This is a genomic window from Bacillus sp. DWP3-1, from assembly GCF_049896565.1.
GTDB lineage: Bacteria > Bacillota > Bacilli > Bacillales > Bacillaceae > Bacillus.
This window is the reverse complement of the sequence record NZ_JAFCUN010000003.1, coordinates 288358-402290: the sequence shown is the minus strand read 5'-3', so window position 1 is coordinate 402290 and position 113933 is coordinate 288358. Positions and strand designations below refer to the sequence as shown.

The 113933-nt window shown below is 41.5% G+C and carries 118 protein-coding genes and 6 pseudogenes (2 of these 124 only partly in view); 39 read left to right on the top strand and 85 right to left on the bottom strand.

The window, feature by feature from the left end:
* The 11 genes from ACP7A0_RS09750 to ACP7A0_RS09700 form a co-directional block, all read right to left on the bottom strand.
* A protein-coding gene (locus tag ACP7A0_RS09750; RefSeq protein WP_034659746.1) for a phage major capsid protein crosses the window boundary here: on the bottom strand, positions 1–472 show its 5' portion. Its footprint begins 452 nt before the window's first position; 472 of the gene's 924 nt are visible here — the first part of the coding sequence; its start codon is at positions 470–472; its stop codon lies beyond the left edge, outside the window.
* Between the two features lie 22 nt (positions 473–494).
* Positions 495–1583, bottom strand: coding sequence for an XkdF-like putative serine protease domain-containing protein (locus ACP7A0_RS09745; RefSeq protein ID WP_375566219.1), 1089 nt, complete (start codon positions 1581–1583; stop codon positions 495–497).
* Between the two features lie 38 nt (positions 1584–1621).
* A complete protein-coding gene (locus ACP7A0_RS09740) occupies positions 1622–3079 on the bottom strand; it encodes a phage portal protein (RefSeq protein ID WP_106048266.1) in 1458 nt (485 codons plus the stop codon).
* On the bottom strand, positions 3076–4377 hold the full coding sequence (locus ACP7A0_RS09735) for a PBSX family phage terminase large subunit (protein ID WP_164847197.1): 1302 nt from the start codon (positions 4375–4377) through the stop codon (positions 3076–3078). Before ACP7A0_RS09735 ends, ACP7A0_RS09740 begins: the two co-directional genes overlap by 4 nt.
* Before the next feature lie 8 nt (positions 4378–4385).
* Positions 4386–5030, bottom strand: a complete 645-nt coding sequence (gene terS / locus ACP7A0_RS09730) for a phage terminase small subunit (RefSeq protein ID WP_060597166.1) — start codon at positions 5028–5030, stop codon at positions 4386–4388.
* A gap of 152 nt (positions 5031–5182) precedes the next feature.
* Positions 5183–5701 (bottom strand): sigma-70 family RNA polymerase sigma factor, encoded by a 519-nt coding sequence (locus tag ACP7A0_RS09725; RefSeq protein ID WP_426004948.1) that lies wholly within the window; start codon positions 5699–5701, stop codon positions 5183–5185.
* Between the two features lie 119 nt (positions 5702–5820).
* Positions 5821–6027 carry an XtrA/YqaO family protein gene (locus ACP7A0_RS09720; protein WP_034659753.1) on the bottom strand — a complete coding sequence of 69 codons (207 nt, stop codon included), beginning with the start codon at positions 6025–6027 and terminating at the stop codon, positions 5821–5823.
* Complete coding sequence (locus tag ACP7A0_RS09715; RefSeq protein WP_034659754.1) at positions 6024–6422, bottom strand: hypothetical protein; 399 nt, start codon at positions 6420–6422, stop codon at positions 6024–6026. Before ACP7A0_RS09715 ends, ACP7A0_RS09720 begins: the two co-directional genes overlap by 4 nt.
* A 50-nt stretch (positions 6423–6472) precedes the next feature.
* A complete protein-coding gene (locus tag ACP7A0_RS09710) occupies positions 6473–6715 on the bottom strand; it encodes a hypothetical protein (RefSeq protein ID WP_080869539.1) in 243 nt (80 codons plus the stop codon).
* Complete coding sequence (locus ACP7A0_RS09705) at positions 6693–6845, bottom strand: hypothetical protein (RefSeq protein ID WP_375566225.1); 153 nt, start codon at positions 6843–6845, stop codon at positions 6693–6695. The genes ACP7A0_RS09710 and ACP7A0_RS09705 overlap by 23 nt, the downstream gene beginning before the upstream one ends.
* A complete protein-coding gene (locus ACP7A0_RS09700; RefSeq protein ID WP_260336291.1) occupies positions 6842–7105 on the bottom strand; it encodes a helix-turn-helix transcriptional regulator in 264 nt (87 codons plus the stop codon). The genes ACP7A0_RS09705 and ACP7A0_RS09700 overlap by 4 nt, the downstream gene beginning before the upstream one ends.
* 158 nt (positions 7106–7263) lie before the next feature.
* Here ACP7A0_RS09700 and ACP7A0_RS09695 point away from each other — a divergent pair, with 158 nt between their 5' ends.
* The 3 genes from ACP7A0_RS09695 (at position 7264) to bioB (ending at position 9349) form a co-directional block, all read left to right on the top strand.
* Entirely contained in the window at positions 7264–7641 is a 378-nt protein-coding gene (locus ACP7A0_RS09695; protein WP_034659756.1) for a helix-turn-helix domain-containing protein, read from the top strand.
* Positions 7642–7840: 199 nt separating this feature from the next.
* Complete coding sequence (locus ACP7A0_RS09690) at positions 7841–8191, top strand: hypothetical protein (protein WP_034659757.1); 351 nt, start codon at positions 7841–7843, stop codon at positions 8189–8191.
* A gap of 162 nt (positions 8192–8353) precedes the next feature.
* A complete protein-coding gene (bioB, locus tag ACP7A0_RS09685; protein WP_034659758.1) occupies positions 8354–9349 on the top strand; it encodes a biotin synthase BioB in 996 nt (331 codons plus the stop codon).
* 41 nt (positions 9350–9390) lie between these two features.
* Here the strand turns inward: bioB and ACP7A0_RS09680 are convergent, their stop codons facing one another.
* The 4 genes from ACP7A0_RS09680 to ACP7A0_RS09665 form a co-directional block, all read right to left on the bottom strand.
* Positions 9391–9864 (bottom strand): hypothetical protein, encoded by a 474-nt coding sequence (locus ACP7A0_RS09680; protein WP_060597177.1) that lies wholly within the window; start codon positions 9862–9864, stop codon positions 9391–9393.
* 377 nt (positions 9865–10241) lie between these two features.
* A complete protein-coding gene (locus ACP7A0_RS09675; RefSeq protein ID WP_050944681.1) occupies positions 10242–11075 on the bottom strand; it encodes an undecaprenyl-diphosphate phosphatase in 834 nt (277 codons plus the stop codon).
* 127 nt (positions 11076–11202) lie between these two features.
* Positions 11203–12345: an AI-2E family transporter gene (locus ACP7A0_RS09670; RefSeq protein ID WP_034659761.1), complete on the bottom strand. Its 1143-nt coding sequence runs from the start codon at positions 12343–12345 to the stop codon at positions 11203–11205.
* A gap of 65 nt (positions 12346–12410) precedes the next feature.
* Positions 12411–12803, bottom strand: a complete 393-nt coding sequence (locus tag ACP7A0_RS09665; protein WP_375566229.1) for a hypothetical protein — start codon at positions 12801–12803, stop codon at positions 12411–12413.
* Between the two features lie 201 nt (positions 12804–13004).
* On the opposite strand from ACP7A0_RS09665, the gene ACP7A0_RS09660 reads away from it, so the two are divergent.
* On the top strand, positions 13005–14009 hold the full coding sequence (locus ACP7A0_RS09660; RefSeq protein WP_106039137.1) for a Gfo/Idh/MocA family protein: 1005 nt from the start codon (positions 13005–13007) through the stop codon (positions 14007–14009).
* Positions 14010–14070: 61 nt separating this feature from the next.
* Here ACP7A0_RS09660 and ACP7A0_RS09655 read toward each other — a convergent pair whose 3' ends face one another.
* The 9 genes and pseudogenes from ACP7A0_RS09655 to ACP7A0_RS09615 all read right to left on the bottom strand — a co-directional run.
* Positions 14071–14595: a type 1 glutamine amidotransferase domain-containing protein gene (locus ACP7A0_RS09655; RefSeq protein ID WP_106039136.1), complete on the bottom strand. Its 525-nt coding sequence runs from the start codon at positions 14593–14595 to the stop codon at positions 14071–14073.
* A gap of 90 nt (positions 14596–14685) precedes the next feature.
* Positions 14686–15639 carry a methyl-accepting chemotaxis protein gene (locus ACP7A0_RS09650; protein ID WP_374955726.1) on the bottom strand — a complete coding sequence of 318 codons (954 nt, stop codon included), beginning with the start codon at positions 15637–15639 and terminating at the stop codon, positions 14686–14688.
* Positions 15631–16674 (bottom strand): annotated as a pseudogene (locus ACP7A0_RS09645) (HAMP domain-containing protein); the annotation flags it as partial. The pseudogene ACP7A0_RS09645 and the gene ACP7A0_RS09650, both read right to left, overlap by 9 nt.
* A 165-nt stretch (positions 16675–16839) precedes the next feature.
* Positions 16840–17787: a methyl-accepting chemotaxis protein gene (locus ACP7A0_RS09640; protein WP_375567718.1), complete on the bottom strand. Its 948-nt coding sequence runs from the start codon at positions 17785–17787 to the stop codon at positions 16840–16842.
* A pseudogene (locus tag ACP7A0_RS09635) lies at positions 17782–18675 on the bottom strand (HAMP domain-containing protein); the annotation flags it as partial. The gene ACP7A0_RS09640 and the pseudogene ACP7A0_RS09635, both read right to left, overlap by 6 nt.
* Positions 18676–18992: 317 nt before the next feature.
* A complete protein-coding gene (locus ACP7A0_RS09630; RefSeq protein ID WP_374955724.1) occupies positions 18993–19943 on the bottom strand; it encodes a methyl-accepting chemotaxis protein in 951 nt (316 codons plus the stop codon).
* A pseudogene (locus tag ACP7A0_RS09625) lies at positions 19938–20828 on the bottom strand (cache domain-containing protein); the annotation flags it as partial. The gene ACP7A0_RS09630 and the pseudogene ACP7A0_RS09625, both read right to left, overlap by 6 nt.
* Before the next feature lie 281 nt (positions 20829–21109).
* Complete coding sequence (locus ACP7A0_RS09620) at positions 21110–21937, bottom strand: methyl-accepting chemotaxis protein (RefSeq protein WP_407060619.1); 828 nt, start codon at positions 21935–21937, stop codon at positions 21110–21112.
* Positions 21938–22051: 114 nt separating this feature from the next.
* A pseudogene (locus ACP7A0_RS09615) lies at positions 22052–22918 on the bottom strand (cache domain-containing protein); the annotation flags it as partial.
* 339 nt (positions 22919–23257) lie between these two features.
* On the opposite strand from ACP7A0_RS09615, the gene ACP7A0_RS09610 reads away from it, so the two are divergent.
* A complete protein-coding gene (locus ACP7A0_RS09610; protein ID WP_106061607.1) occupies positions 23258–23998 on the top strand; it encodes a protein-glutamine gamma-glutamyltransferase in 741 nt (246 codons plus the stop codon).
* Between the two features lie 21 nt (positions 23999–24019).
* Here ACP7A0_RS09610 and ACP7A0_RS09605 read toward each other — a convergent pair whose 3' ends face one another.
* The 6 genes from ACP7A0_RS09605 to ACP7A0_RS09580 form a co-directional block, all read right to left on the bottom strand.
* Complete coding sequence (locus tag ACP7A0_RS09605) at positions 24020–24268, bottom strand: hypothetical protein (RefSeq protein WP_060597196.1); 249 nt, start codon at positions 24266–24268, stop codon at positions 24020–24022.
* 24 nt (positions 24269–24292) lie between these two features.
* The gene (locus ACP7A0_RS09600; protein WP_426004940.1) at positions 24293–25324 is read right to left on the bottom strand and encodes a nitronate monooxygenase; all 1032 of its coding nucleotides are present in this window, start codon (positions 25322–25324) and stop codon (positions 24293–24295) included.
* 16 nt (positions 25325–25340) lie between these two features.
* Complete coding sequence (locus ACP7A0_RS09595) at positions 25341–25742, bottom strand: secondary thiamine-phosphate synthase enzyme YjbQ (protein ID WP_426004938.1); 402 nt, start codon at positions 25740–25742, stop codon at positions 25341–25343.
* 135 nt (positions 25743–25877) lie between these two features.
* Positions 25878–27170, bottom strand: a complete 1293-nt coding sequence (locus ACP7A0_RS09590; protein WP_426004936.1) for a hemolysin family protein — start codon at positions 27168–27170, stop codon at positions 25878–25880.
* Between the two features lie 48 nt (positions 27171–27218).
* Entirely contained in the window at positions 27219–27893 is a 675-nt protein-coding gene (locus ACP7A0_RS09585; RefSeq protein WP_060597215.1) for a zinc metallopeptidase, read from the bottom strand.
* Between the two features lie 81 nt (positions 27894–27974).
* Positions 27975–28199: a hypothetical protein gene (locus tag ACP7A0_RS09580; RefSeq protein ID WP_060597199.1), complete on the bottom strand. Its 225-nt coding sequence runs from the start codon at positions 28197–28199 to the stop codon at positions 27975–27977.
* A gap of 125 nt (positions 28200–28324) precedes the next feature.
* Here ACP7A0_RS09580 and ACP7A0_RS09575 point away from each other — a divergent pair, with 125 nt between their 5' ends.
* Positions 28325–29311 carry a potassium channel family protein gene (locus ACP7A0_RS09575; RefSeq protein WP_060597200.1) on the top strand — a complete coding sequence of 329 codons (987 nt, stop codon included), beginning with the start codon at positions 28325–28327 and terminating at the stop codon, positions 29309–29311.
* On the opposite strand, the gene ACP7A0_RS09570 is transcribed toward ACP7A0_RS09575, so the two are convergent.
* The 5 genes from ACP7A0_RS09570 to ACP7A0_RS09550 all read right to left on the bottom strand — a co-directional run bounded on the left by ACP7A0_RS09570 (position 29308) and on the right by ACP7A0_RS09550 (position 34010).
* Positions 29308–29709 carry a YugN-like family protein gene (locus ACP7A0_RS09570; RefSeq protein ID WP_034659780.1) on the bottom strand — a complete coding sequence of 134 codons (402 nt, stop codon included), beginning with the start codon at positions 29707–29709 and terminating at the stop codon, positions 29308–29310. The two genes, ACP7A0_RS09575 and ACP7A0_RS09570, sit on opposite strands and share 4 nt — an antisense overlap.
* A gap of 32 nt (positions 29710–29741) precedes the next feature.
* Positions 29742–29960: a spore germination protein gene (locus ACP7A0_RS09565; RefSeq protein ID WP_060597201.1), complete on the bottom strand. Its 219-nt coding sequence runs from the start codon at positions 29958–29960 to the stop codon at positions 29742–29744.
* 110 nt (positions 29961–30070) lie between these two features.
* Positions 30071–31426 carry a glucose-6-phosphate isomerase gene (locus ACP7A0_RS09560; RefSeq protein WP_375566234.1) on the bottom strand — a complete coding sequence of 452 codons (1356 nt, stop codon included), beginning with the start codon at positions 31424–31426 and terminating at the stop codon, positions 30071–30073.
* Between the two features lie 126 nt (positions 31427–31552).
* Complete coding sequence (locus tag ACP7A0_RS09555; protein WP_034659782.1) at positions 31553–32725, bottom strand: iron-containing alcohol dehydrogenase; 1173 nt, start codon at positions 32723–32725, stop codon at positions 31553–31555.
* A 121-nt stretch (positions 32726–32846) separates the two neighbouring features.
* Entirely contained in the window at positions 32847–34010 is a 1164-nt protein-coding gene (locus tag ACP7A0_RS09550) for an iron-containing alcohol dehydrogenase (protein ID WP_034659783.1), read from the bottom strand.
* Positions 34011–34154: 144 nt separating this feature from the next.
* On the opposite strand from ACP7A0_RS09550, the gene ACP7A0_RS09545 reads away from it, so the two are divergent.
* On the top strand, positions 34155–34391 hold the full coding sequence (locus ACP7A0_RS09545; RefSeq protein ID WP_003212952.1) for a DUF378 domain-containing protein: 237 nt from the start codon (positions 34155–34157) through the stop codon (positions 34389–34391).
* A gap of 67 nt (positions 34392–34458) precedes the next feature.
* Here ACP7A0_RS09545 and yugI read toward each other — a convergent pair whose 3' ends face one another.
* From yugI to ACP7A0_RS09530, 3 genes are all read right to left on the bottom strand, one after another.
* Positions 34459–34851 carry a S1 domain-containing post-transcriptional regulator GSP13 gene (gene yugI, locus ACP7A0_RS09540; protein WP_034659784.1) on the bottom strand — a complete coding sequence of 131 codons (393 nt, stop codon included), beginning with the start codon at positions 34849–34851 and terminating at the stop codon, positions 34459–34461.
* 198 nt (positions 34852–35049) lie between these two features.
* Complete coding sequence (locus ACP7A0_RS09535) at positions 35050–36243, bottom strand: aminotransferase (protein WP_034659785.1); 1194 nt, start codon at positions 36241–36243, stop codon at positions 35050–35052.
* Positions 36244–36744 (bottom strand): Lrp/AsnC family transcriptional regulator, encoded by a 501-nt coding sequence (locus ACP7A0_RS09530; protein WP_003213765.1) that lies wholly within the window; start codon positions 36742–36744, stop codon positions 36244–36246.
* A gap of 176 nt (positions 36745–36920) precedes the next feature.
* On the opposite strand from ACP7A0_RS09530, the gene ACP7A0_RS09525 reads away from it, so the two are divergent.
* The gene (locus ACP7A0_RS09525) at positions 36921–37745 is read left to right on the top strand and encodes an alpha/beta fold hydrolase (protein ID WP_034659788.1); all 825 of its coding nucleotides are present in this window, start codon (positions 36921–36923) and stop codon (positions 37743–37745) included.
* Here the strand turns inward: ACP7A0_RS09525 and ACP7A0_RS09520 are convergent.
* Positions 37742–38002: a YugE family protein gene (locus ACP7A0_RS09520; RefSeq protein ID WP_268496142.1), complete on the bottom strand. Its 261-nt coding sequence runs from the start codon at positions 38000–38002 to the stop codon at positions 37742–37744. The genes ACP7A0_RS09525 and ACP7A0_RS09520 overlap by 4 nt on opposite strands.
* Before the next feature lie 83 nt (positions 38003–38085).
* Here ACP7A0_RS09520 and ACP7A0_RS09515 point away from each other — a divergent pair, with 83 nt between their 5' ends.
* A complete protein-coding gene (locus ACP7A0_RS09515) occupies positions 38086–39261 on the top strand; it encodes a MalY/PatB family protein (protein WP_375566238.1) in 1176 nt (391 codons plus the stop codon).
* A gap of 133 nt (positions 39262–39394) precedes the next feature.
* Entirely contained in the window at positions 39395–40687 is a 1293-nt protein-coding gene (locus ACP7A0_RS09510; RefSeq protein ID WP_034659793.1) for a sensor histidine kinase, read from the top strand.
* On the opposite strand, the gene ACP7A0_RS09505 is transcribed toward ACP7A0_RS09510, so the two are convergent.
* On the bottom strand, positions 40688–40867 hold the full coding sequence (locus ACP7A0_RS09505; protein WP_034659795.1) for a hypothetical protein: 180 nt from the start codon (positions 40865–40867) through the stop codon (positions 40688–40690).
* A gap of 90 nt (positions 40868–40957) precedes the next feature.
* On the opposite strand from ACP7A0_RS09505, the gene ACP7A0_RS09500 reads away from it, so the two are divergent.
* Positions 40958–41350, top strand: a complete 393-nt coding sequence (locus tag ACP7A0_RS09500; RefSeq protein ID WP_034659797.1) for a kinase-associated lipoprotein B — start codon at positions 40958–40960, stop codon at positions 41348–41350.
* Here ACP7A0_RS09500 and kapD read toward each other — a convergent pair.
* Positions 41347–41964 (bottom strand): 3'-5' exonuclease KapD, encoded by a 618-nt coding sequence (gene kapD / locus ACP7A0_RS09495; protein WP_034659799.1) that lies wholly within the window; start codon positions 41962–41964, stop codon positions 41347–41349. The genes ACP7A0_RS09500 and kapD overlap by 4 nt on opposite strands.
* A gap of 217 nt (positions 41965–42181) precedes the next feature.
* Here kapD and ACP7A0_RS09490 point away from each other — a divergent pair, with 217 nt between their 5' ends.
* From ACP7A0_RS09490 to ACP7A0_RS09480, 3 genes are all read left to right on the top strand, one after another.
* Entirely contained in the window at positions 42182–43360 is a 1179-nt protein-coding gene (locus ACP7A0_RS09490) for an MFS transporter (protein ID WP_317615033.1), read from the top strand.
* 108 nt (positions 43361–43468) lie between these two features.
* Positions 43469–45370 (top strand): transglycosylase domain-containing protein, encoded by a 1902-nt coding sequence (locus tag ACP7A0_RS09485; protein WP_066030475.1) that lies wholly within the window; start codon positions 43469–43471, stop codon positions 45368–45370.
* 18 nt (positions 45371–45388) lie between these two features.
* Complete coding sequence (locus ACP7A0_RS09480) at positions 45389–45799, top strand: thiol-disulfide oxidoreductase DCC family protein (protein WP_034659802.1); 411 nt, start codon at positions 45389–45391, stop codon at positions 45797–45799.
* A 275-nt stretch (positions 45800–46074) separates the two neighbouring features.
* On the opposite strand, the gene ACP7A0_RS09475 is transcribed toward ACP7A0_RS09480, so the two are convergent.
* Positions 46075–46632: a YufK family protein gene (locus tag ACP7A0_RS09475; RefSeq protein WP_034659805.1), complete on the bottom strand. Its 558-nt coding sequence runs from the start codon at positions 46630–46632 to the stop codon at positions 46075–46077.
* Positions 46633–46817: 185 nt separating this feature from the next.
* On the opposite strand from ACP7A0_RS09475, the gene malK reads away from it, so the two are divergent.
* The 7 genes from malK (at position 46818) to ACP7A0_RS09440 (ending at position 55803) form a co-directional block, all read left to right on the top strand.
* On the top strand, positions 46818–48419 hold the full coding sequence (gene malK, locus ACP7A0_RS09470) for a malate sensor histidine kinase MalK (RefSeq protein WP_066030474.1): 1602 nt from the start codon (positions 46818–46820) through the stop codon (positions 48417–48419).
* Entirely contained in the window at positions 48412–49119 is a 708-nt protein-coding gene (locus tag ACP7A0_RS09465; RefSeq protein WP_066030473.1) for a response regulator, read from the top strand. Before malK ends, ACP7A0_RS09465 begins: the two co-directional genes overlap by 8 nt.
* A 394-nt stretch (positions 49120–49513) precedes the next feature.
* A complete protein-coding gene (locus ACP7A0_RS09460; RefSeq protein ID WP_034659810.1) occupies positions 49514–50596 on the top strand; it encodes a BMP family lipoprotein in 1083 nt (360 codons plus the stop codon).
* 159 nt (positions 50597–50755) lie between these two features.
* On the top strand, positions 50756–52291 hold the full coding sequence (locus tag ACP7A0_RS09455) for an ABC transporter ATP-binding protein (RefSeq protein ID WP_060597206.1): 1536 nt from the start codon (positions 50756–50758) through the stop codon (positions 52289–52291).
* Positions 52284–53330: an ABC transporter permease gene (locus ACP7A0_RS09450; RefSeq protein ID WP_003212654.1), complete on the top strand. Its 1047-nt coding sequence runs from the start codon at positions 52284–52286 to the stop codon at positions 53328–53330. The genes ACP7A0_RS09455 and ACP7A0_RS09450 overlap by 8 nt, the downstream gene beginning before the upstream one ends.
* Complete coding sequence (locus ACP7A0_RS09445; RefSeq protein WP_060597207.1) at positions 53331–54290, top strand: ABC transporter permease; 960 nt, start codon at positions 53331–53333, stop codon at positions 54288–54290. It begins immediately after the preceding gene.
* A gap of 175 nt (positions 54291–54465) precedes the next feature.
* Positions 54466–55803 carry a 2-hydroxycarboxylate transporter family protein gene (locus ACP7A0_RS09440; RefSeq protein ID WP_003213451.1) on the top strand — a complete coding sequence of 446 codons (1338 nt, stop codon included), beginning with the start codon at positions 54466–54468 and terminating at the stop codon, positions 55801–55803.
* Between the two features lie 72 nt (positions 55804–55875).
* Here the strand turns inward: ACP7A0_RS09440 and ACP7A0_RS09435 are convergent, their stop codons facing one another.
* The gene (locus ACP7A0_RS09435; protein ID WP_012011099.1) at positions 55876–56085 is read right to left on the bottom strand and encodes a hypothetical protein; all 210 of its coding nucleotides are present in this window, start codon (positions 56083–56085) and stop codon (positions 55876–55878) included.
* 219 nt (positions 56086–56304) lie between these two features.
* On the opposite strand from ACP7A0_RS09435, the gene ACP7A0_RS09430 reads away from it, so the two are divergent.
* Genes ACP7A0_RS09430 through mnhG form a run of 7 tightly spaced genes read left to right on the top strand, consistent with a single transcriptional unit; the run spans position 56305 to position 62075 of the window.
* Entirely contained in the window at positions 56305–58710 is a 2406-nt protein-coding gene (locus ACP7A0_RS09430; protein ID WP_426004924.1) for a Na+/H+ antiporter subunit A, read from the top strand.
* Positions 58707–59138, top strand: coding sequence for a Na(+)/H(+) antiporter subunit B (locus ACP7A0_RS09425; protein ID WP_426004922.1), 432 nt, complete (start codon positions 58707–58709; stop codon positions 59136–59138). The genes ACP7A0_RS09430 and ACP7A0_RS09425 overlap by 4 nt, the downstream gene beginning before the upstream one ends.
* On the top strand, positions 59138–59479 hold the full coding sequence (locus ACP7A0_RS09420; RefSeq protein ID WP_003213576.1) for a Na(+)/H(+) antiporter subunit C: 342 nt from the start codon (positions 59138–59140) through the stop codon (positions 59477–59479). The genes ACP7A0_RS09425 and ACP7A0_RS09420 overlap by 1 nt, the downstream gene beginning before the upstream one ends.
* Entirely contained in the window at positions 59472–60950 is a 1479-nt protein-coding gene (locus ACP7A0_RS09415; RefSeq protein ID WP_060597209.1) for a Na+/H+ antiporter subunit D, read from the top strand. Before ACP7A0_RS09420 ends, ACP7A0_RS09415 begins: the two co-directional genes overlap by 8 nt.
* Before the next feature lie 6 nt (positions 60951–60956).
* Positions 60957–61436 carry a Na+/H+ antiporter subunit E gene (locus ACP7A0_RS09410; protein WP_034659819.1) on the top strand — a complete coding sequence of 160 codons (480 nt, stop codon included), beginning with the start codon at positions 60957–60959 and terminating at the stop codon, positions 61434–61436.
* On the top strand, positions 61436–61717 hold the full coding sequence (locus tag ACP7A0_RS09405; protein ID WP_008345849.1) for a Na(+)/H(+) antiporter subunit F1: 282 nt from the start codon (positions 61436–61438) through the stop codon (positions 61715–61717). The genes ACP7A0_RS09410 and ACP7A0_RS09405 overlap by 1 nt, the downstream gene beginning before the upstream one ends.
* On the top strand, positions 61701–62075 hold the full coding sequence (gene mnhG, locus ACP7A0_RS09400) for a monovalent cation/H(+) antiporter subunit G (protein ID WP_003213369.1): 375 nt from the start codon (positions 61701–61703) through the stop codon (positions 62073–62075). Before ACP7A0_RS09405 ends, mnhG begins: the two co-directional genes overlap by 17 nt.
* 107 nt (positions 62076–62182) lie before the next feature.
* Here mnhG and ACP7A0_RS09395 read toward each other — a convergent pair whose 3' ends face one another.
* The 6 genes from ACP7A0_RS09395 to degQ all read right to left on the bottom strand — a co-directional run bounded on the left by ACP7A0_RS09395 (position 62183) and on the right by degQ (position 67057).
* Entirely contained in the window at positions 62183–62572 is a 390-nt protein-coding gene (locus tag ACP7A0_RS09395; RefSeq protein WP_034659822.1) for a hotdog fold thioesterase, read from the bottom strand.
* 23 nt (positions 62573–62595) lie between these two features.
* A complete protein-coding gene (locus ACP7A0_RS09390) occupies positions 62596–63237 on the bottom strand; it encodes a response regulator transcription factor (RefSeq protein WP_426004918.1) in 642 nt (213 codons plus the stop codon).
* An 80-nt stretch (positions 63238–63317) separates the two neighbouring features.
* Complete coding sequence (locus ACP7A0_RS09385; RefSeq protein WP_426004916.1) at positions 63318–65630, bottom strand: ATP-binding protein; 2313 nt, start codon at positions 65628–65630, stop codon at positions 63318–63320.
* Between the two features lie 53 nt (positions 65631–65683).
* Entirely contained in the window at positions 65684–65854 is a 171-nt protein-coding gene (locus ACP7A0_RS09380; protein WP_080869541.1) for a competence pheromone ComX, read from the bottom strand.
* Positions 65851–66765: a polyprenyl synthetase family protein gene (locus tag ACP7A0_RS09375; protein ID WP_034659828.1), complete on the bottom strand. Its 915-nt coding sequence runs from the start codon at positions 66763–66765 to the stop codon at positions 65851–65853. The genes ACP7A0_RS09380 and ACP7A0_RS09375 overlap by 4 nt, the downstream gene beginning before the upstream one ends.
* A 151-nt stretch (positions 66766–66916) precedes the next feature.
* Positions 66917–67057: a degradation enzyme regulation protein DegQ gene (gene degQ, locus ACP7A0_RS09370; protein ID WP_003213123.1), complete on the bottom strand. Its 141-nt coding sequence runs from the start codon at positions 67055–67057 to the stop codon at positions 66917–66919.
* Between the two features lie 505 nt (positions 67058–67562).
* On the opposite strand from degQ, the gene ACP7A0_RS09365 reads away from it, so the two are divergent.
* The gene (locus ACP7A0_RS09365; protein ID WP_060597216.1) at positions 67563–67916 is read left to right on the top strand and encodes a hypothetical protein; all 354 of its coding nucleotides are present in this window, start codon (positions 67563–67565) and stop codon (positions 67914–67916) included.
* A 33-nt stretch (positions 67917–67949) separates the two neighbouring features.
* Here ACP7A0_RS09365 and ACP7A0_RS09360 read toward each other — a convergent pair whose 3' ends face one another.
* The 9 genes from ACP7A0_RS09360 to ACP7A0_RS09320 form a co-directional block, all read right to left on the bottom strand.
* The gene (locus ACP7A0_RS09360) at positions 67950–69176 is read right to left on the bottom strand and encodes an EAL and HDOD domain-containing protein (protein WP_106061602.1); all 1227 of its coding nucleotides are present in this window, start codon (positions 69174–69176) and stop codon (positions 67950–67952) included.
* Between the two features lie 138 nt (positions 69177–69314).
* On the bottom strand, positions 69315–70784 hold the full coding sequence (locus tag ACP7A0_RS09355; RefSeq protein WP_034659831.1) for a nicotinate phosphoribosyltransferase: 1470 nt from the start codon (positions 70782–70784) through the stop codon (positions 69315–69317).
* A gap of 17 nt (positions 70785–70801) precedes the next feature.
* Positions 70802–71353 (bottom strand): cysteine hydrolase family protein, encoded by a 552-nt coding sequence (locus tag ACP7A0_RS09350; protein ID WP_060597218.1) that lies wholly within the window; start codon positions 71351–71353, stop codon positions 70802–70804.
* A gap of 60 nt (positions 71354–71413) precedes the next feature.
* Positions 71414–71821, bottom strand: coding sequence for a YueI family protein (locus tag ACP7A0_RS09345; RefSeq protein ID WP_060597219.1), 408 nt, complete (start codon positions 71819–71821; stop codon positions 71414–71416).
* Between the two features lie 27 nt (positions 71822–71848).
* Positions 71849–72097 carry a YueH family protein gene (locus ACP7A0_RS09340; RefSeq protein ID WP_034660684.1) on the bottom strand — a complete coding sequence of 83 codons (249 nt, stop codon included), beginning with the start codon at positions 72095–72097 and terminating at the stop codon, positions 71849–71851.
* A gap of 96 nt (positions 72098–72193) precedes the next feature.
* Positions 72194–72415 carry a spore germination protein gene (locus ACP7A0_RS09335; RefSeq protein WP_212040915.1) on the bottom strand — a complete coding sequence of 74 codons (222 nt, stop codon included), beginning with the start codon at positions 72413–72415 and terminating at the stop codon, positions 72194–72196.
* A 99-nt stretch (positions 72416–72514) separates the two neighbouring features.
* Positions 72515–72736, bottom strand: coding sequence for a spore germination protein (locus ACP7A0_RS09330; RefSeq protein WP_034659837.1), 222 nt, complete (start codon positions 72734–72736; stop codon positions 72515–72517).
* Positions 72737–72802: 66 nt separating this feature from the next.
* Complete coding sequence (locus tag ACP7A0_RS09325; RefSeq protein ID WP_034659839.1) at positions 72803–73906, bottom strand: AI-2E family transporter; 1104 nt, start codon at positions 73904–73906, stop codon at positions 72803–72805.
* A 184-nt stretch (positions 73907–74090) separates the two neighbouring features.
* The gene (locus tag ACP7A0_RS09320) at positions 74091–74327 is read right to left on the bottom strand and encodes a YuzF family protein (RefSeq protein ID WP_003213721.1); all 237 of its coding nucleotides are present in this window, start codon (positions 74325–74327) and stop codon (positions 74091–74093) included.
* 182 nt (positions 74328–74509) lie between these two features.
* Here ACP7A0_RS09320 and ACP7A0_RS09315 point away from each other — a divergent pair, with 182 nt between their 5' ends.
* Positions 74510–75994, top strand: coding sequence for an esterase/lipase family protein (locus ACP7A0_RS09315; protein ID WP_066030464.1), 1485 nt, complete (start codon positions 74510–74512; stop codon positions 75992–75994).
* Here the strand turns inward: ACP7A0_RS09315 and ACP7A0_RS09310 are convergent.
* The 8 genes from ACP7A0_RS09310 to ACP7A0_RS09275 form a co-directional block, all read right to left on the bottom strand.
* On the bottom strand, positions 75991–76524 hold the full coding sequence (locus tag ACP7A0_RS09310) for an HD domain-containing protein (RefSeq protein ID WP_060597222.1): 534 nt from the start codon (positions 76522–76524) through the stop codon (positions 75991–75993). The genes ACP7A0_RS09315 and ACP7A0_RS09310 overlap by 4 nt on opposite strands.
* Positions 76525–76729: 205 nt before the next feature.
* Positions 76730–77473 carry a (S)-benzoin forming benzil reductase gene (locus tag ACP7A0_RS09305; RefSeq protein WP_426004980.1) on the bottom strand — a complete coding sequence of 248 codons (744 nt, stop codon included), beginning with the start codon at positions 77471–77473 and terminating at the stop codon, positions 76730–76732.
* Between the two features lie 98 nt (positions 77474–77571).
* Positions 77572–78057 (bottom strand): type VII secretion protein EssA, encoded by a 486-nt coding sequence (essA, locus tag ACP7A0_RS09300; protein ID WP_034659843.1) that lies wholly within the window; start codon positions 78055–78057, stop codon positions 77572–77574.
* On the bottom strand, positions 78047–80944 hold the full coding sequence (gene esaA / locus ACP7A0_RS09295) for a type VII secretion protein EsaA (protein ID WP_426004910.1): 2898 nt from the start codon (positions 80942–80944) through the stop codon (positions 78047–78049). Before esaA ends, essA begins: the two co-directional genes overlap by 11 nt.
* Complete coding sequence (essC, locus tag ACP7A0_RS09290) at positions 80941–85416, bottom strand: type VII secretion protein EssC (RefSeq protein ID WP_426004908.1); 4476 nt, start codon at positions 85414–85416, stop codon at positions 80941–80943. Before essC ends, esaA begins: the two co-directional genes overlap by 4 nt.
* A gap of 51 nt (positions 85417–85467) precedes the next feature.
* Positions 85468–86781: a type VII secretion protein EssB gene (essB, locus tag ACP7A0_RS09285; protein ID WP_340874256.1), complete on the bottom strand. Its 1314-nt coding sequence runs from the start codon at positions 86779–86781 to the stop codon at positions 85468–85470.
* A 14-nt stretch (positions 86782–86795) separates the two neighbouring features.
* A complete protein-coding gene (locus tag ACP7A0_RS09280) occupies positions 86796–87035 on the bottom strand; it encodes an EsaB/YukD family protein (RefSeq protein ID WP_003213579.1) in 240 nt (79 codons plus the stop codon).
* Positions 87036–87130: 95 nt separating this feature from the next.
* Complete coding sequence (locus ACP7A0_RS09275) at positions 87131–87424, bottom strand: WXG100 family type VII secretion target (protein ID WP_003213769.1); 294 nt, start codon at positions 87422–87424, stop codon at positions 87131–87133.
* A gap of 405 nt (positions 87425–87829) precedes the next feature.
* Between ACP7A0_RS09275 and ACP7A0_RS09270 the strand changes: the two genes are divergently transcribed.
* From ACP7A0_RS09270 to ACP7A0_RS09260, 3 genes are all read left to right on the top strand, one after another.
* Complete coding sequence (locus ACP7A0_RS09270) at positions 87830–89059, top strand: PucR family transcriptional regulator (RefSeq protein ID WP_034659848.1); 1230 nt, start codon at positions 87830–87832, stop codon at positions 89057–89059.
* A 110-nt stretch (positions 89060–89169) separates the two neighbouring features.
* A complete protein-coding gene (gene ald, locus ACP7A0_RS09265; RefSeq protein ID WP_375566259.1) occupies positions 89170–90306 on the top strand; it encodes an alanine dehydrogenase in 1137 nt (378 codons plus the stop codon).
* A gap of 114 nt (positions 90307–90420) precedes the next feature.
* Entirely contained in the window at positions 90421–91017 is a 597-nt protein-coding gene (locus ACP7A0_RS09260) for a biotin transporter BioY (protein WP_426004904.1), read from the top strand.
* A gap of 66 nt (positions 91018–91083) precedes the next feature.
* Here ACP7A0_RS09260 and ACP7A0_RS09255 read toward each other — a convergent pair whose 3' ends face one another.
* From ACP7A0_RS09255 to ACP7A0_RS09245, 3 genes are all read right to left on the bottom strand, one after another.
* Positions 91084–91860: a sporulation protein gene (locus tag ACP7A0_RS09255; RefSeq protein ID WP_106036547.1), complete on the bottom strand. Its 777-nt coding sequence runs from the start codon at positions 91858–91860 to the stop codon at positions 91084–91086.
* Between the two features lie 177 nt (positions 91861–92037).
* Positions 92038–93366, bottom strand: a complete 1329-nt coding sequence (locus tag ACP7A0_RS09250; RefSeq protein ID WP_375566263.1) for a Na+/H+ antiporter family protein — start codon at positions 93364–93366, stop codon at positions 92038–92040.
* 141 nt (positions 93367–93507) lie between these two features.
* Positions 93508–94998, bottom strand: coding sequence for a leucyl aminopeptidase (locus ACP7A0_RS09245; RefSeq protein ID WP_066030456.1), 1491 nt, complete (start codon positions 94996–94998; stop codon positions 93508–93510).
* A 327-nt stretch (positions 94999–95325) separates the two neighbouring features.
* On the opposite strand from ACP7A0_RS09245, the gene ACP7A0_RS09240 reads away from it, so the two are divergent.
* Positions 95326–95802 (top strand): divergent PAP2 family protein, encoded by a 477-nt coding sequence (locus ACP7A0_RS09240; RefSeq protein ID WP_034659857.1) that lies wholly within the window; start codon positions 95326–95328, stop codon positions 95800–95802.
* Positions 95803–95844: 42 nt separating this feature from the next.
* Here ACP7A0_RS09240 and ACP7A0_RS09235 read toward each other — a convergent pair whose 3' ends face one another.
* From ACP7A0_RS09235 to ACP7A0_RS09220, 4 genes are all read right to left on the bottom strand, one after another.
* Positions 95845–96489, bottom strand: coding sequence for a 3D domain-containing protein (locus tag ACP7A0_RS09235; RefSeq protein WP_106036546.1), 645 nt, complete (start codon positions 96487–96489; stop codon positions 95845–95847).
* Positions 96490–96588: 99 nt separating this feature from the next.
* A complete protein-coding gene (locus ACP7A0_RS09230) occupies positions 96589–96909 on the bottom strand; it encodes a YuiB family protein (RefSeq protein ID WP_034659859.1) in 321 nt (106 codons plus the stop codon).
* Between the two features lie 81 nt (positions 96910–96990).
* Entirely contained in the window at positions 96991–97116 is a 126-nt protein-coding gene (locus ACP7A0_RS09225; RefSeq protein WP_159049984.1) for a YuiA family protein, read from the bottom strand.
* Positions 97117–97253: 137 nt separating this feature from the next.
* Positions 97254–98471, bottom strand: coding sequence for an NAD(P)/FAD-dependent oxidoreductase (locus ACP7A0_RS09220; RefSeq protein ID WP_161937191.1), 1218 nt, complete (start codon positions 98469–98471; stop codon positions 97254–97256).
* A 391-nt stretch (positions 98472–98862) separates the two neighbouring features.
* Between ACP7A0_RS09220 and yumC the strand changes: the two genes are divergently transcribed.
* Complete coding sequence (gene yumC / locus ACP7A0_RS09215; RefSeq protein WP_034659862.1) at positions 98863–99861, top strand: ferredoxin--NADP reductase 2; 999 nt, start codon at positions 98863–98865, stop codon at positions 99859–99861.
* A gap of 46 nt (positions 99862–99907) precedes the next feature.
* Here the strand turns inward: yumC and ACP7A0_RS09210 are convergent, their stop codons facing one another.
* Positions 99908–100114 (bottom strand): hypothetical protein, encoded by a 207-nt coding sequence (locus ACP7A0_RS09210; RefSeq protein ID WP_012011136.1) that lies wholly within the window; start codon positions 100112–100114, stop codon positions 99908–99910.
* A gap of 270 nt (positions 100115–100384) precedes the next feature.
* Between ACP7A0_RS09210 and ACP7A0_RS09205 the strand changes: the two genes are divergently transcribed.
* Both ACP7A0_RS09205 and ACP7A0_RS09200 read left to right on the top strand, forming a co-directional pair.
* Positions 100385–101152: a MerR family transcriptional regulator gene (locus ACP7A0_RS09205; protein WP_375566265.1), complete on the top strand. Its 768-nt coding sequence runs from the start codon at positions 100385–100387 to the stop codon at positions 101150–101152.
* Positions 101136–102031: pseudogene (locus ACP7A0_RS09200) on the top strand (DUF2268 domain-containing protein). The gene ACP7A0_RS09205 and the pseudogene ACP7A0_RS09200 overlap by 17 nt, the downstream one beginning before the upstream one ends.
* A gap of 152 nt (positions 102032–102183) precedes the next feature.
* Here the strand turns inward: ACP7A0_RS09200 and erpA are convergent.
* From erpA to ACP7A0_RS09185, 3 genes are all read right to left on the bottom strand, one after another.
* Positions 102184–102546, bottom strand: a complete 363-nt coding sequence (gene erpA / locus ACP7A0_RS09195; RefSeq protein WP_012011138.1) for an iron-sulfur cluster insertion protein ErpA — start codon at positions 102544–102546, stop codon at positions 102184–102186.
* A gap of 73 nt (positions 102547–102619) precedes the next feature.
* Positions 102620–103474, bottom strand: coding sequence for a diaminopimelate epimerase (gene dapF, locus ACP7A0_RS09190; RefSeq protein WP_106039118.1), 855 nt, complete (start codon positions 103472–103474; stop codon positions 102620–102622).
* A 270-nt stretch (positions 103475–103744) separates the two neighbouring features.
* Complete coding sequence (locus ACP7A0_RS09185) at positions 103745–103981, bottom strand: YuzB family protein (protein WP_003213414.1); 237 nt, start codon at positions 103979–103981, stop codon at positions 103745–103747.
* Between the two features lie 255 nt (positions 103982–104236).
* Between ACP7A0_RS09185 and ACP7A0_RS09180 the strand changes: the two genes are divergently transcribed.
* Positions 104237–105304 carry an NAD(P)/FAD-dependent oxidoreductase gene (locus ACP7A0_RS09180; protein ID WP_060597234.1) on the top strand — a complete coding sequence of 356 codons (1068 nt, stop codon included), beginning with the start codon at positions 104237–104239 and terminating at the stop codon, positions 105302–105304.
* 51 nt (positions 105305–105355) lie between these two features.
* Here the strand turns inward: ACP7A0_RS09180 and ACP7A0_RS09175 are convergent, their stop codons facing one another.
* On the bottom strand, positions 105356–105586 hold the full coding sequence (locus ACP7A0_RS09175; RefSeq protein WP_106030449.1) for a hypothetical protein: 231 nt from the start codon (positions 105584–105586) through the stop codon (positions 105356–105358).
* 100 nt (positions 105587–105686) lie between these two features.
* Complete coding sequence (locus tag ACP7A0_RS09170) at positions 105687–106016, bottom strand: YuzD family protein (RefSeq protein ID WP_375566269.1); 330 nt, start codon at positions 106014–106016, stop codon at positions 105687–105689.
* Positions 106017–106137: 121 nt separating this feature from the next.
* Here ACP7A0_RS09170 and ACP7A0_RS09165 point away from each other — a divergent pair.
* A pseudogene (locus tag ACP7A0_RS09165) lies at positions 106138–106437 on the top strand (NifU family protein).
* 49 nt (positions 106438–106486) lie between these two features.
* Here ACP7A0_RS09165 and ACP7A0_RS09160 read toward each other — a convergent pair.
* The 6 genes from ACP7A0_RS09160 to yutH form a co-directional block, all read right to left on the bottom strand.
* Positions 106487–108457 carry a S9 family peptidase gene (locus ACP7A0_RS09160; RefSeq protein ID WP_268496150.1) on the bottom strand — a complete coding sequence of 657 codons (1971 nt, stop codon included), beginning with the start codon at positions 108455–108457 and terminating at the stop codon, positions 106487–106489.
* 102 nt (positions 108458–108559) lie between these two features.
* Positions 108560–109492, bottom strand: coding sequence for a homoserine kinase (gene thrB / locus ACP7A0_RS09155; RefSeq protein WP_375566271.1), 933 nt, complete (start codon positions 109490–109492; stop codon positions 108560–108562).
* Positions 109489–110550: a threonine synthase gene (thrC, locus tag ACP7A0_RS09150; protein ID WP_024423361.1), complete on the bottom strand. Its 1062-nt coding sequence runs from the start codon at positions 110548–110550 to the stop codon at positions 109489–109491. Before thrC ends, thrB begins: the two co-directional genes overlap by 4 nt.
* Positions 110550–111851 (bottom strand): homoserine dehydrogenase, encoded by a 1302-nt coding sequence (locus ACP7A0_RS09145; RefSeq protein WP_060597237.1) that lies wholly within the window; start codon positions 111849–111851, stop codon positions 110550–110552. The genes thrC and ACP7A0_RS09145 overlap by 1 nt, the downstream gene beginning before the upstream one ends.
* A 208-nt stretch (positions 111852–112059) precedes the next feature.
* The gene (locus ACP7A0_RS09140; RefSeq protein WP_426004895.1) at positions 112060–113043 is read right to left on the bottom strand and encodes a 2-hydroxyacid dehydrogenase; all 984 of its coding nucleotides are present in this window, start codon (positions 113041–113043) and stop codon (positions 112060–112062) included.
* A gap of 85 nt (positions 113044–113128) precedes the next feature.
* Positions 113129–113933 carry the 3' portion of a spore coat putative kinase YutH gene (gene yutH, locus ACP7A0_RS09135; protein WP_275718461.1) on the bottom strand. Its footprint extends 224 nt past the window's final position, so 805 of the gene's 1029 nt are visible here — the last part of the coding sequence; the start codon falls outside the window, past its right edge; it ends in the stop codon at positions 113129–113131.

Sequence of the window (113933 nt, the reverse complement as noted above, 5' to 3'; positions counted from 1 at the left end):
CTTGTTTTCTCACGCCATCCATTTGGGCTAAAAATGGATCTGATGAAGTCGTATCCCCATTGACGATGAGCTCTTCAATATCGACCGCCGCTCGTTCAGCCAGCATTTGCATAATTGTCTGCTGGATTCCGTCTTTTTCAATATTGTTTTCAATACTGTCGTAGGTCATGTGAATCTCTGCAATGACCTCTTTCGCATTTAGCTGGACAGTGCTTGTCGCTGGGACAACACGGTCTTTTGCATCAAGCGCTTGGCCTTCTTCTGCTGGGCGCAAAATACGCTGGCCAAAGCCGATTTTTTCGATTTTTTGTGAATCACTTTCCATCGGAATGATGCGTGCATCATTTAAAACGGTTGGTGTGTTTTGCATCATTCTAATGAATGTGTTGGATTGGGTTGCGTTCATGAGACCGCCGGTTTTTAAGCTGGCAAGTGTCATTTCAGCCTTGCGAATCAACTCTTGATTTCTCACACTGTTTCCTCCTTATTTAGGCTTATAGTAAGCCATCCCATATGGGTGTTGTTGTGTCGTTTTGTGTATCGTGGATTGTTTGTTTTGACATGCCCCGCGCTTTTTCAAGCATGTGAATTCGTTCTGAAATAGGCAAAAGCTGCTGCTCAAGCACTTCCTGCACCGCTGCTTTTTCTCTGCTGGCTGATTTCTCTAAGGAAGAGAGCTGCTGACGAATCGGTGCAACGACTTGCTCGAGCACTTTTTGGACAGGTTCTTCCCCGGTTTGATCTGTTTCTTGTTGTTCAGCCTGCTGTAAGACGTTTTCGATGGCCTTTTTTGCTTTTTCGAGCTCTCGTACTTGATCTGTCGTCAAAGCAGCATCTTCCTTTTGTACGGCGGCTGGCCTTTCACCAATCGTTTGAAGTACATCCTCTGTCTTCAGGATATCCTGCATGATTGGAATGAGCTGTTCTAAGGCAGCTCTTACATCCGCCTCATCACCATCACTTGACTGTAAGGTTTCCAGCAGATGGTCTAAAAAGTTCCAAAATGATTGTGACATGTTTGCACCTTCCTCTTTTAAAAAGAAATTTTTCAGCAAAGAAAAAAGCCCTCTCTCATTCGTGCCTTGAGATAGAAGCTGATCTTGTTCTTCTATGGCGACGATGTCCGCCGTTCCAGCCATTGAATAGCCTGTAATGTGGCCCTTCTGAATTTGATCCCAAATCTCTTGGGAAGCTTTTGTCACAAGCACCCAAGACCCTTTTCGAATCAGCTCCCCGCCTACCTCTACATCAGCCGGAGCAATATACGATTCAACCACTTCGCCAACACCATCCTGAAAATCATGCTGCTTGTCAATATGACGGGCATCCTTCATAAAGCCGTGTGCCGCTCTTTCAATTTCCTTGGCTGTCATAAAGTCTTGATGTGCATCAGGTGTATTCGGCTCATACACGACACCGTACACGAGGCGATGAGCATCTTCTGCCTTTGTCAGGACACTGACCTCCTTTTGAAAGTCAGGCCGCTTTTTCTTTGCTTTCATCAAAAAGAATTTCTTCTTGTTCGCTGCTTTGTCCACGTAGGAAACATGCGTAATTTTAGCGTTTTTTAGTTCTCTTGGCATATGTTCACCCCCTTTCAAAAAAGTGCACGCGCTTCTGTTTATTTCGTCAGCTGGTCCGGCTCTGGTTGAGACTTTTCTTCAGCTGATTTCATGCGGCTTTCTAAAGGTCGGTGATATAGTTCCTCAGGCCATTCTTCTAGCGTTTTTCCGAGAATTCTTCCTGCTAGATCGCGCAAATCGTTAGGTGACACTGCCCCCGCCTGAATAAATGGCGTCAGTACCTTGGCAATCTCTAATGGGTCTCTAAAATCAGGACCATTTAATAGAAAACGGACATGCCAAATATCAAGATCCGGCAGGAAAAGAGTATTGAGTTTTCCTGTGATGAGATGCCGTTCCGGCTGAAATACCTGCTCTTCTGTTGTTTTACGCGCCGTATCTGCTGTCGCTTTGTTATAGTCTTGAGACTCACCTGTGTAAATTGGCGGAAGGCGAAACGCAGAGCGGATTTTGTTTCTTGTTTTTTCATCGTATTCTAAAAAGAGCGCATCTTCTTGCAGGATCTCGGCTAGGGATTTAAAGTTCACTTTGACATTTGAGACATCTTCTTCTCCCGTTAACCCTTTTTCTGTCGGTAGACCTTCAACTTCAAGCAATAGAAACTTATGTGCATGATCAGATCCTTCAATATCGTCCATATAATCTTGAAGCTGCTGATAAGAGGATTCTGACAGCATGCCATTTTCGACAATAATGGCACCTGGTACATGCCGCCCTTGTTTAAAATAAAGGTAGTTCAGCTCCTCTGCCTTGCGTGCTCCGTACATATTGACGATGTTGCCAATCCAGCGGGGAATCCCATACGTTCCACTGCCAATTTTAAAATGAATCACTTCTGTTGCGCGAAGCGGCTCTGGTGTGGTGTCATCGTATTTGCCTGTTTCACAGTGCAAAATGCGCGGATCACCATACTCCTTGAAGAAGACTTTCTTTTCGTTGATCACCTGTACATATTTACGGAATCGTTTCTTTCGATTCATTGTCTTCATTTCGCCATTTTCGGTGTACCTGAATTCGACGTCGACTGGCTCACTAAGCTTGCAAATGCGGATATGAAGCGCATCTAAATACTCGATTCCGGCCGGCTTTCCTTGTCCATCTCGTAGCACCTCTAAAAAACCATTGCCAGTTTTCTCTCGGTCTTCGAGGACATAGCCAAGAATCACATCAGCGGACTCATCATAGTTCATGTACTTCGTAAACTCTTCAAGTCTTGTCCATTCCTTCTCTGCGGCTTTCTTTTTTGCCGGTTTTACACCTTCTGCATTAAAGTCAAAGGCGTATTCTACCCCAAACCCAAAGCCTAAAATATTGGTTTTGTACGCATCAATACATTGCTGAAGAATGGTTGAATATTCTGCCATGCTTTTTAATTCATTGATGTTGTAAGGCGGGGGAACAATGTCATCTTTTTCGTAGGAAAATTCATCTGCATACATTTGTTTTGTATGATCAGACATGTTTGCCTTCATAATCGTTGCTTTCAATTGTTTCATTGTATAGACCTCCTCTCTCTGTTTGGGCGGACACGCTCCGAGGCGGTCTGTTTCAAATCCGTCACTTCATAATCATCCAGCGCATACCAAATGGCTGATAATGTGTGTGGATCGATTTGAAATTCATCTTCCTCTAAACGGCCATCCTTATCTGCCTTATAGGTCAGTGATTGAAGTTCATAGATTGTGTACGGACAAGCATCAGAGCAAATGATTTTCTTAAACCGTTTGATCTTTTTCGTATACTGCAAACGTGAGCCTTGGTATTTATGTGCAGCCACCATTTGAAATCCACGCTGCCGAAAATAGTGAATGGTTTTAGGCTCGGCTGCGTCAGCTTTGATGAGTTCCTTTGATTCAATGAACTCTTTTAGATCAACGGCTGTTTCATCATCTGTTTTCCCGCGGTCGTAATATTCCCAGTAAATATATAAGTACTTTTTTTCATGATCGACGGCTAATCGAATGAGCGCATTGTACGATTCAACAAATCCAAAATCCATGCCTGCTCGTTTCAGCGGCCTGTCAATCTGCTGAATCGCTTCTAATACATCAGAATGATTTCTCACCTCAAATTGAGGAAAAACCTTTGTTCCATTGATGCCAAAATAGCCCTTCCTCGCAATTCGATAGAGGTCTGGGTCGTATTCTTTCAGCTCATCCAGCTGCTTCACATAGCTTTTAGGGAGAAATAGATTATCTTCCGCTGTGGAGTGATGGTAGTACGTATCCTTGATGACAACGGTGCGCTTTTTGTATAAGGTTTCGTCATCTAGGACAAATCGCTTCAGCTGTTCATCTCGAAAGAAATGTCTGTACGTCCAATTATCTTGACCAACAGGATTGGTCGATAACATCATATAAAGCGGTAAGGACGGATGCCTCAGCCTTCCAAGCAGCTCTTTAAAGCCTTCATAAGAAACCTCTGAACACTCTTCAATCCAAATGATCGAGATGTTGTTGATCGATTTCAATTTCTCAGGCTTGTCCAGTCCTTTGAATAAGATGCTGCTGCCATTTCGAAACGTCAAGGCAAGCGGCGAACTTCGGCACTTCACCACACGATCGATGTCAAGATCGCTGACGATCTCTTGTAATAGAGAAAATGTTGATTCACGGTGCGTATCATATACTTCTCGAATGACAAGTGCTGTCCGTTTTTCTTCCAGCAGCTTTAAAATGAGTTTTAACGCAATGTGATAGCTTTTGGAGGAGCCGTAGCCGCCTACTAAAAATTGAAACTTCTGATTCCAATCGAATAGAAAGTGTTCAAAGTGAGGATTGACTTCTTTTTCAATCAATGGCGTCATGAGTTATCCTCTTTCCGCTTAATCATGATGTGAAGATCTTCCTCTTTTTCTTCACGCACTGCTTTTTTTGTTTTTTCGATGGTCAGTTCAATTTGCTTTAGCCTTAATCTTCGTTCATCCTTCGCATGTGCGAGCTCTTCAAACTGTTTAATGAGACGCCTGAGCTCTCCCATTGCACGGGATTGGGCATTTAAAAAGGTGGCATGCCGATCCCACGAAAATTGAAACGAATATTCTTCTGTGCTGATTTCTTGTTCTGGCTGAATGCCTTCTACTGTTTCTTCTAATGAAGAAGGCTTGTATGCCGCCTTTTTCAGCTCTTTGATCATGTCCTCTTGATCTGACACATACATGATGCGCTGCGCCCGAATAATGGCAGCATATTGAATTTGAATTTGATCCCAGATTAAATCAAGCGATGTACGCCCGCCCATTTTCTCCATGATTTCAATCGTTTCATCTGACAGAAACTGATTGAAGATCGAGTGTGCCTGCTTTGACGAATCTTTTTGCCTTTGCCATCCGTATCGTCTTTTCCATGATTTCACGGTATGGATCGAGACATTGTAATGATCAGCAATTTGCTGGTACGTCATCCCTTTCATATAATCTTGCTTGGCTCCTATCCGTTTATCTTTCATTTACATTCACCTGCCGCCTCCTTTTAATTCGAACGATTTCCTGTGAAGGAATCATTTGTGTAGGGCTAGCAAACATCCGTTTGGTCTTTCTAACTATAGGTGGCAACTGTAAGACAAGTGCTGCTCCATTTATTTTGTAAAAGAAAAAACGCCTATTCAGCTGCTTCGAATAGGCGTTCTTGTACTTTTTTGGACATCTTTGTCCGAGCTCTCTCCATATGTTTTTGGACAGTTCCTTTTTTCACATCCAGCATAATCGCAATCTCACTAAACGATAATCCTTGTGTTGTGTGCATGAAGAATACGTCCTTTTCTCGATCCGTTAAAACGGACAAGGCTTCGTCAATTCGTCTTTTGTCCCGCTCGCTGACATCTCTTTCATTCTCTTGGATGAGGGTATATTCATGTGATAAAGCCTCTAACACTTCTGGATTTGCTAGGATGGTGCGCTGATAGACTGAACGTCTATCTAATCCTCTGCGTGCGCCTGGCTGTCTGCCGATTTGAAGCCATTCCACGACGTATTCGAGATCGCTGACCATACTGGCGATAATTTTTTTATCATGCTTCTCTTGATCTGAAAGCTGTTTGTCTTCTTTTTCTCTAAATGGTTCATATCTTTTTCTAGCATCCTTTAATGCTCGTTTGTATTCGATAAGTAAATCTTGCATATTGGCTCTCTCCCTTTTTTAAGAAAATAAAAAACGGACACCAATCAGTCCCCTTTTCATAGGGTCTTGATCAGTGTCCGCAGGCTTTCCGTCTTGGACGTATTGTGTTGTGTTGTGATCTAGCTGATTTTAAAACCAATCTCGTGATCTACTCTTGCAAAGTGACCTTTTGCCGTTTGAATAATGGTTTTTCCATGTTCAGGTACATCCAACTTATAAGCCGTTCCTACATTCCCATCTAACACGATGACTTGAATTTTTCCTGTTTCCATCTCACCGACAAATGTCTGGTTTTCTTGAATGAATAATTGTTTTGGCTCGTTCATATGCTTGTCTCCTTATTTGGTGAGGATTTCGTGCCATCACCTATCGTATTTAAAATGATTTCAATTCTTGGACGCATACTATAAAACTGTGAAACTCTTAAATCGACAATCTGTAGAGGGACCTTATCCGCAATAGAATGAAGTGCTTCTTGAATATGTTGTAGTCTTGGCTGAAAGATGCTGACGTGCACCGGGCGTATCAAACCTTTTTCTGCGTATGTACGCTTGTTTTGACAGTCAGCTATGTCAAGCGGCATGTCGTCAAATAAGCGAATCTCGAGTGATAGTGCGCCTTTTATTTTATGCGGGCATTGTGCTTTTGCAGCTGCTCGTATTCTTTTTATCAATGTATCTTTTGTTAAAAACTCTGCCTCAATGATAAAATGGATGACCATGTTAGGATCTCCCGTCATCCTTTTCAAACTGACGGATGTCTTGTTCGTTTTTACTCGCTTTGAGCAAGCATTTGAGGATTGTCATAATTTGCTTCCATCGTTTCACGTCGCCTTGATTCCTCCTTTTTTGCTTCAGCGACCTTTGCCGCCAAGAGGTTCATGTATGTTTGCTTATCTTCTGCTGTGGAAAAAACAAACACCGGTTTCTGGTGATGAAAGGTCATCCAGCCGCCGGCTTGGACTAAACAAAGCTGCGCTTCCTTTCTGGCATCAAAAATCATCTGATGTTTCATCTTCTTCAAATCCCTCCAGACTGTCCTCAATCTCTGTTTGATATCCATAACGTTTCATGTCATATGTCCAGTAGCTTTTTGGATATCCAAAGTCATTCATCTGCGCTACCATTGGATGTTCAATATTCATTTTGTTCGTCTCCCCTTTTCTAAGAAATGCTCTTCCTTTAGAGAATTACTCATTTCGTGTAACTTTTGGTCAAAAAAAAGCTCTTGAACACCCCTATTCAGCAGATCTGCAATATGCTTTGCGATTTCTAAGCTAGGCTTCGTTCTGCCCATTTCTATATTTGCATAGCCGCTCGTGTACTTATATCCTAATTTTTTCGCCATATAGGTTTGTGCTTTTCCTTGTAAAATGCGTTCTTCTCGTAAATGTTCAAGTTTCATCTTTCCACCTCTTACTCAATATGTGTAAGTTATATTCATTATGATAATATACACGAAACGAGTAAGTCAATCATTTTTTATTCTTTTTGTGTAATTATTTATCTTTTCCGTGTAATTCATGATAAAATTTACTCATAACATGAAAAAAGGTGTTTCCAATGGATAATTTGACTGGAAAGATTTTAACTGAATTAAGAGAGAAGCATGGATGGAGCAAGTCAACGGTTGCTAAAAAACTCGGATTAAAGGCGATGTCCACCTATGCAAATTGGGAATATGGCTTGAGAAAGCCCGACGGTGAGATGATTGTGAAAATCGCCGAGTTATATGGGGTCTCAACGGATTATCTTCTCACAGGTAAGGACAAAGGCGGAACTGATGCCGACCTTGCAGACGATCCTGATTTGCAAATTGCGTTTAAGGCTGCCTCCGATTTTTCCGAAGAAGCACGAAGACAAACCATCGATTTTATTCACTACATTAGAGAAAAAGAGAAGCAAAAAGGCCGTCAGCCAAAACAGCGAGACGACGATTGATGATCTCTTTTCATAAAGCTTTACATTGCTGGGATGAGCCCAGCTTTTTTTTATGCCTCTTTTTCCCCTAAAAAAGAGAAGGCATATGAATAATATATGACAATTTTTACCATAAATACTCTTTTTTCTACATAATTTTATTGACATATAATTCTATTATTATTAATATATGTATATACCAAAAAAAGGAGTGTTACCGATGAAAAAATTAATGAAAGCTTGTACATTGTCTTTAGCTGCTTTAGGTGCTCTTACGTTCTTCCAAACTGAAGGTGCTCATGCAGCTGCACAGCCAAAAGAACCAGTCATAGCAAAAGCTCCTATTATGAATAAAGTAATTACGTTGACCCGTACGCTTCCTGTAGGTTCTTCGATCGCCGTCTCTCTTCCAGCAAGCCAAATTACTGTGACGGGCGCAACTTATGCGATTCAATTAGATCAAACAGCTCCAAACTTCACTTGGATTCGTGCCGTACAACGCGGTTCAGTGACGGTTTCTTACTATAATTCACTTGGAGAACGTGTGATTAACTATATTACTGTTCGATAAGCCATATTGCTTTACATATGAAAAGGCGATGACTTCATGATCATCGCCTTTTTGTGTGTCTACATGTATATTCATAGACATCATTTATCCAATGCTTGCCAACGACCATCTCTTATGTTAACTTTTAATAAAAATAAGTTAACATAATGAGAGGAGCTTATGATGGGAAAACAAATATCTTTGTCTTGGGAAGCGATGGCGGAGAAAGCGCTGAAAAATGAACGGATCACGCTGCAAGAAGGTCTAGACATTCTTGCAGCTGACGATAAAGAATTATTATCTATGATGCATGCAGCCTATCAAGTACGATTTCATTTTTTTCAAAACAAGGTGAAATTAAATATGATTTTTAACGCAAAAAGCGGTTATTGTCCTGAAAACTGTGGTTATTGTTCACAGTCGATCATTTCAAAAGCACCGGTTGAACGATATACAATGCTTGATCAAAAAACGATTGTGGCTGGCGCGCGTGAGGCGCTCAAGAGAAAAGCGGGGACTTATTGTATTGTCGCAAGCGGCAGAGCACCTTCTCACAGAGAGTTAGATGAGGTGACGGCAGCAGTAAAAGAGATCACTGAGACCATGCCTTTGAAGGTGTGTGCATGTCTTGGGTTATTAAATGAAGACAAAGCGAGGCGGCTGAAGGAAGCAGGGGTTCATCGGTATAATCACAATATCAATACACATCAAGATCATCATGCTCACATTACGACAACTCATACATATCATGATCGTTTGTCGACCCTTGAGGAGGTCAAACAGTCCGGCATGTCACCTTGCTCAGGGGTTATTATTGGGATGGGTGAAACCAACCAGCAAATTGTTGAAATGGCTTTTGCGCTCAGAGCCCTTGATGCGGATTCAATTCCAGTCAACTTTCTTCATGCAATCGAGGGAACACCGCTTGAGCATCAAGAACGAACACATCCGATCAAAGCATTGAAAGTGTTGGCGCTCATGAGGTTTGTCAATCCAACCAAGGAAATTCGAGTATCTGGAGGCAGAGAGTTCAATTTACGGACGCTTCAGCCGCTTGCCCTTTATGCGGCAAATTCCATTTTCGTAGGCGATTATTTAACAACAAAAGGCCAGCAAGTCCAAACGGATCATCACATCATTGAAGATTTAGGTTTTGACATAGAAGAATGTGCGTTATAAAAAAAGTCTGCCGGTGAATCGGCAGACTTTTGGCAATAAGATTAGAATCTTTTATGGAAATCGACAGTGCCGCTTCCTTCCTCACGGTCAAAGCTGCCAACAAATGTCCAGTTAATATAGCCGCCGTCACCATTGTTGACGAACGTACCATCTTCAAATACCCAAATACCAAACGTAATACCATCATATTCAACACTATCATAGTAGACAACATTGTTCAGTCCGCTAAAGTCATGATCTTGGCTTAAGTTTTGGACAACTACGTTATAGTTTTGACCTGCTTCATAGAAGGCACTGTACGCCGCATTTTTTACAAATCCATCACGATTTTGAGATGATTTTACTGCTTGTTCAATTTTATCGGCAATGGCTACTGGATCAATAGAGACACTTCCATCAACACCTGTTGTCGTAGCAGCTTCAGCCGTTTGACCAAAAGTCGTAAGAGATAGAGGGACAGCAACCATTGACGTAGCAATCATAGAACTAACAACAAATTTGCTTGTTTTTCTCATTATTTCTAACTCCTCCTTTAATTGGTATGTTTATGTACTACCCCTTCCTCTGTCTCTTAAACACTAAATTATGAAAAAACTTCTTTTTCTACCAATTAAGAGGGTGATTTTACTGTTTAAAAGAGCTGAAACAACAAAAAAACTACTCTTTTATAAGAGTAGTTTCAGATTGTTGACAAAGGGCTAAAATGATCTTTATTTTAGCCCTTTGTCTTCTTTTCAGCTCAGCGTGTTTGAAAACCTTTGCAGTCTAGGAAGGACGAGCACCGGAGCGGAGCGAATTTGACATTCGTGAGCACCGGCGCGCAGACCTGACAACGAATGCGAAGGTTTGTCTACACGCTGAAACTACTCTTTTATAAGAGTAGTTTACAGCATTACATGAACAGGATAAATAAAATCACACCTAGGATAATTCGGTATATCGCAAAAGGCACAAGTTTGATTTTATTGATCAGTTTTAGGAAGAATCGAACAACAAAGAGAGCCACAACAAATGCACTCACAAAGCCGACGATAAAGAATGGCAGCATGTCTGTTGTTAAATATTCGGCATTTTTCACAAGTGTTAACAAGCTTGCGCCTGCCATAATCGGCATCGCCATGATAAATGTAAAATCAGCTGCAGCACGGTGATTCAAACCAAGAATAACCCCGCCTGCAATCGTCGAACCTGAGCGAGAGAAGCCTGGCCATAATGCCAAACATTGAAACAGTCCGATATAAAGCGCCTGTTTGTACGTCATGTTATCGACAGAGCTTGTTTCTGTTTTACGTTTATTGATCCAGTCAGCGACAAGCATCAACACTGCGCCTAAAATCAAACCGACAGCGACTGTTCTCACGTCAAACAAGTATTTATCAATATAGTCTTCAAATAAGAATCCTAAAATGACGGCTGGGACGAGTCCTACTGCAATTTGAGCAATGGTCAGCTTATGCCCGCTGCGCTTTTGTTCTTCGGTGATATTTTTCTTTAAGCCTAACAAGTTCAAGATACGATCCTTGAACACAATCATGACTGCTAAAATAGAACCTAACTGAATCACGACTTTAAATGTGTTTGCCGCCTCTGGCGTAATGATTTCCTTTGATTTTAACCATAGATCATCGACTATGATCATGTGACCTGTAGATGAGACAGGTGCATACTCTGTTAATCCTTCGACAATTCCTAAAACCAGTGCCACGAATAAATCCCATAGATTCATGATTTTCTTTCCTTTCAATTCTGATCTTTTGAACAGTCCAACCATCTATGTCCACATAAAGACAAGCTTTCTTCATCGAAAGCTCGTCTTTATGATACTATATTTTTTTCAAAAAAAGATTATGACATTAAACCTTTTCTTCTTTGTACAAATTGGATCGCATTTTGAACCAATCAAACAAGTGGGTCGTGATGACCTTCAGGACGGCATATGTTGGAATCGCGACAATGATGCCGACTACGCTGAACAATTTACCTGCTGTTAATAGAACAAAAATAATCGTGATCGGATGGATATGAAGGTTTTTCCCCATGACCTGAGGTGAAATAAATTTCCCTTCAATGAGCTGAACCACTGTCCAGACAATGATGAGTTTTAAAAGCATCACTGGTGATGTCACAAGCGCAATCACAATCGCTGGTGTAATCGCAATCGTTGGACCAAGGTAAGGCACCACACTTGTACATGCCGCAATGATCGCCAGCAGCAACGCATAGTCAAGTCCAATAATCAGATAACCGATTAAAAGAAGAACACCAATACAGAAGCTGACAATGATCTGTCCGAGAATATAAGAGCTCAGGCGATGGTTCATTTCGTGAAGCACGATATGTGTATGATCTCTAAACTTATTCGGAATAAATTTCAGGAAATAGTCAGGTAATTTTTTGCCGTCTTTTAATAAATAAAACAGAATGAACGGAACGGTCACGATCGAAATGATGATTTCGGTGAGCGCCCCTAAGAAAGTCCCCACTCCGGTAAAGGTGCTTTCCAAAATCTTCGTTGCTTGACTTGACGCTTTACTCACCAATTCAGAGACGTTAAAATTCATCGCTTTCTGCGCTTGATTAATAAAGTTGCTTCCCGTTAGTTGGCGAATCTGTTCTTCTACCGTATCAACATATTTCGGAAGGTTATGAAACAGACTCATCGTTTGTGCTTGTAAAAAAGGAATAATAGACACAATGGTCACTGTAATGATGCCAATAATGACAATATATAAAAGCAAAATTGAAAAGATCCGTTTGACTCTAAACCTCTCTAACAAGTTGACAATCGGATTTAATAAATAATACACGACCCCCGTTAAAATAATCGGTAAGGCGATGGTTTTGACGAGTACAATGAGCGGTGTGAAAATAAAAGATGTTTTCATGAAAACAAGGATATTCAATCCGATTAATAGCAGGACGAGTAAAAAGAGAACAAACTTGTTATCAAGAAAAAATTTTCTAAATCGACTGCTCCACATTTGCATAGAATTCATATCGTTCCTCCAAACTCGGGCTATTTTATTAATAAATTGTACACTATCTGATCATGATATGGTGGTCATTGTTTCAGCTTTTTTTCCCATTTCGCAATGGACATCGCCCATATAATGAGAATCGGCTGTCCAATAAGCCTTATCCATAGCAAGGCCTGATCTGTGCTTTTTTGACCTGGAAATGGAATTCCCTCTCGTGCAGCAAATAAGTTTGCAGGGAAAATGAGTACAAGATAGACAGCCATGATTTTTGCTGCTGCAATCCTGACATTTGGCAGAAGCAGCAAAACAGCCATCAGCCATTCAAAGCATGCAGTCGCATAGACTATCACATATGGAAATGGCCAGCCTGACATCATACGGGCAAAGCCGCTCGGCTCTATCACATGAAAAATACCGGCTGCTATGAATAAAAGCGCAAAGACGTATGTACTTCCTATATGCAGGGTGCGCTTCATGTTCGTTTCCTCCTCTCCCTTCTATCAGAGTATTACCCGAATGAAGGAAGAAACTACCCACTTTTCGTACATTTATATCCTTTATGTAAGACGCATCAGCCTATATAAAGGTTTCATCCGCTCTTCAATAAAAAGAATGTTCTTTCATACAAACGCTTTCAAAGGATGTATAATCAGAGAAAAGCAGAAGGAGGGAATGACATGATTCGATTTGCTGTCATCGGAACGAACTGGATTACAGATCGATTCTTACAGGCCGGTGAAGGAGCAGCTGATTTTACATGTACAGCCGTCTATTCACGGTCCGCTGAAAAAGGCCAGGCATTTGCCGAAAAATACGGTATTGATACAGTTTTTACGAACTTACATCAAATGGCGGAAAGTGATGCGTTTGATGCCGTGTATATTGCAAGTCCAAATGCCCTTCATAAGGAGCAGGCCATGTTGATGATGGAGCACCAAAAGCACGTTTTATGCGAAAAACCATTCGCCTCTCACCGAAAAGAAGTGGAAGAGATGATTGCTGCAGCGAAAAAACATCAAGTGTGTTTAATGGAAGCGATGAAAACGACATTTCTGCCAAACTTCCTGCAAATCAAACAGCATCTTGATCAGCTCGGGCCCATTCGGCAAGTGGTCGCTCATTACTGTAAATATTCCTCAAGATACGATGCTTACCGAAATGGCGAGATTCCAAATGCTTTTAAGCCTGAATTATCCAATGGTTCTTTAATGGATATCGGTGTGTATCTTGTCTACCCGGCGATCTATTTATTTGGTCTGCCGAATCAAATCACCGCGAGAGGCTATAAGCTTTCTTCTGGTGTAGATGGGAGCGGCTCTGTCCTTTTACAATATGACGGGCATCAAGCACTCCTTTTTCATTCTAAAATTTCAACGTCTCATTTATCTGCGGAAATTCAAGGAGAGGACGCCACGATGGTGATTGATCAATTCCACCGTCCTTCGCGTATCACGTTCCACGATCGTCAAGGACATCAAACCGATATCTCTCTCAAAGATGATCAGCCAGCCATGTATTATGAAATCTGTCATTTTATTGAGTGTATTCAGCAAGGAATGGGGCAGTCTCCAGTCAATACATTTGCCTTATCTGTTCAAACCATGTCCGTCATGGACGAGGCGAGAAAACAAATGGGCGTGATGTATCCTGCCGATAGACAAAATGAATGGGGCATGAAATGATGAACAAAGGGCGAACATGATGTGCAAGTTCGCCCTTTGTTTTTTGTTTCGGATCCTTTGTTTATGTTGCCGCTAACACATCCGCAAATGCTTTCACATATGGAGGGAGATCCGGCGGACGTCTGCTCGAGACGAGGTGGCCATCTGTGACGACTGCTTCATCAAACCAGTCCGCTCCAGCATTTGTCATATCATCTTTAATACCAGGTGTACTTGTTACTTTTTTGCCTTGCAGGATTCCTGCTGAAATCAGCACCCAGCCAGCGTGGCAAATTTGCCCGATTGGTTTTGCCTTTGCATCAAATGAACGAACAATGTTTAACACTTCTGGATAACGGCGCAGTTTATCTGGTGCCCATCCACCAGGGACAAGCACAGCATCATATTCATCCGCTTGAATGGAATAAAAATCTGCATCAGATACAGCCGGCACACCGTATTTTCCGATGTACTCATGCTTTGCTTTTTCTCCTACAAGATGCACAGTTGCCCCTTCTTCTCTTAAACGCAGAACCGGATACCATAGCTCTAAATCTTCAAAATCATCACTGACAAACGCAATGACCTTCTTATCTGATAAACGCATAACATCTCTCCTATTCTTTCGATTTCCTCTATTGTACGAGATGACCTCTTAAAAAGAAAAGCGGTTCCCCTTGAGGAGAACCACTTGATCTTATTCGCTGATCTTGAATCTTTTAATTAAATCACGTAATTCTTCCGCCATTTGGGAAAGAGTCGTAGATGAAGAACTAATCTCTTCCATAGAAGCAAGCTGTTCTTCAGCAGATGCGGCGATATCTTGGATGCTTGCTGAACTCTCTCGTGATACATCGGCAATTTCATTCACCGCTTTAGAAATTTGCTCAGATCCTTTTGAAAGCTCGCGTACTGTTGTATTCATTTCATTGATTCTTGTTGCGATTTCTGCTGTTTGCAGATTAATTTGTGAGAAGCTTTCTTTCGTTTGATCTGTAATGGAAAGACCATTCTTCACTTCTTCATTCACTGATTTGAACATATTTTGAGATGTTTCGATTTCAGATACGATTTCTTTCACAAGCTTTTCAATCTCTTTTGCTGAATCCGATGATTGAACTGCAAGTTTACGCACTTCTTCTGCGACAACAGAGAAGCCTCTGCCTGACTCACCTGCACGTGCTGCTTCAATGGCAGCATTGAGTGCAAGTAAATTCGTTTGATCCGCAATGCCGTTAATCACGCCTAGGATGTTTGTGATATCTTTTGATTTATGCTCCAGCCCGTTGATCACCCCTTCAGCTTCTTTCACTGAATGGTCGATCGTCTTCATTTGGCCAACGGTTTGCTCCACAAGCTGCCCGCCTGATTCCGCTACTGTTTTTGATTGAATAGATGACGCTGTGATGACATCAGACGTTTCTGCGACTTCGTTCAGTCCTTCGTTCATTTGTTTTAAATGAGACGCGCTTTGCTCCACCATTTCGCTTTGATTTTCGTTGCCGTTTGAGAATGATTCAATAGATGATGTAATATGTTCAGTTGCTTTTGTTGTTTGACCTGCACTTGCCGTCAGTTCTTCAGATGAAGAAGCCACGTTTTCTACAGATGTTTGTACAGCTTGGATGACATCTCTTAATGACTCACTCATTTCATTAAAGCTTGTGCCTAGCTGTCCAATTTCATCTTTTGACCGGACATCAATTTTTTCTGTTAAATCTCCCTCACTGATCTTCCTTGAGGAAGAGACAAGTATAGAAAGTGGTTTTGTAATGGAACGAATGATCAAGAAGATCAGAATCCCGCCAATGATGAGCGCGCCTGCTAAAATGATAGCGGCCATGTTAAAGACTGGCTGTGCAGCTTCTTCTACTTCCGTCACAAACATCGTACCGACAATTTTCCAGCCAGTCGCTTTGTTTGTGGTGAACTCCATTTGCTTTTCTTTTCCTTCAAACATATAACTCATAGAACCTTCATCTTGTGAATAAAGCTTTTCTAGCCATTCACCAGATAATTTGGATCCAGCTTTTTTCGTTGGATGGGCAACAAAGGTACGATCCGGACTTCCGATAAAGGCATAGCCTTGTTTCCCAATGTTTATGCTATTTGATTCTTTTACTAGATTCGCAATGTCTAGGTTCATTGCAATGACTCCTGATCCGTCCTCTAACTTTTTAGAGATTGTGACCACAAGCGTACCGGTTGAAGCCGTTGGATACGGTGCTGAAACAGACAGCTCCCCGTTTTTCGCCCAGCCGTCTTTATACCAATCCCGCTCCGTTGCGACATAGTCAGCAGGCATTTTTTTATTAGGATATCTTGAAAACACTTTGCCATCACTTGAAGCGACAAAAATGCCTTCTGTGTCATCATTCATACTCATGAACTGCTCAAAGCGCCCTTGAATATCTGTCGTGCCTTTTTGCTTAAGCTTTTTCTCCGTGATCCATTTGCTAAAGAAATCGGCTGCGTCTGTTTTCACTTTCACAACCTTCGTAATATTTTTATCTAGCTGCTCTACGTTCTCCTTGGCGCTTTGCATGATTTGATCATTTAAGGAGGTGCTCGCCGTATGATATGAAGAGAATGCCAATACAATGATTGGGCATAAGAGAATAAATAAGAAAGAGAATACGAGCTTTTTTGAAATAGATGGCTTCCTGAAATACTGTATGAATTTCATAAAAAAGAAAACTCCTTTTAGTAAGATAGTATATATATCGGAAGTACTACTAGGTTGTTTACTTTTTTAATTTATTAAAGTCTAAATAAGTCCAAAACACCCAAATTATATGCATCGAATGGAAAAACACCTGACGTCAAAACGTCAGGTGCTTCCCTATATCTCTTACATTTTAAATTGTTTAATGAGCTCTCTTAGCTCTTCTGCCATCTGAGATAACGTGGCAGAGGATGAGCTGATCTCTTCCATAGATGCCAGCTGTTCTTCTGCGGATGCTGCGATATCTTGGAAGCCTGCGGAACTTTCTCTTGAAAGCTCTTTGATTTGATTCACCGCATGTGAAATATCATTTGAGCCATGCGAGAGTTCTTTGGCGGTTCCGTTCATTTGTTTCATTTGTTCTGTCATTTCTGATGTTTTATCGGTGATTTTCTCAAAGCTGACTTTCGTTTCATCTGTAATGTTTAATCCAGCTTGTACTTCACCTGCTACTTGTTTAAACATTTTCTGTGACTTTTCAATTTCCTCCACAATCTCGTTTGTCAGGCTTTCAATTTCCTTTGAAGAGCTTCCTGATTGCTCTGCCAGCTTACGAACTTCTTCTGCAACAACAGAGAAACCTCTGCCTGCTTCTCCTGCCCGAGCGGCTTCTATCGCAGCATTTAAAGCAAGGAGATTGGTCTGGTCAGCAATGCCGTTAATGACACCCAGAATGTTAGTAATATCCTTTGATTTCTGCTCTAAGCCTTGAATAACAAGCTCTGCTTCTTTCACTGCCTGCTCGATGGTTTGCATTTGACCTGCTGTTTTTTGAACGAGTTCTCCACCAGCCTGAGCCGTTTTGCTCGAATCAATCGACGATTCCATCATATGTGAGGTCGTATCGACCATATGGGATAAGCTGCGATCCATTTCGTTCAACTGGACTGAGCTTTTTTCGATCATATCATTTTGGTGTTCAGTGCTGTTTGAGAACTGTTCAATAGATGATGTGATATGCTCAGTCGCTTGGGTGGTCTGTCCTGCACTTGCTGTTAACTCTTCAGAAGAGGAGGCCACATTTTCAATGGAATTCTGAACAGCTTGAATGACGTGTTTCAGCTTTGCTGACATCTCGTTAAAACTCTGCGCAAGCTTCCCGATTTCATCGTGTGTACGAACTTCAATATGCTGGGTCAGATCACCCTGACTGATTTTCTCAGCCGATTCAGAGAGCTCTATCAGTGGCTTTCGAATCGATTTAATAATAAAATAAATCGCGATTCCGCCTATGGCAATCGCAGCTGCCAGTATGATCATTGTTAAGTCGAGAACTGGCTGTGCAGCTTCTTTGACTTCGCCCGTATACATTGTTCCAGCAAGCTTCCAGCCTGTTGCTTCATTTGTGTCAAAAAACATTTGCTTCGGCTTTCCATTGTATTCATATTTGAAGCTGCCTTGTTTTTTATCATACAATTTCGATATGAAATCACCTGTCAATTTCGCCCCAGGCTTGTCTGTTTTATGGGCAATATAATGCTGATCTGCAGTCGCGACAAACGCATAGCCTTCTTTGCCAATTTTGATGCTGTTTGTATCTTTCACGATCGTGTTCAAGCGCACATTGATCCCAATCACACCAGAACCATCTGCTAATTGTTCTGATATTGTGATGAGCAGGTCATCTGATGACTTGCCGACAAAAGGATCTGAAATGATGAGTTTCTCATCTCCCATCGATTGTTGAAACCACGATTCGTTTTTTGAGCTCGAGGCACTACCTTTGTGAATCTTGGAATATTCGGTTAGTTTACCATTTTGATCTGCAATGAATACTTCCACCACATCTTCATCTGTTTCCGATAATTGCTCTAATTTTACCTTGAGTAAATCCTTGTTTTTAGAAGCCAATTCACTCTTTTTTACCGATTTGGCTAAATAGGAAACGATATCAATTTTAGGCTGTACATCTTTATTAATGAGTTCGTTTAATTGCTGAACACCATTTGCAGCACTAGACATAATCTCATCATTGAGAGACTTTGATGCCACTTCATAAGAAAATGCTGCCAATACGAGAATTGGCACTAGGAGAATCGCTAAGAATGCAGTAATTAATTTCTTCGACATTGTAAAGTGCTTAAAAAAGTTGATTTTTTTCATGACTCTACTCCTTTTGAATTATGATTTGTGGTCTTTCCCTTCTATTCTTAGGTAATACGAATTATTTTTCAAGACTTAATGTTCGAAAATTAATCAAAATGAGTAAATTCACCTATTTCTTTTGATTTACTCAATGAAAAAAGAGCCCTCTAGCTGTAGGACTCTTTTCATTATGTCTATTCGACTTTAAATTTGCTGATCAAATCACGCAATTCTTCTGCCATTGATGAGAGCGTAGCAGAGGATGAGCTGATTTCTTCCATTGATGCCAGCTGTTCTTCCGCTGAAGCCGCTATGTCTTGAATGTTTGCGGAGCTTTCACGTGAGACGTCTGCAATCTCACGGACAGCCTCTGACACATGGGCAGAGCCATTTGAAAGCTGGATAACCGTTTGATTCATCGTTTGAAGCTGGTCAGAAATTTCTTTTGTCATTTCGAAAATATTGTGGAAGCTGACTCTTGTTTGTTCAGTGAAGCTTAAGCCTGATTGAACTTCTCGATTCACCGCAGTGAATACTTCCTGTGATACATCGATGTCTTGAACGATCTCTTTAATCAAATTCTCGATTTCTTTCGCCGAATTGGCTGATTGAACAGCCAGTTTTCTTACTTCTTCTGCTACAACGGAGAAGCCTCTGCCAGATTCCCCAGCTCTTGCTGCCTCGATTGCTGCATTTAGCGCAAGTAAATTCGTTTGGTCAGCGATTCCATTGATGACACCTAGAATTTGTGTAATGTCTTTTGATTTACTTTCAAGAGCGCTGATGACATTCTCTGCTTTTTTCACGGACTGATCAATCACATTCATTTGAGAAGCGGTTTTTTCCACAAGCTGTCCGCCTTCCCCTGCGATATCTGTTGATTTGATCGATGAAGCAGTAATGGATTCAGCCGACTCATTCATGTGCTGAAGGCCTCGGTTCATTTCTTCTAACTCGTCTGAGCTGGATTCGACTTTGTCATTTTGACTTTCATTTCCATTGGAGAATTGTTCAATGGATAGTGTAATATGCTCTGTTGCTTTACTTGTTTGCCCTGCGCTGGCGGTCAGTTCTTCTGATGAAGAAGCGACATTTTCGACCGAGGTTTGGACGGCACCAATGAGGGTTCTTAATGAGTCAATCATTGTATTAAAGCCTTTCCCAACTTGGCCAATTTCATCATCTGATTGGATCTCAAGCTTATCGCGCAAATCACCTTCGCTGACTTTTTTCGAGAAGCGGGCAAGGTTGGATAATCTTTTAGATATAGAGCGGACGATAAAGAAGATAAGGGTACCTGCTACGATAAGTGTCACACTGAACACAATAATGGCTGTATTGAAAACGGGCTTTGCTGCATCTTCTACTTCTGATACGAGCATCGTTCCACCGATTTTCCAGCCGGTTAATTCATTGGTCACATACGCAACCTTTTTATCTATTCCTTTGAGTGTGTAGCTGCCGTTTCCTTCTTTGTTTTTAAAAATAATATTCGCCAGATTCTCATTTACCTGACTTCCTGGCTTTTGGGTCGGATCTGCTAAAACTGTTTTATCCTTCTCCATGATAAAGGCATAGCCTTTTTGCCCAATTTTGATTTCTTTTAATTTTTGCAGTAGGGTGTCAATTTCTAAATCAATTCCAATAACACCTGAACCATCTTTCATTTTTTGAGTAATGGTGATGACCATTTTCCCTGTGGAGGCTGCTACGTATGGTTTTGTGATGACTTGTTTGCCGTTTTCTGCATTGAGTGCCTCTTGATACCATGGACGCTCTCTTGGATCGTAGCCATCAGGCATCTTTTGAACAGGATATTGCATAAACAATCCCTTTTCGGAGCCTGCATAGATAGCAGAAACATCTTTTTCATTAATTTTTCCAAATTGCTGCAATTCTTTAATGGTCGCATTTCTATTTTTTTCTTGAAGATTAGACGCTTTGAGTGTATCTGTAAACAGGGTCACAGCATCTGCTTTGTTTCCTATATTCTCATTGATTAAGGTATCAAATGCATTGACTTGACTCATCGCACTGCCCATAATCTGTTTGTCTAGCTCTGTCTTTGATGTAAAAAATGCACTAATTGTCAGTGCAGTGGTTGGCAGGATAAGGACTACCAAAAAGGCAATAATTAATTTTTTTGAAATGGATGGTTTTTTTAACCATTGGATCATTTTCCCCATTTTCTCTTTCCCCCTTTACTTCTCTAAAGTTATTATCGGATGAAAGGTTTATTTTTACAGGCTGAAAACGATGTTTAAACATAAAAAAAATACCCAGACAATTCTGGGTATTTTTTCATCATTTTTTAATCAATTTTAAATTGACTTGTGAGCTCTTTTAGTTCCTCTGCCATGTTAGCAAGTGTCACAGAAGAAGATGAGATTTCTTCCATAGATGCCAGCTGCTCTTCAGCAGAAGCCGCAATGTCCTGAATGTTTGCCGCACTTTCTCTAGAGACTTGGCGCATCTCCTGCATAGCTTGTGAGACAAGCTTTGAACCGCTCGATAGATCAATCGCTGTATCGTTTAATTGAGTCAGTTTTTTCGACATTCCTTCTGCCGCCTCATAAATGTTCTGGAAGCTTTCTTTTGCTTCTTCTGTCATACCGAGTCCTGCATGTACTTCTCGATTGACCGTTTTGAACATATCTTGAGATTTAGCAATTTCTAACACAATTTCTTGAATGAGCTTTTCAATTTCTTTCGCTGAATCTGCGGATTGGACAGCTAGTTTTCTCACTTCTTCTGCAACGACGGAGAAGCCGCGTCCTGATTCACCTGCTCTTGCTGCTTCGATGGCTGCATTTAGCGCAAGTAAATTCGTTTGATCTGCAATGCCGTTAATAACATTTAAAATGCTCGTAATATCTTTAGACTTGTATTCTAATTGTTTCATGACTTGTTCTGCTTCTTGTACAGATGTATCAATATGTTTCATTTGGCTCGCTGTGCTTTCAACAATTCGGCCGCCTTGACCAGCAGCCTCTGTCGATTGAAGTGAGACAGCAGCCACTTCTGATGACGTATGTGACATGTCTTGTAACCCTTCATTCATTGCCACAAGCTGATTCGTACTAGATTCGACTTTCTCGTTTTGTGCTTCATTTCCATTTGAAAATTGTTCAATCGACATCGTGATATGTTCAGTTGCTTGACTTGTTTGGCTGGCACTTGCCGTCAGCTCCTCGGAAGCGGAAGCCACATTGTCGACAGATTGCTGTACCGCTCGAATGACGTCACGGAGGGATTCACTCATTTTGCTAAAGCTTCTTGTCAGCTCTCCTATTTCATCCTTCGATTTGGTTTCAAGGGTTTCGGTTAAATCCCCTTCACTCACTTTGTTTGAGAAATCAACAAGCTTTCGAAGTCCAATTGTGATGGATCGAACGATAAAGAAGATCGCAACGCCGCCAAGGATAAATGAAGAAATTAAAAGAATAATGGCAGAATTCCAAACTGGCTGTGCTGCTTCTTCTGTTTCTGATACAAACATCGTTCCAGCAATTTTCCAACCTGTTAAATCATTTGTCACAAAAACAAGACGCTTTTGTTCTCCTTTATTCTCATAAGTTGACGTTCCTTCTTTTCCGCTGTAAAGGATAGATGAAATATTTTCAGTGACCTTAGATCCTGACTTTTCTTCTGGATGAGCCACAATTTGTTTATTTTTATTCGCAATAATTGGATATCCTTGTCGTCCAATTTTAATCTCTTTTATTTTATTGACAATGTCTTGCACATCAATGTCAATTCCGATCGCTCCCGACCCGTCCTTCAGACGCTGGGCAATCGTGACAACCATGCCGTTTGTTGTGGCAGAGATGTATGGATTAGTAACAACTGGCTTACCACTGTCATCCTGCATAGCTAGTTGATACCAATCACGCGTTGTTGGATCATAGCCTTTTGGCATGTCTACTTTAGGAAACTGAATGAAATCACGCTTTTTACTTGCTGCATAAAAGCCAACCACATCATCTTCATTGATTTTACTGTATATCTCGAAATGCTCATACAGCTTGTCCTGGTTGTTCTTCTTAAAGTCTGCAGCAGTAGATGTTTCAGTAAAGAGTTTTACTGCGTTTTCCTTATTGATAAGCTTTTGCTGAATCATGTCATTCAGTTCATTGACTCTTGTGTTTGCTCCGTACATGATTTCATGATCTAATTCTTCTTTGGCAATCTGATATGAAATCGTACTGAGTGTAATAATTGGCAAGACAAGAACGAGCGTGAATGAAATAATCAGTCTCTTAGAAATCGATGGTTTTTTCAACCATTTTATTGCATTTTTCATGTTTTTCCTCCTTTTAAACGATATGTTATATATCGGACATCTTCATATTATTTTCATGTTTTTCAATTAAAAAGGATGCCTTTTTGTTTATTTTCACAAATTGATTCCTTGCCCAAGCATCTTGCATACGCTAATACAAAAGGGGGCGCTTTTCATATGATTATTCTTTCAGGACAGTCAGTGACAAATGAGCAGCTGGCTTCATTTCAGCTAGAGGGACAAAAGCGGATCATTTTGATGCAGTTACAAGCCTCAAATGATACGTTCCGCTACAGGCAAGCATCTGATTTGTTATTTGAGGTCACATTGAGATCGAACATTATGAATGCTGCAAGAGATTTGCATAAAAGTGGTGCCTCATTTGCCATCTTCCAAAAATCTCGTGCAAATGATGCCTTTTGGCGTGTATCGGAAGCAGGAGCACTAGAGCTGCGCTATCAAGTGGAACCATCTAGAGGAATTAAAGACATTTTTGAAAATGGCTCACAATATGCATTTGAATGTGCCACAGCCATTGTGATCGTATTTTATATGGGGGTCTTGCAAACGGTAGGAGACGAGAAGTTTAACCGAAGGCTTCGCAGCTTAACCCTGTATGACTGGCATTATGATACATTGTCGATTTATACAGAACGCGGGAATGACTTTATCTATGGGGATTGCTTATATTTTGAAAATCCAGAGTTTAGCTATCAGCAGTCACAGTGGCGCGGGGAAAATGTGATTTACTTAGGAGAAGATCAATATTACGGACATGGACTTGGGATTTTAACAGCGGCAGAAATTATCGACAAATTGAATAAGAGAAGGCGGCCAGGTGCTGTTCAATCTGCTTATCTATTGCCGCAGACCACCCGGATGGATGTGATTTATCTCAGGCAAATGTTTGGCAGCTAAAAAAAGCCTCTTGTCTATTGGTTATGACAAGGGGCTTTTGTATGCCTTGCGTTTACGATAATCTTGCAGCGTGCCAAGCATCGTGTTCGCAAGGATCTCCATTTTTTCTAAGTCTTTTCTTGTGACCGGCGGATCGTGCCGGCTCCATTTTACGTAACGAACAAAATAGTAATGACGAATGGGCGTAAGGACGGCAGAAGAGTACGGAAATTCATCAAACCAAAATTCAATTTGTCCTTTTTTTCGGTATGAATGCTTTAAGATGTCCATCCTTTCACACCACCCAACATGAATTTATATATGCGTCAGTTCATGCATGATCTCCTCAACGGTTAAAATCGAGTGAATACGGCTAACGCCCTGTCCTGCCCAAAGAGCCATTTGATCAGGGTTTCCTGCAGCCGCGGCTGCTTTTCGCATCGGTGTCGTCCATACATGCTGAACCGGATAAGGAAGAACCCTATCTTCATTCTGTCTTTCTTCCTCCATCCACTGATTCACAATTCCTCTTGCTCTTTTCCCAGAAAAAAGCCTCGTGATCTTTGTTTCACTGCTTTCTGCCTGTAAAATCGCCTTTTTGTATACGTCTGCCGCAGCACTTTCCTGGCTGGCTAAAAATCGTGTGCCGATTTGAACCGCATCCGCTCCAAGCGCTAGAGCGGCTTTCACACCTGCTCGTTCTGTGATCCCGCCTGCGGCGATCAATGGCACATGACAGAGCGGCTTGACGTCAGAGATCAGACTAAAGAGTCCCACCAGGGCATCTCCTTTTGCAGGTAAAAAGGTACCTCGGTGCCCCCCTGCTTCACTTCCTTGCAGAACAATGGCATCCATCCCTTTTTCCTCTAAAAGCAGTGTTTCCTCTTTTGTTGTGGCGGTTCCAATTAAAAAGATCCCCTTTTGTTTTAAGCGATGAATCGTTTGTTCATTTGGACAAGCGAAGGTAAAGGAAACGACCGGTACGTCTTCTTCCTGAATAATGTTGATTTTCTGTTCAAAATCATCCCACAATTCCTCTTGGCTCGGCAGCCTATCAGCGGCTGGTCGTGCAGGCAGTCTCTTCTCCCAAAATGCCACATCCTCTTTTTTGACTTCAGGAATTGGCTCTGGTACAAATACATTGACCTGAAACAGGCGAGTTGTCAGCTGTTTGACCTGTCTGATCTGCTGCCTCAAATTGTCAGGCTGCACATATCCACTTGCCAAACTGCCAAGTCCCCCGTACTGTGAAACAGCGGCTGCCAGCTGCGATGTCACGGCGCCTCCTGCCATTGGCGCTTGAATAATTCCATATTTGATTTGCAGTAATTTCGTGATATCTCCCATTTATTTCCCCCATCTCTTATTCGTTTGAAGACACCTGTATATAAAAATGGCGATGTCTCGGCCCGTCAAACTCACAGAAATAGATTCCCTGCCACGTGCCAAGTACAAGATCACCATGATTGATGAGAACATGCTGCGTAGCACCCATATAGCTCGCTTTCATATGTGCGGCTGTATTTCCTTCCATATGGCGGTCCTTCGGATGTTCCCACGGAAAGACTTCGTCAAGCCTCCGGAGCATATCTCGTTTCACATCTGGGTCCGCATTTTCATTAATGGTCATCCCTGCTGTCGTATGAGGACAGTAGATAATGACGGTTCCGTTTTGAATACCTGTTTCCTTGACATATTGATGGATCTCGTTCGTCACGTCGATCATCTCATCGCGTCTATTTGTTTGTACATTGATTTTTTTCATATGAGCGGCTCCTTTTTGTCATTTCTATAAAACCATACCCTTTTTATGTGAAATAAATCACTGCTTATCGGCAGAAGGCATTCTCTTACCTAAAGTTTACCAACTAAAAAAACCTCGTCAAGTGTTACGAGGTTTTTAGAAAAAGTGAACCTTTTTGATTTCAATGGTCCGAATATGATGGTCTTCTGCATCTATGATGGTAAATTCACAGCCTTCTGCTTCAATCGTATCTCCAATCTCAAAATCAAATTTATGTGTCATCATCCAGCCAGCAATTGTATCAACATCATCATTCTCAATGGCTAAATCCAATAAATCATTTACTTCATCAATCAAGGCTTTCCCATCCATTACATAGTGGAAGTCACCTTTTTTGACGATATGAGGTGTTTCATCTTGATCATATTCATCCCGAATTTCGCCCACGATTTCTTCTAAAATGTCCTCTACTGTGACAAGACCGGCTGTTCCTCCATATTCGTCTACGAGCACTGACATATGAATTCGTTCCTTTTGCATCAAAATGAGCAATTCTTGAACAGGAGTACTTTCAATCACCCGAATCACCGGACGCATTAAGTCTTCAATCGTCACATCTAGATTCAGGAAGCTCGCCTTAAACACATCTTTGCTATTGATGACACCAATCACATGATCTTTGTCTTCTTTAATAACAGGGTAGCGTGTGTATCTTTCGTTCAGCATATAATGCGTCATGTCTTCAAGCGTCTGTTCAACCTCTATGGCTGAAATTTCTGTACGAGGGATCATGATCTCTCTCGCCACCCGGTTATCAAATTCAAAAATTTTATTCACATATTTGTACTCAGATTGGTTAATTTCGCCCTTCTCATAGCTTTCAGATAAAATGAGACGCAATTCTTCCTCACTGATCGCCACTTCATGTTCTTTGACAGAATGAAAACCGAATAATTTCACAATGCCTCGTGCCGCCCCATTTAATGCTTTAATAAACGGGTACATGACTTTATAGAAAAAGATGAGTGGCTTTGCTGTCACAAGGCTGACGGCCTCTGCCTTTTGAATGGCAATCGTTTTAGGCGCCAGTTCTCCCACAACGACATGTAAAAACGTAATGATCACAAATGCGATGATAAACGATAGGATGTCGGTTAATGCGGAATGAAGCCCTAATTCCTCAAACAGCGGATGCAGAAAATGTTCCACCGTCGGCTCGCCCAGCCACCCTAAGCCTAAAGCGGTGATGGTAATTCCGAGTTGACAGGCGGATAAATATTCGTCGAGATTTGATATGAGCTTTTGTACGTGGATGGCTCTCTTATCACCGCTTTCAATCAGCTGATTGATTTTAGAGCCTCTAATTTTCACAATCGCAAATTCAGTGACAACAAAAAATGCTGTCGCAGCAATAAGTAATATGACTAAAAATACGTTTAAAATATACAAAAAAACCCTTACCTAACAATGGTAAGGGCTCACCTCCTCTGGCATCAATTAATCATTACGGCCATTTAGGAAGATCATTACAAAACGGAGCAATTCAAACAAGGAAACAAGAGCCGCTGCGACGTACGTAAGAGCTGCAGCATTTAACACCTTGTTCACGCCTCTTTCTTCACTGCTTCTAATGATTCCTTCTGAAACAATGATATCTTTTGCACGAGAACTTGCATTAAACTCGACAGGCAATGTCACAAGCTGAAAAAACACAGCCGCTGAGAACAAAATGATCCCAAGCCCGATTAAGTTAAGGCTGCCGAGCAAGATTCCTCCAAGGAAAAGAAGCGGGGCAACACCAGATGCAAAGTTCACGACAGGGAAGATCTTATGTCTCAAGACAAGCGCACCATAGGATTCCTGATGCTGCAAGGCATGTCCAACCTCGTGTGATGCGACTGAAATGGCCGATATGGAATGACCGTAGTACACAGGTTCAGATAAGCGAACCACACGCTGCGTCGGGTCGTAATGATCAGTCAAAGTTCCTCTTACCGGTTCAACAGGCACGTCATATAACCCGTTGTGATCTAAAATATGTCGAGCGGTTTCCGCACCTGTTTTCATACTGGATGCTTCAACCTTTGAATACTTTTCAAAATTATTCTTTACTTTAAATTGTGCCCAAAATGACAATCCCAATGCGGCAAATGTTAAAAAATAAAAAAACAGCATGCTCATCAGCTTCCTTTTTATTTTATATATTTATTTACAATTTTAATGACTTTTATGTAACGTGTACAGAAAAAAGCACTAGGTCTTTTTAAGGGGAATAACCGCACCAATGAAAAAGAAGAACACACCTAAGCATGCTGTATAAAAGGTCACTGTTCCGTATAGGTCTTGAAAAAAGTGCAGCCATGAAAAATCACTCATAAAATGATTCACAGCATTTAAGTCAAACACGAGCAAGATCACAGCTGATGATAAAAAGTGCGCACCGATAAAAAGAAGTACGGTCTTTTGAACGAACGACATTCGCATTCCCTCCTTCTTCTCTCTTATTTTAAGATATGGGATCTGTTTCAATACATGACGAAGATGAAAAAATGTTCCTCAATCGGGCATACTGACATTAGCAGTCTCCTGAAAGGAAGAGTCCGATGAAATCAAATCGTATCTTTATCGCTTGGCTAAGGTGGCCACTCTATCTTCGAATTGCCATCATCATCTGTTTCTTGCTTCTTTTTTTTGGACAATTAATCGTTTTGCTTGAACCGAAGCAGTATCATACGATCTTTGATGGGATCTGGTGGGCGCTCATTACAGTCTCTACGGTAGGCTATGGTGATTTTGTGCCGCAAACCATGCCTGGACAAGTAGCGGGTATGGCTCTGATTTTGATCGGCGCAAGCTTTGTCACAGCTTATTTCGCCACGCTTGCCGCCGCTGTGTTCAGCAAGCAGCACCATTATGTAGAAGGAAAGGTCGCCTTTAAAGGGAAAGGACATCTCATTATCGTCGGCTGGAATGAGAAAACGAACAAACTGCTTCAGTCGTTTCAAACGATTGATCCAGCTATGCCGATTGTGCTGATTGATGACTCCTTGAAGGAAGGGCCACTTTTAGAGAATGTTCATTTTATTAAAGGGCATGGCACCGAAGATGTCACACTTCGCAAAGCCAATATTACCAGTGCAGATGCACTGATGATTACCGCAGATCAGCACGAAAATGAAGTGACAGCTGATATGCAGAGTGTTTTAACATTACTTGCAGCAAAAGGATTAAATCCTTCGCTATACTGTTTAATTGAAATCTTAACAGATCGTTACGTGAAAAATGCCGAGCGTGCTGGTGCCAATCAAGTCATTCATACCTCTGATGCAGTCAATCATTTAATGGTCGAACATTTTCTTCTAAAGGAACAGTTCAAAGCGTTAAAGAAAAAAAGACATATGACCTTGCATAAACACGTCACCATCATACCGGTTCCAGCTTCGTTAGCCGGAGAAACATTCTTAACAGTGCTCCATCACTTTTTAGAGCATCATGTGATCATTGTCGGTGTACAAAAAAAAGAAGGACCCATGATGAATCCTCCCTTTGGATATGAGCTTCATCCAGAGGATGAACTGATCAGCCTTTAAAGCAGTGCGTCTTCTAATTCCTTGACGAGTGAAAAGCCAATCTCAGTATAAGCTTTTGATACATCTCCATCTTTCTCTTTTGGTTCTTGGAATTGGTTAAAGGATGCTCCCACATTTCCAACCATCGCATGATCATCTAACTTATCTTGATATACATGCTTTAAGAGAAATGGATCTCCCATTTTCACCACAACGCCTGGCTGATCCAGCTGGCCTTTTTCGGCTGTAAAAGGAACTCTGAGAAAAGTATAGCCATCACGGTTATCAATTTTATAATCAAAGTACCCGTGATCATAATCCCAGTTGCCATTAATGACATAACCGAGCGGCTTCATGGTCTCTTCTAAATGGTAAAGTGAAAAGCTTTCACCAGGCAGCCTGGATGGTACATGAATCATACGAAACCCTCCTTTTTGTATAATAGGGTTCGTTAAAGAGAGGAATTCATACATCTACCTCTCGTGATTTGTACATTGTTTGTAAAAGCAGCATCAAATAAGCTTTGATTGGATAATTGATTCGTCTCGTTCACACTGCCAGCACCTTCAGTATCCTTGACAGCACTCATAGGACAAATACGTCCGACATTGCCAAAGTTGACGATTGCCTGATCAGAAATATCGTGAATGTAAATATGATTCGTTCTCATGTTTCACTCTCCTCTACTCATTATTCTATGTACAGAGCATGAGGAAGCTTGCACAGGAACCGTGAGAAAACAAAAAAGGCACACCTTTCAAAGGTGTGCCTTTTTTACTCTTACGATTGTTTCAGGCGGCTTTCAAGCTCGGCTTTTTTCTCTTCGAAGCCTGGTTTTCCTAATAAAGCAAACATATTCACTTTATAAGCTTCTACTCCAGGCTGGTCGAATGGATTGACGCCTAGTAGATATCCAGACATCGCACATGCTTTCTCAAAGAAGTAAACGAGGTATCCGAATGTATAAGCATCCATATCAGGAATTGTGACGATAAGATTCGGTACTTTTCCATCTGTATGAGCAAGCATCGTTCCTTCAAATGCTTTTTTATTAACGAAATCAACCGTTTTTCCTGCTAGATAGTTCAAGCCATCAAGGTCTTGTTCTTCTGCTTCAATGACAAGCTCATGGCGAGGTTTGTCTACATTGACGATTGTTTCAAACAAGTCTCTTCTTCCTTCTTGAACATATTGACCAAGTGAATGAAGATCTGTTGAGAAGTTCGCAGATGAAGGATAAATTCCTTTTTCATCTTTTCCTTCACTTTCACCGAATAATTGCTTCCACCATTCTGCAAAGTATTGCAGGCCTGGCTCATAGTTAATCAGCATTTCAATCGTTCTGCCTTTATTGTAAAGGACATTACGGACGACAGCATATTGGTATGCCGCATTCTCAGAAAGCTCAGATGAAGCGAAGTCTTCGCTTGCTTTTGCCGCGCCTTCCATCATCTGATCAATGTCTGCACCGCTCACAGCGATTGGCAATAGACCAACTGCTGTTAATACAGAATAGCGTCCACCTACATCATCAGGGATGATAAATGATTCGTAGCCTTCTTCCGTTGCTAATGTTTTCAGTGCACCGCGTGCCTTGTCAGTTGTCGCATAAATACGTTTTTTCGCTTCTTCAGCACCGTATTTTTCAATGAGGAGCTTTTTAAAGATGCGGAACGCAATCGCTGGCTCTGTTGTTGTTCCAGATTTTGAAATGACGTTAATAGAGAAATCTGCATCTTCCAATAGATCCATCACATCTGTTAAATAAGAAGAACTGATGTTGTTTCCAATAAAGATGATTTGCGGCGTCTTGCGTTTGCCTTTTGGCAGCGTGTTATAGAAAGAGTGGTTCAAAAATTCAATCGCCGCACGTGCGCCGAGATAAGAGCCGCCGATTCCGACAACAAGCAAGACATCAGAGTCAGACTTAATTTTATCTGCACTTTTTTTAATGCGGGCAAATTCTTCGCGATCATATTGCTTCGGTAAGTCAACCCAGCCTAAATAATCACTGCCTGCACCCGTTTGTTCATGAATATTATGATGGGCCACCTTCACAAAATCTTTTAAATATGTAAGCTCATGTTCTTGAAAGAAAGGTAACGCTTTCGAGTAGTCAAATTGAATATGTGTCATCGCTTGTAAGCCCTCCATTACGTTAGTTCTGTCCCTTTCACTTTAGCGGAACTAGCTATTGAAATCAAGTGATCGTCACTGGCATAGCAAAAAGCCGTTTCTCTCTATGAGAAACGGCAAGCAGGATTATAAAGAAGCTTTCAAAATAGAAAGAATGTCATCACGACCAAGTTTCATAAAGTTACCAAAACCACCGTATTCCATTTCTTTCGCCGCAATGTCGGCAATTTTGTCCAGCTGATCTTCACCAATGTCATAATCCGCTAAACGACTTGGTGCACCGAGGCTTGTCCAGAAGGCTGACAGCTTGTCGATGCCTTCTAATGCGATATCACGATCTGATTTTCCTTCTGTCTCGATGTCAAACATGTTCAGCATGAGGTTTTTAAAGCGTTCCACATTGTGATCGAGTGTATGACGCATCCAATTTGGGAAGAGGATGGCAAGTCCGCCTGCATGCGGAATGTCATAGACAGCCGATACCGCATGCTCAATTGTATGGGACGCCCAGTCTCCAAAGTAGCCCATTTGCAGCGTGCCATTTAAAGCGATCGTTCCTGCATAAAGGATCGTTTCACGGTGCTCATAGTTTTGTAAGTCTTCAAGCAGTTTTGGTGCTGTCTCGATGACTGTTTGAAGAACAGCAAAACACATTCGATCCTGTAGCGGCGTGTTTTTTACATTATGGAAGTATTGCTCGAAGACGTGGCTCATCATATCGACCATGCCGTACACCGTCTGGTTTTCTGGCACAGAATATGTATGCTCAGGGTCTAGAATGGAAAAAGCAGGATGAGTGACTGAACTGCCCCACACATATTTTTCATTCGTTTCCCAGTTTGTGATGACAGAGTCTGGATTCATTTCTGAACCAGTTGCCGCAAGTGTCAGCACTGTGCCAAATGGCAATGCTTTTTGAGCGGTTGTTTTCTTTGAGATAATGTCCCACACATCTCCGTCATACTCTGCTCCGGCTGCAATCGCTTTTGTACAGTCAATCACACTGCCGCCGCCAACAGCTAATAAGAAATCAATTTTTTCATTTTGGCAGATGTCGATTCCCTTTTCCACTGTGGTAAGGCGCGGGTTTGGTTCAACACCTGACAGCTCAAATACTTCAGCTTCTGCTTCATTTAACGCGCTGATCACATTGTCATAAAGACCATTTTTCTTAATGCTGCCTCCACCATATACAAGTAACACTCGTTTTCCATAACGAGCGAGTTCGCTCTTTAGTCCTTCTAGTTGTCCTTTTCCAAACATTAATTTCGTTGGATTATAGTAAATAAAATTTTCCATCTGTTGATACATCTCCTTACAGCGTATATATCCAAAAACATGAAAGACTACTTTAACATATGTACACGTCGAACTCAAAAAAAGATAACTGCTCGAAAGCAGCTATCTTTTGGTTGGTCGATTATAAAGAAGCATTCAAAATGGCTAGAACATCTTCTTTGTTTAGCTTTTTAAATTGACCAAATTCACCGCGTGCCATTGCACGGTCTGCAATTAAATCAATTTTCTCATCGTTGATATCATAGTCCGCTAAACGGCTTGGTGCACCAAGACTTGTCCAGAAAGCTGACAATTTGTCGATTCCTTCTAAGCCCACTTCTTCGTCTGTTTTGCCCGCAGGGTCCACATCGAATACACGTACCGCTAATTGTTTAAAGCGGCCTGGGTTTTCCTGAATGACATGCTTCATCCAGTTCGGGAACAAGATCGCAAGTCCGCCGGCATGAGGGATATCATAAACAGCAGATACCGCATGCTCAATGTTATGAGAAGCCCAATCACCGCGTGCCCCCATTGACAGCATTCCATTAAGGGCAATGGTGCCAGTGAATAAGATGGTTTCACGCAGCTCATAGTTCTCTAGATCGTTGATCAGCTTCGGTGCTGTTTCAATGACCGTACGAAGAAGCCCTTCACACATACGGTCTTGATAAGGTGTATTTTCCGTGTGATGGAAATATTGCTCGAACACATGTGACATCATGTCAACCATGCCATAAATCGTATGGTTTTTTGGCACAGTGAATGTGTTCACTGGATCAAGAATAGAGAATTTAGGGAAGACTGCTGGACTTCCCCAGCCATATTTCTCATTTGTTTCCCAGTTTGTGATCACTGATCCAGAGTTCATTTCAGAACCTGTTGCAGCAAGTGTTAACACAGTACCGAACGGAATAGCTTCCATTGGGACATGCTTACGCGTCACGATATCCCAAGCATCTCCATCGTACTTCGCTCCAGCTGCGATCGCTTTCGTTGCATCAATGACACTGCCGCCGCCGACTGCCAAAATAAAATCAACGTTGTTCTCTTTGCAAAGCTCAACCCCTTTTCTTACTGTTGTTAAGCGCGGGTTTGGCTCAACACCAGCAAGTTCAGTGATTGCAGCTCCTGATTCTTTTAGGATGCTGACAACTTGGTCATAAAGGCCGTTTCGTTTAATACTGCCTCCACCATATACAAGTAATACGTTTTTTCCGTAGTGTTTGAGTTCATCTGAAAGGGCTGATACTTCTCCCTTTCCAAACATTAATTTCGTTGGGTTCCAATAAGTAAATCGATCCATTTGATCTCCTCCTCGCGCTACATTATGCGCCTCAATCATTCCAAAAGTAAAGTAATTTGCTTTAATCCATTTTCTTACGCATAGTTTGGCTAAAAATCTGCAAAATATAAATGTATTGATGCTGTAGCGAAAGGAGGAATCACGATGAGTGCTATTCAGCGTATTGCCCTCGTGCTCACGATTATCGGTGCTATTAACTGGGGACTAATCGGCTTTTTTCAATTTGACTTAGTAGCAGCGATCTTTGGCGGACAAGGCTCTGCATTATCACGTATTATTTATGGTCTTGTTGGAATTGCAGGTCTTGTTAACCTTGGTCTATTGTTCAAGCCAAGCGAAGAAGCTGTTCGCCGTGACGAGCCGAATCCAGAGGTTCGCTAAACAAAAAGACATAAAAAAGGCCGCCTATACGAGGCAGCCTAAGGCACCGTTTGAAGCGGTGCTTTTTTTATTTCTTGATAAGATCTTTACGGTTAGATTGCTCAATCCACTCTTCAAGTTTATCTTTAAGTGTATTGAAACCTTGTGGTGCAGCAGCTTCTTCTTTCACTTGCTGTGGTCTTTGTTTCTTTGGTTTGCTTTCTTTTCTTTCAGGTGCATCTTGTGTAGCACGGATAGAAAGGCTGATTTTACCTGCTTTTTCATCAACAGAAAGAACTTTTACTTGTACTTCGTCACCAATTGAAAGGTGCTCGTTGATGTCTTTTACAAAGCCATGTGTTACTTCAGAAATATGCACAAGTCCTTGAGTTTCTTCATCTAATGCAACAAACGCACCATACGCTTGTAATCCTGTTACTTTACCAGTGTAAACACTGCCTACTTCAAACTTTGTCGCCATGATAACAACTCCTAAATAAATGTTTTAATATTCGTTTATACGCAATTAAAAACTATATCATAGAACGGTCAGTTACGCAAAATATTTTTTAATTGGGTTTAGATCAGTTCAAAAGGGGGAATACCTGAAAACAAGAATGCTTTCTAGTATTCCCCCCTAATTTGAGAGGCATGAGTCCTAATGGATTGATGCCTTTTTTTATTTTATGATGACAGGTGCTTCTTCTTTCACTTGTCGTTCCTGCAAAAAGCGCTGGATTCTTGAAAGTGATTCCTGAAGATGGTCAAGAGACGAAGCATATGAACAGCGAATATGACCTTCACCACTCGGCCCGAAGACATTACCAGGGACAACGGCTACTTTTTCACTCAGGAGCAGCTCCTCGGCAAATTGTTCTGACGTCATGCCTGTCGTTTTAATGGACGGGAAAGCGTAAAATGCGCCGTTTGGCTGGTGGCATGTCAGCCCCAGTTCATTCAAGGAGCCGACAAACAAATTTCGGCGCCTTCTGTAGCTTTTCTTCATTTTCTCTACATCTTCAAGTCCATTTTTCAAAGCTTCTTCTGCTGCATATTGTGCCATAGCGGGCGCACACATCATAGAATATTGGTGTATTTTCAGCATAGCATCGCGCAGTACAGGTGGTGCTGCCACATATCCTAAGCGCCAGCCTGTCATGGCAAACCCTTTTGAAAAGCCTGAAATCAGGATCGTTCTTTCCTTCATATCTTGAATTGCCGCCACGCTTGTAAAAGCTTCATCGTACGTCAGCTCTGCGTAAATCTCATCCGTGATAATGAGAAGGTCATGCTCTTTTGCAAATTGAGCAATATCTTCAAGCTCTTCCTTTGAATAGACAGAGCCAGTTGGATTTGATGGTGAGCAAAGCAGGATCGCTTTTGTCTTAGGCGTCAGCTTCGTGCGCAGATCCGCCGAGTCTGCTTTGAAATCTTTTTCAGCCGAGGTACTTAAATAAACAGGTACTCCGCCTGCAAGTGTCGTAAGGGCCCCATATGCTACGAAACAAGGCTCTGGAATGATCACTTCATCCCCGCTGTTTAAAATCGCACGAAAGGCCAAATCAAGTGCCTGGCTTCCGCCAACTGTGATAATAAGTTCTTCTTCAGGACTGTAGTCAATGTGAAACCGCTTATATAAATAGTGGCTCAGTTCTTTTCGCAAAGATAACAACCCTGCGTTCGCCGTATAAGAAGTAAGCCCTTGTTCTAATGACATAATACTTGCTTCTCTGACATTCCAAGCTGTCACGAAATCTGGCTCGCCGACACCGAGGGAAATGACCCCTTCCATTGTGGCTGCCAAATCAAAGAATTTCCGAATACCTGACGGCTGAATGCTTTGTACCGTTTCAGATAAATAAGACTTTTTCATTTAAGGTGACACCACGATTCTTTTGTCATCGTCTCCTGTTTCAAACACTTTCCCATCATGTTTATATCTCTTTAAAATAAAGTGGGTAGTTGTTGAAACCACGGAATCAAGTGTCGATAATTTTTCAGACACGAAGCGGGCAATATCAGACATAGATCTTCCGCGGATCACAACAGATAGATCATAAACACCTGACATGAGATAGACAGACTCCACTTCCTGAAAGCGATAAATACGTTCAGCAATTTCATCAAATCCGACGCCTCTTTTTGGTGTCACTTTGACATCAATCATTGCTGTGACGCCTTCGTGACCATCTACTTTACGCCAGTCAATCATGGTTGAATAATCAATAATGACTTTTTGATCTTCTAGTTTTTGAATAATCGCTTCTGCTTCTTCTGTTGTCACGCCTGCCATTTTTGCAATTGTATTTAAATCGGCGCGGCTGTTTTCATCTAAAATCTCTAATATTTCAGTTTCTTTTTCTGTTAGTTTCATTTGATTTCACACCTCAGATTGTAAAAAGCTAGTTTTAAAAAATCTTCTGAACATTATAGCACGTTTTTCCCATTATGCTAAGCAGGGAAAAGATGCTAACCATAGCTTAAAATCCACTTTTTAGGGTACAATACAGTCACCTAACAGAGAGAGTATCAAGTATCGGAGTGATGAGTGTGGACTTTGTTCAGCCAGCTTATATGAAAAGTAAATTCGGTTTAGATATCTATTATGAGCACTATCCAAATAAGGGGAAGAAAACATTGATCTTAATTCACGGACTCTTCTCTTCTACCTTCAGCTATCGAAAGCTCATCCCGCTTCTGAAACAAGACTTCAATTTAATTGCAATCGATCTGCCGCCATTTGGACAGTCCGAGAAGTCGAATACGTTTATTTACAGCTATCGCAACATGGGAAAGATCATTATTGAGCTAGCTGGTTACTTGCAGATTCAGCATGCGATCCTAGTGGGTCATTCGATGGGCGGCCAAATTGCTTTATACGCTGCATCTGAACGGCCAGACCTATTTGAAAAGGCGGTACTTTTGTGCAGCTCAGGGTATTTAAATAAATCAAAGAGATCGCTTGTTTACAGCACATATATTCCTTATTTTTATCTCTATCTCAAAAGAAAGCTCTTGAAGCAAGGCATAATGAAAAATTTAACCGCTGTTGTACATGATCATTCCATCATTGATCAAGAGATGGTGGACGGATATTTAAAGCCTTTTTCTGATGATCAAATTTTCCGAGGAATTTTCCGCTTGATTCGGCACCGGGAAGGCGATTTGACCTCGGATGTCCTAAAGAAAATGGAGACACCAGTGCTGCTCATTTGGGGTGAGGAAGATCGGATCGTTCCCATTCAAATAGGAGAAAGACTGCACAAGGATCTGCCAAACTCGACCTTGCATGCATTAAAAAAAACCGGGCACCTCGTTCCTGAGGAAAATCCGGTCTTTGTGTCTGATCAAATCGGACATTTCAGCCTGTCTTAGCGTGTGCAGGAGCTGCTGTCTCGTATGACGAAAAGCTGATTCGCTATATGTTGACAGCTTTCGAAAGGCAGGAGCTGCTCAAATGAGTGATGATAAATGGCTTGAATGTCTTTTGCTAAAGATAAAGAGTCTTCTGCGTCGTATAATGCACTGATGACGTCAGCAGGCTCCGTTTCATAAAAGTCCTCTCCATATTGAAAAGGGTCCCATGTCTTAATAAGTTGAATCATCTCTTCTACAGCTTGACTATCTTTCATCGGTATCACCGCTTATAATAAATTTTGTGATGTTTATTTTAGCACAACCAACAATGGTTGAAAAACGGCTAGAGGTGGGTTTCATGAATTTCGACGAACAGATCATACGTAAAGGTTCAAAATCAGTGAAATGGGACCAAGCAGAGTCTTTGTTCCTGACAACAGATGCGCTGCCGATGTGGGTGGCAGATATGGATTTTAAAGCGCCGCAGGTCGTCCTTGATGCATTGAAAGAGCGATTGGATCATGGCGTATTTGGCTATGCCTTTCAAGACCAGGATACGCAGCAGGCAGTAGCCGAATGGCTCAAAAGAAGACACGGGTGGTCGATTCAGACAGAAGCCGTCACCTTCACACCAGGGATCGTCACGGCACTTAGTTTTGCTGTCCAAGCCTTTACAGCACCGAATGACGAAGTGGTCATACAGTCACCAGTGTATACGCCTTTTTATCAAATGATTGAGCGAAATGGACGTACAGTCTCAACCAACCCTTTAAAAATAGAAAACAACCGCTATCTTATGGATTTTGATGATTTAGAGAAAAAACTGAGCAGACCAGAAGCGAAGCTCATGTTCCTATGTCATCCGCATAATCCGTCCGGAAGAGCGTGGACAAAAGAAGAATTAAAGCGAGTAGGAGACTTATGTGTCAAGCATGGTGTCACAGTCGTTTCAGATGAGATTCATTCTGATTTGATGCTATACGGAAAGCCGCATGTGCCATTTGCTAGTCTTTCTGACGACATAGCACATATCACAGTGACGTGTATTGCACCAAGTAAAACATTTAATTTAGCTGGCCTCCAAGCATCTGCCATTATCATTTCCGATGAAGAAAAAAGAACCCTTTTCACCAATCAATTGCAAAGAAACGGACTAGCCAAACTGAATGCATTTGCGATTCCTGCGATGGAAGCAGCATACCGCCACGGGGATGAGTGGCTCGATGCACTTGTTCTTTATCTCGAAAGCAATATGAAAATGGCGATGGACTATATTGACGAACACCTTCCAAATATGCGTTATATGAAACCAGATGCTTCTTATTTATTGTGGCTGGACATTCGGGATTATCAATTCAGTCAAGCGGAATTGAAACGGAATCTGCTGAAAAAGGGCAAAGTGATCCTAGAGCTTGGTCACGTGTACGGACACGAAGGAGACGGCTTTATTCGGATGAATCTCGGCTGTCCTGCTTCAACAGTCAAAGAAGGATTGAAACGCCTTCAGCAAGCGTTCACGCGATCATCTGAATAAGCCCTATACGATCGAAAGAACATCCTAACGGGTGTTCTTTTTAAAGAAAAAAACCCTCCTTTTATCATATCTACTTTGTACATGAGATGATATAATGAGAGGAATTACAATTATTTACGAGGAGAGCATTTAAATGGAAATGTTCAAGGATTTTCTGCTCCATGTATCTTTTATTCTATTTCCAATCTTTTTATATCATGCGCTATGGCTAAGCCGGACCCCTGCTCATTTCCCAAAAACGAATAAACTGCTCATCACAGTATTCGCATCCATCTCTTCAGCACTATGTATTATATATCCAGTTGGTTCGATTTTAGATTTGCAGACTGGGCTTCAATCCATCCCTCTTGTACTTGCCATTTTATACGGAGGGTACACTGCTGGGATCGTCGCCATCTTGATAAGTTCCATGGTCAAATTCGTGATGTATGGCTCCTTCTTATGGGTTGGAATCATTGTTGTTCCGATTTACTTTTTCATCCCATTTCTGTTCTACCGGAAATGGCGTCAATATTCGAAGCTGAAAAAGCTGATGTATGGAGTGCTTATCGGTTTATCCAAAGGATTCTTTATTTACATTGGACTGTTTGCGGTCAGCTTAATGGAATACAGCCCAGCCTTTATTATGCAGCAAAAGTTACTTGAGTTATTTTTCTCAACCCTTTACTACATATTCTTTCTTGTGCTAAGTATCTATTCCATTGAATTCGTCAAAGAAAATGCGCAAATGAGAACACAGCTCGTCCAGTCAGAAAAGCTGACCATTGTAAGTGAACTCGCTGCAAGCGTTGCCCATGAAGTACGCAATCCGCTGACAGTGGTGAGAGGCTTTATCCAATTGCTCTTTTCTAGTGACAATACAAAAGAGCCGTCAACCAATAAAGATTATAAAAATCTCGTTCTGTCAGAGTTAGACCGGGCGCAGGATATTATCACGAGTTATCTTGACATTGCGAAACAAAATTATTATCAAATTGAATCTCTCAATCTATCTAAATTACTAGAGGAATGTGCATCACTGATGACATCCTATGCGAATTTCAAATCGGTCACGATTCATCAATCCATTGAACCAGACTTATACATTCAAGGGGATGAAACGAAGATCAAGCAAGTCATGATTAATTTAATCAAAAATGCGATTGAAGCAGCCCCAGAACACGAAGGGGAAATTGAACTTTTTGCTTCAAAAGAAAATCATAAAATATGCCTTTATTTCGTGGATAACGGTGTAGGAATGACAGAAAGCCAAATGAAAAAGCTTGGCGAACCATATTACACCCTGAAAAATAAAGGGACTGGACTTGGGCTGACAGTGACATTTTCTATCATTGAAAATCACCATGGAACCATTCGTTTCAAAAGCTCGCTGCAGTCTGGTACAACCGTCACCGTGAAGTTTCCTGAAGATACAAGAAGAAAATGATCAATCCATTTTTTTTGTCCTTTTTTCATCTATCCGCTCCTGCTTCTTAGACGCACGAACGATCAGACGAAAGCAAATAAATGCAGCAATAAAGAAAATCACCGTGGTGATTGCCGCTGGGATGTACTCCCTTTTATCTTCAGGAAAATACAGTAGAAAGAGTGCGATGAACGACAGCATTCGCCATTCCCCCTTTTGCTCGTTTACTTCACTATATTGGCTAAAAGAAATGAAATACCTTCCTGCGAGAAGGAAATGGAGGAATTTCACATGACAGACATTCAAATTGGACAAGTTGTGAAAGGATTTTACAAAACAGGTGTTTACGTTGGGGAAGTGACAGCAGTGAAACCATCGACCTATCTCGTTCAAGTAAAAGCCGTTCTGACACATCCCACTCAAGGCGACCTGCATCACCCAAAAGAAGCAGACGTGCCTTTTTTCCAAGAGAGACGGGCTTTGGCCTATCGTGAACAGACGAATATCCCTCATCATATGGTGAAGCCTTATGATGGCGGTATACCAGATTATCAAGTATCACTAAAAGAAGCTGTAGATAAATTAAAACAAACGCTCCATGCGGATGATTCCAAATGGGCTGAAAAATCAAGAGCATGCCTATCTTCTCTCGAAAAAGATTATTTTCCAGAAGACGCCCGCTAATCAGCCGAATCAAAAAAGTGTGAGAAATCGATCAGCTCACCAATTTTGGTTGTTTGCGGATTTTCCACATAGGCTCTGTCTTTTTCAAAAAGGGTTAACAGCTGATAAGTCGTCATGGCATCATCAAGTGCTTTATGATGCTTACCAGCTTCTTCACTGCCGTATTCCTTTGCCGCTTTGCGAAGCCCTGTCAGTGTACGATCACCAAAAAAGGTTTTATACTCAAAGGCGAGGTCCCTCAGCTTTCCCTTAAAAGGAAAGGCGATGTGATTGAGCATACAGTTTTGCTTCAGCACCTTCATGTCCATATTGCCCCATGTAATAATCTCACAATCCTCTCCCTCATCAAGCGACACGAGCTTCTCGATAAACGCCTCAAAGGAAATTCCGCTCTCTACATCCTGCTGCGTAATGCCGAGGAACGATTTACAGCGTTTCGTCAGCTTCGGAAACTTTTTCGGTTTGACGTAGCTAGAGAACGTGTCTATAATCGTTTCACTTGCCGCTTTCACTACCCCAGCTTCAATAATTTCAGGAAAAAAATTTTGTGGATGATACTTTCCATCAGGCATCGTAAATTCAAAATCGACCACAAGCACCGCCTTCTGTTCCACCAGTCTCACCTCACTTTCTCGTCAGTTTTTCATCCTGATATCATTATATTAAGACGGACCTTGAAATCACTTCATTTTCTTGAAAATAATGCAGATTCACTATGCCCAACCTATCATCAGATGAAAGATCGTTTATTTTCCTTTATAATTATTAAGGAACACGAAATAAATAAAGAAGGTGGTCTCTATCACAAACAGGAAGAAAAACTTGTACATCATGTGGTTTGTGAACTTTTTTGTATCTGCCAGCATTACAATGATCGTCCCTTTTTTATCACTTTACATAGAATCTCTTGATAGCAGCTATTCAAATGAATTTGTCCAAAGGTGGAGCGGCTATGTCTTTGGGGTCACGTTTTTAACGGCCTTTCTGATTTCTCCGATTTGGGGACGGATTGGTGACCGTCATGGCTATAAAAAGATTTTGCTCATTAACGGAATTGGGATTGCAACAAGTATTCTATTAATGGGGCTTGTGCAAACCGTTTATCAGCTATTCGCACTGCGGCTCTTCATGGGGCTTGTCACAGGCTTTATCTCGACTTCAATGGCACTGATCTCTGCACAGACGGAAAAGGCAACTGCAGGTAAAACCCTTGGAACGATGCAGATGAGTAATGTTGCCGGGGGGTTGTTTGGTCCATTAATGGGCGGATTCATGGCAGACAGCGTCGGATTTATTTATACGTTTTTCCTCACAGCGACTGTCATTTATGTGTCAGCTATTGTGATTATTTTCGGAGTGAAAGAACAGCCCATCCGTTCAAAAGAAGCAAAGCGCGTTTCTTACTCACGGAAGGATGTGCTCGTTCATATTTTCAAACAGCCTTTGCTTGTGGTCACGATGCTTTTAACGTTTATTACACAAGTAGGGAATTTTAGCATTCAGCCACTTTTGGCTTTATACATTCATGATTTACACGGTCCTGTTAATCTCGCATTTTATGCGGGTCTTGCGTTCTCTGCAACTGGACTTGGCAATTTGCTCTTTACACGAAAATGGGGAGATCTCGGAGATCGAATTGGTCACGACAAGGTGCTGCTTGCCCTTCTCATCCTCTCCTCTATTTTATTCATCCCGCAAGCGATGGCGGATTCCTATGTGATGTTAGTACTTTTCCGTTTTCTATACGGAATGGCACTTGGCGGGATTATTCCGTGTACGACAGCGTATATTCGGATCAAAGCACCTGCCTCTATGCAAGGGGAAGTGCTTGGATACAATGTCAGCTTCCGCTTTCTTGGGAATGTCGTCGGTCCGGTGATTGGCGGCATTGTGGCGAGTCATTACGGGATTCCAGCTGTCTTTTATGTCACCGCCGGAATTTTTCTGTTTGGCGCGTTATTTTTATGGACGGTCCGCTCGCATGGGAAGACAAAAGAAAGGAGTGTCTGATCCAGCATCAGGTACTCTTTTTTCATGTGTAGAAGCCTTATTCACTAGTCTTCAAGCCCATTCTTTTCTAAAAATAACCTTCTCGTATTCGCAAAAGAATGGTACGATATGGCTAGAAAATTGAAGAAAGTGAGTGACCTCATGTTTCGTGCAATCATTGGTTGGTTATTACTTGCTGCCCTCATTCCATTATTTGTTCTGACTTTTTATCTATCAAAGGAAGAAGCTGCAAGTGTCAAGCCTGTTAACGAAGTGCTTGATCAAAAAATCAAGCTGGAAAAGATAGATTTTTCCCAAAACAGTTATATGTATGATCGGGATGGTTCTCTCATCTCTGAGATCGTATCAAACGATGAAAACCGAGTGTTCGTGACGTATGATAAAATTCCTGATTCTGTGAAGGAGCTGTTCCTCCGCTCAGAGGACCGGAACTTTTATGACCATAAAGGCATTGACTTTATGGGGGTTGTTCGTGCCCTTGCCTCAAATGTCAAAAACCATGGCATCAGCCAAGGAGCGAGTACGATCACACAGCAGTTATCCCGCAACTTATATTTAAGCCATGAACGTTCGTTCACCCGAAAGTTTACAGAGCTTCTCTATTCCTATGAATTAGAGCGGAAATTCTCGAAAGATGAAATTCTCGAAAGCTATTTAAATACGATTTATTTCAGTAATGGTGTTTACGGTGTCGGTTCTGCGGCTAATTACTATTTTGATAAGCCGCTTAGTTCTTTAACGCTTGCACAGATGGCATTTATCTCTGCGATTCCAAACAACCCAACACTGTATGACCCATTGAAACAATTCAAGCACACGAAGAAACGCCAAGAACGACTGCTTGGTATTTTAAAGAAAGACGGCGTCATCACCAAAAAGCAATACAAAAAAGCCGTCAAAGAAAAAATCAGCCTGTCCTTAAGTGAAAAGAAAAACCTTTATCCTGACTATGTGACATATACCAATGAGGAATTTACTGATCTTGTGTCAGATCAGGAAGGCTTTACAAAACGATTGAAGAAAGCCAAAACAGATGGAGCAAAAAAAGCCATTCAAAAAGAATTATCTGAAAAAGTTAGTGCCCTGCTTCAGGATGGTGTCAAAATTTATACGGCACTTGATCCTTCCTTACAGCAACGAGCCGTCTATCAGCTCAATGCGCAACTCCCTTACCAAGGTGTAGAAGGCGGATCAGCGGTCATTAATCATGAAACGCATCAAGTTGTCGCACTTGCTGGCGGAAAAAACTACAAGAAGTTTGATTTCAACTACGCCTATCAAGCGCAAAGACAGCCTGGTTCTGCAATTAAGCCGCTTTTAGACTATGGTCCTTACATCGACCAAACCGGTGCAACAGCTTCAAGCAAAATCAGTGCCGGCAAGTTTTGCAGCAGCGGATACTGTCCGCAGAACTATAATCATAAAACGTATGGAACTGTCACACTTGAAACAGCCTTTAAGAACTCTTACAATACACCTGCGATCCGAATGCTGGATACAGTCGGTGTCAAAAAAGGCTTCAGCTATTTAGAGAAATTCTCATTCGAGCATATCGTAGCGGATGATTATCGCCTTCCTTCTGCACTTGGCGGATTTACGAAGGGCTTCTCACCGCTAGAAATAACAGATGCGTATACCGTCTTTGGTAATCAAGGAGCTTACACGCAAAGTCATTCGATCACAAAGGTAACAGACTTAAACGGTAAGACCCTTTACAAGTGGAAAGAGTCACCGAAGCAAGTGTATTCTCAGCGGACAAATGACACCATGCGTAAACTGCTTGCCTCCGTTGTAAAAAGCGGAACAGGGAAAAAAGCGAATTTCAGTTCCCCTTACATTGGTGGTAAAACAGGGACATCCAATGACTACAAAGACATTTGGTTTGTTGGACTGACAGATCAATATACAATGGGTGTATGGGTTGGAAGAGATAGAGGAACGGTTGAATCAATTTACAGCTCCAGCCCGCACTTACGTATTTGGAAAAATACGATGCAATACGCCAGATAAACAGGAGGTTTGATTGCAATGCATTCAACACATCCACCCCATTTAATTTTATTTGACGGTGTCTGCAACGTGTGCAGCGGCGCTGTTCAGTTTGTGATTAAGCGTGATCCAGATGAGCGAATGATGTTTGCTTCATTACAATCAGATACAGGGCAGCGCATTTTAAAAGAAAATGGTTTGCCTTTAGATGAGTTCAATTCATTCATTTATATTGAAAAAGGCACCCTTTATACGAAGTCGACAGGCATCTTAAAAGCCACGCGGCATTTAAAAGGGATCTACAAATGGAGTTATTTACTCATTGCCATTCCCCGCCCTATCCGTGATTGGTTTTATGAGCGGATGGCGAAAAATCGCTACAAATGGTTCGGTCAAAAAACATCTTGTATGATGCCTACACCCGATATTCAAAAACGGTTTCTTTCATAAAAAAGCATCCTCCGATGGTGGAGGATGCTCACATTGTTGACAAAGGGCTAAAATGATTTTTATTTTAGCCCTTTGTCTTCTTTTCAGCGTGACCTGAAAACCTTTGCAGTCTAGGAAGGACGAGTACCGGAGCGGAGCGAATTGAACATTCGTGAGCACCGGAACGCAGCGAATTGAACATTCGTGAGCACCGGAACGCAGCCCTGACACCGAATGCGAGGGTTTGTCTACACGCTGAGCATCCTCCGATGGTGGAGGATGCTTTCTTTGTCTGTTTAAGAAGGCAGACTCGCCATAACACTGTTATAAAGCTTAATAAATAAGTACAAAATGCCGATTAAAAACGTTGCCCAAAACAGAAGAATAAACATCATAAATCCAATTAAATTCAGCATGGAAAGCGATTGATAAATGCGAACCACAACCCAGATAAAATAGACAAGACTTGCTAAAACAAACAGTCCGACAAGCAGAATCAGCTGCTGCGTCAACAGAAATGCAAGCAAGCTGGCAAATAAATAAACAACGGATGCAATCCGAATTTTCTTTAAGTTCTCCCCTTCAGGATCTTTCGCGAAAAAGAGTAGTGCCAGCTCTAACACCGTATCTGCAATCAGTTTCAAGGCAGATAAAATCATAAAATAAACAAGTGCAAAAGCAGCAAAAAGAGCAAGTCTGATGCCCTGTTCCGAGAAAAATTCCAGCATTCCTTTTAAAATACCTGCTTGAGTCAAGAAATCAGTCGTGATCCCTACTGTGAAAATCGAAAAAGCAGAGCTGAATAGTAAAATCGAAATCAGCGGAAAATATCCAGTCAAATATGTATTTTTCATAAATAGATCCTTTCTCATAAGCTCACATTTATTATGGCTCACTTAAAACGGATTGACAAGATGCTTTCAAAGTAAACTGGCAGCAAAATCAAATTTGTGATTTTGCACGTACATTCCTTCACAAACTTACATTTTCCCGTTAAAGTATTACTATTACGAAAAAATCGTGCGTTAGGGGTATACTCGTGAAAAAAACATTAAGACTGCAAACACGGCTGACGATTTTTGTTTGTATCGTTGTCCTGATCTCCCTTTGTATCACATTCTTTACGATCTGGTCGGAAACAGCTAAGAACATTCATCAGCAGGAACGTGACATCGCCCTCTCCACTGCCAAAATGGTCGCAGAGGCTCCGATCACAGCGAAATCATTAGAAGAAAATCGATCATATTCAGTACTTCGTCAATATACAACAAGTGTTCAGCGAATCACCAAAACTGAATTCGTTGTCGTGATGGATATGAACGGTATTCGCAAAACCCATCCAAATCCGCAGAAGATCGGGAAGCGGTTTGCTGGCGGTGATGAAAAACCAGCATTACAGGGTAAAGAACATATTAGTACGGCTTCTGGAACACTTGGCAGATCCATGCGTGCTTTTGTTCCTGTTTATGCTCAAGATGGAAAGCAGCTCGGGGCTGTGGCAGTAGGGATTACGTTAAAGGAAATTGACTTGATTATTCATCAAAGCTTACTTCCGCTCTACTTCGTCATATCGCTCAGCCTTCTTTCTGGTATCATCGGAGCACTCATTGTGGCACGAAAAGTGAAGAAAATTATGTTTGGACTAGAGCCAGATGAGATCGCTACATTATTAAAAGAACGAAGCGCCATGCTAGAATCAACAAAAGAAGGGATTCTTGCGGTCGATCAGCACGGTAAAATCAAGCTGGCCAACGCTGAAGCCAAACGGCTCTTTCATAATATGGGCATTATGGTTGATCCTAGAGAACAAGATGTTCAGGTGCTCCTCCCTTCAAGCGGCTTAAAGCAAGTCATTGAAACACGCAAGCCGCTGCTTGACCGCGACGTGAGAATGAACGGACTGGAGCTCGTCTTTAACGAGGTCCCGATTACGGTAAAAGGCGAGATTGTTGGGGCAATCGCCACCTTCCGTGACAAAACAGAAGTCAAACACTTGGCTGAGCAGCTGAGCGGAGTCAAAATGTATGCAAATGCCCTCCGTGCCCAGTCACATGAATTTATGAACAAGCTTCATGTTATTTTAGGACTGGTTCAGCTCAAAAACTACGATGACCTTGGCACCTATATCAAAGATATTGCGATCTATCAGCAAACGGAAACAAATGAAATCATCAACCATGTGAAAAACTCTGTTTTAGCAGGATTTTTACTAGGAAAACAAAGCTACATCAGGGAACAAGGCGCGACCTTAGAAGTCATATGCAGCACACAAGTCCCAAATTCAGAGGACCCAGCAGTGACGCATGATCTCATTACCGTGATTGGCAACCTGTTAAATAACGCACTCGATGCTGTTTCTCATACTGAGACAAAAAACATCTCAATCTCATTCCGATACGTCCAGGAGCAGCTTCATATTGAGATTACGGACACAGGTGTTGGTCTCACAAAAGACGAACAAGACATCATGTTTGATCAAGGCTTTTCAACTAAAGGAGAAGACAGAGGATTCGGTCTCTACTTTGTTGACCAAAGCATCAAAAAATTGAACGGACACCTGATTGTCACGAGTGAAAAAGGAGAAGGAACGACCTTTAGTCTCCGCATTCCGTATAAACAAAAGGAGGATTCACATGATTAATGTGTTAATAGTAGAAGACGACCCAATGGTTGGGGAGCTGAACAAACGCTACCTGACCCAAATCGACGGTTTTGAATTAATAGGGATTGCCACCTCTTTTCAGCAGGCACTGGACATCTTAAAAACAGAAGCCATTCACCTTGTACTGCTCGATATTTATATGCCTGGACAAAATGGACTGGTCCTATTATCAGAAATACGCAAGCAAAATCATTCTGTTGATGTCATTGTCATTTCAGCTGCCAATGAAGTCGACGTGATCCAGCAAACGATGCGAAACGGGGCCGTTGATTATTTAATCAAGCCATTTGAGTTTGAACGTTTCCAATCAGCGCTCTCAGAGTATAAACGTAAACACGCCTTGTACCAAACGATGAACAGCATCTCGCAAAATGATTTAGATGCGAAGCTCTTTCATAAAAAAGCAGAGACAGAAAAAGTCCTTCTGCCAAAAGGCCTGACCAAAAGCACACTCAAACTCATCTGGACAAGTATTCAATCATTCGGTCATCAAGCTTTCACGACCGAAGACCTAGCGAATCATACAGAAATCTCTCAAGTCTCCATTAGAAAATACTTGAAATTCCTTGAGGACATCGAAGTAGTTGATGTCGAAATGGCATACGGGACAATTGGACGTCCTGTTTTCCAATATAAACTCAGTACAACAAATATGAATTTGATTCAGCAATATCTATAATTTGACACATCTGACCTTTTACAGAGGCCAGATGTTTTTTTATGGCACACGATGTCACAAACCCCTTGATATCAGCGGTTCCACTGTAGTAGAGCACATCACAAAAGCGGCATTATATCATATTTCAGCAGATAAAAAGACATCGAATTTAGCCTTTTAACATTTTTTTAAAAATAAAACAAATTTCTATTTATTTATTCGATTGGAAATGATAAATTATGATTGATTAGTTCAACGAGATATAAGTCTGATGTCTTACATCTTCTCTCCTGCCCTCCATAAGTTTCAGGAGAAAGCAGGATAAAATACCCTATTCAGAAGGGTGAGAAGAGGTAGAACGGTCTTTTTTCGCGAGACTTTTCTGAAACTTTTAAATTTTATAGGGGGTTATGTTTTGAAGAAGCGCAAAATTGGACTAGCATTGTCCTTAGTCGTAGCAGCAGGAACCATCCTTGGAGCATGCGGCAACTCTGGCTCAAACAGCGGTGAAAGCAAAAAAGATAAAGATCAATTCACTGTTGCAATGGTAACTGATGTCGGTGGTGTCGATGACAAATCGTTTAACCAATCAGCTTGGGAAGGTTTACAAGCTTTTGGGAAAGACAACAATTTAAAAAAAGGTAAAAACGGCTTTGATTACTTACAATCTAAATCAGACGCTGACTATACAACGAACTTAAACACACTTGCTCGTGAGAAATTCGACCTGATTTATGGAATTGGTTTCTTAATGCAAGATTCTATTAGTGAAATCGCAGATCAACGTAAAAATAATCACTTTGGTATTGTTGATGCAGTTGTGAAAAAAGACAACGTAGCCAGCATTATGTTTAACGAAAATGAAGGATCATTCCTTGTAGGTGTTGCGGCTGCTCTTTCTACAAAATCGAACAAAATCGGTTTTGTTGGCGGCGTTGACTCTGAATTAATCAGAAAATTCGAAGTTGGATTCCGTGCAGGCGTTGAAGCAGCTAACCCGAAAGCAAAAGTGGAAGTGAAATATGCTGGTGCATTCGATAAAGCAGACATCGGTAAAGCAACAGCTGAAAGCATGTACAAATCTGGCGTCGACATCATTTATCACGCAGCTGGCGGTACTGGAACTGGTGTCTTCACAGAAGCGAAAAACCTGAAAAAAGCTGATCCTAACCGTAAAGTTTGGGTTATTGGTGTAGATAAAGACCAGTATGACGAAGGAAAAGTACCTGGAACAAAACAAAGTGTCACTCTTACTTCTATGATTAAGAAAGTAGACACAGCGGTACAAGACTTAACAACGAAAGCAAAAGAAGGTAAATTCCCTGGCGGCGAAGTGATCACTTACGGTCTGAAAGAAGGCGCTGTTGACATTTCTCCATCTCAGGACAACCTTGATAAAGATGTATTGAAGAAAGTAGAAGAATGGAAACAAAAAATCATCAAGGGTGAAGTCAAAATCCCTGCAACACGTGATGAACTAAAAGATTTTAAAGCTTAATTTGAGCATCGGGATAAGCGCGCCTTATCCCCTTGCCTCTCCTTTACCTCCTCTTTATTCGTAAAAGGTGGTAAAAGAAAAGCTGCAGCCTCGCTTTGCAGCTTTTCTTTTGCTAGTTTTTATCTTTATCAGCACCCTAAAAAAGGAGCGGTTAAACCTGTGGATTATGTCATTGAAATGTTGAATATACGCAAAGAGTTCCCTGGCATTGTAGCAAACGACAACATTACGCTGCAGCTAAAAAAGGGCGAAATTCATGCGCTGCTTGGTGAAAACGGCGCTGGAAAATCAACGCTTATGAACGTGCTTTTCGGACTGTATCAGCCTGAAAAAGGTGAAATCAAGGTACACGGAAAACCTGTGACCATCTCTAGTCCAAATGATGCTAGTGATTTAGGCATCGGTATGGTGCATCAACACTTTATGCTTGTCGATACATTCACCGTCGCTGAAAACATCATCTTAGGAAAAGAGCCTAAGAAGTTTGGAAAGATCGACAAAGAACAAGCCATACAGCAAGTACAAGAGCTTTCTGACCGCTATGGTTTAAAAATAGACCCTGCCGCAAAAGTATCTGACATCTCTGTCGGCATGCAGCAGCGTGCAGAAATCTTAAAAACACTTTACCGCGGCGCTGACATTTTGATCTTCGACGAACCAACAGCCGTCTTAACACCTCAAGAAATCAAAGAACTCATACAAATTATGAAAAACTTAATCAATGAAGGCAAATCCATTATTTTAATTACCCATAAGCTGAAAGAAATTATGGATGCCTGTCACCGTGTGACCATTATCCGAAAAGGCCAAGGCATTCGTACACTTGATGTGGAAAGCACAAATAAAGATGAACTTGCGAGCCTCATGGTCGGTCGTGAAGTTTCATTTAAAACAGACAAAAAAGACGCCTCCCCTGCTGAGGAAGTGCTTCAAATTCAAGACCTTACGGTAAAAGACGCGCGAGGAATTGAGGCAGTCAAACATCTCAACCTCTCAGTGAAGGCTGGCGAAATTGTCGGAATTGCTGGAGTAGATGGCAATGGTCAATCTGAATTAATTGAAGCCATTACTGGTCTAAAAAAATCAGAGTCTGGCACGATCAAGCTAAACGGGAAAGCCATTCAAAACCTTCCGCCTCGGAAGGTGACCGAATCTGGAATTGGACATATTCCTCAAGACCGTCATAAACACGGACTTGTGCTTGATTTTTCAATTGGAGAAAATATTTCCTTACAAACGTATTATCAGCGCCCATACTCAAAATTTGGCTTGATGAATATGAAAAATATTTACCAAAAAGCAAAACGAATCATTGCGGAGTATGACGTAAGAACACCGAGTGAATATACAGAGGCACGCGCCCTGTCAGGCGGGAACCAGCAAAAAGCCATTATTGGCCGAGAAGTTGACCGCAATCCTGATTTATTAATTGCCGCTCAGCCGACACGAGGACTTGATGTTGGTGCAATTGAATTTGTTCATAAGCGTCTGATTGAGCAAAGGGACTCAGGGAAAGCCGTCCTGCTCATCTCCTTTGAGCTTGATGAAATTATCAATGTCAGTGATAAGATCGCTGTTATTTTCGAAGGCAGCATTATCGCCATCGTTGATCCAAAAGAAACAACAGAGCAAGAGCTTGGTCTATTAATGGCTGGAAGTACGCAACAGGAAGTGGGGAACGAAGCAAATGTCTAATCGCTTAACAAATCTGCTAATTCCGCTTATAGCCATTGTACTTGGTCTTTTTGTTGGGGCCATTATTATGCTGGCAAGCGGTTATAGTGTCATCGAAGGCTATGGCGCCCTTTGGAATGGCGTCTTCGGTGAAACCTATTATATGGGAGAAACCATCAGACAAGTCACGCCTTACATTTTATCAGGACTTGCTGTTGCTTTTGCATTTCGAACAGGTCTCTTTAATATCGGTGTAGAAGGTCAAATGCTGATTGGCTGGGTAGCTGCTGTATGGATCGGTACAACTGTCCATGCACCTATGTATATCCATCTGCCGCTTGCACTCATCACCGCAGCTGCTGCTGGTGCATTATGGGGCTTTATTCCTGGGTTTTTAAAGGCTCGTTTTTATGTTCATGAAGTGATTGTCACGATCATGATGAACTACATTGCCCTTCATGTTACAAACTATTTGATCTCAAATGTCTTAACAAATAATAAAGATAAAACAGAAAAAATCGATGCCACTGCCTCGCTTCGCTCTGGATTTTTTGAACAAATTACCGATTTCTCCCGGATGCACAATGGTATTTTTGTTGCCATTATAGCTGCGGTCGTGATGTGGGTCATTATTCAAAAAACCTCTAAAGGCTTTGAATTGCGGGCTGTTGGAATGAACCAGCAGGCATCCCATTATGCTGGTATGAACGTTCGTCGCAATATCATTTATGCGATGCTGATTTCAGGTGCTTTTGCAGGTCTTGCAGGCGCAATGGAAGGTCTTGGCACATTTGAATATGCCTCAATTAAAGGCTCGTTTACCGGTGTAGGTTTTGATGGAATCGCCGTCGCTTTATTAGGTGGAAATACTGCTGTTGGTGTTGTTCTTGCTGCGCTGCTGCTTGGTGGATTGAAGGTCGGTGCTTTAAATATGCCGCTTGAATCTGGCGTACCGACTGAGGTCGTTGATATTGTCATTGCGATCATTATTCTTTTCGTCGCCTCAAGCTATATTATCCGTCTTGTGATGAACCAAATGAAAAAAAAGGGGGGAAAATAAGTGGGATTTCTGCAAATTCTTGAAATCATCGTCCCAGCTACACTTGTCTATGCTGCACCACTTATTTTAACCGCTCTTGGAGGCGTCTTTTCAGAAAGATCAGGTGTTGTGAATATCGGTCTTGAAGGTTTGATGGTCGTCGGAGCATTTTCTAGTATTATCTTTAACTTATTTTATGCTGATACGTTTGGGGCGTTGACCCCGTGGCTTGGGCTCCTCGTCGGAATGGCAATCGGCGGATTGTTCTCTTTGATTCATGCAGTTGCAACCATTACATTCCGGGCAGATCAAACGGTCAGTGGTGTTGCCATTAACATGCTGGCACTTGGCGCTACGCTGTTTGTCGTGAAACTCATTTACGGGAAAGCACAAACAGATAAAATTACAGAGCCTTTCTATAAAGGTGATATTCCCCTTTTAAGTGACATTCCGATAATTGGCGATATATTCTTTAAAGATGTTTATTATACATCCATACTCGCATTAGCGCTTGCGGTTGTTGCTTGGTTTGTTTTATTTAAAATGCCGTTTGGTCTTCGTCTTCGTGCAGTCGGAGAACATCCAATGGCTGCTGATACAATGGGAATCAAAGTGTACCGGATGCGCTATATCGGCGTCTTTATTAGTGGACTGTTTGGTGGTCTTGGCGGAGCTGTTTATGCGTCGACCATCGCACTTGATTTCTCACATGCTACCATTACTGGACAAGGCTTCATCGCACTAGCTGCGCTTGTCTTCGGTAAATGGCACCCATTCGGCGCAATGGGCGCTGCTTTATTCTTTGGATTTGCTCAAAGTTTAAGCATCATTGGCTCTCTCCTGCCGCTATTCCAAGATATACCGAACGTGTATATGCTCATTGCACCATATGTGCTTACCATCCTAGCACTCACTGGCTTCATCGGCCGGGCAGATGCACCGAAAGCACTTGGGACCCCTTATTTAAAAGGAAAACGATAAATACGATGTATGATCAATCCCCTGAAGGATAAACTACCTTCAGGGGATTTTTGTATGATAAAAACATAAAAACTCCTGTTTATTTTACTTTTATTACACTTAATTTAGTTTAATAAATAGATGAGTGTCACAGAATCTTCTACAATTGAGACAAATAGCATTTGGGGGTGTTTATGTGGCTAATACACAACAATTGAAATCGATTACAGACGATTCTGACAATAATAAAAGCGTTTTCCGTAAGATCATGTCTTGGAAAATTGGTGTTATTGACTTACCTGTGTATTTAGTACTTGCAGCGATTATTTTAACTGCCGCTTATTTTAATAAAATTCCAGCAAATATGCTTGGTGGTTTCGCTGTTATTATGATTTTGGGGATTTTCCTTGGAGATATAGGACAACGTATTCCGATCTTAAAAGATATTGGTGGACCGGCGATTCTTTCTTTATTCGTACCATCGTTCCTGGTCTTTTTTCATGTTCTGAATCCGAACTCGTTGGAAGCGGTTACGTCTCTTATGAAAACGTCGAACTTCCTTTACTTCTATATTTCTGCTCTTGTAGTAGGTAGTATTCTTGGGATGCAGCGAACTGTTTTAGTACAAGGCCTTATTCGTATGTTTGTTCCTCTTGTTGCAGGTACAATTGCAGCTGTGACTGCTGGAATTCTTGTTGGTCTTTTAGTTGGTTACACACCGCATCATTCGTTCTTCTTTATTATTGTTCCGATTATTGCCGGTGGTGTTGGTGAAGGAATTTTGCCATTATCTATTGCTTATTCACAAATTCTTGGTGTATCAGCAGAGTCATTAATTTCTCAATTAATTCCTGCTGCCGTCATTGGGAACGTCATTGCCATTATCTGTGCTGGCGCAATGAAGAAGCTTGGTGAAAAACGTCCTGAACTAAACGGGAATGGCCGTCTTGTAAAATCAAAAGAGGCAAATGAAATTTTTGAACAGCCTGATATGGATCCAAAAGTTGATTTCGGGTTAATGGGTGCTGGTGTACTCGTTGCTTGTACAACGTTCATTTTTGGTGGTTTGTTAGAAAGCTTTGTTCATATTCCAGGTCCAATCTTAATGATTGTACTTGCCGCTTTAATCAAATACTTAAACGTGATGCCTCAGCATCTGCAAGATGGCTCACAGCAGTTCTACAAGTTTGTATCAAGAAGCTTTACATGGCCGCTTATGGTCGGTCTCGGAATTCTATACATTCCACTTGATGATGTAGCAACAGTGATTTCTATTCCATTTGTTTGTGTATGTATCGCTGTCGTTCTTGGAATGGTTGGTTCAGGTTACTTCGTTGGGAAATTGATGAACATGTACCCAGTAGAATCTGCGATTGTGACAGGCTGTCACAGCGGACTTGGCGGTACTGGTGACGTTGCGATCCTTTCAGCTTCTGGAAGAATGGGTCTGATGCCTTTCGCACAAGTATCTACACGTCTTGGCGGAGCAGCAACTGTGATCTGCGCAACAATCTTACTTAGAATGTTTACTTAATCAAACAATAAAAAGCATGGGCTCTATTACGGGCACATGCTTTTTTTATATTTCTTTTCTCCTATAAGGGTTTTATTCTTCGGCAGAGACCACGCGTATATATTCTCTTGGCTGGAATGGATATTGTCTTGCCTCTTGATAGGTCATATAGAGAAGATGTTCTGAAAACAACGGCCATTCACTTTCCGCCTGCCACCTTTTTTGATCATTTCGTTCTATGAAGAATGCTCCTCCTAAAATCGTGCAGAATATGCTTAAGCTGATGCCCGCTTTTAGTTTCATGTAATCAGCTCCTTTAAGAAAAGCATGTACGAAATACAAAACAATATACAATGAGTTTCATTTTTGATAAAATATTTTTTGTGGTCAAAAGAACTCAAAACAAATACAGTTTACTGTAAATCAGTTCAAACCAATGCACTATGTCTGTATTTACGCTATAATTTTATTTACCAGTTCTTTAGAACGTGAATTTATATTGATTGAAGGAGGTTTATTTTCTTGCAGCTTATTCACTTCGCCATCCTATCGCCTTTTTTGCTTGCGTTTGTTGTGCCTTTTCTTTTTAAATACGTAAAGCGTATACATACAGGGTGGTTTGTTCTTATCTTGCCTATTCTATTATTTAGCTATTTTGTCCAGATGATTACGATGACATCAAATGGACGAACGTTATTTTCACAGGTCGAATGGATTCCTTCTCTAGGAATGAATTTCACTGTGTATGTAGACGGTCTTAGTTTGTTATTTGCGCTATTGATTACAGGTATTGGCGCACTTGTCGTCTTGTACAGTATTTTCTACTTATCGAAGGAAAAAGAACAACTCGGCTCTTTTTATACGTATTTGTTAATGTTTATGACCGCTATGCTCGGTGTCGTTCTATCTGACAACATGGTGGTTCTTTACTTGTTTTGGGAGCTAACGAGTATTTCTTCCTTCCTCTTAATTGGGTATTGGTATAAGCGGGAACGCTCTAGATATGGAGCAACCAAATCACTGCTTATTACTGTTTTTGGCGGATTAGCTATGCTTGGTGGCTTCATCCTCATCTACCTGATAACTGATTCATTCAGTATTCGTGAAGCAGTCAATCAGCTTCAGCTCATTATGGCATCACCTTACTTTATCCCTGCCATGATTCTGATCTTACTTGGTGCCTTTACGAAATCAGCGCAGTTCCCATTTTATATCTGGCTGCCTGATGCAATGGAAGCACCTACCCCTGTGAGCAGTTATCTGCATTCTGCTACGATGGTGAAAGCTGGTATTTATCTTGTTGCCCGCTTCAGTCCAATCTTTGCTATTTCAGAGGTGTGGTTTTGGACCATATCCATCGTTGGACTTGTGACATTATTTTGGGGATCATTCCACGCCGTTCGTCAAAACGATTTAAAAGCCATTCTTGCCTTTTCTACCGTTAGTCAGCTCGGGATGATTATGCTTATGCTGGGTGTAGGAGCAGCTGCGATTCATGAAAACAATCCTGCCTTTTTTGGCGCAGCCGTTCTTGCTGCTATTTTTCACCTCATTAACCATGCTACGTTTAAAGGCAGTCTCTTTATGGCAGCAGGTATTATCGATCACGAAACAGGCACTCGTGACATTCGGAAATTAGGCGGTTTAATGACCATCATGCCGATTACCTTTACGATTACGTTAATCGGTACATTCTCAATGGCTGGTCTTCCGCCATTTAACGGTTTCTTAAGTAAAGAGCTGTTTTTCACAAGTATGCTGCGTATTTCTGAGATTAACTTTACAGATATTTCGACATGGGGCGCTATTTTCCCAGCGATTGCTTGGCTCGCTAGTGTCTTTACGTTCATTTACAGTATGATGCTTCTCTTTAAAACATTTAGAGGCAATCTTCAGTTAGATCAATTAGAAAAAAAGCCGCATGAAGCACCGATTGGTATGCTCATCCCGCCAATTATCCTTGCTGCACTTGTGGTCACCTTTTTCTTCTTCCCAAATATTCTAGCTTATTCTGTCATTGAACCTGCGATTGCAGCCATTATTCCCGATGCGATTGATCCAGGAAAACGGTTTGTTGTCAAAATTGAAGCATGGCACGGCTTTCAGCCAGAGCTTTATATGACAATAGGTGTTGTAGCTTTAGGGATTATCGGATATTTGACGTTGTCGAAATGGCGTCCAATGTACAACATATTTAAGGAGAAATGGTCATTTAACTCCTTATATGACCGTTCACTGATCGGCTTAGAAAAAGGCTCCTATCGCCTGACGAACAGTTATATGACCGGTTTCCTTCGTGATTACCTTGTCTATGTGTTTGGGTTCATGATTATCGTGCTTGGGAGTGTCATGTTTTATCAGAATGCCTTCTCATTTAATATGGAGCATGCTGCTCCAATCGGCACGTACGAGGTCATTCTGTCATTAGTGATGATAGCAGCAACCCTCACGACTGTGTTTGCTCGTTCTCGCTTAACAGCCATTATCGGGCTAGGTGTCATGGGGTATACGCTGTCGCTATTTTTTGTTATTTTCAGGGCACCTGACCTTGCCCTCACCCAGTTAATTATTGAAACAATTTCTGTGGCACTGTTTTTACTTTGCTTCTATCACTTGCCAAAGCTGAGCATGAAGCAAAAAACAAGGAAATTTAAAATGACCAATCTCATTATTTCAGTAGGTGTTGGTGTCATTGTGACATGCCTTGCTTTCGCTTCAACAAGCAATCAGTCACTTGATACGATTGCGTCTTACTTTATTGAAAACAGCTACAAGCTTGCAGGCGGAGACAACATTGTCAATGTCATCCTTGTTGATTTCAGGGGCTTTGATACACTCTTTGAAATTACCGTACTTGCCATTGCGGCACTCGGTATTTATGGATTATTAAAGGCACAAGGAAACCGGAAGAGAGGCGTGCGGCGATGAGGAAGATTGATACGAATGATATGCTCTTACAAGTCACAACAAAAATCATAGCATTCATCATCCTGCTTTTTTCCCTTCACTTATTTCTTGCGGGACATAACAATCCTGGCGGGGGGTTCATTGGCGGCCTGATGAGTGCTGGGGCTGTCGTTCTTCTGCTTTTAGCCTATGATCTGAAAACAGTGAGACGTATTCTGCCCTTTAACTTTATTTATGTTGCAGCGACCGGGCTGCTCGTCGCGATCCTGACGGGTATGGGATCATTTCTATTCGGTGCACCTTTTCTATCCCATGCATTTGATTATTTCCAACTGCCGTTTTTAGGGAAAACTGAACTGGCGACAGCCGTACTGTTTGATATCGGTGTGTATTTGGTTGTTGTCGGTATCACCATGACCATTATTCAAACGATTGGAGAGAAGGAATAATGGAATTTCTAATGTCTATTATCGTCGGTATAATTTTTATGGCGGCGACCTATTTAATGCTTTCAAAAAGCCTTCTACGGGTCATCGTCGGTACTGCTGTTTTGAGTCACGGCGTCCATTTGCTTCTTTTAACAATGGGCGGCTTAAAAAAAGGAGCTCCTCCTATTTTAAAAGAGGGGCTCACATCCTATGTAGATCCATTACCACAAGCATTAATTTTAACAGCCATTGTCATTGCTTTTGGTGTGACATCCTTTTTACTTGTCATGGCCTTCCGTGCCTTCCAAGAGCTGCGAACAGATGACATGGATCAAATGAGAGGAAATGATCAGCATGAATAATCTCGTGATCCTGCCTATTTTAATTCCATTATTAGCTGCTACACTATTGATCTTTATGAATAAGAACATCATGCTGTCAAGAGGCTTTAGTGTGTTTGCTTCGCTCTCAGCCATTGTCTGTAATGTGTATTTAGTCCAAACCATTTTTACAAATGGGATTCAAACCCTCTATTTAGGAGGTTGGAAAGCACCATTTGGGATTGCCCTTGTGGCCGATCAGTTTGCTGCGCTCCTTGTGCTGACCGCTTCCGTCGTTGGGCTAGTGACAGTTCTTTTCTCCTTTCAAACGATTGGGAAGGAAAAGGAGCGGCTGTTCTATTATTCTGGCGTACAGTTCTTGTTAGCTGGCGTGAGCGGTGCCTTTTTAACAGGAGATATTTTCAACCTGTTTGTATTCTTTGAATTGCTGCTAATGGCATCATACATGCTCATTGTGCTGGGCGGCTCAAAACCGCAGCTTCGTGAATCACTCAAATACATTGTGTTTAATATCATCTCATCGGCTTTATTTATTGTCGGTGTCGCTTGTTTATATGCCGTCACTGGTACATTGAATATGGCTGATTTAAGTGTGAAGATTGCTGAATCAGGGCAAACAGGATTAATCACTGTCATTTCCATTCTGTTCATGATTGTATTTGGCTTAAAAGCCGGGATCTTCCCGCTTTATTTCTGGCTTCCAGGGTCGTATCATGCACCGCCTGCAGCGATTTCCGCTCTATTTGGCGCTTTGCTGACAAAGGTTGGCTTGTATGCGATTGCCAGAGTCTTTACGTTAATTTTTATACACGATACAGGGTTCACTCATACATTTATGGCGTGGCTGGCCGCACTGACGGTGATATTTGGTGTGATTGGCTCAATTGCCTATTCCGATGTGCAAAAGATCGTGATTTATAACATTGTGACAGCGGTCGGGGTCATTTTATTTGGAATTGCAGCCAATACTCCTGCATCACTCCAAGGGGCCATTTATTATCTCATTCACGATATGGTCATCAAAGGAGCTTTATTTATGCTGGCAGGTGCACTCTTTGTGTACGCTGGCACAAACAATCTGAAAAAGATGGGCGGGCTGATTCAATCACAGCCACTTCTTGGCTGGATGTTTTTCATATCAGCATTATCCCTTGCAGGAATTCCGCCGCTTAGCGGGTTTGTAGGAAAACTGAAAATTGTGGAAGGCGGCTTTTCAGCTGGGCTTATGACTTTTTCTATCCTTGTCTTACTATCCAGCCTTCTTGTCCTTTATAGTGTCATGAGGATTTTTATGCTCGCATTTTGGGGCGAGGAACAGGATCTGCCAAGAAGAAAACCGTCAATTAAAGGAATGGTGTACCCTGGCGTACTGCTTGTCGTCTTATCGCTTGCGATTGGATTAGGAACAGAGTTCATTGCTCCTTACATCAATCAAGCAGCGGAAATGCTCTCAACACCAGAAAAATATATTCAAGCTGTGCTGAAGGAGTAGATGAACATGGCCTTTCAAATATTATTAAACGCTCTCCTCGCCTTTACATGGATGTTTATGAATGATACTTACAGAGCCGCAGACTTTGTATCAGGCTTTGTACTAGGGATGGTCGCCATTTTTATGTTTCGGCGATTTTTCCCGCAGCGTTTTTACGGCTATGCCCTTTTTGCGATTTTCAAGCTCGTATTGATTTTTATTCGGGAGCTGCTTCTTGCCAATTTAAGTGTATTAAAGACCGTATTATCTCCAAAGCTCACAATTAAGCCCGGTATTTTCGCCTTTCGTACGGACTTGAAAACGGATTGGGAAATCACCATACTGGCTAACATGATTACATTGACACCAGGTACACTCGTCATTGATATTTCTGATGATCGTTCAATTTTGTACATTCATGCGATGGATATTGAAGATGCAGAAAAAGCCATTCACGATATCCGGGTTTCATTTGAAAAAGCGATTCAGGAGGTGAGTGGTAAGTAATGGAGCTCATATTACAAATGTCACTTGGCATTCTTGCACTGTCCACCCTTCTTTTTGTTATACGGGTTATCAAAGGTCCCTCTATTCCTGATCGTGTAAGTGCACTTGATGCGATAGGAATCAATTTAATTGGGATGACAGCCATCGTTTCCATTTTGCTGAAAACGACAACGTTCTTTGAAATTATTTTACTGCTCGGTATCCTTGCCTTTATCGGCACTGTCGCTTTTTCCAAATTCCTTGAGAAAGGGGAAGTGATTGAAAATGATCGTCATCGCTAAAGCTATTGTCATTTTCTTTATCCTGCTTGGCGCCATCCTTTGTCTCATTTCAGCCATTGGCGTTCTTCGCCTGCCAGATGTTTATACACGAATGCATGCTGCATCAAAAGCATCGACACTTGGTGTTGTCCTCATATTAGTTGGGGTATTCTTTCACGAATGGTTTCTTGCAGGCATTATTTCTGCGAAGATTCTACTTGGGATTGTCTTTATCTTTTTAACAGCTCCGGTCGGCGCACACTTGATCGGAAGAGCCGCCTACAATACTGGAGTCAAGATGGACAAACGAAGTGTACAAGATGATTATGGTGGTTTTCGTAACTTCGTGATTAAACGAAAAGAAGACTCGTACTTATAAACCGAAAGAAGGACCTCACATGTGAGGTCCTTCTTTTATTTCTATAAAAAAAACATTTTATGGATCAATCCAACCTAAAAAAAGCTTCCGCTGCACCGGGAGCTTTTTTATATGCGATCAATGACAGCAAGTGTGCATCTTGACGTACAGATGTGCCGGTCCCGATCATCTTTAATATCAATTTGAAATACCATTGTACGGCGCCCTACATGTACAGGAACAGCCGTCGCTGTCACTACTCCATCACGTACAGATTTTAAATGATTGGCATTGATTTCAATCCCTGAGCAAACTTGCTGAGTTAAGTCTAAATGAGCCGCAGCCCCCATGCTTGCCACTGTTTCTGCTAGAGCAGCAGATGCTCCTCCGTGCAGCAGTCCAAATGGCTGTTTTGTTCTGTGATCGACTGGCATTGTCGCCACGCATCGTGACTTATTACACTCTACAATCTCAATCCCAAGTGCCTCAAGCAGTGTATTTGATCCACTCACTTCCATCAGGGTTCTCTCCCTTCACACGTTTACAGCACACTTTCAGATTTTGCAATTAACACCGCTTCGGTTCGAGAGCCAACATTCAGCTTATTAAAGATGGACGTCAAGCTGTATTCAATCGAGCGTTTGCTCAAATGAAGCACATCGGCAATCTCTTGGTTCGTGTATCCTTTTTCCACTTCTCTGAGGATCAAACACTCTCGCTCTGTTAACAGCTCATGATCGGTCTGCTGCGCCTGTTCTGGCTTTTCTTGCTGCTGTGAAATTAATTTCTTTAAATAGGATAGCTGAATGACAACTTCTCCTTGCAATGTGCGGTGTATGTATTCAATAATTTTGTCTTTTGTCTCTGTTTTACTAATTGCACCGTGCAATCCAGCCCGAATGGCCTCTTCAAAATAATCATCTACTTCATACCCTGTATAAATGATAATTTTCACTTGTTGGTTGGTTTCTAGAATTTGTTTCGCAATGTCCATTCCATTGATATCCCCGAGATTTAAATCCATCAAAATCACATCATAGATGGAAAAGTCATGCGTCTTTAAAAAGGCGGCATCTGCATCAGGACTTAAACAATCGACTGATAGCTGCTGATCTGATTCTAATATGCTTTTTGTCCCTTCCATGACAGCCGGATGATCATCAATGACCAATATCTTCTTCATGTCTTCCTCCCTTTAAATCACTCACTTCCATTTTATATAAAAGACTTGGCAGATGCCAAGTCTTATTCCTTAATAAATCGTTACAATTCCATTTCAATTTTCACCTTCAGTCCTTTTTCTGGGGCTGTGTGAATGTGAAGCTTCCCATTTAACGCCTTGACTCGTTCTCTGATTCCCGAGAGGCCCATGCTCATGGTGTGCTGATCAAGATGGCTTGCATCAAAACCGACTCCATCATCCTCGTAGTGAAGAACAACCTGATCTTTAATACAAATCAGCATCACTAACACTTGAGTGGCTTGGGAGTGCTTCAGGGCATTGGATAACAGCTCCTGAACAATTCGGTAAATATTCAGCTGTGAATCAATATCAATGTCCAGTTCTTTATCAAAGCGTGTTGTATTCAGCCGGATATGAAACGGTGCTTCCTCCTGAATTTGAGAAGTCAGCTTCGACATCGCCTTGACTAAACCTAAATCGTACAGCAGCTGCGGCCGAAGTTCATGACATGTTTCTCTCGTGGTTTGAATCACCTTAGACATTTGTTCATTCCATGAGATAAGCGATTGTTCAATAGACGTTGGGCATTGATCGTTTTGGAAATTCGTTAAAAACATCTCTGACTGTCTTTTCAGCGATATCAAATCCTGCAGCACGGAATCATGAAGATCCCTCGCTAAATCGGAGCGCTGCTTTTCTTCCATCGCAAACATGACTTTTTTCAGCCAAGCAGGGTTCGCTTCACGCTGCTTCAAATCTTCAAGATGCTCCATCAATTCTTCGATCTTGACGACATTTTCTAAACTGACACTTGTGTAAAAAGCCAATGTTTTCAGCCAAGAAATCTCATCACGCGTCAATTTCGGTGTCTGTAAATTGGATAAACAGCAAATCATAAACGAGTGACCGCCCCGCTCGCCAATTTTCATCATAAACCCTTTATCAAGCTCAATGATTTTCCCGACTTCCCCTAAAATATCCTGAAATTGATCCACATACTCTTTCCATAGATTGCTATCACCTGAAGATTCATCAATCTCTTCAATCTGCCCATCTGGCTTCACTTCAAGCACAAAGGCTTTATTAACAACAAGCACTTCTAAAATGGTGTATTTCAAATGATACAGCACTTGATGAAGTGATGACGCCTCACGAATAAGCTGCGTAAATTTAAACACGCTGTCCTGGTAATTATGCTTCTCTGAAAAACGCTTCAGACGAAAACGGAAATCTAGAATTTCTTTGAAATAGAAAACAGCCAGCATGAGCGCGTAGGTAATTAATGCGAGCTTCAGTGTGTACTTCAAATCTTCTGGTTTTTGCAGAATATAAAACGTGACAACAACAAAAATGGTCGGTGTGATGGCTAGAAAGCCATAGTACCTCAGTCTGCTAATCAAAAAATCCATATTGTAAAGTTTGTTCGTCATGAATTGGTACACTAGAGAAAAAGGAATAAGCAAGACAAAAGAAGTCAAGAAAAAGGGATCTACCACATAAATACGAAACAAAACATATGGTATTGCAAATAAAAATATAAATGGACAGAATGCTATGATATTAATCATGACAAAAAACTTTAAAACAGACCCCTGCTCTGTCTCTTTATATTTCCGCATTCCATTGATAATCACTTTGAATGACATGATAATAGAAGCGAAAAAGAATAAAAGATTTAAACTTGGCATGTATCTTGCTATCGCTGAATCTATTGGAACTGCTAGCTCTATCAATAGATTAATTACTGGAAGACTATATAAAAGGCGAATTGTTTTTTGATTTGTTATATGCAAGTTAAACTCTTTAAAATACTGATAAATGAAATGAATATAAAAGATAAATACACTTGATAAACAAAATACGATCACATAATGGCTAAATCTTTCACCAATACCTGAAGTACCTGCACTAAGATACCCGATACAAATCGTTAATAAAAATAAAACTAAAAGAAATGCTGATTTCCGTTGGGTCTCTTTGTTAATTCTAATGATAAAGAAGATACAAAATAAACATATTGAATACAGGACGAGAGGAATTAAATAGACAAATAAACTTTCTTGACCAATCAATGTCTTATTTTTAAGGGTGATCATTTGGTTGCCTCTTTGAATATCAATTCTTTGCACATTCCTAAGCTCACCATTGATCAAATGATCTTTGTTGTTAGCAGGTTCTCCATTGATTTTAAGTATAATATCTCCTTCTTCTAATCCTGATGTGTAGGCTAAAGAAAGATATTCAACTTTGACAACTTCTGCTTGACCGTTCTTGTTCTCCGCTACACGTGCTCCATTAAAAATATCAAATACATAAATATATGAAACATAAATCACAAATAAAAAAGACAGAAAAACCAAAAAAGCAGATAGTTTCGTATAAGTTATCTTCATGTATAAAACATCCTTAACTGGAGAACTTTTAAATCATTTTTAAATGAATAGTATCATTTATAGTACCATATATAATCTGCAGACATTTGCCCTTTTTTAATGCCCTGAATGATTGCTTTCATGGTTTGCTCATCTGTGTGAATTAAACTTGCATTCCCTAAGTCCAATTCATTCACAACACTAGGATTATTCATTAAATATGCAATAACATTTTGAATGTTCAATCATTGCCCTCCTTTGTCATAAATGCATACAATTGTTCCTTATTTGTTTTAGGTAAATCAAGTTGTTCAATCCCTTGCCTCATTTTTAACAGCATAATCTCTCTCATTGATACCATGTACTGAGTCAAACCAGCTTCAAGTAATTTCTGCTTCAGCTGAAATGACTTTTGTTCTGACTCATCTAAACGACCGGAAAAGAACGTAAGAAGCTCTTGACTGGCATCGTTAAAACCTCTTTGTAAATAGCTAAATGCCAGCGTTTGTTTTTTTAGAAAATCTCCGTTTGTTTTCGAAAATAACGCAAAAAAATCGTTACTGATCTGTTCAGCAACACCATAACATATTGAATATGATTCCACAGTTGAGTTGATTTTTCTCGTCGCTAAATAAACACCCAGTACACTAGAAAGAGCTGTTAATGATCCTGATTTTTTCCTTAACACCTCTACACACTCTTCTTCTGTTTCATGCATATGACGCAAATCCTCATGTTGTCCTTCCATTGACCATTTGATGAGTTGGAACAGTTTCTCAATTAGTTGAGAATCATTTTCACCTATTGATATGATGAATTGGGTACTCAGCGTATACAAATACGTAGAAGCATTGATGGCCACTCCTTGGTCGACGTTCATCCAAGGATACGAATCATTGTCCTGATCTTCAATATCATCTAATATATCGGCTGATAAGATGAGAAGTTCAATCCCTGCTGACAATTGTGTAATCGCTTGCTTGTCTTGTCCGCCAAATGCCTCATAATGCTTGTAAGCCAATTGCCCAAAGGGAAATTCATTCTTTCTATCTGTAAATTCTAGAAGCAGTTGTTGTAAATCCTTCTGCCTGACTGCATGTTGAATAAAATCAGACATATTCTGCTTGATTTTTGTATTCTCTAGATAGTTTAGCATACTCGCTCTTGTACCTCACCCTTCCGCCTTTTATTTTACTAAAAAGACATGAGCAAATGTCCACTGACATCACTATTTAACAATTATATAATAATATATCCTTTTTTTGTATGTATTTGGATAAAAAAAAGACTTGATGATTATCAAGTCTTTAAGAAATTTTCACATATTCATATTTGTCGTATTGATCAATGCTTTTGTTAATGTTATGAAGAGAAGCCGTTGTTTCTCTAATTTCGTTTTCAAGTTTCCATAATAATTGTTTAAGTTCTTCGATTTCATACTTTTCCATCGATTCCACTCTCCTTTTTTGGAAGATCAATGTATTTGTGTATGGTGATTGGGTCATAAGTATTTGATCTGTTACTAACAGTGTAAATGTAATTGAGTATTTTTTCACCGAAAAGTATGCACAAAATGTGTGCGTGATACCGCAAAATTCAATAGGTCTTTTTTCATCATTTTCTGACTTTTCAAATCATACTTTTATCTCAATTTCAAAGAAACTGCGTCATTTTTGCGACAAGAATAGGCATCATTCGTCACACTTTTCTCACATCAGAACGTATGATCCCTTCCGTATCCTCGGTTTTGCGTGTTATAGGTCAGACGACAGACCCTATTGTGGACACCGCAATTTTTTGGCGACATTCACCGAAATTGACCGCAAAAGTACCTATTTTTATGTTGGATTTATAAAGATAGAAAGATCATTTTGATTCTTTATTCTGATTTTCTACATACATTTAGAACAGATATCCGTCCAATTTCACGTCAATGAGAGAAGAGGTGACCATATGTTTTACTATGTTCCTTATCCTGCTTTGCAGGTTCCCGCAATGAGCCATGCATACCCGCGCACACCTATGACTTTTCCTCCAGTAGATGCCCACTCGTTTCAACGAGCCGCAAAAGAATCAGCCCGACTTGTTGCTGATGCTTCACTCATTACACAGCAGATTTCCAGCTCGCTTTCATTTGCACAGCGCATCATGGAGGCTGCTGAGCGCTCTGATTCGACAAGTGTCATCCGAATGCTGAAGCAAATCGGTGTGAAAAGTGGCATTGACATCCGCTTTAGTCCAGAAGGCATTCGTATCTACTTGTCTCTCGCCTCTAGCAGACTTTTTCTTCTTTTACAGTGGGCATAACAAAAAAAGCCGCTCTGACGTGAGCGGCTTTTCTTAAGATTCAAACATTTTATGACACCATTCAATGGCTTCTATATAACAGCCGTAGGCTTCTTGCTTCGGGAGTTCCCCATTTAACATCTCATCATCCCATTCATTTCGTTCAATCCGTTTGGCTACACCTAGCACAAATGAATAATCATTTTCATAGCCAAGCAGTGCCTCACCAACTTCATCAGAAAGCGGCAGCTCTTTCACAAGTTCTGTAATATCTGCCCTGACAAGCGTATCAATGAGAGAAAACATACCTGTCAGCATATAAGAGGCTGGGTGCTCTCGTTCAGTACGACTCGCAATCAGTTCACACGTTTTCGCCCGAATGAATGACATTTTGATAATTTCTTTTTGGCTTGAGTTGGCTTGGACATTCAGTTCTTTAAATGAAAGAATAAAGATCCAGCGCCGAATTTCATTAAACCCAAGCAGGATAATCGCCTGCCGGATACTTTTGATTTGATAAAGACGTCTCATGCCGCCTGAATTCAGCATTTTTAATAATTGATATGACAGCGAAAGGTCACTTTCAATAAAATGGGTCACGACCTGGATATTCGGCTGTTCCTTGCTCAGCTCATTTAAGAGCTGGTGGTACGCATGGAAGCTGGTCGATAATGCTCGTCCTGATATGACACGAGGCTCGCTAAAGAAATACCCTTGAAACAAATGGAAGCCGGCTTCTAGCGCTTCTTCATACTCTCTTCGCGTTTCCACCTTTTCTGCAAGGAAGCGAAGTCGATATTTTTTATACGTATGTAGAATATTTCTTCGTTCTTCCGAATTGGTCTTCAGAAAGTCAATTTTTAAAATATCAATGCAATAGAGGAGTTCGTCAAGCAACTTGTCACTAAAATGTGTTCCGCTTAGAAAAAAATCATCAAGTGCAATCGTATATCCCCATTTTTTTAACTGCTTACATCTCATAATAAGTGCCGGGGTAATCGGTACATTTTCTAATATCTCGATCACAAGCTGATGCGGATCAAAATAGGTGAGCAGATCAGACGAAAGTAAGCTTTCGGTGAAATTAATGTAGCATCGTTTGCCTTCTGTCAATGTTTCGATACCGATATTTAAAAAGCTATTTATAATGAGGTCCGTTGTCGCTTGGTCACCGTCTTCAGCGCTATATGTATTGGTTTCACTATCTCTATAAAGCAGCTCATATGATACGACTTGTTCTTTTCTGTTAAAAATAGGCTGTCTCGCAACAAACACCCTCAACTGCTCCAATCCTCCTTTATGCAATGACAAACAAGATGTGCTTTCAGTATACCAAATGATTGTGCTTATGGTTCACTTTGAATCGGTCAAAAAATAAAAAAAGAGATCACCCGGCTTGATGATCTCCTTTTCTTCCAATTAGCTTTCATAAAGCTCTTTTTTAATTTTATTTTTCACATCATGGATAAACTGCATCTTGTTATCCCAGCATTTTTGACTCAAATCGACTGGGTATTCTTCTGGTTTGCTGATTCGTTTATATTCCTCCCAGAAAAGTCCGAGGCTATCCTGCACATAGGCTTGAATCGTTTGAATATCCGGATTGTCATATACAAGTTTTCCTTGTTCGAAAATAGGGACATGAAGATCCTTAGCCACAAAGTTTGTGACAAATTTGCTGATAAATGTATGCACAGGGTGGAACATTTTCAGTTTATCCTCACTATGAACATCTTCCTCTTCAAGGGCAATGTAGTCACCCTCAGAATGATGATTCAATTGATTGATGATGCGGTACACACGTTTACGTCCTGGTGTTGTCACTTTTTCTGGGTTGGATGAAATTTTGATGGTATCATTCATTTTGCCGTTTTCTTCAATGGACACAAGCTTATACACTGCACCGAGGGCTGGCTGATCAAATGCTGTGATCAGCTTTGTCCCAACACCCCACACATCAATTTTGGCACCCTGTGCTTTTAAATTCATGATGGTATGTTCATCAAGATCGCTCGATGCAATGACTTTTGCATCATGGAATCCTGCATCATCCAGCATCGTTCTAGCTTTTTTAGACAAGTAGGCAAGGTCACCGCTATCAAGTCTAACACCAATAAAGTTGATTTTGTCTCCGAATTCTTTCGCTACCTTAATGGCATTCGGAATACCGGATCTCACGGTATCATACGTATCGACTAAAAAGACACAGTCTGTATGGGTTTCAGCGTATTTTTTAAATGCCGTATATTCATCGCGGTATGCTTGTACAAGCGCATGGGCATGAGTTCCTGACACTGGAATGTTGAAGCGCTTCCCAGCACGAACATTACTTGTCGCCTGGAAGCCGCCGATGAGTGCCGCTCTTGCTCCCCACATCGCTGCATCCATTTCATGCGCACGTCTTGTTCCGAATTCTAGTGCTGTCTCATCTTCAATGATTCCTTTAATCCGAGCCGCCTTTGTTGCGATCAGCGTTTGGAAATTCACAATATTCAGCAAGGCTGTTTCGATTAGCTGCGCTTCTACAAGCGTTGCCTCGATGCGCATGATCGGTTCATTTGCAAAGACAATTTCGCCTTCACGCATTGAATGAAGTGTTCCTGTAAAGGACAACCCGCTTAAATAATCAATGAAATCGCTTTTATAACCGAGTTCATCTTTTAAATACGCTAGATCACTTTCGGTGAAGGAGAAGTCCGATAAATATTCAATCGCTTTCTCTAAACCAGCAAATACAGCGAAGCCATTGTCAAATGGAAGCTTTCTGAAGAAGAGTTCAAAAACTGCCTTCTTCTCATGAATGCCGTCTCTCCAATACGTTTCTGCCATGTTAATTTGATAAAGATCTGTATGTAGTGATAAACTGTCGTCAATAAACCGATGCTCCAACTTCCATTCTCCTTCCCTTACTTAACCACTTTCGCACCAAGCGACTGCTCAAAGTGAGAAAGTGCCCACTCGTGCCCCGCTTCATTAAAACTCGCTACAGCATTCTGGTGAATCACAAGTTCGAAGCCTTTATTGTACGCATCAACAGCTGTATGAAGTACACAAATATCGGTACATACGCCGGCTAAATGAAGTTCAGTGATGCCGCGTTCGCGCAGTTTCATTTCTAATTGAGTGCCTGCAAAAGCAGAGTATCTTGTTTTTTCCATATAGTAGACATGCTTTAAATGTTTTGACGTGTGAAATAGTGAACTTAGTTTGCCATAAAGTTCAATTCCCTTTGTCCCGCGAATATTATGGGGCGGAAATAACTTTGTCTCTGGATGAAAAGGGTCTTGCTCTTCATGATGATCGACTGCAAAGACGACAAAGTGTCCTTCATCAATAAACGAAGAAGTGATCTCTGTGATCTTAGGCTCAATCGCCTGTCCAGGCTTTCCGCATGTCAATTTTCCATCGTCTGCAACAAAATCAACGGTATAATCAATACAAATCAATGCTTTGCCCATCCGCATCTCTCCCATATGCTCTTTTGACTCATTATAGCCTATTCATTTCACTAGGGAAACCTATTCAACAGATTCGTGAGAAAAAGCCTTTTGAAGCAGCTCATCTTCTATATAGATGTGCTCTTGATTAACCGCATTCGGCAGCTCTATCACAAGACCAAAAGGAGAATGCGCCTCATAATGATTCACCACTTTAAAGGAACAACCAGCGGCATTAGCCATTTTCACATATTGAGAATATGAAGCATAGGACAACTCACCATTTAAAAGAACAGTGGCCTGACGGTTGGACTTTAATACTTGTTCGACCTCTTGATACGGTTTATTTCGTAATACCTGTCCCTTTGTCAGGGCGAGAAGCGCTCGTTCCCTTAATGAACCGAGAAACATTCTTCGTTCATCGGGCTTTGTTTCAGCATGTCCAAATATTCCTTGCTGCAAATAAAAGTCTACGGATTCTTCTTTCATCGCTGTTTTCACTCCTGGTTTTAAAATTTACATTTCTGTGACCCAGTGCACAATCTTTAGTGCAAGCTCACGGGCTTCGTCTGTTTCTGCTCTTTCCATTAAGGATTGCTCGAGCGTATGGATCAGCTGCTCTTTTTCGTCCTCGTACGCAATGGATATACTCCATTCAATGTCAGGTACGGCAACAAGCGTTTTATATTCTTTTTTATTTTCATGTAAATATACATTGTAGGTCTTTGGTTGCCGGCTTGTGATGTGTGCTTTTCTAATTTTCATTTGACTCTGTTCACACCTCTTTTTTCTTCTTACATCCATATCCATTGTACCATAAAAAAAGACAGCTTCTGAAAAGGAAATCCCTTTCAAAGCTGGCTACGCATTGAAGCTCTTTTGCTGACTAATAAGATTTAAATCCCAAACAAATGTGACGTTTGGACTGTTAAAAAATTGGACGAGGTCCCCTGCATTATAGGTACCTGAACCACCGGCGGAGTAATCAACACTTTTTGGCGAAATGGGAAAAACACCGCCGAAATGTGCCGCCCCATTTCCGTACACACGATCTATATGAATAGGTCCAACAATCGCTGGCATTGCTCCACCACCTTTTCTATCCACATCATTTGCCCAGCTCAACAATACGTGTATCACAAATAAAAAAAGACAGCTGATATTTGATCACCAGCTGTCTTTCTATGCATTAAATGATTGAGGCTGGTCAAACAATGTGAAGTCCCAAAGCATCGTCGCATTAGGATCACTTGTAAGAGACATATAATCACCTGAATTAAAGGCTCCCGCCCCGCCAGTGGAGTGGTTTACAGCCAAAGGGGCAATGGCCAGTACATCACCGAAAGTAGCTGCACCGTTTCCTCCTAATGACTCGATATGAATAGGTCCAACGATTGCAGGCATCAGAATCTCCCCCTATCTGCTTATGTCAATCATCTTATGCAAAAAGGGAAAAGTTGTGCATCTGCCCTATACGTTTAAATGCTGTTCTTTACGAGACCGCTGACGCAGCTGAACCAATCTGACAATATTCAAGGTGATCGCTTTGAGCAGTGCATAGACAGGGACTGCAAAGATCATGCCAAGGATTCCCCCAAAGCTTCCTGCACCAATTAACAGCAGGATAATGGTCAAAGGGTGTGTGTTAAGGCGTTTCCCAATGATCAATGGAGAAATGACATTTCCGTCAATTTGCTGAACGACAAGAATCACAATCACTGTCACCACTGCTTTTCCAGGCGAATCAAGAAAGGCAATCAGCACAGCTGGTGCCGCGCCAAGATATGGTCCAAGGTACGGGATCACATTTGTGACCGCAATGATAATACCGAGAATAAGCGCATATTTCACACCAATTAATAAGTATCCGATAAAACAAGCCACTCCAACAAATAAACAGACAACAATCTGCCCCTGTATGTAAGCCGCAAGTGTGTCGTTTAATTCTTTAAAAATTTTCAACCCTTCCTTACGGTAAGGCATTGGCAAAAATTGAACGAGCTTGTCCGGAAACTTATGCCCGTCTTTCAGCATATAAAACAAAATGAACGGAACTGTGATGACGGCTAAAGCAATATTGGCAATCACGCCAAACACCGCAGACATACTTGAAGCGATATTTTCCGGCAAATCTTTTAATGTCGAAACGATCGTCTGTTCAAATTTTGAGACAGACACATAATCTTGGTTCATCATCCAAGTAAATGTTTTAGAATGCGAAAAGTCATTGATAAACTTCTGCATGTCCGTCACATAACCAGGGAAGCTTTTGACAAGTCCACCGACCTGCGAGACAATCACCGGTCCAGCAGCATTGACGATGAACGTGATGAGTCCAATGAACAAGAGATAAATGATCAGGATAGCGAGTGTCCTAGGAATTTTCTTGGACAAAAATCGAACAATTGGATTAAAGATGAAAAAGAGAATACCCGCCAGCAAGATGGGGACAAACAGTGTTGATGCAAATAAAATAATCGGCTGAAATAAAAACGAAACCTTAGTTGATACATAGACAATGAGTAAAACAAGTAATATTTGGAATGTCCAAAAATGAACTTTAGATTTTAACAAAGATGCTCCTCCTGTTACGTATTGATCTTATTAAAAAACTACTATTCAACCCACCTTCTGTCAACTGCTTCTTGTTTTAGAACCTCATTTTTTGAAAAAAAAAGAACAATTGGTATATCATGCACTTTTTCCAGATATACATTCTATAAGCATGAAAAAAAGCAGACATCTATGCGTCTGCTTGTTACACTCTTTCACTGTGATCAGGCATCACCGACACGATTTGCTGGATCCGCACATAAAAAACTGATTTCGCCCCCGCTTCAATCACAATATGATCCGGCATAACTTCCTTCAATTTCCCACGCACCGTATCTTTCACTGTTTGCACAATTAATCTCATACCGACCACTTTCTGCAATGTTTGATAAACATATGGATCAACTAATGAAACAAGCTGTGGACTTCCTTGTTGTGCCATCCTACCTGCCCCTTTACTTGTGTATTTACCCACAGCGTATGCATGAACCCATGTGAATGTCACTCAGGGCAAACCCACAACATTAATACCATATTTTTACAAATAGTACGTTTTTACATTTTTAAGAAGTATAATAGATTGGTGCTGCCAACAATTTAAATCATTCGAAGAGGTGAATTGTCTTGAAAAAACTCATCTGTATTGTTGCTGTCATGCTCTTTCTATCCTCTGCAAGTTATGCGTATGCAGGCACAATTGGAGATCCACCTGGGACGCCGGGGAAGTGGTTTAAAGGAGAAGAGCCCGTTCAAAAAGACGAGTCAAAACCACCACTTGTTTTTGTTCATGGCATTAACAGCTCCTCCTCCACTTGGTCCGATCGAAACGATATGGCAAAGCAGGCTGTTCTGAACGGATACGAAAGCGCATTCATAGATTTGCATCCAGATCAGGACATGAAAAAGAACGGCAAACTATTAGCAGAAAAGCTCAAAGAAATCTATGATGCGTTTGGTAGAAAACTCATCGTGATTGGTCATAGTAAAGGCGGGGTCGATACACAGTCCGCACTGGTGTATTTCAAAGCACATCCCTATGTGGAAAAGGTCATTACTCTCGGCTCTCCTCATAACGGGACACCGCTTGCGGATCTAGCGTATAGCAAGGGCGGAAGCTGGCTCGCGCAAATTCTTGGACAAAAAAGCGACGCGCTTTATTCTTTGCAAACCGGTCTGATGGCGGCTTTTCGAAGTGAAACCGACCAGCTGGAGGCGTTTCCCAATAAATATGTCACCTACTCTGGCTCGGAATGGGGAACATTTGGCGGTGTGCTGTATTTAGGCGGCATGTATTTAAAGAGCTTTGGTGCAAATGATGGCGCCGTCACAGTAAACAGCACAAGACTATCGTATGCAAACAATATTTTAACAGGAAAATGGGATCATCATTCAATCAAAAACGGCACAAGTATGTTTCCTGTGTTCCAGCATCAGCTTCTGGCAAATGTCGCAAGCGCTGAAAATGAAAATAAAGAGGAACAAGAGCCCGTTTCTGCTGAGCTGAATACAGATGTTTATGTGAAAGGTGGAGAAAGTGAAAAGGATAAAACAGAAGCGTTCTATGTAGAGGAAGGAACGAATGGCTTATCGATTCAGTGGTTAAATGAAAGGCAGGAGACGCGGCCAGAAATCATCGCCCCAAATGGAGACGTCTTAACAAACCTTAAGACATCGGAAGCATCTTTCCCATATGAAGGCGCATATTCACACCATGTGCAAATCAATAAGCCCGTTCCTGGAAAATGGACGATTCGATCAAATTCAGGCAAAAAGGCTCCTTATCTGCTGCTTGTATCCTTTGATTCACCATTAAATGAAGAAATTAAAGCAGCTGCATCGAAGTCAGGGGATGCATCGACCCATTCAAGCGGTCTGATTAAACGGTTAAGCAAATCAGTGGAAACCAATTACTTTAAAGATGCACAAAAAGACCATCCACTGAAAACAAGTACCTCATCAGCCATTCAATTGAAAAAAGAAGGTGCTTATTCCGTCACGGTGCATTACACCGGACTCACTACGTCAGGAACATCTGCGTTTAACCGTACCGTTATTCGCACGTTGTATGTCGATCAGCACGGAACGATTCATGGAGATATTCCATACTAAACAGAGCGTTTCATGGGCTGGAGTGCCTGCTGCACTTTCTGATCCAAATCGGCAATCTTTTTCATTGCCAATGATTCGTCTATTTGTCTGTAATGGTGGTGTCCGCCAGGCTCTTCATCCATTTCATCTGCTTTCTTCACAATTTGCTGGAGTGTGTCCTTATGGAGGTCGCCCTCTGGCAAATATGAATCCGTATGAAGCAGAATCGCAAGTGCAATATCTTTGGCTGCTTTTGGTTCCTCCCCGAGCCGTATGAGCAGTTTGTGTGCCCGCTCTGCACCTTTAATGGCGTGAATATCATTTCTTCTATATGTCTCGTAATCCCATTCTCCGCCGGCTGTATACCATTCATAGTGACCGATATCATGCAAGAGTGCTGCTTTCACAGCCAGATCTGGGTTAATTCCCGCCTGCATCGCCAGCTTGAATGCGTGATAAGCACAAGCAATCGCATGGGCTTTTCCTGAACGATTTAAATACTTTTGAGCAACTGGATGGGTGTAAACATCCATTAATGTAACCTTTCTCATGGAAACCCCTCCTTATCTATATTTTTAGCATCCTAACATATTCTGAAAAGAAACTCAAATGTTCTGTTATATTTTCTATGAGTCTCAAGATTAGCTTATGTCAAATCAGCTGGTTTTGCTTGTACAAGACGAAAAAAGCAGTCGTGATGACTGCTCGCAGAACAGACACCGAATGCGAGGGTTTGTCTTCACGCTGCTACAGTCGTTATGACTGCTTTTTCACATACTCACGTGCATCGTATACGCATCCGCCAGCTGGATCATCCGCTAAAAGATCGAGCAAAATACCTGCGACTTCATCTGGACTCTTCAGCGTGCCTGTTTCATATAATTGCTGAAAACGGTCAATTTGTTCGAAGTCCTGTTTTGATGACTTCCGAATCTCCCTCTGCATATCTGTATCAATGGTGCCGGGGGAAAATGAAAATGTGTTGATTGGATACGCCTCGTCCTGCTGTTCCTCATGCAAAGTCCTCATAAACATATCAAGTCCTGCCTTTGAGCTGCAATACGCACTCCAGCCTTTATAAGGGTTTTTCGCCGCTCCAGAAGAAAGGTGAACGATCGTTTTCTTTCCGCTATATGATTGAGTCTGCTTGGTAAAAACATGGCTCAGCAAAACAGGGATGACAAGATTCAACGTATAATGCTGATGAAGCGTATCCTGTCCGCCTTGCCCCACACGTTTGATAGGTGTCACCATGCCTGCATTATTGACGAATAAGATGTCATCAGCAGCTGACAGTGTTTGCGGCGTGAGACTATCTTGAAGCCATTTGGCTGCTGCTTTCTCATCTGTCAGGTCGACCTGTGTATGTGTGAGCTCCGGATGGTAAATCGGCGATGCACTTCTTGCTGCCGTATACACATGGTCCCCGCGTGAAAGCAGCCGGTTCACAAGTGCTAGACCAAATCCTTTTGATCCGCCTGTAACGATTGAAATTCGAATGACAATCTCCTCCCTTGATAACACTATTTTACGTAGTGGAACGGTATGACATCAAGCAATCTGCATAAGAAAAGCCTGCCTCTTTTCAAAGAGACAGGCTATTTCTTTTCAGCCTTCACATTCACCTTAGGAATCAGAATGAACATCACGACAATGCCAAAGACGATTAAGAAACCAAAGATGATGGGAAGCAGTGCTGATGTCTGCTTCTTGTGATCATCGCCAGAAGGTGCTGATACAGCGGCATCACGAAAAGAGATATTCATCTCTTCCATCATGTGAGCTGATGTTTTGGGCGGGTTCTCTTTTAGATCACTGAAAAGCTGCGGAGAAAGAGACCCTCCCGGAGTTTTAGGCGGTTCAGCAAAATGAATGTCTGTTTTGACTGTTGATGTCTTTTTGCTTTGTTCGTATTTCGTTTGATCCCTCAATATACTTGAGTTAATATTGAGTTCTTTTTCCTGATATTCATTCGGCTTGACATTTGTATCCGTATCTTCACCAGCAGCGAAAGCAGCAGGAATGAGGAGAAAAAGGGACATGACACCAAGTGCCACCCCTTTCACGAACAGATTAAGCCTCATGAGTCACATCACGTTCCTCCGTTTTATCTTTCCATAGCTTTGTCACAAGCGGGATGGCCATGAAGAGGACAGTTAAAATCACTAATCCTATAACACCCATTCCAAAGTGATCTCCATTTCCATATTGGATGGACAGGTACACGTCTGTCACTGGATTTGTGAAATAGAAATTCGGCATCACCAAATCAATTAATGGTGCGACAAAGAAGAAAATAAGCGCCGTTGCTGCCATCCATCCGGCAATAGAGCCGAAAAGGAACGCCGTGCGAATAAAGGCGGAACAAGCCACTAATAGTAAAATCGTGAAAACGGACCACTGAATCGCTTGATCATCTGCAAGCTTGTAAATGTTCAGTCCAAACAAGCTGATCATGAGTCCGACTAATAGATTTAAGATGCCAAACAGTGCACCTTTAACCAGCATCGGAGCTGCCGCATAATACGAGCTGAAAAAGCCAATTAACAAACTACTGATCATCACAATGACCAAAATGACCACTGGCGGTACAGTCTGCGTTTTTTCTTCCGGCACATCACCGCTGATTTTCAGCGGATTGGCTAAGTGGTTATACACATAGTTGCTGTTGCCTTGATCACTCAATGTGTTTCCTAAAATACCTTTCAAATCTTGCTGAACAAGCTTCGTAGAGTTGACATTCTTGCTCCAGTTTTCATTCAGCGTATCCGCTTTTTCTTGAACTGTTGTCACACTCTCTTCAATGTTATTCGTATAATCCGCCACCCCTTTTTGGCGGTCGGTTAACGAACTCATATTTTCAGAAAGACGAAGCACTTCCTGACCAATTGAATCCTGTGCACTGACAACAATTGAACTGCCTGCAAGGTCTGCCGTATACACTGCATCTCCTTGATCAGCCATTTGCTCCGCAACATTGTCCGCACTTTCAGAGATTGTATTTAATTCCTGTTCCATGCTTGCCTGCTGAGTCGAAATGTATTCTGCATAGCCATCTGAAAACTTCTGCATCTCATCAATAAAAGTAGACACATCATCGTTTGACGTCAGCATCTGATTTTTGAGCGTATCCCAGTTTTCTGTTTCCTCTTTTTTGATGGAGAGGATGGACTGGATTTTCTCTTCTTTTGTGTCTAGTAGAGAAGAGTTATTAGATGGTTGATAGACATTTGCAATCATCAGCTCTAGCTGGGAGAGTTGATTGGAATAGTCCATTAATTTTTTAGTTCTTGTTGAATTTGTTTCAAACTTTTTCTCAAAAAGGTTATCATTAAAGGCTTCACCAATCGGTGAGTTTCTGCGCTTCAGCTCTTTTACTTTGCTTAAAATAGAGGATTCCTGATTTTTGATTTCATTTGGAATCACATTATATCGATCTTGTAACCATAGGTACATCTTTTCAAGCTTTTCTACTTTTTTCGTAAGGCTCTCAAGCTCTTTACTCATTTGACTCACTTTGTCTTTCAATTCGTCATTATGAGCGGCAGCTTTTTCTTGAATTTTCTTTTTCACTTCTTCTAAACGAGTAGAGAGTGCTTTAAGGTCATCCTGAGATGAATTCGTGCTGCCGGTATCTGGCTGAGCAGGATTTTCATCGCCTTCACCTTCTTTGCCATCTTCAGTAGAAGGCGGCGTCTCCTGTTCTCCTAATTCATCTGCAAGGTCGTTCATTTCTATTGAAATTTGCGAGAGCGCGTTTGTTTCTTCATCTAGGTTAATCCCAATCTCTTCTGGTTTTTCATTATCTTGATCTGATGGCCCGTCATCATCAGAGTCAACTGGACGCTCAGGCTCATCCATCAACTCTTGCCGTTTAGCCAATAGCTTCGTTTGCAAGGCTGATATCTTATTTCGATAGTCTTCTAAGTAACGATCTTCATACTTTTTAATCAGTTCTTCTTGAGACGCCATCACAAGATCCGTTAATCCCGTTGCTTGCTTTGGAATGGCGTCCTCTCTTGACTTTTGAACAGATTGAATGGCGCTGTCAGTTGTGTTCAGCTGACTTTGTACCCCGTTGATGTCTGTTTTTAGTCCGCCCATTTGATCACTAAAGCTGCGGGCATTTTGGTTTTGAATATCAGCAAGCTGTTTGAGCCCTTGCTGGATTTGTTTTTGACTTGTCGATTGCGCTTTGATCAAGAGGTCCTTCTGTTTGTCTTGATACTGCTGGTATTGATCGACTGCTTTCACAAAGTCCTTTAACTGGTTCTTTGCTTCTTCTGTTGTACTCAAACCGTCTTTATACTGTTTCTGTGAATCGGTCATCGCATTTTTTAATTCTTCTATTTGTTTCTTCTGCTGCTGAACGGCATCTGATAATTTGTTTGAGTTCGGCTTATAGAAGTTATACATCGTGTTTTGGAATTCGACTTCTTTACCGACAATATGCTCAAACTCTTCTCTGACATTGCCGATTTCCTGTGATACAAAACTCCAGTATAACGTCGACATCTGTTCATTCATTTTCTTTTGCGCATTTTCCAGCTCTCTTTGCACTTTCTCTTTATTGACTGAATTGAGCTGGTCTTGAATAGAAAATTGAATGGATGCCTTTTCAGGGTGGTCTTTATCATAGCTGAGCACATTTTTAGAGAAATCAGACGGAATATAGAGGACAGCGTCATACTTTCTGTTTTTCAGTCCATTTTCCGCCGCACTGCGATTCACTACGGTCCATGTATAATCTGGACGCTCTGATAATGCTGCCACGACATCCTGTCCGAAACGAGCGGTGTTTTCACTTTCGCTCGCTCCCATATCTTCATTGACCACAGCAATATTACGTGTGGCATTCTTTTTCTGTTTTGCCGGGTCATCTCCAATGAGGTGGAAAAATAAAACCGGCAGAACAAGAATCAATATCATGGTCGATACGATTTTGATGGAGCTTTTTTGCTGCTCTGTCATTGAACACTCTTCCTTTCTACCGCACATAAAGGAACCTGGATTTTCTTCTCTTTCCCGTTTTCAACCAAATACCCGAACCCTGGCTGAATATCTGGTTCTTGTCTTGCATATGGAAGCGGTATGATGTTTTGCTCTGATTTTTTCATGAGTAACATGGCATGACGAACTTGTTTGATTTCGTTTGTGAGTGCATCATAGCCTTTACTGAATTCGGTATGATTCCCTGATGCGATCAGGCTAAAGCCTAGGTGTGCATATGACTTCATGAAATCAGCCAATTGATCTTGAAGACGCGGATCGATCGTCTGCTGAAAACGCGTAATGCCATCAATCACAAGCACAATTTGAGGGAACGACAACTGATCGGTCTCTCCCCTGCGTACAGCTTCGACGTACATCTCTTCCCGCACCTTGAATAAACGGTCTATTTCCTCTGCCCATTCGGTAATATCATCCTTTGTTTCAAGGTAATCGATATTCTCTTCCTTTGCATAATGGGAAAGACCCCGATCAATCGAATCAAACACGGCCAGTTTCTCAGGTTTTGCTGCTAAAAGCTGATCAAGCATCAGTTTTGTCACATTTGTTTTCCCTCGCTGCGTTTGACCGATGATGAGGCAGTGTTTATTCTTTTTCAAGTCAAAGTAAACAGGTGCAACAGATTCCTCATCTAGTCCGACTGGAATGTCATACGGCTGTTTTTGTTCTTCTAAACGACTCTCTAGCTCCCAAATGGTCAGTTTATCAGGAAGCATTGGCACAGGCTTTGGTTTTTCAGCTGATTCAAAGCGATCATGAAGAAGCTGTATCTCTTCTTTCAAATGCTCAAACAGTTCGAGATCGTTCTCTCCTTCAACTGGCAGGAACATTTGCGCAAAGTAAAGCTCTTCTTTGTTGATAATGACTCGTCCTGGAATCGGCTCTAAGCTGAATTTCGGTCTGCCAATAATCGAGTACGCCTCTCCTTGATCCATTAAGTAATGGACGACCTTTGTTTTTAAGTTGTTCATAAGAGATTGGCGGACTGCGTTTACCCGAGTCGCTGTAATCAAGAAGTAAATTCCTAATGATTGTCCATCACGGCTCAGCTGGATAAATTCAGATTCAAGTTCATGCATTTCGTCTTTGACAATGTCAAAGTTGTCGATCACGATGAAAATGAACGGGAGCTTTTTCTCATTTAAGGCGTTGTACATTTTGATATGACTCATTTCTTGTTGCCTGAATAACCGCTTGCGGTATTCAACCTCTTCCCGCAAACGCGTCATTGACTTTTGAATCTTTCTCATTTGATCCATTAAGAAATAATCCGCCGTATGCGGCAGCTTGGCTAACGGAAGCAATGTCCCGTTTCCGAAGTCATAAATATACGCATGCCATTCTTCAGGTGAATATCTCTCCGCAAAGCTCATGAGCAGTGTTGTGGCAGCAAGTGATTTGCCGTAGCCGGAGGAACCGAAGATGCCAATGTTCCCATCTTCCATCATTTGATAAGAAAGTGGATGCTGGCTTTGCTGATCTGGCTCATCGACAAGCGCAAAATGGAAGACATGCTCTTCACTCGACGCATAACGTGATTTTGGAATCCGTTCTTCAAGCGGTGGAAGCCATGGACTTGGGAGCTTCTCAATCCCAAGCTCCTGCTGCATACGTTCAATTTCATCCACAACAGCAGAAATCTCCGATACTGTCTCTTTCTTCACTGCCGGCTCTGTGCTTACCCCTGATAACGGAATGAGTCCAGTATCTGTCACAATGGCAATGTCATCTTCTGATCCGTAGCCATCTTCCATATAAGGCGCACCGCTCCAAGCTGATTGGAACAATTCATAAATTTCATTGTTCCCCACTTGTAAGTAGCCGCGGCCTGTAACGGTAATGGACGCCGCATCACTATTTTTCAAAATTTCCTTACTGTCTGACGCATCTTGTACTTTTAGTGCCACCTTAAAGCGGGAGTTACTCCAAATTTGATCATCGATGACTCCGCCTGGCTTTTGTGTAGCCAAAATGAGATGGACCCCGAGGCTTCGGCCGATACGTGCAGCACTGACAAGCTCCCTGATAAAGTCCGGCTCTTCACTTTTTAATTCAGCAAACTCATCAGAGATTAAGAATAAATGAGGCATTGCCTGTTCAGCCTTTTTCTCCTTATAGAGCTTCGTATAATCATTGATGTGATTCACATGATATTGATCAAACAACCGTTGTCTTTTCTTCAATTCACTTTTAATTGAGGCAAGCGCTCTTTCACTAAAGTTTTTGCTGCCTTCAATATTGGTGATGGTGCCAAGTAAATGAGGAATATTTCGGAACGGCTGCGCCATTCCGCCTCCTTTATAGTCAATCAGCAGGAAAGCGACTTCATGTGGGTGAAAGTGTACAGCGAGCGATAAAATGTACGTCTGTAAAAATTCACTTTTCCCTGATCCTGTTGTTCCCGCCAACAGGCCGTGCGGACCGTGTGCTTTTTCATGCAGATTCAGATCCACAATGTCATTTTTCCCTTTATAACCGATTGGCACAGATAGTGATTTGGCCGTTTCCGATGTGAGCCATTTTTCACGAATGCCAATGTCGTCTACCTGTTTGGCATGAAAAAGATCAAGGAAGGAGACCGTTTCAGGAATCGAGTTGGTCATTCCAACTTGATGATCTAATGTTCTCAGTGTTCTGGCAAACAGCTCATTGTCCCCGCGCTCATGTGTATCAAGCTGAAATGGGATTCGGACGGCTTTCTTGTGCTGAATGAGAATATCTCCTTCTTCTTCGTTAATATAACGGACAAGCGTCGAGATATTTTCAGCTAAGCTTTCCTTTGTTTCAGCAGCAAAGATAATTGAGATGCCAAGGTCAGTCCGGCTGCCTTCTAAATATTCTAAAATCACATGTTCAGCAATAAGCTCGTGATTTGTCACGATAAACACAAAGTGAGGCGTAAAGATTTTTTTCTCTTTTTCTTCTTCTAAATCACGCTCACGTAAAATTTCATAAATCGAGGACAACAGCTGATCGCGTGTTTGTTCGTTGTAAATAAACCCTTTGCCGTATGTATGAGGCAGCTGGAAATGCGGAAGCCATTTCATCCATTCCCAATTCTCATACTCCTGCTCATGAAAAATAAAGACAAATCTCAAATCGTGATAGCTGTGCGAGAAAGCAAGCTGTCCGACAAGTTGATGAAGCTCCTTTTTCACAATGGCTGGCTTTCCAATCAAGCCTGTTGGGCCATCTGCAAGACCAAATGTAATGGGTACATCCTTCACTTCACGATAGACCTGTTGCATGTGCTGCGTTTGTTCCATTAAGTCATCCATGTCACGATTGGCCATATCGCCACCGCTCATCGATAATTCATAGCTTGATGGGACTGCACCCGTCCCAAGACGCAGCTGCAAGAAATCGTCACTCACAAGTGTTTTTTCCCAAATCCGGCCGCTAATTTCTGACGTTAAGTACTTCATTTGTTCAAATGACGGATAATGATACGTCAAAATATATTGCTGGCGGTCGTAGAGCTCTTGCAGCTCTTTTCGTTTATTTTCTAAGTATAGAGAATAGACTCGCTGCCGTTTCTCTTCCCGTCTTTTGCGTTGTGATTTCTCTTTAAAGTATTGAACGGACGATGTGATTAAGGTCATGATAAACATCGCCATCGACACGACAATAAAGATCCCGCGCGGCTGGACAAGAGCGACAATTCCCATCACAAGGAGCATCACAAGCGGCGGAAGGACAACAAGCCAAAGCCCTCTGCTGTTATTTTCACTCTCCTGCGAAGGAAAGCTAAAGGATACCCGGTCATCTGGCAGGTCATAAATTAAACGAGGTGTTCGTCTATATAAAGGATATTTTTGTTTTGTTTCTGTGCTTGGTGCTTTTGTTTTTTCCAAACGTGTTTGAAATGGTTCATATGCAGTCACCTGCAATAAATCATCATCTTTCAATGTCACCGTTAGAAAGTTCCAGAACAGTTCATCTCCAGTATAAACCTTCTCTGGACCATGGATTTTTTTCCCGTTCACATAAATCGTCTCGTCCTGAGGCATGACATACCAAGTTCCTTCGATTTTCTCCAAAGTAAACTGGCTCGCATCTTGAAACATGGAATGCGCTTGTTCTTTCCACACATCAATACCATCTTTTTCCTCACGTGAAAAAGACAGCTCGACTCTATTTCCTAGGTAATAAATGTGTTGGTCATATTGTGCTTCCATTAACATAAGTGTAAGTGATCCAAGTTTATATGGTTCATGTAGAAGTAATGTGCCTTTCTTCCCTTCACCCTGATAAATGGAAAAGCCATCATTCGGTTCATCGGGAGATAAACGGATGACCCCTTCATCAAACGAAAGTGTAGGGATTGTCACCGTATGCTCTATTTCAGGTCCAATCACAGCTTCTCGATTGAACTGCTCGTCTAAACGGACGGTTTGATAATCCTCCTCATAAAAAACCCAAAGAAGACTCAAACGCTCCACCTCCTCATGGGACAGCAGCAACTGTCAGTTGTATCGAAAGAATTATTTTTTCTCATCTTTTTTCGTCTGAGAGGTTTTCTTTTTCGCTTCAGATTCTTTCTCTTTTTTCTCTTGATCGGCTTTTGACTGCTCTTTTTGTTCAGCTGTTTCATCTGTTTGGCTTGCGCCCGAGGAGTCGTTGGTGCTTGTCTCCGTTGTTTCTTTTTCTTCATATTTCGCCATTTCCTTAATAATCGGGTCTAGCTGTTTTTGTTTTTCTTCTGCAGTAAGACTGTCATCGTTTTGAATGTCATTGCGGTAGGCGACGAGTGCCGTGAATATGTACCGGTCGTCTCCAAGTACACGTGCAATATCAAGTGCTTCCTTGCTATTGCCTTGTCCAATATGAATCCAGAAAAGGAAATATTGCGGATCAGTCTGTAATGTGTATGTATCTGTGATTTCTTTTTTATGCTGATCGAGTAACAGGTTGCCTTGATTCGTTTGTACATACGAAATGGCCAGTTCATATTGAAGAGAGACCGGCATTTGATTGGCTGAATATTTTTCTAACGTATCCACCACTTGGCTGTACTGTTTGTTGAGATAATATTTGTTTGCCTCGACATACGCTTCTTGTTTCGGCATCGCAAAAAAGAAGGTGTAAATGGTGTACACCAATGCCGGGATTAATAGGACAAGCAGACCTAGTCCGATATATCGTTCGATCTTCCATTTCTTTTTCGGAATGGTTAATAGCGTTTTCTCTTTCGTTTCAATCGCTTCGATTTTTTGCTGAGTGAGGACAGACAATTCTTCCAAAGACTGCGTTTCGCTGATCTCTTTTGCCAGTTCAGATAGTTTCAGCGTTTCGCTGTAAGCCACATATTCTTGAAACTGATATTCATGGTCCACCACTCGAAGAATGACGGCTTTGACTTCTTTTAATAAACGATGTTCATCCGTTTCATATGGCGGGATGCTTTCTTTGACCCCGTAATGCAAAAATGCAGGAGCTAAGCCTTGATGAAAAACAATGTTTTCAGGAGAAACAATAGGATGCAGCCGCTTCACGTCGTGTTTGCAAACTGCATCGACAAGCTGGTATGAAAAAATCCATTTGCTTTTTTCATCCTTTGCATGGATGAAACGAAATTCCTGATAGGCAGGAGGCGGTTGAATCGAAATGATGACCTCATCTTCAGTTAATTGAATCTCTTTTTTGAATGAAGGATTGATGTCTTTGATCGGTGCCGCTTCTAAACCGTCTAAGAGTTTAATTGTCTCTCTTTGAAAAATGAAGCTGTAGGTGCCACCCTCTTTTTTCATAACTGCTTCTAATTGTTCTTCTAAATAGGAACTCTTTTTATCTGCCATTTACAAAAGTCCTTTCATAGTATTTCCAGCCTGTCTCCTGTGGTGATTCCACAGTCTGACAGCTTATATTCGCCTGAAAACACAGCTTTCTTATTGACTACTCGCACCCAGCCGCCTTCTCGCTTAGGAAGTGAGATTTGTTTTGCCTGCCAGGCGATATGGATGACTTGTTTAATATGTAAATAATTTGATAGTCTCAAATCAAACACACTGCCATCATAATTTTTTAAGTCGATGGTAATATCGATATACACAAATTTCCACCTCACAAAATAGAAAGAGCGCCGGCATCCATTGACACACTCGGCGCTTTTTCTGCTTTTCACACTTAGAAAGGAAATCCCTTTGATTAGCCGCGGATTTGGCTTGCGATGTCTTGGTCAGTGCTTTCAAGTGTATTTGCCGTTTGATCAAGCTGATTGCTGACATCTGTTAGTAGATCAGACATTTTGATGAATGAAGGCTTTAACTGCTCGTATTGATCAGCAAATGCTTCACTAGAAGCACCTTCCCACATTCCTTTTAAATCAGAGATCATTCTATTTAGACGATCAACTTGGTTTAACACTTCTTGACTTTCAACACCATATTGCTTAGCGGTCGCTCTTAGTTCTTCTGGGGTTACGCGAATAATTCCTGACATATTCCTCATTACCTCCCGTGCATAGCCGCCATATAATGGGCTAATCCACTTATTTTTTGACGTTATTATTATAAAAACAGAAATGATACACAGTCAAACAAATCTGTTTTTATTTTACAAAATGAGTCTATAGAATTACTGTTTTTTCGCTTTTTATCTAGTATTTAACATTTTTTTGGTCATATATTCTTAATAAGTGTAGACACACTTCACTGAATCTTTCCGCCTATTGATTTATTACTACGTTATTATTGTACTATTTCTTTTTCGCCTACTTTTAGCATCGATGCGCTCGCTTCTCAGAGCGATCTCTTTTTTAAATTTATGGCATTTTGTTATTGATTTACGTACCTCTTTCTCTTCATAATGTAAGTACGTGAAATATTCGAAAAAGCAGGGGTTTTTATGACAAAAAAGACAGATCCATTTAAGTACAGCCTTGATCGTTTAGAGGATGTGGCAGACCAAATTAGTGATGTGCTCAATTGCCCTATTACTATAGAAGATACGCATCATCGATTGTTGGCTTATAGCACTCATAATGATTTTACTGATCCCGCCAGAACTTCAACCATTATCTCCCGCCGGGTACCGGAAAAAGTCATTAATCGGCTTTGGAAGGACGGCATCATTCCTACACTCCTTAAAACAGACGAACCGCTTCGTGTCCCTCAAATTGCAGAGGTGGGTTTATCTAGCAGGGTTGCCATTTCAATCTGGAAGGACAAAGAAGTACTCGGTTTTATCTGGGCGATTGAGTCCACACAGCCTTTTTCAGAAGAAGAAATGGACCTTCTGAAGATGGCAGCACATGCTGTTAAAAACAAATTACTTAACTTACAAATTCGCAAAACGAAAACAGAAGAACGCAATCAGGAGCTTTTCTGGAAGATGCTCACAGGTCATATTCATGAAAAGGATGAGATGCTAGACCTATTTTTAAGACTTGGCATCAGATGTCCAGACACGTATGCCATCATCATTTTCCGCCTTCGTGACGAACTCACAGAAGACACAGAAAAAAAGCTATCTTACCTGCTTGAAACAACGCAGCAAGTCCAAGTGCTGTTAACAACTGTTGATTTTCACGAATTCATTATTCTTGTCTCACCCAAAACGGAACACCCGCTGCACGATATTAAACAATTCACAAGCGGCATGCTGCAGCAGCTGTCTGACCGGTATCATATCCATCACGTTCAAGCAGCGATTGGTGGAATTTACGATAACATCTCTTATATTCAACCTTCCTATAAAGAAGCACTGGCTGTATTAAAAACAAAAGAGCGCTTTCCTGTTGAAACCGAACGTTTACACAGTTTTTCTGAACTTGGTATTTATCAATATTTAGATGTCCTCGCTGAAAAACGAAGGGGCTCATCTTACTCCAGTTATTCTTTATCAAAGCTGGAAGATTACGACCTGAGGCATCATTCCAACCTAGTCGAAACCCTTGAACGATTTATTGACTGTGACAGCAATGCCAATATTGCCGCAAAGCAATTAAACATCCACATCAATACATTGAATTACAGATTAAAACGTATTACAGACATTGCAGAAATAGATTTAAAAAACATGAATGAGAAAATGACCATATACCTTGATATGAAGCTAAAAAACGTCCATTTGTGAAATTTCACAAAGAGGCGTTTTTTTATTTTTTATTTCAACCGAAGCATTTTTTAAACATTCAGGATACACTAGACATACAATATGAATAGATAAGCATGGGAGGAATAAACATGATCATCGGCATTCCGAAAGAGATTAAGAACAATGAAAACCGAGTGGCATTAACACCAGGAGCAGCTTCTCAATTACTTTCAGCTGGACATCAGATTTTAATTGAAACAAACGCTGGTTTTGGAAGCGGATTCACTGATGACGATTATGTATCTGTTGGTGCAGAAATTCTTGATCAAGCGAAAGATGTGTGGGCATCTTCTGATATGATCATGAAGGTAAAAGAACCATTACCTGAGGAATATTCATATTTCAGAGAAGGACTCATCTTATTTACGTACCTGCATCTTGCCGCAGAGCCCTCCTTGGCTGAAGCTTTAAAACAAAAAGGCGTCACAGCTATTGCTTATGAAACAGTAACGGACGGAACATCACTCCCTCTCTTAACACCTATGTCTGAAGTGGCGGGCAGAATGTCCGCTCAAATCGGTGCACAATTTTTAGAAAAGCCAAAAGGCGGTAAAGGCATCTTGCTCGCAGGCGTACCAGGGGTATCAAGAGGGAAAGTCACAATTATAGGCGGCGGTGTTGTTGGAACAAACGCAGCGAAAATGGCGATTGGGCTTGGCGCAGATGTCACTCTTATTGACGTAAACGCAGAACGCTTACGTCAGCTGGACGATCAATTTGGTCATCAAATGAAAACGTTAATGTCTAACCCTGTCAACATCGCCGATTCAGTCAGTGAGGCAGACCTTCTCATTTGTGCGGTACTGATCCCAGGTGCCAAAGCACCAACGCTTGTGACGGAAGAAATGGTGAAGCAAATGAAGCCCGGTTCCGTCATCGTAGACGTAGCCATTGACCAAGGCGGAATTGTTGAAACAATCGATCATATCACAACACATGATCAGCCTACTTATGAAAAACACGGTATTTTACATTATGCTGTCGCCAATATGCCTGGAGCCGTTCCACGGACATCGACTGTTGCTTTAACGAATGTCACCGTTCCATATGCGCTGCAAATTGCTAATAAAGGCGCTGCAAAAGCCATTCAAGAAAACAAAGCCATCGCAGAAGGTGTCAATGTCATGAACGGACATATCACATATGAAGCCGTCGCTCGTGATCTCGGCTATGATTATGTGCCAGTTCATCAAGCGATCGATGCGTCTTCTATGACAGAAGCTTAATACAGACCCGCCCTTTTCATGGGTGGGTTTTTTGTTAACCAATAATAAAAACAGGTTGACAAACACTTCTCATCCCCTTAATCTATTTGTACAGATAAGACAGGGGGAAACATCATGCAACAGAAAACAAGAACCGCTGATTTTGTGCTAGTCGGAATGTTTGCTGCACTCATGGCGATTGGAGCCAATATCACATCCATTGTGCCGTTTTTGCAGGTCGGCGGAATTCCACTTACAATGCAGCCGTTTTTTTGTGTACTTGCTGGTCTCTTGCTCGGCAGACGGCTTGGCGCATTGGCTATGATTGTATATGCCTTAGTTGGAATTGCTGGTGCACCTGTATTCGCACAGTTCTCAGCGGGCTTTGGGGTTATTTTAGGCAAAAGCGGTGGTTTTGTATTATCGTATATTCCTGCTGCCTGGCTAGCTGGATTCATTTTAGAAAAAAGAAAAAATCCTGGCTTTGGCCGCTTTTTGCTTGCAGCTATTGCAGGTACGACTGTCATGTATGTGATCGGAACGACTTATACGTACCTCGCATTAAATGTGTGGCTGAATGCCCCAATTTCTTATCAAACCACGTGGTTTTTTATGATCTGGTTTATGGTGAAAGACTACGCATTGACCATATTACTTGCGATGATGGCACCTAAAATTTATCGCTCTGTTTCAAAAGCCACGTCCTTTCGAAAACAACAAGCCGCATCATAAGGGCAGACATCATCTACAAGTCGCATAGAAAAGAGCCTGTCTCCATTCAGGCTCTTTTTCCATCATTTATTCAGCGTATTGATCGATGATTCCTTCTAGCATTCCCTCAAGCACTTCTACATCTTCAAGATCTGCTGGACTGAAGCGGTAGCGTACCAGCTGTTCTCCATCGTTATACATCTCCTCAAGCCACCCTCTGAGGCCTCTTGCTCTGCGGTCGACTTCAAACACAATGTCTAAGCCGCCTTCATCTATCAGAAAAATCAGCTCTAGCTCATCAAGCATATAGCGATAGTAGTCTGATGTCGGAATAAACTCAAATTCTTGAACAAATGGCAGACGGCGCTGGAAGTAAGGCGCTTGTTCACAGTCTGCTTCGTTCAGGTGGAAGCCAAGATTTCTAGTGGCCTCCAGTACATTTCTCACCCAAGGATGTGCTTCAACGAAAATGCGGTCATAGTCAGATTTATCGATTCCTCCTTGGATATCAAGGTCTGTCATTACTGCAATTTCTACTTTTCCGATCGTCATCGGGGTATCGATAGGAAGAATAAATGAAAACGGAAATTCATGCTTTTCTCCAGGCTGGATGGTAAAAGAATCCGTCACCCGTAAAGTAAAGATATTCACATATTTTCTATGCTCTTCATCATCTTTCACAATCACATACTGTGTTTGAATCTTGACATTGATATAGCGGATGTCCTGAGAGATTTTCCCGCCCTTTACATGGACGGTTCCCCTTACCTCTTGTCCTGGATAATAGGCGTTTTTCTCCAAAATAGTATCTACTTTCGCTGCACCAATCCCAGCACTTGCCGCTAGCTTTTTAAAAAATGACATCTCTCATCTTCCCCTTTTCATTTTTATCAGCATATATACGTAAGAAAGAGAAAGAAAGATTCATTTAATTCATACTTTAGACCTAATTATTTTTCACCTTCAGAAAGTGAACAAATGGATAAAACATCACAAAAAAAGCTTATAGAAAAAACAACGTTTTCTCTACAAGCTTTCATGTTAAAGAATAATTGCCGCAAGCCAGCCGAACAGGACAAGCGGTACATTATAAAATACGAAGGTTGGAACACAAGTACCCCAAATGTGGTGATGCTGTCCATCCATATTCAATCCAGATGTCGGTCCAAGCGTACTGTCACTTGCAGGAGAACCTGCATCCCCAACAGCCGCAGCTGAACCGATAATTGCAATTGTCGCCATTGGGCTAAACCCTAGGTGTAAACAAAGTGGAACAAAGATGGTCGTAATAATTGGAATCGTTGCAAATGATGATCCGATCCCCATTGTAACAAGCAGACCCACAAGCAGCATTAAAATTGCCGCAAGGCTCTGGCTGTTGCCGATAAATTGTGAAGATGCTTTAACAAGCGTTTCAATGTCTCCTGTTTTGGTTAAAACGTTGGCAAATCCAGCCGCAACAAGCATGACAAAACCGATAAATGCCATCATATTCATTCCAGATGTAATCAGTTGATCTGCTTCATCGCGTTTCATCATTCCGGTCACAAACAAGACAAGCAGTCCTGCAAGTGCACCGAAGATCATACCTTCCACGCCAAGGCTTTGAGACAGATAAAGCTGGACAATCAATGACACGAGGATGGCAAGACCAGCAAAGAATAGACTTTTTTTCGTATACGCTGATTTCTCTACATCTGTAATTTCGCGATCCTCATATACTTTTGGCTTACGATACACGAAAAGGGAGACGATCAATCCTAGCACCATCCCCCCAACAGGGATCAGCATTGCATATGGAATATCTGCTAAATTCACAGCTAGACCTGCATCCTTCATATTATCACGGAGCATTCCGTGGAAAATCTGTCCAAAACCGACTGGAAGTAAAATATATGGTGCAGTGAGTCCGAAGGTCATGACACACGCTAGCAGTCTGCGGTCAATTTGAAGCTCGTTAAACACTTTTAATAATGGCGGAATTAAGACCGGAATAAAGGCAATGTGAACAGGAACGACGTTTTGTGAAAAACAAGATACGATCAAAATCACAAGAATGATCAGTACTTTTGATAATGTTTTTCTTCTTGAGTCGCCTTCTTTTCCTAGAAGCTTCACTGCTCCTTCAACCATGGCATCTGGAAGACCCGTTTTTGTCAGCGCCGCAGCAAATGCCCCTAAAAGTGCATAGCTAATGGCAACTGTCGCATTTCCTCCGAGCCCGTCAGTAAAGGCTTCCACTGTTCCTCCCAGGCCTAATCCACCTACAAGTCCGCCAGCTAAAGCACCGAGTGCCAGCGCAATCACGACATTGACCCGCAGCAAGCTTAATATCAACATTAAAATAACCGCTAAAACAACTGCATTCATGGTGAAACCTCCGAAATCCTTTAGTTTACTAATGTAGTAGATAATTAAAGTACCAACGTATGTTACCATAGAAAATTTTCTTCGTCAAATGACGTATGGCCTACATAAAAAAGGCTCCGCCAGTTGGCAGAGCCTCATCCTTTATTTCTTACCTTCAAATCGTTCCACAAATGTCGCCAATGACCGTACCATCACACCTGTCGCCCCTGTTGGCCCAAAGCATGAAGGCTTTTCTGTTGTAGCTGTTCCTGCAATATCCAAGTGAACCCAAGGCGTATCCTCAGCGAATTCACCAATGAATGCTCCTGCCATGATCGCATGTCCATCACGGCCTGGTGAGTTATTGAGATCAGCCATTTTGCTGTTTCGTACGCGCTTTTTATCTTTTTCCGTGATTGGCAGCTGCCAAATCATTTCACCGCATTCTTCTGATGCCTCTTTAAACTGGGCATACAGTTCATCGTTATTCGTCATGACGCCTGTTGTCTCATTTCCAAGTGCCACAATGACTCCGCCTGTTAATGTCGCCACGTCTATAAGAACCGAGGCACCGTGCTGCTTCGCATATGTCACCCCATCTGCTAAAACAAGACGACCCTCTGCATCCGTATTCAGTACTTCGATTGTTTTACCGCTAAGCGACACAATGACGTCATCTGGTTTCATGGCATCAGCCGAGATCATATTATCGGTTGAGGCAATGACAGCAATGACATTTTGCTCTGGGCGCAGTTCACCGATGATTTCCATGGCACCTAAAACAGAGGCTGAGCCGCCCATATCCGTTTTCATTCCAACCATACTGGCTCTTGGCTTTAAAGAATAGCCACCAGTATCATACGTGATACCTTTACCGACAAGCCCGATGACGTCTGTCCATTCTTCCTTGCCTTGATATTTCAGAACGATCAGCTTTGGTGGTTCTGTTGAGCCTCTATTGACAGCTAGAATTCCGCCCATCCCGAGCTCTTCCATCTGTTCTTTATCTAAAATTTCAATCTCAAATTCGTATTTATACGCAAGCTCTGCCGCGTACGAAGCCAGATCAGAGGATGTGAGCATGTTCGGCGGCATATTCACAAGGGTACGGGCCGAATTGACGGACTGTCCGTAGACCTCGCCCACTTTCAGACTTGCCTGAATTTCAGCTGTATCATGATCCGTCGTTGCATAAACAAACTCGATGAAGCGATCCGGTTCATTTGTTTTATGTTTAAAATCTTGTAATTCATATGTAGCTAAAAGGCAGCTTTCAGAAAGGGCATGGGCTGCATCTTGGGCAGGCAGATCCTTTCCAATAAACGTATCCAGCAAGACCGAAACCGCTTGCTTTTTATCTTGATGGAGCTTTTTAAATAAATGGGCAAACCCTTCTTTTGCCTCTTCAAACGTGTAATCTGATTCCTTCCCAAGTCCGACAAAATAAATGCGTTTGATGCCTGTCTCAGGGGATGGGAAAAACTTCGAAAGCTGATTTCGTTTAGATGAAATATCGCCTTCTTTTAATAATTCAGTGATTCTTCCTTCAAGTAATTCATCCATTTCTTTTGCTTTTCCTGATAATTGGCTCTTTTGAAAAAGTCCGATCACCAGTGTATCTTTATGTTGCAATTCATTTGTCGAGAAAAACATATTTATCACACGCTCCTTCAATGAACTCCATTTTTCACATTGGAACTTCTATTATATCAAAATTTATGTGCCTATACGATCATTGCCAGTCTGTCTTTACTTGATGAACATTTATATTTTCACACGCGGAAGGGCATCATGAAAAAAGCGATGAAAACTTGAGCAGCCCGCCTGCATTCTCCTCGTTCCACATCTACTTTCTTTAATGTTATAATTGAACATGGACTTGGCAGCATTTGATACTGCTATCATTTTTTCATCTTACTAGGGTATACAGTCCATCATTTCGCACCATATTTTTTCTTACAGAGAGGATGTTTCTTGTTCATGAGCGTACTGATGAATTTTCCGCTGCTTGCCAGCCTTGCAGCCATCTTTTTTGCTCAATTTGTAAAAGTACCGATTCAATTTATCATTTCTAGACGACTAGATTGGTCGCTCATTACAAGCACAGGCGGAATGCCAAGTTCACACTCCGCAGCCGTAACAGCACTCTCAACAGCAGTGGCTTTAGAGCACGGGCTAGATACATCTATCTTTGCCATTTCCGCCATCTTTGCCATTATTACCATGTTCGATGCGACAGGTGTGCGCAGACAGGCAGGAGAACAGGCGACTGTACTTAACAAGCTGGTGACAGATTTTAACCGATTTGTTTCTGAAGCAAAGAATTTCCCGAGTGCGGAAGAAAAAGAAAAGCAAAAGAAATTAAAAGAGCTTCTTGGTCATAAGCCGATTGAAGTCTTCTTTGGCGGCTTAACAGGGATCTTACTGACACTCATCTTAGATTATTACTTCATGTAGAAGCGAAAAAAGCTTTGGACCTAAAACTTGTCCAAAGCTTTTTTATTCTTTATTGGCTTGAAACTGCTGACGGAACACTTGCATTGATTCTGCTTCATTGAGCTGGTTTAAGTCTTTTTCCGTTAACGTCCCTTCGCCCTTTTTGATGATATACACATCAAGCACTTTTTTACCCCATTCTCTATACACATCATCTACGGTTTCATAGTATAAATCAAGCTTATGACCTTTAATGGCTTTTCCCGTATCTGCGACCACTCCGTAGCCATAGTTTGGGATAAACAGCACGGTTCCAATCGGAAAGACTGATGGGTCTGCTGCCACAGTTGAATATAAGTCACGTTTCACTTTGACGCCTGAATATGTAATGCCATATGCATGGTGTTCCTTCGTTTTACCTGTTGATTCCACACCTGCTGTATAACCTGTGGCGACAACCTTTTGCTTCGGGTAATCGTTCCAATTAAACGCTTCTTCGAGAGAAACAGCCCGCAAGTCATCACTTTTGAGTGCCATCGTTTCCCTTTTTTGCTGTTGGAAAAAAGAAGATACTTGCTTGCCAGGGTCAGTCTCTTTCACCCAGACAGCTAAATCACTTGGTTCAACTCCAGATATGCCCGTAAAGCTTGTCAAGAGAGCAAGCATGAAAAGGGCTGTCATGAACAATCGTTTCATCCATGTTTTCATCTTTATTTGTCACTCCTCTACCCATCTATTTGTTTCCAAACAAAATGGAAACTATGCAAAGGAGAAACAAAAAAACCCACTTGCATGTCTACAAGTGAGTTAAAACATTTGATACCCTCTTTTTCGAAGTGCATTGATGACAAAACCTGATGCAATTGCACCAATCAGACCGCTTAACAAGATAATGATATCTGCCGCAGCGAGAGAGACAATGCGTTCTCCTATCCCTGAAAAAGCAATGCCCGGTTCTCTGACATAAGCGATCATCTTTTGATTATTGATAATGAAAAGGCATACAATTGGATATAAAATAGCCATAATCCATGACATTCTGAGCAGCATATTGAGCAAAAAGCCAATGCCGAAGAATAACACGAAAAATAAAATAACTGAAATGATAACGACTGGTAAACTGATCACTTCATCTCCACCCCCAAATATCCCATCATTAGTTTAACTTGGAAATAGAGATGAAGTCAATCAATGGAAAAAGCAGATGGATTAAAGCTTCTTTCCTGTCCCTTTACATTCCTCACATGTTTCAGATCCGCCGAGCAATAGCTGAAAATACCCTTTCCCCGAACAATATTGACAGGTGGATTTTTTTTCTTTTGTTTGTGCATTCATATTGCTCACTCCCTTAATCTAAATTTTCTGATAATTTATCATAACATACTTTGCTGCCGATGACCAAGTAAGAAAATATGCCATACGTCATAAAAAAAACGTGTATCACGAGGATACACGTTTTTGTCTATTAAGGTTTAGAAGAACTTGAATTTTCCTTTTTTCAGAACAAGTCCTGGGCCGCCAACCATGAATAAAGAACGGTTGTCGATGATTTTCTTCATTGCAGAAGCTTTTGTTCCTTGAAGTTTTTTACCAAACGCAACACCTACAGCGTCGTGTTCACCAAGAGAAGCAACTGTTCCTTTGATGTCTGGCTTAAAGCTTTCAAGAGAACCACCTTTAACTAGTGCTGCAAGGTTTTTCGCTACTGTTTCACCTTGCTGCATCGCGATTTGTGCAGTTGGTGGGTATGGACGGTTGATTTCTTCATTGATGATCAATGAACAGTCACCGATGATGAATACATCATCATTTTCTGGTACACGAAGATCTGGAGACACTTTTACGCGGCCGCGCATATTTTCAAATCCAGCTTCTTCAACGATTGGGTTACCGCGTACACCAGCAGCCCAAACAACAGTTTCAGCTTTGATTTCTTCTGTATCATCGTCTTTTCCAACAATGATGCCTTCAGGCGTACATTCTTTGATCGCTGTACCAATTTTGAACTCAACACCTTTACCTTGAAGGTAGTTCATTGCATAGTCGATCAATTCAGGATCGAATCCTGGAAGAGCTGTTGGTGCAGCTTCTACACAGATGATACGTACGTCTTTTTGATCAATATCATACTCTTTGCAAAGCTCAGGCACCCGGTTTCCAAGCTCACCAAGGAACTCAATACCTGTGAAGCCTGCACCGCCGACAACGATTGTCAAGCGCTCTGGACGTTTTTCAGCTTCCGTATTATACGTCGCAAATTGAAGCTCAATGTGCTCACGAAGCTGACGAGCAGAGTTGATATTAGAGATTGAGAATGCATATTCTTTCAGTCCTGCAATACCAAATGTTTCAGGAACAGCACCAAGTGCAACAACAAGGTAGTCGTAAGAAAGTTCGCCATCTGATGTCACAACTTTCTTTGCTTCCTTATTAATGCTTTCAACTGTTGCTTGTACAAAGTTGACACGGGAACTGTTAATCACATCTTTGATTTGATAACGACAGCGGTCATGATGAAGTGTACCTGCGCTTGCTTCATGTAACCATGTTGTTTCGTAATGATAATTATGCTTGTTCACAAGAGTAATGTCCGCATCATTTGTGCCAAGCTGTTTTGTTAATCTTGTTACAGTCATTAATCCGCCATAACCTGCACCTAATACAACGATTTTCGGTTTATTCACTGGAATCACATCCACCTTTTTTAAATTTGCTGTAAAACGGATAAAGAATTACATATTGCTATTCTCAACCGCTTTCCGGCATTTTATGAAATTTAAACAAAAAAATAAGTATGTGAAAATCTGAACTTTCACCTACATAAAACGAAAGCATTTGACCGTATCCGACAAAAATTCATAAAAAATTAATATTTAGTTCCCTTAACAATAATAGCGAGTTCTGCTCCTTTTTTCAAGGCTTTAAACTGAAAATCCTTATGATAAACGGTCTTTCTCGCTTTTTCCTCTTTTTCAAAGCTTCGGCATCAAAAAACGACAAGTTTTTCAAAACAAGTCAAACGACGATATGTGGTATGATATGATATAGTGATAACAATTTTCATTTGGGAGGATTAAAGGAATGCAAGAAGATTCTAAGGTATATGACATTACCGTTATCGGGGGCGGCCCAGTAGGATTGTTTACTGCGTTTTACGGTGGCATGAGACAGGCAAGTGTGAAAATCATTGAAAGCCTTCCTCAGCTCGGCGGTCAATTATCCGCTCTTTACCCTGAAAAATACATTTATGATGTGGCTGGTTTTCCAAAAATCCGCGCACAAGAATTAGTTGATAACTTAAAGGAACAAATGGATAAATTTGATCAAACCATTTGCTTAGAGCAAGCAGTTGAAACGGTTGAAAAGCAGGCAGATGGCATTTTTAAACTTGTGACAAATCAAGAGATTCATTATTCTAAAACGATCATCATCACAGCTGGTAACGGTGCATTCCAACCGAGAAAGCTTGAGCTAGGTGCAGCAGAATCATTTGAAGGAAGCAACCTGCATTACTTCATTAATGATTTGAACCAATTTGCCGGCAGACGTGTGGCCGTTCTTGGCGGCGGAGACTCTGCAGTGGACTGGGCTCTGATGCTTGAACCTATCGCAAAAGAAGTATCCATTATTCACCGCCGTGATAAATTCCGCGCCCATGAGCACAGTGTAGAAAACCTGCACAATTCGAAAGTCAATGTAGTGACGCCATTTGTCCCAACTGAGCTCATTGGTGAAGACCGCATTGAACAGATTGTGCTGGAGGAAGTCAAAGGCGACAAAAAACAAGTGCTTGATGTGGACGACGTGATCGTCAACTTCGGTTTTGTTTCCTCTCTTGGACCAATTAAGCAATGGGGTCTTGAAATCGAAAAGAACTCGATCGTCGTGAAATCCACAATGGAAACAAACATTGAAGGCTTCTATGCGGCAGGAGACATCTGTACGTATGAAGGAAAAGTCAAATTGATTGCAAGCGGATTTGGTGAAGCACCAACGGCTGTCAACAATGCGAAAGCCTACATGGACCCGAAAGCCCGTGTACAGCCTCTTCATTCCACAAGCTTATTTGAAAACAAATAAAAACGGATCAAAAAAAGGAGTTCCCACTACGGAACTCCTTTTTCGTTTATTTAAAAACCCCAATATAGGCATTCGCCATTCCAAGTACCATTGCAGCAAGCAGCACCACAACAATCCCTGCCACAACCAAAATCACCCGATCCTTCACACGTTCCTTTTTCGGAAGCGGCTTCTCAATCCCGCAAGCTGGACACGTTTTGGAACGATACGGAATCAGTTCATGACAGTTCCTGCAATTGATTTGTTCACTCAAACCTCAGCAACCTCTTTTCTACCTACAGTTTATGTTTGGTTATCATGATACTCTTTTTGGGTGGAAATAGCCAGTTGTGAGGGCAAGCTGTAACAAAATTGAGCGATTTACGCGTACATATCTCATGAACTCAATACTCAACTATTCCGAGAGAAAACCATCATCAAGTTGAAGCACAAATGAACAATCCTTGATTTAAAATTTTTAAATGATGATTGACCCTAACGTAACGTCATATTTTATAGTAGATATCAAGAGAGGTGAATTGAAATGAAAGTAAAGGAAGTCGCTGAATTGTTTGGTATTAGCATTCGTACACTTCATCATTACGATCAGATTGGTTTATTGATTCCGAAAAAAGTCACAGATAATCATTATCGACTCTATTCAGAAGAAAACCTTGAAACATTACAGCAGATATTATTTTTTAGAGAACTTGGATTTCCATTGAAGGAAATAAAAAAGATGATGCACAATCCTTCATTTGACAAGAAAGAAGCATTTATTTTACAAAGAAACATGTTACTAGAGAAACGAAATAAATTCGATAAAATGATCGGAAATATTGATAAGACGCTACAGCATTTGTTGGGGGAAACTCACTACACCTATAAAGAAAGGTTCGAGAATATGAATATGAAATTTAGTCAATATGGAGAAGAAGCTCGTCACCGTTGGGGAAATCAAACTGTTGATGAAGTCAGCTCAAAATTAAATAATTTGTCTAAAGATGAACAAATTGAATTATCTAATAGATGGAATAGCATATTTAATAAACTAGCCTCTCTTCGCAATCATTCCCCTAAATCCAAAGAGGTACAAATCGTAATCAAACAATGGTACAACTTTTTAAACGAAAACTTCAGTTATTACTCTCTTGATGCTTTTTACGGTTTAGGTCAACTCTATATTCAAGATGGACGTTTCACAAAGAATATAGATCGATATGGTGAAGGCTTGGCATCATTTGTGAGCGAAGCAATGAAAGTTTTTACCACTCTTTATAAAAGGGAGCATAACAATGAGGATGATAATTGAGGATACAATTGATCAATACGAAAGGTTATTTTCAACTCAACACAACAAAGAACATTTTTTCCGACACACCATGATGAAACCTTTTGAAAAGATGTGGAATATGATAAACGTTCCGCTAAAAGCTAAACAGCAAAATGGATATGATGTAATAATGGCAACCAAGATGCTTGGCTATCTTGATGTAACAGATACACAAACTGGACAACAGGCATTAAAGAGACTACAAGAAATTCAGGCTCTTCAAACAGCAGATATCACCTTAAACCATTGTATGGATTTCATAGAAAAGCACAACCTTCAAATAAATGCTGATGAGTTGAGATTCGGTCTATATCTAGGTGATCCGAAAAAGCTTGAACTGCAAAAAGGATATTGCGGTTTTGGAGGAATTCTGGATTTATTCAAATATCACTATATCCAACTGCATATAATATCCCAAGAATTCCTGCTCTCATTGCACATGAATTCCACCATAATATCCGTTTTTCATATTTTGAATGGGATTATGGAAACGTGACAGTTGGAGATTATTTAATTATAGAGGGTTTAGCTGAATCATTTGCAAAAGAGCTTTATGGTGAACATGTGTTAGGACCTTGGGTCACTTCTTTTGATAAAGAGGAATTAAACTATTCAAAAGAAGTGATAAAAGAGGCTTTACATACAAAAGGATTTGCTGAGGTCAGCAGTTATATGTTTGGTGATATCATTGCCAAAGAACAAGGCTTTCAACCAGTAGGATTATCACCCTTTGCTGGTTATGCAGTAGGTTATCAAGCTGTACAATCTTTCATGAGAATTAATAATGTAGGAATTGAAGAAGCGACCTTACTTGGTACAGATGAAATATTAAGAAATTGCGAACTTTTTTATACTTAAATACCCTTACAAAGAAGGACGGTGCTGAGTGATTTAAGTTATCTTCTCTTTTCACATCTTTAAACAACACAAAAAAACCTCCTCGAATCATAATCAATTTGAGGAGGTTTTAAATATCCAATATGGATTTACAAAATTAATTGATACTAACCTTAACACTCTTCCGGCGTACCGGTATTCGTCGCTGTTCTAAAAGAAGAACCGCATCCGCATGAAGCAATCGCGTTCGGATTGTCGATGGTGAAACCGCCGCCCATTAGTGATTGTTTGAAATCAATGATGGTGCCGTTCATGATATCAAGGCTTTCGGAGTCGACAAGGACCTGGATGCCTTGCTGTTCGAACTGCGTGTCTTTCTCTGAAACTTCATGGTCAAAGCCCATGCCGTATGAAAGACCGCTGCATCCGCCGCCTTTTACGCCCACTCGTAGGAACGCATTTTCTTCTTCATGTTCTTTCATCATATCTTTAATCTGCAGTGCAGCAGCTTCTGTAATGGTTACTGGTGTACTCATGATCATCCCTCCTTTTGACTGGATGTTTCTTTTCAATTATAAACGTGATGGTGCCTTTTCTCAAATAAATGGTTTACAGATAAAATGTGCCGTCACAAATCGTTTCAGCAGGCCCTGTCATGAGCACATGGTCGTTGTCTTTCCAGCGAATGATGAGATCTCCGCCTGCTAAGTGAACCGTCATGTCCGTTTCTTTTTTCGCCTGTCCATTCACAATCGTGGATACAGCCGCAGCGCAAGCTCCCGTTCCGCAGGCTTGAGTAATGCCAGACCCTCTTTCCCACACACGAAAATGCAGTTCTGTTTCACTGACAACTTCTACAAATTCTACATTGACGCCTTCTGGGAACATGTCGTGTTTTTCGATGATTGGCCCAAGTGTATCAAGCGGTGCTTTTTCAATGTCCTCTAAATAAAAAACGATGTGCGGGTTTCCCATTGAAACAGCCGTTCCATTTAAAGTCACAGTGCCAAAATCAAGTGCTTCATGAATCGTTGTGCTGGCCGGTTCACCAAGCATTGGCATCGCTTTTTTTTCAAAACGAGGTTTCCCCATATCTACTGTCACTAAATGAACGTGACCATCCTGCACGTGAACGGTAGCTTCAACGAGTCCTGACAATGTCTCAATCTGGAACGTTGTGTCTGTTACGATTTGATGCTCATACACATACTTTGCGACGCAGCGCAGACCGTTGCCGCAGTTTTTACCCTCTGATCCATCATTGTTGAAAATGCGCATTTTCACAGGTGCAACATCTGATGGGCAAATAAGGATCATTCCGTCTGAACCGATTCCTGTATAAACAGAAGAAACGCGGATCGCTATCTCTGATAGCTGCTCTTCTGGAAGCTGTTCCTTCATCTGATTGACGTATATATAATTATTTCCTAATCCGTGCATTTTCGTGAATTGAAATGATGTCATGAGCTTCCTCCAAAAATGTTGTTTCTTTATAGTATAAAAGGAGTCGATTCAGGAGACAATCTTATCATCCCCCGTTTTTCATACATAGAAGCTCTTTGCTGCCATGGCAAAGGGCTTTTATTATGCATATGCCTCTTTTTTTCTCGTGTGATGCTTCATTTTGATGATATTTTATTAGCATAACATATTGGATGCGCTTTCTATTAATTCTCCTTAAAAATGGAAGCTTAAAGTGTGAAAAAAATGCACCCCATGACCCATGTGGTGCATTTAAAACATCTCATTTTCCTCTATAAAAGCATAAATACGCTCGACTAGCTGCTCTGCATTTTCTCCTGAAACAAATTCTCCATTCACAAGTGCAAATGGGGAGTCCATACATTTGCCGCAATAGCTTAAACAGCCGTATTCCATAACGTCTAGGTTTGGGTCTTTATCAAGCTTCTCTTTTGCTTCTTGAGACCCTTGTGCAAGATTACTTACACAAAATTCGATCAGTGGGAACACTTTGCTTCACCTCACATTGCCTTACCATCCTACCGAAATTCCTTCTATTAGTCAAAACATGAGCTTCATCTGTATCGTTACGCCTATTCCTCGTAAAATGTTTTACTATTTAGGACTAACTAATGAATATGTAGGTTATTTTGAAACAATTATTGTGGTTTCACAGTAAATTCGATATAATTTTATTTGGTATTTTAACTTAAAGTTTTTTAGTATAAGTGTTTTTCAATGTCTACGGGGAAAAGGAGAATCGTCATGAAAAATTTAGTCTTGATCGGCGGAGGTTACGGGAATATGCGGGTTCTCCACCGCTTATTGCCAAATCAATTACCTGATGATGTTACTATCACATTAGTTGATCGAAATCCTTACCACTGTTTAAAAACAGAATATTATGCACTCGCTGCTGGAACAATCTCTGATCATCACATCCGAGTATCTTTTCCAGAGCATCCGAAGCTGGATATTCAATATGGGGAAGTAGAAAAAATTGATATTGAAAACAAACAGATCTTATTCAGCGACCGTGAACCCATTCCTTATGACGACACGGTGATTGGACTCGGCTGTGAGGACAAGTATCATAATGTCCCTGGTGCGAAAGAACATACATACAGTATTCAAACCATTGATCAGTCAAGACATACGTATAACAAATTAAACAATTTGGGTGCAGGTGCAACGGTTGGTATCGTCGGTGCTGGACTTAGCGGGGTAGAGCTAGCCAGTGAATTAAGAGAAAGCCGTGCTGATTTAAACATTATTCTTTTTGACCGCGGAGAGCTGATTCTATCAAGCTTCCCAAAAAGATTAAGTTTATATGTGCAAAAGTGGTTTGAAGAAAATGACGTAAAGATCATTAACTGTGCCAATATTACGAAGGTTGAAGAAGGTGTTGTTTACAACCATGATGACGCCATTGAAGCAGAGGTCATCGTATGGACAGCAGGCATTCAGCCAAGCAAAGTGGTACGGGAGATGGATGTTGAAAAAGACGCACAAGGCCGCGTCGTATTAACACCTCATCACAATCTCCCTGGAAATGAGCATGTCTATGTCGTGGGTGATTGCGCAAGCTTGCCGCATGCCCCAAGTGCACAGCTTGCCGAGGCGCAGGCAGAACAAATTGTCCAATCTCTGCAAAAACGCTGGAAAAACGAGCCGCTTCCTGAGGCTTATCCTCAGTTTAAGCTAAAAGGTGTCTTAGGATCTTTAGGGAAAAAAGCCGGCTTTGGCTTAGTAGCAGATCGTCCACTTATTGGCCGTGTACCAAGACTTCTAAAATCCGGACTCCTTTGGATGTACAAGCATCACAATGGCTAACATCATGTGAATTTTTTCTCAAAGCTCCTTCATGACGAGGGAGCTTTTTTTCTATGAAACGGCATGTGCCGATGAACGGGTCAATTTGATCGGAGCAAGGGCAAGGATGCTGTCTTTACGAAAAGTTCTCATCGTTTTCTTCGATAAACAATACGCTTGGATGAGCTGGTCTGTTTGACGGTGGACAATGATTTTACGCTTCGTGCACTCTCCGTTTTTCTTCATATAAATCATCTCAATTGGTATTTGCTGATGAAGAGATTGTTTCAGTAAATAATTCATGATGCTCACGCTCCTTTCATTTGATTATAATCGAACAAACGTTCTTTTTCAACCTAAAAAGGAACATTTGTTCTGTTTGTTTTCTCAAAAAAAGAACAGTTTATTCACTGCTCTCCGTGTAACCGTATTTCTCCATTTCTTGATAAATGTCTTTTAATTTTGGATTGCCCTCTCCAACAATTTGATTCTCCACTAAGACAAGCGGATAAAAGAATTCATCATCAAGAATTCGTTCAGACAATTCTTTTTGGCGTTCGTTTTCTGGCGGGTGCTCAATATCAATATATGTGATGCGAAACGGCTGATTCGGATATTTTCGTTTTAACGCTGCATCTAACCACTCAAATGTGTCTTTTGAAGAAGGCAGATTCACGCAGCTAGCGCACAGTACATCTCTTCCATATACATAAAGATCAACGGTTTGATTCATTTGGCAAGCCCCCTATTCTTTCTTTATTTTAGCTGAATTTTCTGTATGAAAAAAGTCAAAATCACTTTTTGTTTCAAGATGAGATTGTGCTATAATGAGAAGGAAACTTTGAAACCAATCAATAGATTTTTATCGTCCAGATGAATATAATGGTGATATGTTGTGAAAGGAGCGATTATATCTAATGACTGAAGTCGAAATGAAAGACCAAGTACAGGAAGTACTGGACAAACTTCGTCCATTTCTATTACGTGATGGTGGAGACTGTGAGCTTGTAGACATTGAAGATGGCATTGTGAAATTACGTCTTCTTGGTGCATGCGGCAGCTGCCCAAGTTCAACCATTACATTGAAAGCCGGTATTGAACGCGCATTATTAGAAGAAGTGCCTGGCGTTGTAGAAGTTGAACAGGTTTTCTAATTCATATATGACATGAAAACGACCCGAATTCGGGTCGTTTTTTTCATTATTAACTTAACTTCTCTCTAAACCAGTCCTTCATAAAGGTCAGTCTTTGAATACGCTGCCCCGGATGGCCGCTTCTGGATAAATCATGAGATGCCTTCGGGAATTTGACGAGCCTTGTGTCTTTCCCAAGCTCCTTCAGTGCTACAAAAAGCTGTTCTGCTTGATCAACTGGGCAGCGATAGTCTTCATCGCTGTGCAAGATGAGAAGTGGCGTCTTCACCTGCTTCACATACTTTAGCGGCGAACGATCCCATAGCTTATCGGCCGAATCATAAATATCCCCATCAATCTGCCATCTTGTGAAGTAATAACCAATGTCACTAATGCCATAAAAGCTAATCCAGTTTGAAATGGACCGCTGTGAGACGGCTGCGCGAAAGCGGTCGGTTTGCCCGACAATCCAGTTTGTCATAAAACCTCCATAGCTGCCGCCTGTTACTCCGAGCCTCGTTTCATCAAGGAAATCATAGGCTTTGAGCACATGATCAACAGTCTGCATGACATCCTTATAATCAACGCCACCATAGCTTCCTCTCACACGGTCGCTAAACATCTGTCCGTATCCATGACTGCCATGAGGATTGATATATACGATGGCATAGCCTTCAGCAGCGAGCATTTGAAATTCATGAAAATACGTATAACCATACATCGCATGCGGTCCACCATGAATCTCTAAAATGAGCGGATATTTCTTCCCGTCTTCCATTTGGGAAGGCTTCATAAACCAGCCATGCACCTCATCGCCTTCTTTTGACTGAAACGAAAATGGCTCTGGTACCGATAGGACATGCTCCTTAAGAAAGGTGTCATGCTCGAACGTGATTTGCTTTAGATCCGCCTCCCCTAATGTCAGCTCATACAGCTCACTTGGTGAAACGTGCGTAAGCCGGCTGAGCAGCAATTTGGATTCATCTGGATGAAGGCTGAAGTTTGTGATATGTTCTGCCTCTAATCGAACTGGATAGGCTAAGCCTTCAACGGAGAAATAATAAATCCCTGTACTGCCTTGATCAGAAACAAGCGCATAAAATCCCAGGCTATCCTTTGTCCACTGCGGAAGCTGATTGGCTTCGCCCATGACGCTATCTCCTGCCATACAGTTGCCCACATACATATCAAGCATTTCTGACAGCTGAACTACTTTTTCTACCTTCAGATCATACAGCCATAATGCTGGGAAGGTAGCATTTTGAAATTCGCGCTCATGTCCGATATACACGAGGCTCTCTCCATTTGGAGAAAAAGACACGGTGGAATAAGCGCCAGCTGATTGTGTGATTTTCTTTGTCGTACTGTCCTCTAATGACAGGAGGCACACGTCACTTATGTAAGGTATCTGAGGATTTGATTGAATATAGGCAAGCCATTTCCCGCACGGAGAGACCGTGTGACTCACATGATGATGATGCCCGCTCGTGACAGCCTCTACCTCTCCTGAGTGGGTATCCACTTGAATGATCTGCGTGAAACGCCCATCTAAATAACCTCTGCCATCTGCTTTATAGGTCAAATCATCATATACCGCAGGAGCGAAATCATCTCGCTCTTCCTTTTTTTCATCATGAACAGATTCTGATTGTTTCAGTGACACAGCCGCATAAATGAAAGCTCCATCTGGTGAAAAGACAGGATGAGATACCCCGTATGGAATCGCCGTTAAGGTGCGCACACCGCCTCCCTGACTCTGAATCAGTGCCAGCTGAGGAACTTCCTTTGGCTTTTGCAAAATAAAAGCAAGCTGCCTGCTGTCTTTTGACCACACTGGCTGATGATGCTTTCCATCCTCAAATGTCCATTGTGACAGCTCCTCTGTCTCTTCATCTCGAACCCATAAATGGATGTTGTAATCATCTTTTTTCTCATTCACCGTGACTTTTGTAAAAACCGCCTTTTTTCCATCTGGTGAATAAACCGGATGAGAAACAGAAACAATCTTCGTTAAATCTTCTGCCGTCATCAATTTCTTCATGAATGTATCTCCCCCTTTTACGCATAAAAAATAGTTCGATCCTCTAAATAATAATCCCTGCTTCTTCCTATAAAAACAAAGATAAAAAAAGAACGTGCAGATTTACAGCACGTTCTTTACTTGATTGACTGGATCATGCTCCACGACAACACCTGCTACCGGTACCGTCAGCAAATCTACTTCGCAATGCGGGAAGTTTTGGGCAAGCTGCTTTTTCAGCGCTTCTCCCTTCCCTTTTTCAACTAAGGTTAAGATTGTCGGTCCAGCACCGCTTAATGCCGTTCCATACGCTCCTTTTAGCGAAGCGACATGCTCTACCTTCGACAGCTCTGGGACGAGCATTGTGCGGTAAGGCTGATGAAATAAATCCTTATTCATCATTTCTCCAACAAGCGGCCAGTTCTGCGTCATTAATGCAGCAACAAGCACGTTGCTCACAGCACTCGCACTGACGGCATGTTTATAGGAAAGATCCTCTGGCAAGACATCACGGGCATCCTTTGTCAGCACTTCATAAAAAGGAATCACGACGACAACATCTATATCCACATGCTGCACTTTGACGGCATGTGTCTTGTCTTCTTCATGAAGACCAATCAGTAAACCACCGAATAATGAGGCACCCGCATTATCTGGATGACCTTCTACCTCACTTGCAAAAAAGAGCTTTTGATCATCCGGCATATTTAATTTGAGAAGCTGATTGGCCAGCTCAATGGCTGCCACAATTGCAGCAGCACTGCTGCCCAGCCCCCGTGCCAATGGAATATCACTCCACACTTTGACATAAACAGGCGGGAGTGTTTTTCCAAAGTGATCTGCGACCTTTTTGGCTGTTTGATAAATTAGGTTGTCGGTGCCTGGTGGAATCCCGGACACGACATCTGTTTCTGCTTCAAACAGCCAGCTATCATGGTCATAGACCGATAGCTTTAAATAGCGGCTGAGCGCCATTCCAACTGAATCAAAGCCTGGTCCTAAATTGGCAGTGCTTCCCGGTACTGTGATTGAAAAAAGCATGGAGGCTTCACTCATACGCGCGCGGCCTTTTCTAAGTGTTCAAGAATTTGATCTTCATCTGCATCGAGTGTGACCGGCTTGATTTGTGAAATATCAATGGCCGTATTCGGATCTTTCAATCCGTTGCCTGTTAATACCGCAACTACTTTACTGCCTGGCTTGATTTCTCCGGATTTCACCTGCTTTAGCACACCTGCGATAGAAGCACAAGAGCCCGGCTCTGCAAACACGCCTTCTTCACGTGCAATCAATTGATACGCATGAAGGATTTCCTCGTCTGTCACTTCATCAATCTTTCCGTTTGATTCATCTGCCGCCGCCACAGCTTGTTTCCAGCTCGCTGGATTTCCGATACGGATGGCAGTTGCCACTGTTTCTGGCTGTTCAATCACTTCATTTCGTACGATTGCTGCTGCACCTTCTGCTTCAAAGCCGCGCATGACTGGCAGTCCAGTTCCTTTTTTCTCATGGTATTCCTTGAAGCCTTTCCAGTAGGCGGTAATGTTCCCTGCATTTCCAACAGGAATCGCCAGTACGTCCGGGGCTGAGCCTAGCTGCTCACAGATTTCAAATGCCGCAGTTTTTTGTCCTTCAATTCGGTACGGATTGACAGAGTTAACAAGAGCAATCGGCGCTTTTTCACAGATGCTGCGGACGATTTTCAGCGCATCATCAAAGTTGCCGTCAATCGCAATGATCTCTGCTCCGTACATCACAGCCTGTGCAAGCTTCCCGAAGGCAATTTTCCCGTCTGGAATGATGACGATACATTTCATATCAGCACGGGCTGCATAAGCCGCTGCCGCTGCAGAGGTATTCCCTGTCGAAGCACACATGATCGTATCATTGCCTTCTTCTTTTGCCTTTGCAACAGCCATGACCATTCCACGATCCTTGAAAGAGCCAGTTGGATTGACGCCTTCTGTTTTCACATGAAGCTCAATCCCCAGCTTTTCCGAAAGTTTGGCAAGGTGGATCAGCGGTGTATTCCCTTCATTTAATGTTAGTTTTGGTGTTGATTCGTTTACTGGTAAGAATTCTTGGAATTCCTCAATAAGTCCATTCCACTTCATCAGCTTAAACCGTTCCCTTCTACTCGGTACGTGCTCTTCACTTGAAGCACCACGTCGAGATCGTTTAATTTTTGCAGAATATTTGAGAAATCTTCTTCTGAGGTCCGGTGTGTAATAATCACAATTTCAGCCAGCTCATCATGCCCTTTCACAGGAAGCTGAAGGATCTTTTCAAAGCTGATGCCTCTTTCAGAAAAAATAGATGTAATGCGGGAAAATGCCCCGACTTGATCTCTAACATGAATTCTTAAGAATTGCTGAGCAAATACTTCCGATGGAGATTTGATCTTTTTCTCAAACTGCGGTGCGATAAATCCGCTTCCGTTCACGCCAAGGCGCATGTTTTTCATCACTGCGACTAAGTCTGATACAACAGCTGTTGCCGTTGGGAGACTTCCTGCTCCAGGGCCGTAAAACATCGTTTCTCCTACAGCACTTCCATAGACATACACCGCATTGAATTCATTGTTGACCGATGATAGCGGATGATGATCAGGGAGTAAAGTTGGCTGGACACTGACTTCTACTTTCTCTCCGTCCCGCTGGGCAATTCCGATCAGCTTCATTGTGTAGCCAAATCGTTTACTGAAATTAATGTCTTCATCAGAAACGTCAGAGATGCCTCTGACCTTCACATCCTCTAATTCCACATTCATGGAAAAGCCGAGTCTTGCAAGAATCGCCATTTTCCTTGCTGCATCAAGTCCTTCTACATCAGCTGTCGGGTCTGCTTCTGCAAAGCCAAGATCCTGCGCTTCTTTTAAGACATCTTCATATGCGCTTTTATCGACGTTCATTTTCGTTAAAATAAAATTCGTTGTACCGTTCACAATCCCCATCATCTTCGTAATTCGGTCAGAGGCCAATCCTTCCTCCAGCGTACGCAGAATCGGAATTCCTCCGGCGACACTTGCTTCATAATAAAGATCACAGCCATTTTCTTTCGCAACATGTAAAAGCTCTGTTCCGTAAAGCGCCATTAAATCTTTATTGGCTGTAATGACATGCTTCTTCTCATTTAACGCATCTATTAAATATTGTTTTGTCTCTTCAATGCCGCCCATCACTTCAATAATGACGTCGACCTCTGGATCTCTAATCACATCGTATACTTCAGTTGTGAAGACCTCTCTTGCCACATCCACATCTCTCTTTTTATCGGGATTGCTCACAAGCACTTTTTGTATTAATACCGGACAGCCGATCTGGTGCATTAATTTATCCTGGTGATCTTGGATAATCTTGACGACACCGCTCCCCACTGTTCCTAATCCTAATAGTCCAACTCGAATTGCCTTCACCTGAAATTCCACCTTTCTCCGTCAATGTCCTCTCTAAAAAGACATTTGTTAACCTAACACAGACATTCAATGTACACACATTATAAAGGGGTATCCTCATTTTGACAAGGTAATAAAATAAGAGATTGTCAGAATGAAACCGCTTAACAGCTATTTATATCAAGATTCTATATTTTCAAAATATTTTTGTCAGAAAAGCTCCCGAAACTCAGGGAGCCTTATATGATGAACGAACCGGCGTTTTGGCTTGCTGACCTTGTAAGACAAGCGCAATATTTTCAGCACACAAACGCATCATCGTTTTTCTCGTTTCGACACTTGCACTTCCAATATGAGGGAGAACCGTGACGTTAGGTAATGTTGCTAACGGATGAGACGGGCTGATAGGCTCCTGTCTAAATACATCCAGACCGGCTCCGGCAATTTTTCCTGTCGTGACCGCCTCATATAAAGCATCCTCACCTACAGTCTGTCCTCTTGATACGTTAATAAAATAAGCAGAGTTTTTCATCTGATCAAATGCCTTTTCATTAAACATGTCTTTCGTCTCCGGGGTTAACGGCGTCAGGCAGACGATGAAATCAGACTGCGTGAGCAGTTCCTCAAATGGCGCATAAGTCACGCCGAGCTGCGCTTCTGCCTCTGGCTTTCTTGACCGGTTATGGTACAGCACCTTCATGTCAAAGCCTGCTGCCCGCTTGGCAAGCGCTGTTCCGATACTTCCCATGCCAACAATTCCAAGGGTTTTGTGATGAATATCAGCGCCGGCAAGAAGAAGAGGCCCCCAGCCTGTCCAATTTCCTTCCTTAATCCAATCACTCGCCTCGACAATCCGTCTAGCTGACGCCATCAGAAGGGCAAAGGCTAAATCAGCCGTGGATTCTGTTAATACATCCGGTGTATGACAAATAGTGATATTGCGCTTTTCAGCGGCCTCAAGATCAATATTGTCATAGCCAACAGCAAGGTTTGCGATCACCTTAACATTTGGAGTTTTTGATAAAAGGGCTTCATCTACTTGATCTGACAGCATGGTGAGAAGCGCATCCGCTTTAGCTGCTTGTTTTTCTAATTCTTCTCTTGGACATGGCTCATCCTCGCTCGGCCACATCTCAATATGAGCGACTTCTTTTAATGGTGTAAGTGATGCTTCATCCAGCTTTCTTGTGATATAGACATATGGTTTCGTCAAGAAGAACACTCCTTTGATTGATTTCTTTAAGCATAACGAAAAACGCCTCAAGAGAAAAGAGACGTTTCATCTGTTCACTGAAACTTCAAATCCCTGGACCTGTGATCCAGCCAACTGACGGTATCGGGCTCTCGCCGCTTCGCATGGCACTCATTTCTTGAAAGACCTTCAGAAAGTATTCATAGCGATTGGCATCATTTAGGACGTAATCTAACCGCTCTTCATAATATGATTTTTCATTTTCTCCTGACATGTAGTAGCCTTCCACAATTTCAAAATAATGAAGCGGGAACAACAAGCGACTGTATAACAAACGCTTAGAAAAGGAAGAAAGAGGTGTCACCTGTTCATATTGCTGAAGAAAGGAGAAGCCTTCTTCAATTAAATCTTCCTTATGCTGGACAAAGGTTTCTCTTAAGTATTCGGCAATATCCCGGGTTGGATGATCAAAGACCCAATCTACAGGTAAACGAAGCGGCTGCTCATGCGGCCAAGTCCTCCGCGAAAAACGCTGGTGGCAGACAGTGCCTGAGTCACATTCCCTCGGTTCATCATCAAGCTCAGTATCCACTAAATATTGAATGGCATTTTCCGTTAATCCAAGATAATACGGAAAGGATTCGATGAATTTTTTTTCAAACTGTTCCAGTGGTTTTTGGTGCATTTGCTGCATCCAAAAGCCTTCAAGCTGATCTAACCGTTTTGCCCACAATTCCTTCCAGGCTCCCACACGTTTTGTTTCAGATACCTCATATGGAAATCCTCTTCCCCTGACATGAAAGGCCGCCAGCTCTGATGCCTGCTGAAACGATCTGCTTGAGATCGGCGGTGCTGCCTTTAATAAAGCATACAGCTCCTTTCCATGAGTAAAGGTGGGCTTCTCTTCATTT

What these genes read in the sequence shown, in the direction of transcription:
- ACP7A0_RS09745 (WP_375566219.1), bottom strand. Translation starts at nt 1,583, where the DNA reads ATGCCAAGAGAACTAAAAAACGCTAAAATTACGCATGTTTCCTACGTG.
- ACP7A0_RS09740 (WP_106048266.1), bottom strand. Translation starts at nt 3,079, where the DNA reads ATGAAACAATTGAAAGCAACGATTATGAAGGCAAACATGTCTGATCAT.
- terS (WP_060597166.1), bottom strand. Translation starts at nt 5,030, where the DNA reads ATGAAAGATAAACGGATAGGAGCCAAGCAAGATTATATGAAAGGGATG.
- ACP7A0_RS09725 (WP_426004948.1), bottom strand. Translation starts at nt 5,701, where the DNA reads ATGCAAGATTTACTTATCGAATACAAACGAGCATTAAAGGATGCTAGA.
- ACP7A0_RS09720 (WP_034659753.1), bottom strand. Translation starts at nt 6,027, where the DNA reads ATGAACGAGCCAAAACAATTATTCATTCAAGAAAACCAGACATTTGTC.
- ACP7A0_RS09715 (WP_034659754.1), bottom strand. Translation starts at nt 6,422, where the DNA reads ATGGTCATCCATTTTATCATTGAGGCAGAGTTTTTAACAAAAGATACA.
- ACP7A0_RS09710 (WP_080869539.1), bottom strand. Translation starts at nt 6,715, where the DNA reads ATGAAACATCAGATGATTTTTGATGCCAGAAAGGAAGCGCAGCTTTGT.
- ACP7A0_RS09705 (WP_375566225.1), bottom strand. Translation starts at nt 6,845, where the DNA reads ATGAATATTGAACATCCAATGGTAGCGCAGATGAATGACTTTGGATAT.
- ACP7A0_RS09700 (WP_260336291.1), bottom strand. Translation starts at nt 7,105, where the DNA reads ATGAAACTTGAACATTTACGAGAAGAACGCATTTTACAAGGAAAAGCA.
- ACP7A0_RS09695 (WP_034659756.1), top strand. Translation starts at nt 7,264, where the DNA reads ATGGATAATTTGACTGGAAAGATTTTAACTGAATTAAGAGAGAAGCAT.
- ACP7A0_RS09690 (WP_034659757.1), top strand. Translation starts at nt 7,841, where the DNA reads ATGAAAAAATTAATGAAAGCTTGTACATTGTCTTTAGCTGCTTTAGGT.
- bioB (WP_034659758.1), top strand. Translation starts at nt 8,354, where the DNA reads ATGGGAAAACAAATATCTTTGTCTTGGGAAGCGATGGCGGAGAAAGCG.
- ACP7A0_RS09680 (WP_060597177.1), bottom strand. Translation starts at nt 9,864, where the DNA reads ATGAGAAAAACAAGCAAATTTGTTGTTAGTTCTATGATTGCTACGTCA.
- ACP7A0_RS09675 (WP_050944681.1), bottom strand. Translation starts at nt 11,075, where the DNA reads ATGAATCTATGGGATTTATTCGTGGCACTGGTTTTAGGAATTGTCGAA.
- ACP7A0_RS09670 (WP_034659761.1), bottom strand. Translation starts at nt 12,345, where the DNA reads ATGAATTCTATGCAAATGTGGAGCAGTCGATTTAGAAAATTTTTTCTT.
- ACP7A0_RS09665 (WP_375566229.1), bottom strand. Translation starts at nt 12,803, where the DNA reads ATGAAGCGCACCCTGCATATAGGAAGTACATACGTCTTTGCGCTTTTA.
- ACP7A0_RS09660 (WP_106039137.1), top strand. Translation starts at nt 13,005, where the DNA reads ATGATTCGATTTGCTGTCATCGGAACGAACTGGATTACAGATCGATTC.
- ACP7A0_RS09655 (WP_106039136.1), bottom strand. Translation starts at nt 14,595, where the DNA reads ATGCGTTTATCAGATAAGAAGGTCATTGCGTTTGTCAGTGATGATTTT.
- ACP7A0_RS09650 (WP_374955726.1), bottom strand. Translation starts at nt 15,639, where the DNA reads ATGAGTGAGTCATTAAGAGATGTCATCCAAGCTGTACAAACATCTGTA.
- ACP7A0_RS09640 (WP_375567718.1), bottom strand. Translation starts at nt 17,787, where the DNA reads ATGTCAGCAAAGCTGAAACACGTCATTCAAGCTGTTCAGAATTCCATT.
- ACP7A0_RS09630 (WP_374955724.1), bottom strand. Translation starts at nt 19,943, where the DNA reads ATGATTGACTCATTAAGAACCCTCATTGGTGCCGTCCAAACCTCGGTC.
- ACP7A0_RS09620 (WP_407060619.1), bottom strand. Translation starts at nt 21,937, where the DNA reads ATGTCGATTGAACAATTTTCAAATGGAAATGAAGCACAAAACGAGAAA.
- ACP7A0_RS09610 (WP_106061607.1), top strand. Translation starts at nt 23,258, where the DNA reads ATGATTATTCTTTCAGGACAGTCAGTGACAAATGAGCAGCTGGCTTCA.
- ACP7A0_RS09605 (WP_060597196.1), bottom strand. Translation starts at nt 24,268, where the DNA reads ATGGACATCTTAAAGCATTCATACCGAAAAAAAGGACAAATTGAATTT.
- ACP7A0_RS09600 (WP_426004940.1), bottom strand. Translation starts at nt 25,324, where the DNA reads ATGGGAGATATCACGAAATTACTGCAAATCAAATATGGAATTATTCAA.
- ACP7A0_RS09595 (WP_426004938.1), bottom strand. Translation starts at nt 25,742, where the DNA reads ATGAAAAAAATCAATGTACAAACAAATAGACGCGATGAGATGATCGAC.
- ACP7A0_RS09580 (WP_060597199.1), bottom strand. Translation starts at nt 28,199, where the DNA reads ATGTCGTTCGTTCAAAAGACCGTACTTCTTTTTATCGGTGCGCACTTT.
- ACP7A0_RS09575 (WP_060597200.1), top strand. Translation starts at nt 28,325, where the DNA reads ATGAAATCAAATCGTATCTTTATCGCTTGGCTAAGGTGGCCACTCTAT.
- ACP7A0_RS09570 (WP_034659780.1), bottom strand. Translation starts at nt 29,709, where the DNA reads ATGATTCATGTACCATCCAGGCTGCCTGGTGAAAGCTTTTCACTTTAC.
- ACP7A0_RS09565 (WP_060597201.1), bottom strand. Translation starts at nt 29,960, where the DNA reads ATGAGAACGAATCATATTTACATTCACGATATTTCTGATCAGGCAATC.
- ACP7A0_RS09560 (WP_375566234.1), bottom strand. Translation starts at nt 31,426, where the DNA reads ATGACACATATTCAATTTGACTACTCGAAAGCGTTACCTTTCTTTCAA.
- ACP7A0_RS09555 (WP_034659782.1), bottom strand. Translation starts at nt 32,725, where the DNA reads ATGGAAAATTTTATTTACTATAATCCAACGAAATTAATGTTTGGAAAA.
- ACP7A0_RS09550 (WP_034659783.1), bottom strand. Translation starts at nt 34,010, where the DNA reads ATGGATCGATTTACTTATTGGAACCCAACGAAATTAATGTTTGGAAAG.
- ACP7A0_RS09545 (WP_003212952.1), top strand. Translation starts at nt 34,155, where the DNA reads ATGAGTGCTATTCAGCGTATTGCCCTCGTGCTCACGATTATCGGTGCT.
- yugI (WP_034659784.1), bottom strand. Translation starts at nt 34,851, where the DNA reads ATGGCGACAAAGTTTGAAGTAGGCAGTGTTTACACTGGTAAAGTAACA.
- ACP7A0_RS09535 (WP_034659785.1), bottom strand. Translation starts at nt 36,243, where the DNA reads ATGAAAAAGTCTTATTTATCTGAAACGGTACAAAGCATTCAGCCGTCA.
- ACP7A0_RS09530 (WP_003213765.1), bottom strand. Translation starts at nt 36,744, where the DNA reads ATGAAACTAACAGAAAAAGAAACTGAAATATTAGAGATTTTAGATGAA.
- ACP7A0_RS09520 (WP_268496142.1), bottom strand. Translation starts at nt 38,002, where the DNA reads ATGAAAGATAGTCAAGCTGTAGAAGAGATGATTCAACTTATTAAGACA.
- ACP7A0_RS09515 (WP_375566238.1), top strand. Translation starts at nt 38,086, where the DNA reads ATGAATTTCGACGAACAGATCATACGTAAAGGTTCAAAATCAGTGAAA.
- ACP7A0_RS09510 (WP_034659793.1), top strand. Translation starts at nt 39,395, where the DNA reads ATGGAAATGTTCAAGGATTTTCTGCTCCATGTATCTTTTATTCTATTT.
- ACP7A0_RS09505 (WP_034659795.1), bottom strand. Translation starts at nt 40,867, where the DNA reads ATGCTGTCGTTCATCGCACTCTTTCTACTGTATTTTCCTGAAGATAAA.
- ACP7A0_RS09500 (WP_034659797.1), top strand. Translation starts at nt 40,958, where the DNA reads ATGACAGACATTCAAATTGGACAAGTTGTGAAAGGATTTTACAAAACA.
- ACP7A0_RS09490 (WP_317615033.1), top strand. Translation starts at nt 42,182, where the DNA reads ATGTGGTTTGTGAACTTTTTTGTATCTGCCAGCATTACAATGATCGTC.
- ACP7A0_RS09485 (WP_066030475.1), top strand. Translation starts at nt 43,469, where the DNA reads ATGGCTAGAAAATTGAAGAAAGTGAGTGACCTCATGTTTCGTGCAATC.
- ACP7A0_RS09480 (WP_034659802.1), top strand. Translation starts at nt 45,389, where the DNA reads ATGCATTCAACACATCCACCCCATTTAATTTTATTTGACGGTGTCTGC.
- ACP7A0_RS09475 (WP_034659805.1), bottom strand. Translation starts at nt 46,632, where the DNA reads ATGAAAAATACATATTTGACTGGATATTTTCCGCTGATTTCGATTTTA.
- ACP7A0_RS09465 (WP_066030473.1), top strand. Translation starts at nt 48,412, where the DNA reads ATGATTAATGTGTTAATAGTAGAAGACGACCCAATGGTTGGGGAGCTG.
- ACP7A0_RS09450 (WP_003212654.1), top strand. Translation starts at nt 52,284, where the DNA reads ATGTCTAATCGCTTAACAAATCTGCTAATTCCGCTTATAGCCATTGTA.
- ACP7A0_RS09435 (WP_012011099.1), bottom strand. Translation starts at nt 56,085, where the DNA reads ATGAAACTAAAAGCGGGCATCAGCTTAAGCATATTCTGCACGATTTTA.
- ACP7A0_RS09425 (WP_426004922.1), top strand. Translation starts at nt 58,707, where the DNA reads ATGAGGAAGATTGATACGAATGATATGCTCTTACAAGTCACAACAAAA.
- ACP7A0_RS09420 (WP_003213576.1), top strand. Translation starts at nt 59,138, where the DNA reads ATGGAATTTCTAATGTCTATTATCGTCGGTATAATTTTTATGGCGGCG.
- ACP7A0_RS09415 (WP_060597209.1), top strand. Translation starts at nt 59,472, where the DNA reads ATGAATAATCTCGTGATCCTGCCTATTTTAATTCCATTATTAGCTGCT.
- ACP7A0_RS09410 (WP_034659819.1), top strand. Translation starts at nt 60,957, where the DNA reads ATGGCCTTTCAAATATTATTAAACGCTCTCCTCGCCTTTACATGGATG.
- ACP7A0_RS09405 (WP_008345849.1), top strand. Translation starts at nt 61,436, where the DNA reads ATGGAGCTCATATTACAAATGTCACTTGGCATTCTTGCACTGTCCACC.
- mnhG (WP_003213369.1), top strand. Translation starts at nt 61,701, where the DNA reads ATGATCGTCATCGCTAAAGCTATTGTCATTTTCTTTATCCTGCTTGGC.
- ACP7A0_RS09395 (WP_034659822.1), bottom strand. Translation starts at nt 62,572, where the DNA reads ATGGAAGTGAGTGGATCAAATACACTGCTTGAGGCACTTGGGATTGAG.
- ACP7A0_RS09390 (WP_426004918.1), bottom strand. Translation starts at nt 63,237, where the DNA reads ATGAAGAAGATATTGGTCATTGATGATCATCCGGCTGTCATGGAAGGG.
- ACP7A0_RS09385 (WP_426004916.1), bottom strand. Translation starts at nt 65,630, where the DNA reads ATGAAGATAACTTATACGAAACTATCTGCTTTTTTGGTTTTTCTGTCT.
- ACP7A0_RS09375 (WP_034659828.1), bottom strand. Translation starts at nt 66,765, where the DNA reads ATGCTAAACTATCTAGAGAATACAAAAATCAAGCAGAATATGTCTGAT.
- degQ (WP_003213123.1), bottom strand. Translation starts at nt 67,057, where the DNA reads ATGGAAAAGTATGAAATCGAAGAACTTAAACAATTATTATGGAAACTT.
- ACP7A0_RS09365 (WP_060597216.1), top strand. Translation starts at nt 67,563, where the DNA reads ATGTTTTACTATGTTCCTTATCCTGCTTTGCAGGTTCCCGCAATGAGC.
- ACP7A0_RS09350 (WP_060597218.1), bottom strand. Translation starts at nt 71,353, where the DNA reads ATGGGCAAAGCATTGATTTGTATTGATTATACCGTTGATTTTGTTGCA.
- ACP7A0_RS09345 (WP_060597219.1), bottom strand. Translation starts at nt 71,821, where the DNA reads ATGAAAGAAGAATCCGTAGACTTTTATTTGCAGCAAGGAATATTTGGA.
- ACP7A0_RS09340 (WP_034660684.1), bottom strand. Translation starts at nt 72,097, where the DNA reads ATGAAAATTAGAAAAGCACACATCACAAGCCGGCAACCAAAGACCTAC.
- ACP7A0_RS09335 (WP_212040915.1), bottom strand. Translation starts at nt 72,415, where the DNA reads ATGCCAGCGATTGTTGGACCTATTCATATAGATCGTGTGTACGGAAAT.
- ACP7A0_RS09330 (WP_034659837.1), bottom strand. Translation starts at nt 72,736, where the DNA reads ATGCCTGCAATCGTTGGACCTATTCATATCGAGTCATTAGGAGGAAAC.
- ACP7A0_RS09320 (WP_003213721.1), bottom strand. Translation starts at nt 74,327, where the DNA reads ATGGCACAACAAGGAAGTCCACAGCTTGTTTCATTAGTTGATCCATAT.
- ACP7A0_RS09310 (WP_060597222.1), bottom strand. Translation starts at nt 76,524, where the DNA reads ATGAGAAAGGTTACATTAATGGATGTTTACACCCATCCAGTTGCTCAA.
- essA (WP_034659843.1), bottom strand. Translation starts at nt 78,057, where the DNA reads ATGAGGCTTAATCTGTTCGTGAAAGGGGTGGCACTTGGTGTCATGTCC.
- esaA (WP_426004910.1), bottom strand. Translation starts at nt 80,944, where the DNA reads ATGACAGAGCAGCAAAAAAGCTCCATCAAAATCGTATCGACCATGATA.
- essB (WP_340874256.1), bottom strand. Translation starts at nt 86,781, where the DNA reads ATGGCAGATAAAAAGAGTTCCTATTTAGAAGAACAATTAGAAGCAGTT.
- ACP7A0_RS09275 (WP_003213769.1), bottom strand. Translation starts at nt 87,424, where the DNA reads ATGTCAGGAATTATTCGCGTAACCCCAGAAGAACTAAGAGCGACCGCT.
- ACP7A0_RS09270 (WP_034659848.1), top strand. Translation starts at nt 87,830, where the DNA reads ATGACAAAAAAGACAGATCCATTTAAGTACAGCCTTGATCGTTTAGAG.
- ald (WP_375566259.1), top strand. Translation starts at nt 89,170, where the DNA reads ATGATCATCGGCATTCCGAAAGAGATTAAGAACAATGAAAACCGAGTG.
- ACP7A0_RS09260 (WP_426004904.1), top strand. Translation starts at nt 90,421, where the DNA reads ATGCAACAGAAAACAAGAACCGCTGATTTTGTGCTAGTCGGAATGTTT.
- ACP7A0_RS09255 (WP_106036547.1), bottom strand. Translation starts at nt 91,860, where the DNA reads ATGTCATTTTTTAAAAAGCTAGCGGCAAGTGCTGGGATTGGTGCAGCG.
- ACP7A0_RS09250 (WP_375566263.1), bottom strand. Translation starts at nt 93,366, where the DNA reads ATGAATGCAGTTGTTTTAGCGGTTATTTTAATGTTGATATTAAGCTTG.
- ACP7A0_RS09245 (WP_066030456.1), bottom strand. Translation starts at nt 94,998, where the DNA reads ATGTTTTTCTCGACAAATGAATTGCAACATAAAGATACACTGGTGATC.
- ACP7A0_RS09240 (WP_034659857.1), top strand. Translation starts at nt 95,326, where the DNA reads ATGAGCGTACTGATGAATTTTCCGCTGCTTGCCAGCCTTGCAGCCATC.
- ACP7A0_RS09235 (WP_106036546.1), bottom strand. Translation starts at nt 96,489, where the DNA reads ATGAAAACATGGATGAAACGATTGTTCATGACAGCCCTTTTCATGCTT.
- ACP7A0_RS09225 (WP_159049984.1), bottom strand. Translation starts at nt 97,116, where the DNA reads ATGAATGCACAAACAAAAGAAAAAAAATCCACCTGTCAATATTGTTCG.
- yumC (WP_034659862.1), top strand. Translation starts at nt 98,863, where the DNA reads ATGCAAGAAGATTCTAAGGTATATGACATTACCGTTATCGGGGGCGGC.
- ACP7A0_RS09205 (WP_375566265.1), top strand. Translation starts at nt 100,385, where the DNA reads ATGAAAGTAAAGGAAGTCGCTGAATTGTTTGGTATTAGCATTCGTACA.
- erpA (WP_012011138.1), bottom strand. Translation starts at nt 102,546, where the DNA reads ATGAGTACACCAGTAACCATTACAGAAGCTGCTGCACTGCAGATTAAA.
- dapF (WP_106039118.1), bottom strand. Translation starts at nt 103,474, where the DNA reads ATGACATCATTTCAATTCACGAAAATGCACGGATTAGGAAATAATTAT.
- ACP7A0_RS09180 (WP_060597234.1), top strand. Translation starts at nt 104,237, where the DNA reads ATGAAAAATTTAGTCTTGATCGGCGGAGGTTACGGGAATATGCGGGTT.
- ACP7A0_RS09175 (WP_106030449.1), bottom strand. Translation starts at nt 105,586, where the DNA reads ATGAATTATTTACTGAAACAATCTCTTCATCAGCAAATACCAATTGAG.
- ACP7A0_RS09170 (WP_375566269.1), bottom strand. Translation starts at nt 106,016, where the DNA reads ATGAATCAAACCGTTGATCTTTATGTATATGGAAGAGATGTACTGTGC.
- ACP7A0_RS09160 (WP_268496150.1), bottom strand. Translation starts at nt 108,457, where the DNA reads ATGAAGAAATTGATGACGGCAGAAGATTTAACGAAGATTGTTTCTGTT.
- thrB (WP_375566271.1), bottom strand. Translation starts at nt 109,492, where the DNA reads ATGAGTGAAGCCTCCATGCTTTTTTCAATCACAGTACCGGGAAGCACT.
- thrC (WP_024423361.1), bottom strand. Translation starts at nt 110,550, where the DNA reads ATGAAGTGGAATGGACTTATTGAGGAATTCCAAGAATTCTTACCAGTA.